Source organism: Maribacter polysiphoniae, from assembly GCF_003148665.1.
GTDB classification, from domain to species: domain Bacteria; phylum Bacteroidota; class Bacteroidia; order Flavobacteriales; family Flavobacteriaceae; genus Maribacter_A; species Maribacter_A polysiphoniae.
In genome coordinates this window covers 115343-203053 of the sequence record NZ_QGGQ01000010.1, presented here as the reverse complement: position 1 = coordinate 203053, position 87711 = coordinate 115343, and the positions used below count along the sequence as shown (strand labels likewise).

Genomic DNA, 87711 nt, shown 5'->3' with positions numbered 1-87711 from the left:
GGGAAGGATTTTAAGGTTTTGGTATCCGCTGCAACCATATTTAAGGGGTCAATCATCGTAAAACCACCCGCTAGGGCTGTATTCCTTATAAATTTTCTTCTTTGCATATGTAGGTCTGTTTATTCTAAAAAATTTTCTTTTTCCAGTTTTGCAGCAGCTTCAACCAACATTATACCACTCAATTGGGTAGTGAGATCAACATTGCCCGAAGGTTTTTCTCCCCAATTGGGACCAATTGCCATTTCCGGTCTTTTTAATCCATCGCTATATAATGTATTGGCATTATATTCAAAGAAATCCAAGAAGGCCTCTTTATCACTGGCATTGATATCTTGAAGCAAGATTAACTCGGTAAAATATCTTACCAAAATTCCTTTGAATAAACCTCCATCCCCTTGGCCTTCGTCTTTCATAAGTCCGTTCGATGTCAATTTAGGGCTGGTCATCATCGAAGTCGCTGTTTTTATCGCATCGTCCAAATAGGATTGTTCGCCCGTTTCTTTGTATAATCTAATATTCGCACCAATCCATGTACCTGCGTTATAGGTGAAAATCCAGTCCTTGTTCGTAATGATTTCTCCATTTTCCTCACTTAAATTGTCCCAAACCAATCCGGTAATGGGGTCAACGAGGTTTTCTTTTTCCCAATCATAAATGGATTTTGCCCAGTCCAAATATTCAGTATCCTTATCAATGTCGTACAGACGCATCGCCAGTATAATGGCCGGACCGTTTGAGACTGCATTTTTTTGTTTTGGAGTGTCCTTTTTCCAGGTAATTCCACCTCCAAAAACATCACTATGACTTAAAATGATATCGTTCCATAAAAATTCTGCCACCGTTTTGTATTCTGGATCTCCAGTGGCCTCATATGCCCTAACAGCAGCGTTACCCAACCAGAGCATATCATCATTGAACATATTGGAATATGTACCACCATTTTTGGTCTCGATCCCGTTCACAAGGTTTTTCATTTTAGAAAGGTAGGCCCCATCCCCTGTACGGGTATAAGCATCTACCAACACATTCAATACATGTGCATTTGGCCAATAATGAAATGTAGCATCACCAGAATTGTTCGCAATAAAAGTGCCTTCAGACCCCAAATAGGTATTGTAAAAGGTCGTTTGCACAGAATCCGCAGTGGCCGACCAATCTATTTCAAGAGCCACTTCTTCCCCTTTAACGGGATCACGCAGCGGCACAGGATCTTCAGAGCAGGAAACCAATAACGTGATTCCCATAAGGGCAAGTAATGTATATATTTTCATAATTATTTTTGTTTAAAGTACCCCTCCCTATTTTTTTTAGGGAGAGGTAACTATTTTGTTTTATAAAGGCGTTACAGCATGGGTATATTCAGGTACGGATGCATTGAAGATGATTTCTATGTCCGCATTTTTCTCGTCTACATTTCCATTATATTTAAAGCAATTACTCCAATAATCATCGGTTACGGGTACCATGTACCAGAAAGAAAGATCGGAATCATCGGAAGGTCTTTGATTATCACCATTGACACTTCCGTACCACATTTCTTGCCCGTCTATCATGAATCGGAACTTGTAACGTTCATCCCTACCCCAACCTTCTTGTTTAAACTCAATAAATACGTTGGCCGCTTTCCAGGTACCATTTCCTTTATACTCAAAATCGAACATAAATTCACCGGTGGGAGGAAACCATAATTTAATTTCGCCCACTTCGACCATATTTACAGACCCATCACTAAAGTCTACCTGTATTCTGTATACTTTTTCTTCACCGCTATAAGTTGTAGCCCCTCCTTCTTCCAAATTTGTTCCATTGATGGAATACACTAAGGAATTATCGGATTTTCTGGTTATAAAATGATAATCACCTGGTTTAAGGGAAGTATATATCTCATATTGGGTAGCACCTATTTTTTTAAGAGGAATAGCATCCGTGTTTGCCGTACCAGCTTCAGAGGCTGTACCTAAAATAAACAATTCGTCCGGTGAAGGGAATCCTGCTGGACGCTCTACTTCAATAACCCCCGAAGCACTTGACTTTTGAATATTCAATCCTTTGGAAGATAAGACCGTCCATTTCAATTTACCTGAATTTTTAGATTCTATACCCGCCATCTCTGCAATCCTATTCAAATCGGTAAAAGAAATGTTCAAGGTATTTTGAAGCCCCTTTCCATCTGAAGGCATTACATATACAGGATTTGAAAAGTCACCTGATTCTACATCAAATACCACATCGTATAACACAATACCATTGTCTTCTGCCTTGGCATGTTGCCATTCGAACAGTGCGGAACTAGCTGCTCCCAAATTAAAGAATGTATTATCTGCCGGTGAATAAAGTTCACTGACCGGGGATACATTGGTATTGGACAATGTTTCATCATCATCGCAGCTTACAACAAAAACCGAAAGTGCAATTAGCATTATTTTTATATATATTGTTTTCATCTGTTTCTTATTTAGATATTATTTGATTTTGATTGGACCTACCAACCTGGATTTTGACTTAGATTTGGATTAATGAGGCGCTCATCCCTTGGAATTGGCCATAAATAATGTTTATTGGGGTCGAAAAATCTAAGATTTGCCCTTATGTAACCATCATCCTGGGATAGAGGACCGAATTTCGCACCGTGTGCCCAACCGTTGAGAACATCTTCCGCTGTTTTCCACCTTCGGATATCAAAAATCCGTAGACCTTCAAAAGCCAATTCCACCCTGCGTTCATTTCTGATTATCTGTCGCAATTCATCTTTGCCCAATGAGTTATCAAAATTAAGTGCCGTTGGATTTGTAAAGCCAGCCCGGCTTCTTATGGCCTTAATGGTGTTGTCCCAGGTTGCTTGATCCATTTGACCTAACTCAGTCTTGGCTTCGGCGTACATCAATAAGACATCGGCATATCGGATCAACATTAGGTTAAGACCCGAAGACAATCCAGTCTGATGTGTTGGGTCAAAATATTTGCGCCAGTAATATCCCGTTGGAGTTGCTGAGGACCCTGGTACGTATTCATCGGCAGTACCTGAACCTGGCTCAATTAAAACCGTATGCGAGCCTCCACCAACATCTTCCCATTCATAACCGTGGTATACAATGGTATTGGTTAGTCTAGGGTCCCTGTTCGTATAAGGATCATCCTCATTATAACCGGAACTTGCATCGGATATTTTTTTACCGTCCAAGGTTAAGTAACTATCTACCAATTCTTGGGTCGCAGCCATGGCATTGAGTCTGGAACCCGCAGTTAAGGGGGCAAAATCAAAATACTCACCCCATGTCCTAAATTCGGGGAGGTATTGCAAACTCAAGATGTCCTCATTACTATATTCATTTTGAGGAAGGAACAATCCTTCATAAGAAGAGAACAATCCGTAGGATCCATTGCTACCATCCATTAAACTTTCGCAAGCAGCAACGACCCCTTCCCAATCGTTTTCATAGAGCAATACCCTTGCTTTTAGGGCAATCGCGGCACCCTTGGTAATCTTACCCCTTTCTTCTTCACTATACTCCGAATTGCTAGGCAGTATCTTGATAACTTCATCCAATTCCGATAAAACAAATTGCAATACTTCCGTCCTAGGCGTTCTACTCAAGGTTTGGGCATCCTCTATGGTAAGGTCTTTTGCCACAAGGGGCACATCGCCAAACCAGGTCATCAACTGAAAATGATGGAAGGCCCTAATGAAGCGGGCCTCCCCTATCATTCTCTCCACAACATCCGCATCTGCATCTTCAATACGATCAATATTTTCCAAAAATAGATTACAGGTTTTTATACCGGCATATCTTTGGTTCCATTCATTTTGCAACCTGGACAAAGAAGCATCGTAGGTGCCTGCTGCCAAAGAAGCAGCCCCTACCATATCCCCTCTTCCGTTATAAGCATTATCTGATAATGCTTCATTATAGAAAAAATAATTACTGTATTGCATTTGTGAATAGGCCGTATTCAAAACGGTCTGGGCCTTACCAATACTTGTCCAATAATTTAAACTGGTAAATTGGTTTTCAGGGGCAAGGTCTAACTTTTCACAAGCTGTAACTACCAACAGCAATACCAGGATTGCGTTAATTTTATATGTTATATTGTTTTTCATTTTTGCTGAATTAAAAAGTGATATCTAAACCAAGTCCATAATAAATAAGTGTAGGATAGGCCCTGCCACTATTCCCTCCCGAGGAGCTCAGGTTACCATTAAACTCTGAAAGTTCTGGATCAACAAAGTCAATTTTCGAGAATGTCAACAAGTTTTGGCCAGACAAGTACACACGATAACTTTTCATGCCTATTTTTTCCGACACTACCTTAGGCAACGTATAACCTACCTGCACATTCTTTAATCGAACATAAGCACCATCATAGAGATACATATCCGAACCACGTCTATAGTTATTTGTTATGGATTGGCTACCCGCATTCGCAAGACGGGGATAATAGGCATCGGTGTTTTGTGGTGTCCAATAATCCAATTGGTGGGTGTACATGGTAGCACCGTAATTATAGTGAAAAGGCTCAACCAATTCACCACGTACCATCATGGTTCTTTTTCCCACACCTTGAACAAATAAACTCAGGTCTATCCCTTTATATTCAACATTATAGGTGAGCCCGAAAGTATATCGTGGAAAGGGGTTTCCAAATATGAATTTATCCTCATCATTTATCACTCCATCATTATTTGCATCTACATAACGATTATCTCCGGGCACCACCATCAAGCCTTCTGGAATGGCCGCATTTTCTATTTCTTCGACGCTTTGAAAAATACCGTCCCTTTTAAGACCTACATAAGAGTTGAATGGTTGTCCTTCCCGCAGTAATACCTGAAGTTCTTCCACTCCAGTTAACCGCTCATTGCCTTGAAAGTCCAAAACCTCATTCTTAGAGTCACCAACATTGACAGAGAGCCTGTGGTTAAAGAGTTCACCTTGATGCCTATAGGTCGCTGACAACTCCCAACCTTTGTTTCCGACTTCCCCAGCATTGTAATCGGGCAAACTAGTACCATATACTCCAGGAACCGCAGGCGGCACCAAAATGTCAGAAGTCACTTTATCGAAATAATCAAAAGACATGGTCAATGCTCCTTTGAAAAAATCCAAATCCGCACCTATGTTAAAGGTCGCTGCCCTTTCCCATTGTATATCGGGATTGGCAAAATTATACCCGGTTCCACTAACACCTTGGTTATTGTAACCATACGCATTTTGAAACGTAAAATAGGTGGTTTGATATTGATAATTCCCTACGTTTTGGTTCCCCAAAACACCATAAGAAGCCCGCACTTTTATGTTTCCGAATTTATCTTTATAGTTTTCCATAAAGTCTTCCCCGGTAACATTATATCCGACTGAAAGTGAAGGGAAAAAGCCCCAACGTTTTTCCTCCCTGAATTTGGAAGAACCATCATATCTGAAACTGGCCTCAAGAAAGTATTTATCCGCATAACTGTACGACCCTCTACCAAATATGGAATTAAGACTATTCTTGGATGAACTTTGATTGGAATTATAGGAATCGTCGCTAATTTCCGTATCCGTGATGGGGGTGCCTAAATCAGGGTCTGTGTATTTTTTATACAACGCAAATCCCCTGTCAGAGTGGTTTTCATTCGAAGCACCAACAAGCACATTCAAATCATGTACATCGTTGAATGTTTTGTCATACTCCATCATCAATTGCAGATTAAGATCTAGACTCTTTCTATGTTCATCGTTGGTGTTTCTATCGGCCCCAGAAACTCCCTTTGGAAAGAAATCGACTCTTTTTGTTCTGGAGAAAAGATCATTGGACCATAACCTTCCTCCAAAAACGCCCCTCAGTTTTAAGTTATCCGTTAATTTCAATTCTGCGGATAAACTTCCAAACAGATCATCATTGTCATACCGTCTAAAACCACCCTGTTCCAATATTCCCAAAGAGTTGAACTCATTGAGTACATCATTGGTCAAATAATTGCCATCTTCATCCTTTTGCCTATAAATCAGGGGTACCCTAAAAGCATCCACCATTAAGGTAGAGGTATTACCAGCATGGTCGACTATTTTCTGTTTGGCATATGCCAAGTTGGAAGACAATTTAAAACGCCCATAGTCATTCGTTAGGTTTATCCTGTAATTATATCTTTCCATTCCTTTTGATGGACCCACGAAATTACTGCCTTGATTGAGATACCCCAGTGATACCAAATAGGTGTTGTTTTCACCCCCACCGGAAACGGATAAATTATGGCTTTGCTGTAGTGCATCGCGCACAATCTCATCTGCAAACCATTCTTCATCCCCATTCTCAATGAATGCCGCAATCTCATCGGAGGTATAAACCGCTGAACTTTCATTTGAATTATAGGCCGCTTCGTTTTTGAGCATTGCATTTTCATACCCATGTACCGGTTTGGTAAAATAATGAGGTAAATTATACCCCACCAAACCACTGTATTGTACTTTCATCGGGCTACTTTTACTTCCTTTTTTAGTTGTGATAAGCACTACCCCATTACTTGCCCTAGAACCATATATTGCAGCACTACCGGCATCCTTCAGGACTGAGACACTTTCGATATCGGTCGGATTCAATGCATTGATATCACCACCTACAATCCCGTCTATAACTATAAGTGGACTATTATTGCCCAATGTACTTATACCCCGAATGTTGATGTTCAATCCCGCTCCAGGTTCAGAGTTGGTCTGCTGAATGGTCAAACTAGGCGAGCGTCCCTGTAAGGCTTGGGTCGTATTTACCGACGCCCTACCTTCAAAAGCATCGTCACCAACTTGGTCAACCGCACTTACCAATTTAGACCGTTTTTGGGTACCATAACCTACCACTACAACCTCTTCCAACGCGGAAGCACTTTCTTGCAGTACTACATTAATTGTGGTTTTACCTTTAACTTTAATTTCCTGGGTTTCAAAACCTAAATAGGAAATCTGTAATATGGCATTTTCATTAGCCACCTGAATGGAAAAATTGCCGTCAAAATCAGCGGTAACACCATTGAGTGTTCCCTTTTCAATAATGTTGGCGCCTGGTAAGGGCATACCTCCGGTTTCTGTAACCGTTCCAACTATTATTTGTTGATAGGATCCAATATCCGACGCATTCAATCCATCCTTATTTCCGTGTTGCCGTATTCCTTTTTTTAATAAAATCTTACGGTCATCCACTTCGTACGAGGTATCAACGTCGTTAAAGAGCAATTCCAATACCTTATCGATCGTAGCTTTCTTAACTTTAATAGACACCCGTCTATCCTGATCAACTGCTTTGGTATTGAACAAGAATTTAAACTCAGTTGTAGCTTCGATATCATCAAGAACCTCCCGAACAGTGGAATTTTCCCTGTCTATCGAAATTTTCGTTTTTTGTGCATATGAAGAGTTGGCCTGCATCAAAAAACTTACGATTAAAAAAAATAGAAGCGATAACTTCATTTTTATGTCATAATTTAAGTGCCAAGAGTGTACACCCTCCGACTTTGGTGGTTTTTTCATATTTTTGAATGTTTACAAGTGATTACGCGTTAAGTGTGATCATTTTCCTTAAATCGGGGGATGTTACAGCATCTTCCGATTTTTTTATGTACCAATTGCTTTGATAATAGAAGAAAATAATCCTAGTTGGTTATTAAATTTCTATCCCATAGGTTTATGTTTTAATTAATGATTATTTTGTTTTCAACAATTTGATATTCTATACTATACACTTTATTAAAATAATTAAAGACCTGTTCAATGGTTTCATGATCCATTTCTATCGTGGCATTAAAGGTCTCATCTGCCAAATCCTTATTGTTATTGATTATAACCACATTATAATGTCGTTCCAACTTTCGGGTAATGTTTTCAAATGTTTCGTTTCTAAAAACCAGATTACCCTCCATCCATGACGTGTAAAGGGATGTATTGACTTTTTGGTCCACAATACTCCTATCCCTTTTGTTATAGGCACCCATATGCCCCGGCTCTAGGAATACTTCCTCTTTCTTTATTTGTGGGTCCCCCAGCTGAGACAAGGCTACAGACCCATCGACCAAAACAACTTCCGTATGCTCATCCTCGGGATAATTGGCCACATTAAATCTGGTACCATAGACTTTTACGTCGAGTTCCTGGGTATTGACAATGAATTGTCGTTTTTGGTCATGGCTTACCTCAAAAAAAGCTTCTCCCGTTAAAATCACTTTTCGAGGACTGTCTGGGCTAAATAACATTGGATACGTCATGGAACTTCCCGCATTCAACTGGACTTTGGTGCCGTCAGAAAGTACCACCCCAAATTGCTTGCCATTGGGAATGGTAAGGGTGTTATATTTCGTACCCGTAGTATTCCCCTTGTCTTTATAGATCAATTGCTTTCCTTTTTGAACCCCAATGACCTCTCCATTATTATCTATGAGCTCATAACTACCTTTTTCTGTAATCACTTCCAAATCCCCATTAGACAATTGTAACGTGACAACATCTTCCCGAGGCTTGATCAAGTCATTGCCCCCAAACTCATTTTTACTGATCAGATATCCGAGGCTCAAAAACAAGATAGCAATGGCAGCGTATTTCAATACGGATAAGAACTTAATCCTTATCACTGGTTTTTTTTCATTACGGATTTCCTTAAGGAGTTCGTCTTTGATTTTATTTAGATTCGGGTCGTTCATAGCCAAGTTTATCGCAAAATGGGTTTTAACATATTTTTTAAAGGTCTTTTGATTCTGGTCTTTTTTCAACCACTCATTCAAAAAATCCAAATCATGGATATCCGCTGACTGAGAAAAATATTTTACAATTCGCTTTTCAGCTTCTTTAGAAATCATTTGTGGTCCTTTGTTTCTATTAATACAAGTCAAATTTCCAATACCCTAACTTTTATTTGGTTTTATTTTTAAAATCATATTATTTTTAACCGATATTTATTGATTAAACATGTTTTATGGATTTTGACGATAATCAAAAGCTTATCAACAGCCTTATTTCAGGGGAAGAAAAGGCCTATATATATCTATTGGAGAAATACCACAGACAACTTAATGCCTATGCACTTACCTTGACCCACGAGCAAGCCGTTGCCCAAGATATTGTTCAAAACGTGTTTCTTAAGACCTGGAGATCCAGAAAAAAACTAAATCCACAGTTTTCAATACGTAATTTTTTATACAAATGTGTCTACAATGAGTTCTTGAACCATTATCAGAAAAACAAGGCCGTCGTATTATTGAATGAGAAGTATATAGAATACACACATGAAGTTGCTGAAGAAATCGATGATAATATCATTGAAAAAATGATGGATATCGTAAATAAGGAAATTCAAAAACTGCCACCAAAATGTCAGCGGGTGTTTATTCTAAGTAAAAAGGAAGGTCTTACCAACAATGAAATATCCGATTACTTAAACATATCCATAAAAACCGTGGAAGCCCAAATCACCAAAGCATTTAGTATTTTAAAAACAAAACTTGGAGAAAAGTACGAAACAATTTTATTCATGGTCTTTGGTTATAATATAGGGAAATTAAAGGGGGGATCCTTACATAGGTGAATTGAGATTTTTAAAGCACGTATAATCTAAATGAGCTACCCGATACCTACCCTATTGCCCCTACCCTTTTGACTGCTTATTGGATATGTTTTAACTCTAACGGGATTCTGTATACTATTACTCCGAAAAAACCATTAAAGGTGCCATAACCTAATATACTGGTCATTTTCACACTTTAACCTAGGTTGTGTCCATTACTGATAATTAACTTATCTTAGTTTCTGAATAAAACGAATTTGCTTGTCGTTCTTCCCGAAGTATCGGGATCTCGCAACAATAAATAAATTGGTGCCGAGGTAAAGGCTAAAGTTGTAGTTGCTGCCAACGGCGTGCTGCCCAAGGTGAAACGAACGTTATGTTTACCGTGGCAGTATTGTAATAATGACAGACCTATTTAAACTTAAAGTGGATTTCGAAAGGAATATTCCTTTTGTTCATGATGCAATTCTCAAAATTGGAATACGGTCCCTTAATAAATCAGTAAGTGTGATGCTTTAGCCTTTAAAATGAATCGAACGGAGGAATTGAAATTAGAAATACTACAATTACACGACCTGTATTGGTCCAGCTATTTAAAAGGGGACATTTCAGTAATGGTTGATTTGCTTTCTGATGAATATACACAAATAGGAAGTGCAGAACGTGAGGTGTTTTTCAATAAAAAGGAAGCCGTCCAATTTTTGTATGAAACGATTGACCAGGTTGCCGGCAATTTTGAAATGCGAAACAGAAATACGTCTATTGAGTTACTGAACGAGACTTTTATCGTTTATGAATTATGCGATGCGTATGCCCTGGTAGATGAAAAATGGCTGTTTTACAATAAATTCAGGGCCACTACCCTCCTTAAAAAAAAGAAGCTTGGATGGAAATTCATTCATCAACACAGCTCATTTTCAGATAGTGGAACATCTGAAGGTCAAAATATATCCATTGAAAAAATTACGGCTGAAAACCAGCGACTACAAAATGCCGTAAAACAACGTACCAATGAATTGGAGCAACAGGCAACTGTTTTGGAACAGGCTAATTTTGATTTGAAGAATTCCTTAAAGGAATTGCAATCAAAAAACCTGATTATTGAAGAACAAAAAAAGGCTTTACTTCAATTAGATGCTGCTAAAACACGATTTTTCGCTAACGTTTCACATGAATTACGAACACCACTTACGTTGATTCTACCCCCCCTAAGCACGGCATTGAACAGCCCAATACTCGATGATGGAAACAAAGCCTTGATTTCACTTGCCAAAGAACAGGCCAATCAATTATTGGGACTCGTTAGTGAAATACTCGACTTAACAAAATTGGAGTCTGGTAAAATGGAGGTTAGGGAAGAACCTACCGACGTCTATCAACTAATGCGACGGCTTATTTCAACTTTTGAATCCTATGCCAAACAAAAAAACATCAATTTAATATTCGAGTTTGCCGAAAATATGCCCCATGGCCTAATGTTGGACAAGTTGAAAGTTGAACGCATATTCAACAACCTAATATCCAACGCCCTAAAATTCACTCCCATTGACGGAACGATTACCATAACCATAAAAGACAAAATTCACGATTGGCGAATAGAAGTAACGGACAATGGGAAAGGCATCCATCCAGATGATCTGCCCCATCTTTTTGATAGGTTTTACCAAACCAACCAACTGGAATCGCCCGTGGAAGGAGGTACAGGTATCGGTTTGTCCCTGGCAAAGGAATTGGCAGAGGTGATGCATGGGGAATTATCCGTGAATAGTACATTAGGTAAGGGTGCCACTTTCACCTTGACTTTACCAAAAAAGGAAGTCATAGGCTATACTGACGATAGCATGGCCATTGCCCCTGTTGTCACCAACAAAATATCGGTTGACAAACTCAAAATCAGCAATCCTCTACAACATGATGAAGCTCGTAATAAGCCCACTATTTTAGTGGTTGAGGATAATTACAGTTTACGCTCTTATTTACAATTTATCCTATCAGAGGATTTTGATGTACTTACTGCTGAAAACGGACAGGAAGCACTCCTAATCCTAGAACAAATCCCCCAAGGACAAAAGGACACGCCTGATTTGATTATTTCTGATGTGATGATGCCAGTAATGGATGGTTTTAAACTGTTGGAAGCCCTTAAAACCAATGAAAACTTATGGATGATACCTGTTGTAATGCTTACCGCCAGGGCGGAAATCGAAGATCGACTAACGGCATTACGAATCGGCGTTGATGATTATTTAATAAAACCTTTTGAAGAAGCAGAGTTGTTTGCACGTATTAAAAACTTATTGAACAATGTTAAAAAGCGTAAAAACACAACCCTGAAAAAGCAGGAGGCCAATACGATAATAGCAAGTGGAATGCATCTCTCCAATACACCCATCCTCTGTATTCCCGATCAGGAATGGCTTGCCAAATTGGAAGAAAAGGTAAAATCGAATATTGGTAATTTCAATTTGTCCGTCGATATATTGGCAGATGAATTGTTTATCAGCCGCGCTCAATTTTTTCGTCGTGTACAATCGTTGACGGGTATGACCCCTTTGCAATACATAAAGGAAATCAGATACGATTTTGCACGAAATTTGCTTGAGACCAAAAATGTACGTAGTGTTAAAGCCGCTTCTCATGCCATTGGAATAAAAAAAGTACAATACTTCTCTGAAAAATATAAAAAACGCTTCGGAAAATCCCCTTCTGAATATTTAAGATAAACTTCCCATTCGTCCGTATTTATCAAAATATGGTCATCATTACATCACGCTAAAACTTATACAATATGGACCATGAGACCATTAAGGTGTGTTATGGTACTAATGGGGTGCACAACATACAAATGGGTTGTATAAACGAGATTTTTAGATCGAACATTTAGATAACCTTTGGGATGTTCAAATGGGGATAGCCGAAAACCAACCAGAGTAGGCAATCATTCTAATACAATCAAAATGAAGACTACAACTAAAATTTTCACCATTATTACAGTTATTCTAGCAACCACATTGGCCTGTAAACAAGAAAACCAAAAACCTGAAAAAGAAGCAATTTCCATATCTGCCACTGTAGCGGAACTCGGACAAATGAACCGGGATTTTGGAAAAGCATTAACCGCAAAAGATGCTGTGGCTGCTGCCATTGTTTATGACGAGAATGCTTCCATACTGCCGCCCAATGAACCTATTGTAACCGGACGTGCCAATATCCAAGCCTATTGGCAAGCCGCTATTGATGCCGGAATTATTGACGCAACGGTAAAAACGATTGATGCCAAAAGTAATGGTAATTTAGGATACGAAATTGGAACGTTTACCATGCGATTTCACGGAGCGAACAACGATACGATAGTCGAAACAGGGAAATACACGGAAATACTGGAACGAAACAAGGAAGGAAAATGGATGTCCACTTATGGTATGTGGAGTAGTAACGCTCCAATGCCTACTGAATAAAAATACGAAGGCACGCACTATGTAAAAAAATTACGGTTTTATTCTTAAATGAAGGTAGTCAAGCGTCATTGTGACCCACAAAAAAATAAAGTTGTATATTTTATTTTTGAAAATGTGCAAGCCAAGAACGGACCAAAACAGAAGCATAATTACATTATAATAATCAAACAAACCAAAATCATGAGAACTGAACTGAACATTAAAATTATTGACGCTTTGTACAACGCTTTTTCAACGGGCGATATGCCTACAGTTCTGGGATTGATGCATCCCGAAATAGAATGGAACGAAGCCGAAAGTAATTCACTTGCAGATGGAAATCCCTACGTTGGTCCAGATTCAATTTTAGAAGGCGTATTTGCACGTCTTGGGGCAAACCATGAATACTTTGGATTACAGGATGTAAAAGTCCATGGCATGAATGATAACATGGTCTTAGCGACCCTAAGATATGATGCCAAAGTAAAAGCAACCGGTAAGAGCTATAGCGCACAAGCCGCACATCTATGGTCACTTAATGATGAAGGAAAAATCACTGTATTTCAACAGTTTGTCGATACCAAGAAGTTGGCAGATTCCGAAAAGTGATTGATTAAAAATAACGGAGGCAAACACCTTTTGTAAGTCATGTTGCTTAAGAAGGAAACGGGACTTATCATAAAACCTGAATACGAACAGCATAAACATTACATTTTATCCATGAAAAGACCAACCCATCAACCGACCTTACTTTTGATACTTTGTACGTTGTTTTTTACAATTCAAAGTTGTGACCCAAAGGAAAAAGAAGCAACCAAAAAAGTGGAAAAGGAAGTCGTTATTGAATCTGAAAAACCTGAGTACTTTTTGCTGCGGCCAGAAGTGGAAAAGGCATATGGATACTCACACGCAGTCAAAATCGGAAATGATATTAAAATATCCGGTGCCGTGAGTATGGACGATGAGGGGAATCCAACTGCAATTGGGGATTTTGGGCAACAAATGAAAAATTGTTATGCGGATTTGGATAAAATACTGAAACACTATGGTTGCACATTTGATGACGTCGTTGTGGAAAATGTTTTCACGACCGATATGGCATTGTTCATCGAAAACGCTGCCTACAGAAATGAAATATACACCAAACAATTTCCGACAGGTTCTTGGCTCGGCGTAACGGAATTGGCCGTACCGGAATTTATGATTGAAATTGAATTGGAAGTACATAAATCTGAATAAAAGCACGAACGCGCAACACTGTGGATAATGAATAGCCTGGTTCTAGCCTACTGGAAAATTCCTTTGATACATCCGTTTTTTTTTGCAAACAACACCTACAATTATAGTACGGACTTGCGGCATATACGCTAAAGTCTGTGTATCTTTATGACGACGCTAAATCATTGGGATTTGGCAATATAAAAATATAAAACATAAAGCTTTGGCTATCAGCGCAAACAGGTATTAAGCCAACGCACCTACTCGCCCGCTGCTGTCACCGACGACGTATCTGCCCTACTTGCCATCGCTTAATCCTTGTGTTTTATGAAAAATATAATGAATAGGATACTAATGAAAAAATTGATCAATACAATAATTGTTGTTGTTTTTAGCTTGAGTCTTTTTAATTGCAATGGTAAAAAGCAAACCATAGAAAATGGACAAACTCGGAAGCCTAACATTATTTATATTTTAGCGGATGATTTAGGCTATGGCGACTTAAGTGTGACCGGTCAGAAGAAATTTTCCACACCAAATATTGATAAGTTAGCCAAAGACGGTATGTTATTTACCCAGCACTATTCTGGGTCTACCGTATGTGCTCCCTCCCGGTCATCCTTAATGACAGGTATGCATACCGGACACACATTTGTACGCGGAAATCGAGAGGTCGAACCTGAAGGACAATATCCTATGGCTTCCTCAGTGGTGACAGTTGCCGAACTTTTAAAATCCGAAGGCTATATAACAGGTGCTTTTGGAAAATGGGGATTAGGTTACCCTTCCTCTGAAGGAGACCCTAACAATCAAGGCTTTGATGAATTCTATGGTTATAATTGTCAGCGGATGGGACATAATTATTACCCTTATCATCTTTGGCACAATCAAACCAAGGAAATATTAAAAGGGAATGTCGGAACCAAAACGGAAACTTATGCTCCTGATATTATTCATGAAAAATCCATGGCATTTCTCGAAAAGAACAAAGACACTACTTTTTTTATGTACTACCCTTCGATTATTCCCCATGCGGAACTTGCTGCACCGGAAAAGTATATGGCTAAATTTAGAGGGAAACTACTACCCGATAATGAATATAAGGGTGAAGATGATGGAGAAGAGTATAAAAATGGAGGATATGGTTCCCAAAAAGAACCCCATACAGCTTTTGCCGCTATGGTTTCCCTACTGGATCAGCAAGTAGGTGAAATCAGAAAAAAAGTTGAAGAACTTGGCATTGCGGATAATACCATAATAATATTTACCTCGGATAATGGCCCCCACCAGGAAGGTGGAGCCGATCCAAATTATTTTAATAGCAATTCCGATTTAAGGGGATACAAACGCGATTTGTATGAAGGTGGTATACGAGTGCCTATGATAACATATTGGCCTAGGAAAATAAAACCAAATACTACTTCCAATCACATTTCGGCTTTTTGGGATTTTTTACCTACAGTTTGTGAAATCGCACAATTGAAAACACCAGGGAATATTGATGGCATTTCATACTTGCCGGAATTATTGGGGGAAAAACAAAAAAGCCATGATTATCTATATTGGGAATTTCTGGAACAAGGAGGAAAACAAGCCGTAAGATTTGGAGACTGGAAAGGGATCCGTTTGGATATGAACAATAATGCCAAAGCTTCTATTGAACTTTATAATTTAGCTTCTGATATTGGTGAAGAACATAATGTTGCCGAGGAAAATTCTGAAATCGTTAAAAAAATCGATTCTATAATAAGTAAAGAACATACGTATTCGAAGGAGTATAGTTTCGCCTATGAAAAAGACAGTGAATAAACTAGCACCTAAACACAACACGCGATATATGTAGGCTAGGAGCCTTGGGTTAAGCCCCTCGCGTTACAAAGGTCAACACCTTGAATATATATGCCAAGGCCATAAAACAATACGAACAGTACGTATTAAAGAGAGGTATATATATTATGATTTATAACTTTTTCAATTCTAAATCCCTGTAAAACACTTGCATCGACGGACCTGCATGGAGCTGCAAGGCCAACACCCCCGAAGAGGCTGATTTCCCGGTTTCATTATCCACGACATCAATGGTCAATTGATCATTGATATAATGTTGCAAATGATTCCCTTTTGCAACAATGCGGTAGTCATTCCAATCCTCCTGATTGATAACTGCCTGAATCTCTTCCGTGGTTTTAAACCGTGTTACCGTTTTTTTCCCCTCTTTCGAAACAACCACCTTTTCACCACGCTGTGCTAGAATCCCCCTTCCTTTTTCTTCATACAAAATCCCGGAATATTGAATGCCCGCTTCCATATCCGCTTGGTAGCCCCCAATGATGAATTTATCTTGGTCTACTACCCTCGCCCTATACTGAACACCGCTATTTCCTCCTATGATTTTATACTTAAATGTCAACTCAAAATCCGACACGATCCTATCATGAATCAAAAAAGTATTATGCGCAATAACCACTTCATCAGTTGTTTCCCCTTTAATACATCCATCCTCCACAGACCAAACCCGGCTATCACCCCTCCAATGGCTAAGATCTTTGCCATTGAACAATTGCTCTGTTTCATTTGCTTTCTGACCTGCTAAATTGCAACTCATCACCATGGTCATAAACACTGTATAAATTACTTTATAATTCATTTCTTTATATTATTTCGGTTTCCGCCTGACAACATATAGGCTATCAAATCTGTAATTTCCTGTTCGTTCAATCTATTGACCAAGCCTGCCGGCATTGGCGATATTTTGGATAATTCAACACTTTCAAGTCTATCCTTTCTCACTTTTGTGGTAACATTAGAAGTGAAAGCGCTTATACTCACTTCAATCGTATCATCATCTTCGTCAATTTCAATCCCAGTGATCACAGAACCGTCCTTCATATGATAATCTGAATATTGATATCGGTCCCCAATGGTCCCTGATGGATTAACAATGGCTTCCCCGATTGCCCCTACTGTAAATCTAGAACCAATTTTAGTCAATTCAGGTCCACTACTACCTCCTTCCCCATTCATACTATGGCATGAAATACACAATGAAGCTTTAAACATATTCTTCCCGTTCTCAAAATCGGCGTTTTTGTAATTCTTTTCATAAGCGGACATTAACAACTCCACCGTCCAATTAACACCAGGACCTTCCGGTTGTTTTACATCCTCCATATAATCTGCCCTGCGTGCCGCCGCTATCTCAGTGATTTCAGAAAGGTATTCTTGTTCGTTCTCTGGAACATTGGCCAAAGCCTCTTTTTGAATGGCCCTGATAAAATTCAGATACTGTTTACCTCCAGCTTTTTGCAACGCATCGCCAAACCATTTAAAATAACGCTCCCTTGCAGACGTTGACCAACCCTTTTGAAGGTAACTCAGACTCATGGCATAACTAATATTCCGTTGATTTGGCATATTTGCCAACATATTCTCAACATCCTTTCCATATTGTTCACTTCTATTGGAAATATCACCGGATATGTACATCGCTTCCATACCTTCAGTAGAAGTATTCGTCTCCATCTCATGCAATGTCAACGCAACAATCTCTTCAACTTGTAAATAACTTAGAATCTTGCACAATTCCATATTCACTGCCTCGGAACTTGCCAAATAGGCGGGTAAAAATAGCTCCTTGATTTTTTCCTGTACGGCGTTGGGCAAGCTTCCATCCATTCTCGTCAAAAGCAAATCGACCCCTCTAATAAAATCCAGTTTTTTAGATTCCTCCAAACTTTGCCATTCAATTCCCATTAAGGTTTTCAAGGCTTCGACCCGAGCGGCATCATCGCCATGACGTGCAATGGCCAAGGCCAAACCAACAGAAACTTCCGAAGGATTATCTTTCTTAATTTCATCTTTCCAATGTGCGTAATCCAAATGCTCTAAAGCCACTCTCGACGAAAAACGGATTGCTCGATCTGTATGCCCCAAATGCTGTACGATAAACGGAATTTGGTCTGCTGATGGACTCACATGCAACACTTCCAATTGTTTTCTTAGGTCTCGTTGTTTTTTCCCTTCGGAACGCTCTTTTAATTCCAATACCTCGGATGGTAATTCACCTTCATAGGCTACGCGGTATAGTCCAGATTCCAAGCGTCTTCCTCCTGTCAGGAAGTATAAGGCCCCATCATCACCTACGACACCATTCGTAAGCGGTAAAGGAACACCCGAAAGAAACTGTGTTACCTCTGCCTCAAACGAACTACCTTTAGGGGTTAGCCTGGCGTGATACATCGTTCCATAACTCCAATCAAACAAGTACAATCCCTTTTGATAATATGCCGGGAATTTCAATCCCCGTCCATCTAAAACACCTGTTGGTGATCCTTGCCCTAAATGGGCAATACTTGAAAGGTTATCCGGATAATAATCCCTGAATTTCCCTGTTCCTGTCCTCCATCCAAAATCGGCGCCACTCGTCATATGATTTAAACGGATGGGTCTGTACCACGGCATTCCTAAATCATATTCCATATCAGAATCAAAGCCAAACAATTCATTATCACGATTAAAGGCAATATCATAGGTGTTTCTGGTCCCAACGGTTATGAGCGTCCAGTCTTTACCTTCAAAATCTGTTTGGGCTACCCAACCACCTGGTGCCTTTCTTGAATTGGCATGTCCACTTGGATCTTTTATTACGGGCAATAAATTATCCTCATCCCATACTTCAGGAACACGACCACGGACATCACTGGGAATATCCGTGTGATTTCCAAAAACCATATACATTGATTGCCCATCCGGTGCCAATACAATATTGTGTGGTCCGTGCTCACCATTCCCGTTTACGGTCTTTAACGTCTTCACCCTATCCAAAGTACCATCTCCGTTGGAATCAATGATTTTATACAATCCACTTTGAATCTTTTCATCATTTGAATTTACCAAGGCAAACAATTCATTATTGTGGTATAACAACCCTTGGGCCAACCCAATATTCAAATCCAATTTCTGCACCTCAAGCACATCTTTTCCTTCGGATTTCGTTAGTCTGGATTTATAGATGCTTCCGTATTGATCGGATGTATAAAAATTTCCCTTATCATCTTTGGTAATACTTACCCAAGAGCCTTGTTCCTTATCGGTAGGCTCATACAATTTGGAAATGACAAAGCCTTTTGGGAGAGTAATAGCATCGATAGTGACTTTTTCAGTGATAGGTGATTCATTGTCCGAATCCAGATGGCAAGAATAAAACAGAACACATGTAAAGCTTAGTAATAATAGCGTAACTCCTTTCATAAAATAGTTGGTGGTTTATTATTCAAATATGCGGTGAAAACCAGAACACGGTCTATATCGCACCTGTTAAAAATAGACATAAAGTTTTAGATTGCTAATTTTTTAGAAGTGATCCATCCTGAAATAAGTATGCAAAGACCCAATGCATATGGATAAATCATTCCTGATTTTGTTCTTTGACCCAAAGGGGGATTAAGGGAAAGCCAATTCCTATGATAAGCGAAAAACAATGGTGTTTGGCTTGGATACATCCGTTTATTATGTGATATTTTGAGCTCTAATATGGGGGCGGACTATATCGCAGACACTGTTGGTCCTGAACCTATTAATGAGCAGAAAGATATAAAAACTATACGAATCGATTATCCCTGGTAGTGGAAACAACATTGAAAGACCATGGCATCCGACCACTACTTATCATGGACCGAAAAACTACCGAAATTTATACAGAAATGGCGAAAAACACTTATAAAAGTGTTAAAGACCCCGTAGATTAGTCGTATTGATAAAATTAGAGTTACCCATAACTATATAATTGTTAGGCACAAACTGAAAAAATCAATAAAGTTACCATATTGGTAACTTTATTGATATGTTTACTTTAAATAATATGATTTGAGAGTAATTGAAAAACGGACTTTAAGAGAGTTTTGGACAAAGCATGCCGATAGTGAACAACAATTGACCGCATGGTTCAGGGAAACTGAAAAATCGGAATTTACAAACTTGAACGAGCTGAAAATTGAATATCCGAGCGCAAGCATACAGAAGGACAATCAAATTATTTTTAATATAAAAGGTAATCGATACCGTTTAATCGTAAAATTCAATTTCGAGTACCAAATCTGTTGGATTCGCTTTGTGGGAACTCACACAGAGTATGATAAAATAAATGCAAACGAAATTTAAAATGAAAATAGCACCTATTAGAAACGAAAAAGACTATCAGAACGCACTTGAGCGACTCGAACTGATTTTCGATGCCAAAAAAGGTAGCAAAAAAGGCGACGAACTCGAAATCCTATCGATTTTAATTGACCGATATGAAAATGAAAACTTTCCAATCGGAATGCCGGATCCAATAGAGGCAATCAAATTCCGTATGGAACAAATGGGAATGAAACAAAAGGACTTGGCAGAGGTCATGGGATTTAAAAGCAGGGTAAGCGAAATTTTAAGCAAAAAACGTAAGCTTACTTTAGATATGATAAGAAAACTTAATACGACGTTGCATATTCCAACGGAGGTATTGATTCAAGACTACTAGCTGAAAAGCCAGTCCCTAACAATTGTAACCGTTGCACAAGCCTTTAATCCAAAAAAACTACTTCATATAAGCCGCTTTAAGAGTGTTTTTCAGTGTCAAATCAGAAATGGGAAGCTAATTTCCCATGCTTTGAAATGGCTCCAGATAAGTATACGAAGATGTTTTGGAATCATACAGTTGAATACGGGGTTTGGGAAAGAGAAGATGAACGTAAAAAGTACTAATGTCAACACAACCTCCTATGAAAAGCCTTAGTCCTGTTCTTTAAATAAACGTGATATTTTATCTTAAACCCACCCTTGTTCTTTTAAGAAATAAAATGTCCCACGCAAGCTTATTAAGGCTACCTTCGGGAAAAAATAATGTCGATAGAACGAAGGGTGCAATTGGTGGAAAACCTATTTCTTCAATTGGAAAAAGAAAGCACCAAATTTCAACAAACATCAGGAATTGGTTGTATTACCGGTTGTGGAAAATGTTGTACATATCCCGATGTAGAAGCTTCGCCTCTCGAATTCTTGCCTTGGGCCTTTCATCTATTTTTAAACGGGGAAGCCGAAAAAACGCTCCTTTTGTTGAACAAATCAACCGATTTAACATGTATGATCTACAAACCCTTATCCATTATTGGACAAGGTCGATGCAGCGATTATAAATACCGTGGATTGATTTGTAGGTTGTTTGGGTTCGCAGCCAATACGGATAAATATGGGAAATTAAGATTGGCCACCTGTAAGATCATCAAGGAGGGTCAACCTGAGAATTACAACAAAACGGCCGACGCGATTACAAAAGACTTAAGTATACCTGTCTTTACCGAATATTACATGCAATTGAATCAAATAGATTTCCACTTGGGAAATATCATATTACCTGTAAATAAGGCGTTGAAAATGGCTTTGGAAGAAGTCTTGCAATACTATGCCTACAGGCCTATGCCCGTTAACGGAAAAAATGCGCTGCCTGCCTAATGTTTCATCATACCCATGGTGTATCCCGCCGAAGTCCAGTTCAGCCCTGAATACGATGAATTCTTTAAAAAGCACCCCTGACATCATTTGTCATCAGGTGGGTATAAATTTGCATGAAACCAAAAAATAAGAGACGATGCAAATAGTACACATGGGGCCTTTCGATATTATCGGGATTTCGATTCGCACAACAAACGAAAAAGGGCAAGCCATCAAAGAAATCGCTGCATTATGGGGCAAGTTTATGGCTGAAGGACTTTTGAATACTATTCCGCACAAAGTGGATCATACGATTTACTGTATCTACACAGACTATGAAAGTGACCACACCAAACCGTATACGGTAATCCTTGGGTGCCAGGTTGAAGGATTGGATGTAATCCCAATGGGAATGATAGGTAGATCAATTGAGGGCGGCTCCTATTGTAAGACCAAGGCGAAAGGGGACTTAACCAATGGTCTAATCGTAAACCAATGGTCAGAAATATGGAAAATGGATTTGGATAGAAGTTATACCGCGGATTTTGAGGTATATGGGGAAAAGGCCCATGATCCTACCGCTGCGGAAATTGATATATTTGTCGGCCTAAAATAGTTCTTGAAAATGATACGGGAAATCGACAGTTATTATTTAAACAAAGAAGAGCCGAACAAAAGCTGTCTACTTACTTTACGCCAGTTCATTCTGAACCAGGATGGGCATATAAGTGAAACCCGTAAATACGGAATGCCGTGCTTTTGCTATAAGAACAAAATGTTCTGTTATCTATGGACCGATAAAAAAACAGATTCCCCGTATATCCTTATGGTAGAGGGGAAACATCTAACCCATCCTAAATTGGAAGCCGGAAACCGTTCTCGAATGAAGATCCTCACTATTGACCCTACCATCGATTTGCCCATTGAAACCATTGGATCGATCTTAAACCAAGCTTTGGATTTGTACAGGAACGGTACGATACGGATAAAATAAACAATGATCATCCCTTGTGGGCTTTTGACCTGACTTTAGTCGGTCCCCCCTCAGGCCGCCACACTTCCTTGAAAATAGTTCGGATCATCCCTGTCCATTTAAGGACCAAACTTTACAATACTATTTCTGCCATTTGTCGGATATCCCTAGATGAGGTGCCGATTCGTACCATATAGCCCCCTTTTTCAAGTGCCCAGTCCCCACTTTTCCCATCCCAATAACGCAACTCGGAAACAGGGATCTTCAGGGTTAGGTGTTCAAAAGCCCCTGGCTCTAAAAGCCCGGTTTTGGCAAATGCCTTCAATTCCTGGATGGGACGATCAATGGTTGATTTCAGTTTTTCGGTATACACCTGAACGACTTCCTTGCCTGCAACCTGACCGGTATTTTGAACACGCACAACCGCAGTGATCATGTTATCCTCAACGCTAACCTCTACCTCTGAAAATTCAAAATCGGTATAGGAAAGACCATATCCAAAAGGATAGGAAACCTCTAAGTTGGCTTGGTCAAAATGCCTATAACCTACATAAATACCCTCGTCATACTTCGTATAGTCCCTATTTTGGACCTTTTCTGCTTCCGGTCGATCCTCCTTCCCAAATAATAGCCCCGAAATCAAATCGGTATAGGAAAGGTGTCCCCCTTCTTGGGGGAAATTGGCATTTGACGCATGGTCATCCAAATTTATTGGGAATGTCATCGGTAATTTCCCACTAGGATTCACTTTTCCACTTAAAATATCCGCAACGGAATTCCCGCCTTCCTGACCGCCTTGCCAGGCAAGCAAAATAGCATCGGGTATATCTTTCCAAGAGGCTGTTTCGATGACACCCCCAATATTAAGAACAACGATAAGTTTTTTACCGGCAGCCTGAAAAGCTTTGGCCGTATTGGAAATCATTTCTTTTTCTGATTGTTTCAATAAAAAGTCATCCTCTTCTACCCTATCTCCTCCTTCACCGGCATTTCTACCTATGGTTAAAATCCCGACGTCTGAACTTTCCACTATTTCTTTTAGTTGTTCTGCCGTAAATGCCATTTCAATTGGTGCATACGGATTAAACATGGCATCTATCCCTTCCGCCTGTTGAAACGCCTCCTGGTTGGCCTCCCTGTGGGACTTATATACGCGCTTGGCCGTTTCATTGATTTCAAAACCGGCATTCATCAAACCTTGCTCAAGGGAAATCGTATAAGCCTCGTTTACATCCCCCGAGCCTGTACCACCCGCAATGAAATTATAGGAGGTAATTCCTAAAAGGGCAATATTCTTAGTGTCTAGCAACGGTAACGAATTGTTGTTCTTTAGTAACACCATACCTTCAGAGGCCGATTGGCGCGTAGTTTTGGCATGTGCCTCAAGGTTAGGATTGTTTCCGTACGCTAGATTCCCCATCTTTTTGGTTTTTAGGACCAACCTTAGAATCCTACTGACGGATCTGTCAATTGTTTCTTCGGTCAATTCTCCCTTTTCATGCGCTTCCAGTAATGCATCCCACTGCTTTTTGGTTCCCGGTTCCAAAAGGTCGTTCCCTGCACTGATCTGGGCGGCCGCATTCCTTCCCCCAAACCAATCGGTCATCACCAGTCCTTCGAATCCCCAGTCGTTCCTTAGCACATCAGTGAGTAAATATTCACTCTCCGAAGTGTAGGTACCATTGACTTTATTGTAAGAAGACATAATCGTCCATGGTTGCGATTTTTTCACAACAATCTCAAAGCCCTTTAAATAGATTTCGCGCAAGGCCCTTTCGGAAATGATCACGTTGTTCAAATTGCGTTCCGTTTCCTGATTGTTGGCTACATAATGTTTTAAGGAAGTACCGATCCCGTTCCTTTCTATTCCGTTGACCATGGCTGCACCAATATTCCCTGTCAATACCGGATCTTCGGAATAATACTCGAAATTACGTCCACACAGTGGATTACGATGGATATTTGCGCCAGGGCCCAATATCACATCTATGCCATATTCCAATGCCTCGTTACCCATGGCATTCCCAACCTCTTCGACAAGGGTTTCATTCCATGTAGAAGCGAGCAAGGTGGCAATGGGGAAAGCCGTGCAATAATACGTTCTATCCTCCCCTTCCCGTGTTGGCTGGATTCGGAGTCCGGCCGGACCATCTGATAAATATACCGTCGGAATCCCCAATCTTGGTGTAGGCACAATGGTACCCACGGCGCCGGGTATTCCCTGTCCGGGTTCATTCATTCCAACACCGGAAGCCATTCCCGAGCCTTTGAGCAAATGTATCTTTTCTTCCATGGTCATTTGCGAGAGCAAATCGGCCACCCGCACATCACTTGACTTACGATCATCTTCATAATCATCCAGTTGGTCATTTCCATTACGATCTAAAAAGGTATACCCCTCAATGGTTAGTTCCTTGATCGTTCGATTTTCGGCATAATCCTTTTCAAAAGTCAAAAAACTTGATTTTATATAGGACCAACCGATAAATGCGATAATGGCTATAAGAACGACTAGGGATGATACTATGATCAAAAATCTTTTCAAAAACTTTTTCATGTGTTTTTATTTGTGACAATACGACACAAATATAATTATTTTATTTTGTGACAAAGCGTCCCAAATGTTATTTTTGTAAAATGAATGTACATGATATCATTAAACATGGATCGGATTATTTCTTACCCAATTTGTCTATCGATTTGGTAATAATTGGATATCATGAGCATAAACTCAAGTGCCTGTTACTTAAAATTGGGGATAAATGGATCTTGCCCGGTGGCCATATTAAGATTGATGAGTCCTTGGATGTTGCTGTGAAAAGGATCTTAAAATTCCGTACCGGTCTGGAAGAACCCTATATGAAATTCCTAGCCATATTCGGAGACAAGGATCGTAAATTTGACAAAGATTTTAAACAGTTTTTTGAAGATAAGGGAATACCATGGGGGGAAGATTACTGGATAAACAACAGGTTCATAACATTGACTTTTTACTCCCTGGTAGACATTGATAACACCCAACCGGTACTTGGGGAATTCGATGAGGCTTTTGAATGGTTCGATTTTGATGACTTGCCCGATATGTGGTTAGACCACAAGTCGATTGTCAACTCCGCCAGAAACCGGTTAAAGGAGGATGTCAAATACGAACAGATTACCTACAATCTATTACCTGAACAATTTACCATGCCCCAGCTACATCAACTTCACCAAACCATTCTTGAGGAAAAAGTAGACCGTAGCAGGTTTCAAAAGAAAATTATCGCTACAGGGCTACTAGAACGTCTTTCTCTACTGAATAAGGATTCTCCCGGACGAAATCCATATCAATATACGTTAAGGAAAAGGGATTCTTGATCTCGGCACGAATACTGGCAAAAAGAAGATTGAATATAGTTCATCCATAAAAAATCCTTTCTTTTTGATTAATTTTAATTGCAACTGATGAAGCAGTCATCACTGTTCCATTATTTATCAACAAAGAACCTGTTGGCCCTAACCATGCCAATTCAAAGTTAGACATATACAAACCCAATAAAGCGCATTTTATGAAGAACAGCCTAATCTTGACCCTTTTGTTTTTTTATAGCTGTACCTCGCTGTTACGTGCCCAGTCCCCCGTAGAGATTAGGGTAAATCTGGGAGGCTACCCGACTGATATGCCTAAAGAAGTACTCATTCTAAGTAAGGAGGCCATTGACAATCCCGTTTTGAAATTAAAGAATGAAAAAGGAATGACATTAAAGGAATACCAATGCATACCAAGTGAAAACCCTTGGCCTCCCTTCCCCTATTATTACAAAGCCGATTTTTCCAGTTTTAAAGAGCAAGGGAAATATTACTTTGAATTAGGGGAAAATAATATTGTAAGTCCGGTTTTTACGGTCGGGTCCTATCCTAATTGGCAGGAGGATGTCATTGGTTTCATACGTACGCAACGTTGTGGATTTAATCCATATACCAAAGCTTTCTGCCATCAAAAAGATGGATTAAGTTTTTTTGGTAAAAGACCGGATTCAACCCGGATTGATGCAACGGGCGGATGGCATGATGCCGGTGACCAATTGAAATATCTTATTACGGGGAGCAATACCACTGCCCGATTGCTCATGGCCTATCAAATGAAACCCCATAGTTTTAAGGATGTGGTTGATGCCAGGGGATTAAAAGGTGCGAATAACCTGCCCGATGTCTTGGACGAAGCAAAGTGGGGACTCGAATGGATCTTGAAACTTCACCCGAGTCCAGATGAACTCTACCATCAAGTTGCTGACGATAGGGACCACCGTGGATTTAAACTTCCCCATGAAGAAAACGCTGATTATGGATGGGGTCCCAATAGTTTTCGTCCTGTCTATTTTGCGACAGGAAAACCCCAAGGCCTTTCAAAATATAAAAGCAAGGCAACGGGAATAGCCAATCTGGCGGGTCGTTCGTCTGCCACTCTTGCGTTAGGGTATCAGGTCTTTATTAATTTTGAAGAGTATAAGGTATTTGCCCAAACCTGTCTGAAGGCCGCACAAGAACTATATTGGATGGGGAAATCACAAGAAGGATATCAGCAAGGCAATAGTTTTGGCGCCCCCTATCGTTATGAAGAAAACACCTGGGCCGATGATATGGAGTGGGCAGCGGCTTGCCTGTACAAAATCACCAAAAAGAAAGAATTTCTAAGAGATGCCCGAGGTTACGCCAAAATCATTGGCAACTGGTCATGGATGGAGCGGGATACTGCCAGCCATTATGAAATGTACCCTTTTATAAACATGGGACATTATGCCTTGTGGCAAGTTGGTTCTTCCAAAGACAAAAAAGAAATGAGTGCCTATTACAAGCACAATTTAGAACAGGTAAAAAAACGATCGAGGGAGAATCCCTATGGCATTGGCCATCTATTTATTTGGTGTTCCAATAATTTGGCTGCAGCGGTCGCTACACAAGCCATGCTGTATGAAGAGATGACCGGATCAACAGCATATCGTCCCCTTATGCAAAACCATATCAATTGGCTACTGGGCCTAAACCCTTGGAGTTCGAGTATGATCACGGAAATTCCAGAGAACTCAGACACACCGGTGGATGTGCATATGCCATTTTGGAGGATCTATAAAAAATCCATCAAAGGAAGCCTTGTTGATGGCCCGCTTTGGTCTACCATACATACCAAGATGTTGGGAATAACGTTATCCGAACCTGACGAGTATGCGCATTTGCAGCCCAAACACATTAAGTATATGGATGACTGGGCCGATTATAGCACCAATGAGCCTACGTTGGATGGGTCGGCGGAATTACTCCTTATTTTAACAAGATTAAGTGATGACTAGGGCAGCGTTATGTATTTTATGCTTATTGATCAACCTATCGCTTTCTGCCCAAAATATAGTGGATAAGGAAGGGGCCGTTGTTAGGTCGGATACGCTACATAAAAGTATTAAACTCTGTTTTACGGGCCACGATTATGACGAAGGTTTTGATCATGTGCTTCGTATACTGAAAAAACATAAGGTAGAAGGTTCGTTTTTTCTGACCGGCGATTTTGTACGAAGTCATAAGCGTTTAGTGAAAACCATTGCCAAGCAAGGACACTTTGTCGGTGCCCATTCCGATAAGCATCTTTTATACTGTGACTGGACGAATAGGGACAGTCTGCTACATTCCACGGAAAAAATCAAGAACGATATCCTTCAGAACCTATTGGCATTGAAGCAGCTTGGGATTCATCCCAAGTATTTTATGCCTCCCTATGAATGGCATAATAAAAAAGTCGTGGAAATCGCTTCCGGATTAAACCAAACGACCATCAATTTTTCTTACGGTACCCGTTCCAATGCCGACTATACCACTCCAGACATGCCTAACTATACTTCCAGTAAGGCTATTTTAAAAAGCATCTATGATTATGAATCCTTAAAGGGTATGAATGGATTTCACTTACTGATCCATCCTGGTACGAGTCCAAAGAGGAAAGATAAATTCTATTTCCAATTGGATACACTTATTGCCACTTTAAAGGAAAAAGGATATCAATTCTCCAAATTTTGACCGGCTATTCCAATCCCTTTTAACTGGCTTTCCTTTCAAATAAACTACTTGATCAATTGGCTAGGGGAATGGCCAAATTGCTTTTTAAAACACCTGCTAAAATACAGGGGGTCGTTAAAACCAACCATATGGGCTACTTCGGAGACATTATAATTTTTGGTTTTAAGGAAGGTGGCCGATTTCTTCAAGCGAATGGTCCGAATGAATTCATTGGGGGACATATCGGTCAGTTGTGTTATTTTACGATACAATTTAGAGGAGCTCATTGCCATTTCGGTACACAACATGTTCGATGTCAATTCTGGATTACCTATGTTCTCCTCTACGATTTCCTTGATTTTTGAAATTAAGTCAATATCGATTTGTGAATGGGCCAAACTAATGACATCACTTTCAACATCTCCTGAAAATTTCTGTTTTAAATCGAAATGGATCTTAATAATATTATCGATACGGGTTTTAAGCAAGGCAGGGTCAAACGGTTTCACCAAATACCCGTCCACTCCAATTTTATACCCTTTGATCCTATTTTCACTTTCGGCCAATGCGGTAAGGAGCACAACGGCGATATGGCTTATGTTTTCATCGGATTTCAACACTTCAACAAACTCAAAACCATCCATAACGGGCATCATGACGTCTGCCACGCACAATACTGGTTTTACCTTTTTACAAAGTTCCAAGCCTTCTTTTCCATTTTCCGCTTCATACACCTTATAAAAACTCGACAAATACTCTACAATATATTTTCTGAGTTCGGCATTGTCATCTATAATTACGATTTTCTGCTTAATATCCGTATTGGTCTTAACCGGCTTCACAGTATTGGGATCACTTACACCTGTGATAATGGGTTGTACCTTATTATCCTCTATCCTAACAGGAATCGTATTGAATTTTTCTTCCTTTGCATAGGCTTCCCCATAAATGGGCAACTTAACGGTGAAAATACTACCCGCTCCAGGTGAACTAACCACATCGATATTTCCTTTATGTATTTCAACCAACGCTTTTACCAAAGACAATCCTATTCCCGTACCCGTTGTATTCTCCTTACTGTTTTTGGCCTGGTAGAATCTTACAAAGATCTTCTCCCTACTTTCCTTGGGAATCCCTATTCCATCATCGCTGACCTCTAATATCAATTGCCTATGTTCCTCCTGTGTCACGCCCAGGTACAAATCGATATTCCCATTCACGTTGGTGAATTTCATGGCATTCGACAATAGATTGTACAATATCTTACTGTATTTGTCTACGTCTATAAGGCACTCTTCCGGAACATCCTCAATGGTTAAATTAAAGTTGATGTTCTTGGACTGTGCCAATTCGTGGAAAGAATTGAAAATATCCTTTGTCGTGTTCAGTATGTTGGTGTTGGAAACCTTTAATTTCAACTCACCTGTCTCTGCCCTTCTAAAGTCCAGGATCTGATTCACCAAACGCAATAATCTATTGGCATTCTGATGAATCAAATCTACCCTACTTTTACTGTATGAACCTAAACCCTCTTGTTCCAGAAGCTGTTTTACAGGTCCTAGAATAAGGGTCAAAGGGGTCCGCAGTTCATGTGATATATTCGTGAAAAACCGGAGTTTTTCATTGTTCAGTTTTTCGTCCCGCTCCCTTTTCACCTTTTCCAGAAGAAGTTCCTGTTTCAATTTAAGGCGTATCTTAAGTTGTCTTCTAGATAAATAAAGTAACAAGGCCATTATGATGAGAATGATCAAAATACCCTTATAACTCAACCAAAATGGAGGTAAAATCTTTATATGGTAGGAAGATGTAGCACTCCAAATCCCGTCACTATTACTCGATTTGATCTTAAAAACATAATCATTGGCATATAGGTTCGTATACTGGACTGTTCTGGAATCACTATCGGTTTCTATCCAATCGTCATCAAAACCCTCAAGCATGTATTGATACTTGTTCAGTCTCTGATTGGTAAAGGATGGTGTGGAAAATTCAATGGAGAAATTACGGTTGGCGAAGTCAAGTTCAAGATTTCTGCCATAGTTCAGGTCCTTGTCAAAAGGTATTTGCCCATTGATCTCCATTCCCGGCAATAATTCTTTGTTCTGTACCTTAAATTCGGTAATCAAAGGAGCAGGTGACCAATTATTCCCTTCTATCTGTAAAGGTGAAAATTGAATGATCCCATTTTTGGCCCCCAAATATATTTTGGAATTGTCAAAACTATAAAAACCACTAGAACTAAAGACATCCAAGCGATTACCACTTTTTACTTGGTAAATTTGTGCGGTTTTATTGGGCACGTCGTATTTGGCGATACTATTGTTCATGTTCAACCAGAGATAGCCATTTAAATCCAATGCCATTTCGGTAATCCATTTACCCTGAAGCCCCTTGGGTTCTTTTATCGCCTTAAAATCATCTTCTTGAGGCTCATAAACGGCTAACCCCATACGTGTGGCGGCCAAAACATTCCCTGAAAAATCAATGGTGATATCACTTACATTGTTATGGGGCAATCCAAATTCAGAACCTACCCCCTGTTCATACATTTTTATCAACCTTAAATCATTGTCGAATTTTGCTATTCCCCCTTCTGTGGCAAACCAGAAATCATTATTGGTGTCCGCTACCACTTTATTGATTTGATACCCCGATAGCAACGTACCAATGTCTTCCCTTACCTCCATGGTTTTGGTATCCAAACAGACCGCCCCTTCTCCAAAAGAAGTTGCTATGAGGCCATTTTCCTTGTATTTTCCAAAATCAAAAATCGGGGAATTCTGAAAGCCCACATCAATAATCCGGGATATTTGCTTTACATAGTCATAAACCAGGACTTTTCCATTCCATAGGCCACAGTAGAATTTTTTACCATCATATGAAAATATACTGGCTATATCACTATTGTCATTAAACAGGGGGGATACTTCATCCTCCTTAAGAATAAATAGTCCGTTATGACGTGTTGCGACGACCACCTTATTGTCATAGGTCTTTGAAAACCCTCTGATCCTGGGTGCCTGATTATCGATTAAAGAAGAAATACCCTTGTTTAATTTGAATTGATTTTCGAAAGGATCATATTTATCCAGCCCCTCTTCGGTACCAATCCATAATACACCTGAAGCGTCAAAGTACAATGCGGCGATTAAGTTATCGGTTAAGGATGTGTCATCGGACAATATCGAATAATGCCATTCATAATTTCCTGTTTTTATATCCTCCAACCTATCACATACCAGAAGTCCACCCAAGGTACCTACCCAATATTTATCATCGGGGGCCCTTGCCACAGACAAAAAGTAGGGTCCAAGTTTATCCCTTACAATATCATTTTCTATATAAAGATTCTCAAAGTTGTCCGATACGGTATCCAATTTATAAAGTCCTTCCCGTGTTCCTGCAAAAATGTCGGATTTATGATCCTCATAAATAAAGTTCAAATAGGGGTTGACCTTTTCTGAATTTGGGATTTTTAGGGTATACCGTTTTATCTTTTCGATATCCCCCCGTTCATCAAGCACTATTCTAGCTACCGAACCTGTTTCATAGCTCCCCACCCAAATCTGACCTTTTTTATCCTCGAAGATTTCCTTTATATAGGTGAACCCCTCGATATTGATTTTTGTAAAACGCTCCTCCTCTGGATAAAACAGGTATACCCCTTTGCTCTTTGTCCCAACCCAAACCCTGTCGAATCGATCGACATACACTGAACGTATTTCTTCATCGGGTAAACTGTTGGGATTGTTTTCGTCAGGCAAATAAGTGGTAAATGTATCTGTCTCCGTTCTATAGCGGGTTAATCCCTTTCTTGTTCCAATCCATAGATTATTGGAAGGCTTATCGTACAACAATACCGTAATATCATCATTGTATATGGTGTTGGTCTCCCCTTTTGAACTCTTAAATGATTTAAACTGATAACCATCGAACCTGTTCAATCCCGAAAAGGTACCCAGCCATAAGAATCCTTTATCATCCTGAACAATATGCCGTATTGAGTTATGGGAAAGACCATCCTTATCATTATAGTGCTCGAACTTAATATCCTGAGCACAAAGATGGACTTGCATGCCAATCAAAAGGAATAAGAATATATATCTAAACATAATTGAATTTAACCCTTACATAAGGCAACAACATTCGAGAAGTGGCAAGGTACGAATGTTATGGAACAACTCGCTCTATCTTACCGGTCTTCAAATCGATCTTAAAATGATCCGAAGGTTCCCCATTACAAACTTTCATAAAAATACTGGCCCATAGCCGTAAATTCTTATAATTGGATTTCCTCAATTGTTGACATACGACTTTATACCCTTCCAGTCTTTTTTGGTCGATATCGGAAAATGCCAATTCATCTGCATTTCTGATTTTATAAAAATCATGTATCATATGCAAGCCTGTCCAGCTATCCAATGGTGCCATTTCCGTATTTTTTTCCTGCAATCGTTTGTAGAATGCATTATATTCTTCTTCTTGGTCAAATGCTAGCCGTAGTAAGTCCTCTCCCGAAGATCGTATAAGTAAGAATTTCAAATTTTCGGGCCAATCTTCTTTTAAAAAGCGAAGACGTACCAATTCATTTAAATGCCACGTTGTAAATTCCTTATAGGTTTTGGCTTCCAATATGCCCTTGTCCCAAATAGCACTATCCTTAACCTGTTCCAAATAACCATATTCCTTTTCATACAAAGGAAACAAACTATCAAAATCAGGAACATTATCGATGACCACCGTCTCTATTTCAAAAACATCATTGTCTTTTAACGTCAATAATTTATATCCTGGCACATAGGCAGCCATGGAGGGTATCTGTATATTGATCAAGCTTCCTGATTCCAAATACCTTTGTCCGGTATCGTTCATATGCATATGCCCCCCAAAATGTACTTTTACCCCGGCTTCTATCAACATTTGGGAAATCTCTTCACTAGGCATCCGATGCATTTGCATTTTATTTGTCCCAAATAAGGCTTCGATATCGGGACCTGCCCCATCATAAAAATCCAACATGGGATAATGGCTAAAAACAATCAAGGTCTTTCCTAATTCCTCTGCCCTAGTGGTGACCGATTTTATCCAATCCATTAAATGTGCCTTATGCAAGAGTAAATTATTATACCCAATGCTCGCACTACTAAAAAGTTTAGGGTCCACAGTGTCTGCATCCGCTTCTGGCTTAGGTACATAAATGTTGGCATCTATGGCCAAAAACCATACATCTTCAATAGGTTCTACCAAATAACTGACATCAGGTATATCCGGTTCATTTTTATTGGACCTATATTTTCTGTTCTCAAACGTTGCTTGCTTTTTGGCTTCATTGAAATCATAATTTTCATAGCCATAGGAAGAAAATGGGGATTCCCAATACCTGTCATTTGGTTTTGGGAAAAAACCGAAATCCTGCAATTCATCCAATATACCGACATATCCTAATTTGGCAATATCCTGGGTTATAATAACGGGCAAATCGTCATGATTTTTGGGTAAAAACATCCCTTTTTCACTAAAAATAGCTTGTGAATGGCCATTTTTACCTAAAAAATCCGTTTTCCCCGCAGCCATTCGAAAAGGACGTACAGGATCATGATTGCCAGTCGTCAGGATAAAACGAATGCCATAATTTTTGGTATAGTTGTCTAAAACATGTCTTAACCCTCGAATATTGAAAGCTTGACCATCATCACTGAAATCACCCGGTAAAACCACTAGTTTTACCCCTCTTTTTACTACGTCATCCAAAGCAGCCAAGAAAGCAAAATAGTTTTCATTGAATAATCGGGTAGATTGCAATTGTGATTGCATGGTTCTAGCCAAGGTATATTTCCCTGTTTGTGGATTTAATATACCTTTATAGTCATTGTCTTTGAATGACCCATAAATGTCCTGCAAATGCACATCTGACATAAAGGCGACCTGCAGTTCCTTTACAGAAGACTTTTGCTCTTCTTTACACCCTAAAAAAGAAATAATAAAAAATACAAAAATTACCTTGCGTAAAATCATATGTTCATCTTAGACTACATTTTTGTTTCTGGCGGAAATGCATATGAGTCTTTCCATCCCCCAAGATCGATCAAAACCTGATCTAGCATCACCCCTGGATCTACCATCCAGATTTTCAAGGTATGTTTTCCGGCTTTGTCAACAATTTGTTTGGTGGATTTTACCGAAGCATTCTTCAATACATTCTGTTTCCATTCATCACTTCGACCCAAAGTTTGAAAATCGACCAATACAGGTTCTGCATCATCAATGGCAAGGGCACACCTTACCCCGCTTCCCCCATAAAAGGCATGTGTGGGAATCGCTTGCACATTTACATCCACCTCCCCAAAATTAAAGGTATAAAAATCATATTCCAAAGACGGACTGTTGGCTATGATATCGGATAGGTTTTCACGGGATGCCGCCGTTCTAGGTAAGGCTAAACAGATCTTATTGGTATACCCAATACCTTCCAGGGTTTCCCAAACAGCCTCTGATCCTTTTTTCCTTCGTGTAAAGTTTTCAGCATTCATTGAGACGAAGCCCTTATCCTCTACAAAGCCTTTATAATTCTCCAACGCTTTGAATTTAGGGTTGAATACCGATACACCAATTGTCGTTTTTTCCCCATTGGCTTCAAAACCAATGGCGGAGTTCACCTTATAACTTGGCGGGATCAATTGGTAGTCATGCCCTAACGGAGCTTCTTTTTTGTTCTCCCCCTTGGGCACCCGATCCCAATCAATGCTGACCCAAAGTCGATTTTCCGGGTAGTCTTCATCGAGGTTTCCTGATGTTTTTGATATCCGTATCCAATCTGCCATCGGTTTGGCTTCCCAAGAAATAGTACCCTTTCCCTTAAGAAACACATCTATAAAATATGTGTTTTTGGTATAAGCGTTAAAAACGGGGAGTACATCGGCATAACTGTTAATGACCTCATTATTGACCTCCATCTGATAACTTTCCAACGCCAATCCCAATGATGCACTTTCGGATTCGGGTACTGCAGAAACCGAGGGTTGTGAAAACACAGGCAAATGTCTAGGCGCCATGGTCATGATATGATTCCATTTACCACCCTTTAACGTAGTGTTGTAATACTCGGTCTCCTCTTGTATTGTTTGAAATGCTTCTTTGGATTTGTCGGCAAAATAGGAAGTACTTTTCCTTCCTTGGTCCGCAACAAATTGATTTTTATAGGCATATAACCATTTTTGGTTTAAGAGGGAAGCTCCGGCCACAGGATAATAGACCAATTCATAAAAAGCGTCTTGCTGTGCTTTTGAAATCCTAGGTTGTAAGCCCTTTACTTTAATCAATAACGCCTCGTAAGCCTTAATCCTACCCATGACTTCATCGCCATAGTGAAATTGGGTTAGTTCGGTTTTACCAGCTTTCGTTACCGGTTCTACTTGACTCCACCCCATAAATTCCGGTCTTCGTTGAAATGCCAACTTATAATAATCATTCATGATCTTGGTAATGGCAGCGGCGTTTTCCTTTCCGAATTCCCTTGTGGCCCATTGCTGATGGTGCACTTCCACAGCATTGTTTTTTTCAAAATCTCCCATGTTCCAGGCCATATCCAAAAACAGTTCAATATTGTATTCATGGGGTTTTATATCCCCACAATTCAAAATCCATAAGTCCCTCGATTTGAATCCATACGCCTTTGACATCTCTTCCCACATCAAAACTGGGTTGGTGGAGTTCAACCACAGATAATCGTGTGGCCTCCCCCAATACGATGTATGGTAGTACACCCCGGCGCCACCAGAGCGGGTCTGCTCTTGGGGATTGCTCAACTGGCGTATATACCCATAATTGTCATCGGTCCAAACCAAGGTAATATCCTCGGGCAGTTCCAAGCCACTTTGGTAATAATGCAATACCTCTTTGTACGGTACAAAGGCTTGGGGCTTTGACACCCCCTTTTTAGAATAACGGTTCAAAATTTCACGTTGGTCGGTAATGACCTGTTCCAATAAATCTACTTGGGCCCCGGTATTATCCTCCCCTACGATCATGGGGGAATCGTGTTCGCCACGCATTCCAACGGTATAAATACCTTCGTAGTTTTGGGTTTCCTTCGCTCTTTTCCGGAATAAGTCCTTTATGGAGGTCGCATTCGTGTCATATCGATATTCACCCATACTTTCGTGATTCCACTCCGCATTGATATTGCATAACATGGGTTCGGCATGTGAACTACCAACAACTATGGCATAAGCATCGGCAACTTCCTTGTTTTTAGGATAATGATAAAAGGCTTTGGTGCATTTATGCATGGCAGGCCAAATCGTATTTGCCCTTAACCGCAATAACAACTCAAAAACCTTGGCATAGGTCTTTGGCCCAATATCCCCTGTTTCCGGCTCAAAGTTCAAAGCTGCCCAACGTTGTAATCCCCAATCCTCATCATTGAGAAATAGTCCTCTATACTTCACCGAGGGGGATCCATAGGTCTTGTTTTCTATGGAAAGCACCACGTTTTCTTTCTTGACCGGGGCTGAATCTGCCCACCACTCCCATGGGGAAACCCCTATTTTTCGGGATATTTCAAGTAGGCCGTACGCCGTGGCCCTTCTATCGGACCCTACAATTACTAGGGCTTTTTCAATATCCTTTGATGGGTTTTCCAAAACTTGGATGTGATAGGTCTCCCATTTCCCTGCGATGACCGAGACATCGATTTTCTTTTGTTTCACCAAACCATCAATGGCCTTGCTTTGACCTAAAGTACCTGCGATAATCCGAAATTTGGATGTGCCCCCCAACTGGATTTTCTTATCGGTCACGTTATGAATGTCGTCAATCAACATTTGTGCGGCAATCTGCACAACCTCCGCATCATTCTTATCAATATGCACAGAGGTTTGGGTGGACCCTGATACGATAGGAAAATCGAACACACTTTGAGCATTCACTTGAACACACAACAGCAACAGTACCCATGTGTTTTTCATTGAAAAGGTTTTTAAAAACATCCTATTGGGTTTTAATTCTTTCATAAGTACCATCCTTAAAAATGACTTTGTAATCCGATTTGAACAATTGCGAAGGGATATAATAATCGGTTGAGATAACCTGGGCACCTGAAGCCTTAGCCTTTTCGAATTTCGAATAATCATTGTTACGCGCTTCCTTGGTCGCTGCATCTGCCCTAGTACGCACCATATATCCTTTGGCTACGAGTTCTTGAATGTAGTCAAAATCCTTGATTGGGTTATTGATAATTCGAAAGGCTGCCACTGGATTCCCTTCCTTACTATTCACAAAAAGCACGCGGTTCTTTAAGCTTGGGTGCCCTTCCAAATACCTTTTTATTTTCGCTTCTTTTTCATCCAGTACAAACAAAAAACGACCTTTAACCTCACTAAGATTAGGCCAACCCTTGGTTAATATGGCTTCCTCCAAAGTATCGAAATCCCCACGGACCTTATCGGGTGATATTAATTTATCATCCCCAAAAACGGATTTGATCGTTACATCAATCGTATTCAAGGCTTCTTTGGTAAAGGGCAAAGGGTCTTTTGTTCCCGCAACTTTTTGATCCTTTGTATTCATCAGAATGAATATAGGCGTATGATCGGGATGCCTATCGGACCAATTCTTGATGGCTTCCAATCCCTCTTTAAATAAGGGATAATGACTCCGGAAGTCAACATCCTGAATATGGAACATTTTCAACCCGGGTTGCCCCAGTTTATTTTCTGCATCGAAGGTTAAGGGTTCTTGTCCCTTTGATTTTTCAATCGCCAAACCTTTAGGGTTTATAAAATGTCCACCTTTAGGGTCGTAAAAGACATCCAGTTCCAAATTGCGCAAACCTAGATCCAATTGTTCAGTCAAAGGGATATGGCCATATTGCAATGACATGGCCTTGGCGGAATCCATTTCATATAGATAGTCCCACAAAGAAGGGTCAATTGGGATTTTGTATGAATTATGACTTCCTATCACTTGGACTTCATTCAGCTGAATTTCAGACTCTTTGGTGGCACAAGAAATGAAGAGGACTATGATAAAACAGCAGATATAAATATTTCTCATGTTGCTGGTTTATGACTATAATTTTTTAGTTTTTTGAATTCTAATATCCTGCGAAGAGGCTCCCAGCATAAAGGCATACTTACCCTTTTCAAACGTCCATTCCTTGTTATGTTCATTCCAAAAACGCAAGTCTTTTTTGGATACCTTGAACTGTATGGTTTTCGATTCCCCTTTAGTTAAGGATACCCTTTTAAAACCTATGAGTTTTTTCAAAGGCCGTATAACGGATGATTCCTTGATCCTATAGTACAATTGTACTACTTCGTCACCATCGAAATCCCCCGTGTTTTTTACAGTGGCAGTAAGCATCAAACCATCGTTTTCCTTTTCGATTTTCATGCCACTATACTCAAATTCCGTATAACTTAACCCATACCCAAAAGGATACAGTACTTTACCCTTAAAGTACATATAGGTTCTGCCATTGGTAATTTCGTAATCGTCCATTGAGGGAAGATCGGTCACGGTTTTATAAAATGTAAACGGTAATCGCCCAGCTGGGTTGTAGTCTCCGAACAAAACATCGGCAATGGCGGTTCCGCCAGCTTCACCGGGATACCATGCATCTACAATGGCGGGGATATTCGCATCCATCCAATTGATGGCCAAAGAACTGCCCGCCACCAAAACAACGATCATATTCTTGTTAATGGCATACATTTCCTTTAAATAGTTGACTTGGTCCTCCGGAAGTTGTAATGACGTTCTATCCTTTCCTTCCTTTTCTATGGTTTTGTTTATTCCCATAACGGCTATAACGTAATCGCTGTTCTTGGCCGCCTCCCTATCCTCTTTATACAAATCATCGGTACTTCCGGGTACTTCCCAAAGTAATTGGCAAATGGCATCACCCCCATTGTCAAAATACTCCAATTTTATGGCATATTTTTTACCGGCTTCCATGTAAATAGGCACTTGATCTGTCGTAGCACCCCGATTATGCCATTCATCCACAACCAACTCATTATTCAACCATAAACGAATGCCATCGTCTGAATTAATACCTATTTTATAGGCCCCGGAAGCATTGGGGGTTATATGGCCTGTCCATCGAATTGATTTATGCCTGTAGCTGGTATAGGGATCGGGAGGTTGGTTTACGGGATCAAAATTCACTTCTTTATCCACACGGGTCTTGGGCGTACCTTCCAAAAATTTATCATCAAAATATTCGGCAAACAAACCTGGTTCATCATTGAAATCGTTTCGTAGGTTTTCCGCTTCTATGGGATTCAAATTACGGGCCGCAGTTTTCCATTTGACATAGTTTACCTCGACCTTATCCCCTACCTTATCGATTATACCTTGAAGGGGTGAAATGGGTGAAATGACTGGTAATCCACTATAATCGCCAAACACCACCTGATTGGCATTAAAACCTACCACAGCCAATTTCGTCATCGCATTGCTATTCAACGGCAAGGTGTTTCGTTCATTTTTAAGCAATACAATGGACTGTCTTGAAGTTTCCAAGGCAAGGTCCTGATGTTCTTTTGAGCCGATTACCTCCAGCGATATTTTAGTATAGGGATTATTTGTTTCGGGATCGAAGACCCCCAATTTAAAGCGTGCCCTTAAAACCCTGGAAACTGCCTTATCGATACTTTCTATTGATACAAGACCTGCTTTGTATGCAGGCAGTAAATGTTTTGCATAGATATCATCTCCGCACTCCAAATCCAATCCTGCTTCTAAAGCTGCTTTTGCAGCCTGCTCCTTATCGGTTACAAAATGATGCGATTTTTCGATATATGTAGGAGCCCCACAATCACTGACCACATACCCCTTAAACCCCCATTCATCCCTTAATACCGTATTCAACAGCCATTTATTCGCCGTACTGGGAACCCCATTAATGGCATTGTAGGCACTCATTATAGATTGTGCATTCCCCTCTTCAATAAGGGTTTTGTAAGCCGGGAAGTAATATTCACGAAGTGCCCTCTCAGAGACCTTGGCGTTGTACGAAAATCGATTCTCCTCTTGGTTATTGGCCACAAAATGTTTAGGTGTAGACACCACCTTAAGATATTTATCATCATCGCCCTGTAGGCCCTTTACAAAGGATAGACCTATGCGGCTTGTTAAATACGGGTCTTCCCCATAAGTTTCAGGGGTACGTCCCCAACGGGGATCCCTGGCCATATTGACCGTTGGCGACCAAAATGTCAACAAATCACTGTATACGTTCTTTTGGTCCTTCCCTTGGTTATAGAAGTTCCATTTGGCCCTGGCCTCATCGGAAATAGCGGTTGAAACTTTATAGATCAAATCGGGATTCCAAGTGGCTGAAAGCGCTATGGCCTGTGGAAATACCGTAAAACGCCCTCCCTTTACCACACCGTGCAAGGCTTCGTTACCGTGATAATACTTTTCGATATCCAATCTAGGAATCGCTTTCGCTGTGGATATCAATAGGGATACTTTTTCTTCTACGGTTAATCGATCCACTAAATCCTGAACCCGCTCTTCAATGGGAAGTTCAGGATTATTAAAGGAATATCCCGTTTGGGAAAATCCAAATAATGGTAATATCCCTATCATAAAAACACATAAGCATCTCATCATCATTTACTTATATTTTGATTTCGTTCTTATTATTCAATAATGGCAACATTCGTTAATTTAACCACTATCGGATTTGGCCATACTTTATCATTGTAGAGTCTTTGGGCCCGAGCTATTGAAATTTCCAAAAGCGCTTCATGTTGTATATATCGCGATTCTGGAATGTTTTCTGGCCAATATTCAACCACTTTGTCATTCTGTCCCAATACTGAAATGGTTGTGGAATCGGTAGCCTTTAAATTTTTAAGCAAAAAACTGCGCCGTCTTCCTTTAAACCAATCCTTCCGCCCCGTAATAAATACATAAACCGCATTTTCATCTTTCTTTTGGGTAAACCAGGCATAACCATCCTTTATCGTTTTTTCCATAGGACGAACGCCTTTTATGGCTTCCTCATTTACAAACATCCACAACGCTATTTCCCGTAAACGTTCTTCTTGTTCAATCGGTATCTCCCCATTGGGCTTAGGCCCTACATTCATAAGGAAGTTACCCCCCTTAGCCCTAATCTCTATTAATTTCCCAATCAATTCCCCTCCACCCTTATACGATTCATTGGTCGGTTTATATTGCCATTGGGTGCCCATGGTCATACAGGTTTCCCATGGACCGGGCATGGGTCCGTCCGGTATCGTTTGTTCTGGCGTTTTCATTTCCCCCCTTGTTACTACAATATTGGGATCTAAGGAATGCACATATTGAACTAGAGGCCCTGTTTTAAAGGCATCAAAAAAGAGTACATCTATTGGTCCATAATTTGAAACCAATTCTTTGACCTGCTCTTTATCATATGCCAATAATTCAGCATTATCGGTAATTTGGCTTTTTTCCCGTTTACGGGAAATAAGTGTTCCTTGCTTGTTCAAAAATGAAAAATCCTCAGGTGAAAAATACACACCTACCTTTAGGCCCTGTTTACGCAATGCCTTAAAAAGTATGCCTGTTATATCCTTGCCATAAGGGGTATTCATGATGTTGAACTCCGTAGTTTTAGTATCCCACATACAAAACCCATTATGGTGTTTGGTAGTGAAAACCACGTATTCCGCACCAGTGATCTTAAATAAACGAGCCCATTCATCCGCATCGAATTTATCCGGATAGAATGTTTTCGGTAGTTCATTGTAATATTTTTTCACATAATCTTCCGAGGCACCAACCAAGGAATGACTGATGACGCTTCCCATTTGCGAATCCATGCTCCAATGAACAAATACACCAAAGCCCATATCCATAAATTCTTCTTCTAAATCCGGTTTGTTTTTAAGTTGGGCGTACGTCGTGAGGCAAACAGCTAAAAATAAACCAATAGTGATTTTTATCTTTACCCTCATAATTTAATCTTTGTTTGTCATTCCCCTACTGGACATTTCCAAAATCAGTGTTCCTCCCTTAACAATCTCGCTATGCCTTATTCTATAGTTTTCAATAGGTTGGTCATTAAACCTCACTTGCTTGACCTGGGTGTTGTTTGGTGCATTATCCATCGTCTGTATGGTAAGGTTTTTGTCTGAATAATATTTGGGATTCAGTTTGATGGTAATTTCATCAAAAATGGGACTTCCAATTTGGTATTCAGGATTGGCTTCAGTTCCCCCATTCATTTGAAACAACCCAATTTTCATCAAAACGGCCAAGCTCCCCATTAATCCTTGATCTTCATCACCATTATACCCTGTTGATGGCGATAAACCCGAAAAAGCTTTGGCCACTACTTTCCTTGACCAAAATTGCGTTAAATCCGGACGACCTAATTCATTAAAAATGAAAGCTGTTTGAATCGAAGGTTGATTACCGTAATTGATCGGGATGCGACCATATTCGGGATGATTTTCCTGAGCATGTGACGTACCTGCCGTGAAATTCAATTCTTCCGCGATTTTAAACTGATCATTCAATTTTTCAACGGCCATGTCATTCCCTCCCATGATTTTCGCCAACCCATTTAAATCATGTGGTACAAACCAAGTGGATTGTGCCCCGTTCGATTCAATAAAACCATGTTCAACCTGATATGGGTCAAAATCGTCATACCATTTTCCGTCCACATCCTTGGGTCTCATCCAGCCTTTGGATGAATCAAAGACATTCCCATAGTTTTTAGATCTTTTTACAAAAGAATCATAATCATCCTGATGCCCAAGCTTCTTAGCCAATTGCGCCAATGTCCAATCTTGATAGGCATACTCCATAGTAAGACTGGCACCATCTTGATGCCCCCCGAAGTTACCTTCAGGTATTGGATAGGGTACATACCCCTTATTGATATAATATTTTAATCCACCACCCAAATCGGTCTTGTGCTCATAACCCGCCTTTCCCATGATACCACCTAGCATATGGTTTTTTTTAAGGGCTTGATAAATATCCTCTAAATCATCGGTGATGATACCTTGTTGTATGGCGCTTACGATAAATGGAGTACTTGATGCGCCGGTCATTACATAGGTATAATTACCCCCAGATGGGCCTCTAGGGATTAATCCCCCATCTTTTCCATATTGTAAAAGGGAATACACAAAATCTTCCTTTATTTCTGGGTAAACCAAGCCCCAAAGGGTATTGATTGTCCATTGTGCCCCCCAAAATGAATCGGAATTATAGTGGTTGAATTTGGGTTTGCCCTTTTCATCGAGCGGTATTTGTCCAACACGAAATGTTTCACCGGTATTATCGGGATAGGCACCATTGACATCACTAATAATCCTTCTGCCCTGCAAGCCATGCCAAAGGTCGGTGTAAAACCTACGCTGTTCTTTTTCAGTTCCCCCTTCAACTTTAATCCTTCCCAATAAGCCATCCCATTCATTTCGGGAATCCTCGACCACGGTGTTGAAATCCCAATTGGGTAACTCTTCCCTTATGTTCTTGGTTGCATTTTCAATCGAAGTGTACGATATACCTGCCTTCATCAATACCGAATCTTCCGTAGGTGTTAACTTCAATAGATAATTCCCTGTTTCGGGATCACGGGCAACAGATTCAATAGGGGTATTCAATTCAATTTTAAAGTATATGGTCAATGGCTTTGGTCGTCGATGTGTGGCAACTGCTATAAGCTTTCCTGACAATTCCTTATCCCCTGATTTTTCCAATACACCTTCAATATTATCACAAGGACCTAAAACCGTATTCAGATTAAATAAAATACCTGCCTTCTTATCTTTCGGAAATGAATATTTATGAAAACCAACACGTTTGGTACTTGTCAATTCCGTAATAATCCCATATCGCTCCAATTCCAAATAATGATAACCGGGGTGAACGGACTCTTTTTCATGACTGAACTTGGAATAAAAATCAGTATAAATAGTATTTTCATTCGACTTATCTAGGGTCACGGGCATTACCGACAATCCGGAAATCTGCCAAGCATGGATATGGCTAAAACCCTTTACTGTATCAACAGCATATCGATAACCGCTTCCCCATGCCCCGTCTATTTCCGTATCCGGACTTAAATTCACCATCCCAAAAGGACGGCTTGCGGATGAAAAAAAGAACCACCTGGAATTTTCAGTATCCAAAATAGGATATACTTTATCGGATATATGCTCTTTTGCTACAACAGCAGACGTTTTTTGGCGACACGAACTTAAAGAGATTAGAATCGCAAGAATGACTATGCTTTGGACTGTATGGAATCGTTTCATTTACTGTTTTTTAAAAGGGCCAAATTTGTTTTAATATCGTCTAACATTTGTTTTGAGGGAAAACCATTGTTTGGTCTTCGTATTTCTGGGTTATACCAATTTTTCCATTTTTCGTTACGATCACCTTCCAAGCTTCTCCTATGTATGGTTTCCAATTGTTCATTGGCAATAACCAATTTTTCCAAAGCTTTATCCAAAGCTCCCGAATCATTCGTTTTCTCAAAGGTTTTCTTCAATTGGGCCATTTGGTGCAACGTATGTTCAAAATTCAATAAATCGTGGTATAGGTGAATAGGTAGTACGATATAATCATAATAAAACGTATCTCCCTTATTTACTGTCTTTTCCCCTTCAAGGGCCAATCCGAGGGCTTCTTCCGCAAGTTTCAGGCGTTTTTCAACATGTTCGTAATCCGATTCAACAGCAGCATAGTCATAGGGTACAGGGGTTTTTCCCGGTCTACGGATAGGTGCATTGCTCAAATAGGAAACCGTTTCCCGTATTTCCCATAGATGCTCCACATACCCCCAGCGATCTAATTGGGCCTCGTGTAACTTTTTCATGGATTTTACGGCAATTTCCGCCACTGATGGCGTAAAGTAACGTTGCGTCCAATCTTTATAGAATTGTTCACCATCAAAGGCATTGACATCCTTTGACATTTCTGAAAATGCCTCTATATTGAGTAAAAACGGTCTAAACTGTTGTCCATTGACCAAGCAATATTTATCGGCCTGATAATCATTTACCATATTTTTCATTATGGTATCTATTTTCTTGGGATAAGGATCATGTACTGTATGATTCAACCAAAACCCTGCGTGCATATAGGTACCAAAACCATATCCTTTGGTACTTTTGGGAAGATGTTTGAATCCCGAAAAACCATCATCGGACCAGGCTACCAACCAATCTTTGGGTGGGTATAAATTCTGATTGAACATTTCCATACCATCGGCATAGCAGACCATTACCTTTTTTATTTTTGGGTTGTATTGATCGATCAAATCGCCAAGGACTTGATAAACCTCATTGAAGACCTCAATTTTATCTTCCCCACAAGAACTTTTATATTCCCAGTCCCACACCTGGTTTCTTGGGCGTAGTGAGATGATGTCGGCTTTCTTGAACGGGGTTTCCTCAAAATAATAGGTCCATGTATCGATCCAATCCTGTTTGTGGTTTTTCCAACAATCGGCTTTGTTTTGATCCAACGGCTTGATTTTATAGCCCATGCTCACATCGATCTGTACCATCATTCCCTTGCTTTGGGCATAATCAATAAGGCTATCGATATAGGTCTCACGAATGGTATAATCAGGACTCAATTTTTTGTATTCGGGACGTATGAAGAACTCCGGACGACCCAGCATGTCAAACAGTTGTATGGCATTATAACGCAGTCTTACCAGAGAGTTGATCATTTCGGTATAACTTTCCCAATCGTACTCCAATAATTTTCCGCGATAATTGGCCAATTCGTCAACATCGTTTTCAAAATACCCTAGAATGGGTATCTGTGGAGGAACTATCGTTTTCGGCTCAAAATTGAACAAAGCTTTTGAAGTTTTGGGTTGTGGCATCTTACCTGTCCAATATTCCAGTGCATCCACACCCAGTATTTCTTTGCTGTAATCATATATGGCATACTGCAGCCCTTGTGTGTCTGACCCCCCTATAACTATGGCCTGCACATTATTCTCTAAATCAATCTTACTCCAGATTCCGCCACGTGGACCGGGATTATCCTTCGTAAGGTCCAGTTTGCCTTCTTTGACCATTGTAGTGATCAATGTGTTGGAGTTTGGTGTGCCTAAAATAAAAACGGTGGCATTGGTAGGCACTGTTTCCCCTTCTGATACAATCCGTATATCGGCGTGCAAAACCTTGCCTAAATCGTTTTTTAAATCTTCAATTGTCGATAATTCAACGTCATCTGCATGTTTACCCGAAATTAAGTATAGGGATGATCTATTCGTCGTATCATCTTTGCATGATAGGGTAATGGCCATACTCATAAAAAACAAGCAAACCATTCTAATTACATTAAGGTGTCTTAGCATAACGGTCTCAAGATTTGACTGGTAATTCAACGCTTTTTAGTAATAAAAAAGCAATAGAATACAGGCAGGTTTTCATACCTGCCTGTATTTGTAAACTAACTCAAACTAACAACTCAACTTAATATCCAGGGTTTTGTTCTAATCCAGGTGTTTCTGCAATTGGTCCTGCAGGTATTGGGTATATTCTCATATTCTTGTCTGAATTGGTCTTATCCGTCCAAGTATCTTCAAATGTCCCAAATCGAATTTGGTCTGTTCTTCTATGGTATTCCCAATAGAATTCAAAGCCCCGTTCATTATACACGTCATCAAGAGTAGCACCGGCTATTGCAAAACCATCTCCACCACGTGCAACCCTAACTGTATTTACATCAGCTAAAGCATCACCTGATCCTAATCTTAATTTAGCTTCTGCCCGCATTAAATATAAATCAGCCAACCTAAATACAGCGATATCAACACCAGTGTCATCTCTATTTGTCCCTATATCATCTATGCTCCATTTGGAAACCCTTACCCCTACAGATTGGTTTTCTGCAATCAAACTCACTTCCCTAGTATGATTGGCAAAAGTTTCATCTTTATTCCAAAGCTTTACCGCAACAATATCAATAGTTCCGTCTTCATTAAAAATAGGTGTACCTGCATCGTTCTTAATGCCATATAACTGTCCTTCAAGAAAACCTCGGTTCATTTTATACTCGGAAAATGGTATAGTACCTTCCTCATTAGGGTAATTTTCCTTGTAATACCTAGGGTCATTTGCTGCATCCCATGTATCTAAAAACCCAGGCAAGGTGCATCCTGCATCAGAACCTGTTAAATTGGTAGTGCCATCGTTCGCGAAATAAATAAGGCCTCTAGACAACCCATTAGTAGTATTTCTTGAAACACTTCTTCCACCAATCCGTATAGATGTCAATTCATTTTTTATTGCCCATATAATCTCGGGGTGGTTTTCATTGTCCGGATCGAACATACTGAAATAATCATCTGTTTCCAGAGAATGTGTTCCACTTTCGATAACCTCTGTGGTAAGATCTATTACTTTCTGCATATCTTCATTGGAGAAAGAAAAGTTCGTAGCATATCGGTCCTCGTAAACTGCCTTATTCAAATATACCCGTGCCATAAGTGATTTTGCGGCATCTTGAGTAAAACGTACCGTATTTTTCCCAGTGGGAAGGTCCGACACAACAGATTCCAAGTTGGCGATGATAGTACTTACTGCATCAGATCCTGTCAGGATTTGAGGATCTTCATTAAAATTAATATCGGTAATTCCACGATATGGTACCTGACCATATGCATCCAAACATACCCACATATAGAGTGATAATAAACCTACGGCCTCTGCACGCTCTTGTGAACCTTCATCCAAGTAAGAAATTGCCTGGGAAGAGTATCCCATCCCTGTCATGATATGATCCCATGTTTCAGTAGTATAGCGATGTGTAGGTGTGCACTCGTGTTCATGCAATTCCTGAAAAGCGCCACCATCAAACCAATCGGTACCCCTAGTGGGTAACATACCTTCATCTGCTGAAAAGGTTTGTAGGGCAAAAAACCATCTGTGTCCATAAACCTTCCTCATATTGTTATAGGCAGGAGCCAAAAGGTCTAGCGGATCCGCATTCGTCAACAAATCTTCCCCAAGAGCCTCATCGATAATGTTCTCTTCGATATCACATGACTGAAATCCGAATAAGACAGCCAATATGATGCTAAAAATAATAGATTGTTTTTTCATAATATTATATTATATTTTTTATTAGAAAGAAAGGTCAAGTCCTAAAATGATAGTTCTAGGACGAGGATAACCGCCAAAGTCAACACCATATACATTACCTCCGCCTGTATTAACCTCAGGATCATATCCTGAATAGTCCGTTATCACAAAAAGGTTTTGTCCTGTAAGATATAATCTTAGACTGTCGAGAAAACTCTTGCTTTTGACATTCCAACCCAATGTGGCGTTGTTCAATCTAAAAAACGACCCATCTTCAATGTATTTAGATGAAGAAGCAGGTGCAGCAAGGGGGCTTTCTTCAACATCAAGGTATTCCCTAAAAATATTATTCCCATTTTGCCCCAAAGAAGCTGCACTGGAATAAGCCCTTGCCGTATTATTAAAAATATCCACTCCACCTACTCCATTAAAATTCAATGCTAAATCAAAGGCTTTATATGATGCATTAATATTAAATCCATAAATGGTATTTGGCAATGCATCTCCTACTATTTCTGATTCTTCTGAGAGTATTTCTACACCATCGCTATCGTACCCTTGAAATCTAGGTAAATAAAATGAACCTGCAGATTGACCATTGGTAAAAATACTACTGGTCTCTCCTGATGTTCCGGGACCAGAAATATTTCCAACATACACATCTGTCGAAAGTCCTTTAATGTTATTATCCAAGAATGATATATTACCTGAAAAATCAAGTGAAAAATCATCTGTTCTAATAGCATTTACATTTAACGCAAATTCATAACCTTTATTAATGATTTCTGCGTCTGAGTTTACATAAATACTATTGGTCAAGGAAGGAACCGGTGAAGAAACTTGTAAAAATAAATCGGTAGTGCTTTTATTAAAATAGTCAAACGTACCGCTAACTTTACCATTCAATATAGTCCAATCCAGCCCTATATTGTATTGTTCAGTAACTTCCCATTTTAAATCCGGGTTAGGTGTTCGTGTTGAAGTAACACCATTAACTACCGTTGTTCCATTAAATGTATAACTATTATCGACGCTAGTCTCAAATGAGGCTTGCGTAACCCTTACAGGAACTGCTTGGTTACCTGTTTGCCCCCAACCTAGTCTTAATTTCAAATTGGAAAACACATCAGAATCTGCAAGAAACGCTTCCTCATTTATTTTCCATCCTAATCCGACTGCAGGGAAATAACCATATTTATTGTTCTCACCAAATACTGAAGATCCGTCTGCCCTAAACGATGCGGTTACGAGATATCTATCTAAGAAATTAGCATTAAGCCTTCCATAGAACGATTGTAATTTTCTTTCAGAATCACCTGATTGTATTGTAGTAGTCCCATCCACAATCCCTAAATTATAAATAGGGTCTATTTCATAGGTAGAAAAATCCTCCCCTTTAATCCTTAAACTTGTATTGTTGAAAGTCTGATACGAATGCCCTGCAAGCGCATCAAAATTCCATTTATCATAGCTTTTAGAATAAGTAAGGAAATTCTCTATCAACACGTTTGAATCCTCATTCGAATTCTTAACAATCTGATCGGTATCATAAGACCCTCCATCCTCTGCATTATTATAAACCCGTATCATACGATCAGTATCTGCATTTTCGTAAGCCAAGTTCAACTTATAATCCAAGCCTTCAACAATAGTATACGTAGTAGTAAAGTTGGCTAAAATCTTTTTGCTTTCGGCTCTATCACGATATAAGTCAAAAAGTGCCACAGGGTTGTCCGTTGCACCTGCCAGTGTAGTAACTTCACCATCAGGGCCATAAACAGCACCTGTTGGATTGGCTCTAAGTGACCCAGTAATTAAATTTCCCAAAGCTTGACTTTCATCTGTAAGATTTGCTACCGTCAGGTTAGCCTGGAATTTCAATCGATCATCCAATACAGACGTACCTACATTGAATCTTCCCGTTACTTTTTCATGCTCCGTTGTTTTCACTACACCTTCTTGATCAAGATAACCCAATGATACATTATATGTAGTTGTACCAGCTCCGCCAGAAATCCCTAAATTGTAATTGTTCATTAAGGCTGTTTGATAAATCTCATCTTGCCAATTTGTGTTGGCATTCGAAGCATCAACATAATCATTGGCATCTCTACCTACTAATGGTGCCAAACGCGCAGTTTGTTCTTTATATTCACTAGCACTTAGTACATCAACATCCCTAGCGACTGAAGAAAACCCTGTTGATGTACTAAAGGTTACCTTTGCCTTGCCTACTTTTCCTTTTTTTGTCTGTATAAGCACGACTCCATTGGATGCTCTTGTACCGTAAATTGCAGTAGCTGAGGCATCTTTTAAAACAGTAATACTTTCTATATCCTGGGGATTCATAAAGTTTAAAGGGCTTTTCGACCTTGAAGTTCCCCCAACACCTTCAAGACCGCTAGAATTAGAAGACCCTCCATCCAAAGGAACACCATCTACCACATACAATGGATTACTGGAACTACCTACCGAACTAACCCCTCGAATATTGATATCCACTGCACTTCCAGGTTCACCAGAACTTGTCGTTACATTAACACCTGCCATCTTACCTTGTAGTAATTGTCCTGGTGAATTAGAAACACCTTTATTGAAATCTTTGGAGCTAATTACTTTAACAGAACCTGTTAAATCTTTTGATTTTACACCTCCATAACCAATGACCACAACTTCATCCAAACCAGTCGAAGCCGTAGCTAATTGTACGGAGTAGCTCTGCGAACCATCCAATTTAATTTCCTTGGTTTCAAATCCGATATATGATACGGATAACGTAGCATTGGCATCCTCAACAGAAATAGTGAAATTCCCATCAAAATCGGTTACCACACCATTTGTGGTGCCCTTTTCCAAAACATTGGCTCCGGGCAAGGCAATACCTTGATCATCTACAACAACCCCGGAGACAGGTGTTGCTTGTGCAAAAGCATTTGAAGAAATGCCAATGAACAAGACAATTAATAATAGTTTAAGTTTTTCCATTTTAAATGAGTTTAGTTTAAAAAATGTGATTATTCCTAATAGATATTAATGTTTTGTTAAAATTAGAACAGTCAATCCTTTTCAAGATGGATTTTTCATTCAAAAACATGGAAAGACCATTCAAATCTCATAATTTAAATACCGCAAAAGTTTTGCTTAAATATTGGATATTATTTAATATTTTTCCCTAATTATCCTTAATAACGCAACAGATGATAATGGAACGTTGACAAATATATCCATGCTTTTGGGTAGTATATCCATTCCCTTAGAACGAACAGATCATATATTCGTGAACATGGAAATTTTATAATTCGTAAAGATCAAAACTTAAATCCATTATGGGTCAATTCAATATTAAAGACAAAGTAGCGGTAATAACCGGAGGGGCTGGAGTCCTAGGAGGATGTATCGCAGACAATTTAGCCGAAGCAGGAGTTAAAATCGTGATTTTGGATAGGGACGAGAAAATCATAGCTGCGAAAGTCAATACCCTTATTGACAATGGTGGTGAAGCCATGGGACTTGTCACCAATGTCCTGGACAAGGCTACATTGGAAAAAAACAGGGATGAAATACTTTCCCGATTCAGTAAGATCGATATTCTTTTGAATGCAGCAGGTGGCAATATGCCCGGCGCCACCATTGGGCCAGACCAAACCATTTTTGATTTGAACATTGATGATTTTCAGAAAGTAACCGACCTTAATTTAAATGGTACCGTATTACCCTCCATGGTTTTTGGGGAAGTTATGGCCCAACAAAAAGAAGGCTCCATTGTCAATTATTCCTCAATGACCGTAGAGCGTGCGATTACCCGTGTTGTTGGTTATTCGGCCTCCAAGGCAGCCATGGAAAATTTTACCCGATGGATGGCCGTTGAAATGGCCACGAAATTCGGGGGTAAGATACGTGTGAATGCCATTGCCCCTGGATTTTTTATCGGAAACCAAAATCGGAAACTATTGACCAATGACGATGGGTCGTATACGGAACGTGGCAATACCATTATAAAGAACACCCCTATGAAACGTTTTGGGGAGGCCGACGAACTAAACGGTGCCATTCATTTTTTATGTAGTGATGCCGCAAAATTCATTACAGGAGTGGTTATTCCGATTGATGGTGGGTTCAGTGCTTTTAGTGGCGTATAATTAATAACACTCTTAAAATGACAATGCAACAAACCTGGAGATGGTACGGTCCCAATGACCCCGTTTCCTTACAAGATATAAAACAAGCCGGTGCCACGGGAGTGGTCAGTGCCTTACACCATATTCCCAACGGTGAAATATGGTCACTAGAAGAAATCAATAAACGGAAAAAGGAAATAGAAAATGCCGGATTATCATGGTCCGTTGTTGAATCTATTCCGGTCCATGAGGACATTAAAACCCAAACGGGGGATTACAAACTTTATATTGAAAACTATAAAAAAAGTATTGAAAACCTTGCGCATTGTGATATACAGATCGTGTGTTATAATTTTATGCCCGTATTGGATTGGACAAGGACTTCCTTGGACTATGAAGTACAGGATGGCTCAAAGGCCCTACGTTTTGATGTAATTGCATTTGCTGGCTTTGAACTGTACCTATTACAACGACCAGGTGCCGAAAACAACTATACCGAAGACCAAAAGACCAAGGCAAAAGCATATATCAATGGTTTGTCCTCTGAGGAAAAAACCAAATTAATTAATAACATCATCGCGGGATTGCCCGGTGCCGAGGAAGGGTACACTTTAGAACAGTTCCAGGATATCCTTAACACGTATTCCGGTATCAATGGGACAAAATTAAAAGAGCATTTAGTATCTTTCCTAAAGGAAATTATCCCTGTTGCTGAAAAAAACAGGGTACTCATGTGTATTCATCCCGATGACCCCCCTTATCAAATCCTTGGCCTACCCCGTGTAGTCAGTACAGAATCCGATTATGCATATATATTTGGGCAAGTGCCCAGTTTATCCAATGGCATAACTTTTTGTACAGGTTCCTTAGGGGTAATTCCTGAAAACAATCTGGTCCATATTTTCAAGAGGTTTGCAGACAGGGTACATTTTATTCACTTGCGTAGCACACAACGCGATGAGGAAGGTAATTTTTACGAAGCCAATCATTTGGAAGGGGATGTAGACATGTATACCGTTGTAAAGGAAATTCTTATTGAACAAACTCGAAGAAAGAAGGAAGGACGTATAGATATCAGTATTCCCATGCGTCCTGATCACGGGCATCAAATGCTCGATGACTTACATAAAAAGACCAATCCAGGTTATTCCGGAATAGGCCGTTTACGCGGTTTGGCCGAAATACGTGGTTTGGAATTAGGCATTAGAAAATCATTGACACTTTAATTGGAAAACCTCAGGCTTATGAAAAATTCAACAGACCAAAACAATCCCATGCAAAATTTGGACGATTGGGAAGACAACCTTAAGGAACGCTATCCTGACCCTAGTGATATGACCAAGGATAAGGAGGAGTTTAGAAATTATGTGGATTCAGAACGTGTAGATACGGTTCGGGAATTTTATAGGGTTAACCATCGCTTCCAAACCTATGATTTCGTCTGCCAAAAAGAAAAGGAATTTTTAAAATTTGACAAGAAGGAAATGTCGCTTTGGGAAGCGGTGGATTTCCTGAACACCTTGGTTGACGATAGTGACCCCGATATTGACCTGGACCAATTGCAACACTTATTGCAAACTTCGGAGGCCATTAGGGCCGATGGGCATCCAGACTGGTTTGTACTTACAGGGTTCTTACACGATATCGGCAAGGTTTTGTGTCTTTTCGGCGAACCGCAATGGGCGGTTGTGGGCGATACCTTCCCGGTAGGGTGCAAATTCTCCGAGACCATTGTGTATCCTGAATTTTTTGCGGACAACCCCGATTCCACCAATGAGAAATTCAATACTAAATTCGGTATATACGAGCCCAATTGCGGATTGGACCAAGTGAAAATGAGCTGGGGACATGACGAGTACCTGTATCAAATCCTAAAGGATTATTTGCCGGAACCTGCCTTGTACATCATACGATATCATTCTTTTTATGCCCAGCATCGCGAAGGGGCCTATACCCATTTAATGAATGAAAAGGACCTCGAGGTGTTCGAGTGGGTCAAAAAGTTCAATCCCTACGACCTATATACCAAAGCTCCTGTAAAACCCGATGTTAAGGCCCTTAGGCCCTACTACGAGGAATTGGTAAAAAAATACTTACCCGATGTCATAAAATTTTAATCAAAAACCAACCAAACCACCTTTTCTATGTTATATACTTATTTGGGTTTTTTCGGCTTTACGCTACTTGTTATATTTTACACGAGCTATAAGCTTCGAAAAGATAAGTTTACTACATCGGAAGGTTATTTCCTGGCAGGAAAGAGTCTTACGGGACCCATTATTGCGGGCTCCATGATACTTACCAACATTTCTACCGAGCATTTGATCGGAATGAATGGCAGTTCCTACGAGAACGGTATCATTGTCATCGCATGGGAGGTAACTTCGGCGATTGCCTTGGTAATTGCCGCCATATTCTTTATTCCCAAGTTCCTGAAAATGGGACTAACGACCATTCCCGAATTTTTGGAGAAACGTTTTGATGGCGCCATTCGTTCCATAGTGGCATTTTTACTCATGTCATCCTTTGTGATTACCTTATTACCCATTGTTTTGTATTCTGGGGCCATCAATATTGAAAGTGTCTTTGACTTCTCACACATGTTCGGTATTTCAAATGAAGCATCCTTAGTGTATACCGTACTCACCATTGGTGTCATCGGTGCGTTTTATGCCGTATTTGGTGGATTAAAGGCCATTGCTTATTCCGATTCGCTGAACGGTGTGGGTTTGATGTTGGGAGGTTTACTCATTCCTGCCATAGCGCTCTATCAAATTGGAAATGGGGATATCTTCAATGGATTGAGTACCGTCTACAATTTTGCCCCGGCCAAATTCGACATTATAGGTAAACCGGACTCTGTATTGCCTTTTTCCGTATTGTTCACTGGGTTGATGATCAATCAGTTATATTTCTGGGGTATGAACCAGTCCATCATACAGCGGGCTTTTGGCGCCAAAAATCTTGTTGAGGCGCAAAAAGGTTTGATCTACACTGGGGTATTGAAATTATTCGTACCCATAATCATTGTACTCCCAGGCCTTATTGCCTTCTATTATTTTCAGGACCAATATTATGAAACCCCCGATTTAATCTATCCTCTACTCGTAAAGAAGGTTTTACCCACCTATTTGTATGGTTTTTTTGCTGCCATCATTTTAGGTGCGGTCCTAAGTACCTTCAACAGTGTCTTAAACTCAGCCAGTACCATATTTTGTCTGGACATTTACAAAAAAATAATCGACAAGGATGCCTCGGATGCCAAACTGGTGAAGTACGGGAAATTATCTTCGGTTATTTTAGCTGCCATAGCCATTATCGTAGCCCCTTTTGTGGCCTATGCACCTGATGGCTTGTATATGCTGCTACAGGAATTGAACGGTATTTTCTTTATTCCCATTTCATCCATCATCATTGCGGGCATATTTTTTAAGCAAATCAACACCAAAGGGGCAAAAGCCGGATTGTTTTTCGGATTTACATTTTATATACTGACCACCTTCGTTTTGGAAATCAACATACATTTTGTCCATTTATGGGGCATTGAATTTGTGTTGAACTTTATCATTATGTTCCTGGTTTCCAGATACAGTACAACTGAAAAGGTGGAAGTTTACAAAGAAAAAACAACTCATGAAAAATCATGGTCCGCCGTTAATATCGCTGGTTCGATCTTGGTATTTTTAACCATTCTTATCTACATATTACTTTCGTAAGAAAGCATATCAACGCCTAATCAAAATAGTATTCTTCCCGGGCTGCAAATGAAGTATCCCATTATCCGTTTTAATGCCATTAAGCATGATCTTTGCATTGGGGTATTGCCCAACATCAAATTCGGCCTTCATATTTCCGGGGATTTCAATAGTGTATTTCCTTGTATTGTCCAGGAGAATATAATCTGCCTTGATTTGTCCCTTAATGGTCGGCACAATAATGGACGTTTCTTTTAAGGAACCCAATTGTGGTTTTATGGTAGCGATGTCGTAACCCGGAACCTTCGGATTGATGCCCCACAATCCTCTGGAAACCATGTTGGCGGGCACAGCTCCCCATGCGTGGTTCCAATCGGAATTGGGTTTATATTTCATATCCCAAGCCTCGAGCGTCATCGTAGACCCAATACGGATCATATTATACCAGCTTCTATTTGCCGTTGATGTCATTAAATCCAACGCATATTGTCCCTCACCGGCATTGTATAAGGCTTCCAATAAATATTGTGACCCATAGACACTACAGGCCATACCCCTACTCTTTATAAATTCCGATACGGATTGTTTTGCCGTTTCGGGTACTATATGAAACGCCATTGCCATCATATTCGAATGCAAGGAAGCATGGGCCGTACCTTCCCCGTCTACATAAATACCCTTGGTCGCATCAAACAATACTGTATTGATCGAGGTCTTTACCTTTTTGGCCAAATCATTATAAAATTTTACATCATCCGCTTTATCCAAAACTCCGGCGAACTCGGCCATGATTTCCAAATTCCTGTAATACATACAATTGACGACCGTATTTATGGGGGTAAAGACAAAGCCATCGCGCTCCCCTTCCGGGGTGGCCAATTTCCAACCAGTGTCCTTTTGTGCCGGTGGCCAATCCACAATATCCTTCAATTTGGCCTTAGGATCCTTGAACCCCAATTTCACCATAAATTCGGGTGATGCATTATTAGAGGAAATGAGTCCGTCTGCCCTACGCAGTTCTGCCAAGGTCTTATGTTTTAAATCCTCATAATACCTTTCGATAAGCTCGGTATTACCCGTATACATATAATCCGCATGAAACATAAGTGCTACATGCAATTGCCATTCCGTCGGCCAGGTAGGATGTTCCATAAAATACGCTATCGTGCGCCTGGCCATGGCATACTCCCTATCCAACGAATAATGACTCAATTGATTGAGGTAGGCATCGGCCTCATACGGGATACGTTCCCTATCCCCATCTATATATACCCCTGCGAAGGTGGTTGCCTTAATGGAATATTTACATAAATCCCAAACCTGATCAAGAATGGTATCGGAACTCTGAAAACGACTTTCCTCATCTTCCCAATACCCATGATACGCTAATTGCACCACATCATTTTCGAAAATCGGGGCTGTTGCATGTTCTATTTCCGCATACCTAAAAGGCATTAAAACCGGAACCGAATTGGGAAGTGCAATTGCCCCTACCTTTGTGTTCCGCTTATCGGGCTGAATGGATAAGATATAAGTGTTCTCCCGGGGGTTCACCGGTAATCGTACCTCTTGATAACGGATGGTTCCTTGAGGATCCCTATTGATCATACCATTGACCAATTGTTCTCCTATACGAACGACCAAGGTATCCTTCTTTATGGCCCGGTATTTAAGTTGAAGGGTAGCGAAAGCTGCTTTTCCAAAATCGATTCGATATGAATTATTATCCGTTGCCTTTAAGGTAATCGGTCTAATACGATCTATTTGAAGGCTATTTGCGCTGGTAATCCCTTTTTCCTGTTTACCTATTCTAAAGGACTGTATTCCAGAAAACGCAGATGGCATATCTGTAGCATCCCAGATTTTAACTTTCCAATAATATGTTTGGCCTGCAATCAAAGGAGTGCCCTGATATTCAACATTCGATGACTGCTTATCCGACACTTTTCCAGAATCCCATACATCGCCTATGTCATTTCGTAATTGGTCTTCTGATGAAGCCACCAATAATTGATAGGCCTTTTGCGAAATCGCCGAATGGGGAACTGTCCAACCAAATTCAGGATTGACGTCAATGATCAATACCTTGTTGGTATTCCGAATGTATTCCACCGTTAAGTCTATGGGTTCTTCCCCATAAACTATTTCATCAACCTTCTTTCCCTTACATGCCAACACCAGAAAAGTGATGACAAAACTCAGAAAATATAATTTCCGTACCGCCAAAAAACCCAAGATACGGCCCATTTCAGGACCAAAATTCATAGTTCTGGCCCTGAACAACCTTAAATTACCCATACAATGCTATAACAAACCCTTAAACAGGTTTAATTTCCCAACCCGGTTCATACGTTCTCGACCATAACTTCATGGCTTCCCGATTGAATATTCGCCCTGTTGTCTCATCAACCTCAAAGGCATCATCGATACGCGATGCTATGTTCGCATAATGGGTGAGCAATTGACTTACCACCCCTTCATCAATAGGTGAAGTTAAAGCAGCTTTTCCACGTATGGCATCAAAAAAGTTTAGGGTATGTGCTGTGGAGAGTCTTCCTCCGCCACCGAGTGCGTTACCTGATTCAATTCCTGGAGATAGATTTTCACGGATAAGCTCCCCTTTTAAACCGTACAATTTATAACCATCGCGATCAATAAACACACAACCTTTGGAACCGTAGATGATGGTACCCCTACCTGCACCATATTTGGAATACCCATTTCTACTTTGTCCGTCCCATTTGATGATCTTATTATCAGCGAACTTAAACGTAGCCTCCATGGTATCGTACATTTCCCAGCCATCGTCTTTATATTGGAATTTTCCTGAATTGACTTCCACACGTTCTGGATATTCTACTTGTAATGCCCATCTTGCTATGTCCAATTCATGCGTGGCATTATTCCCCATCTCCGCGGTACCATAATCCCATCCGTACCAATGCCAATTATAATTCCACGTATCATCGGTATAGGGCCGTCTTGGTGCAGGTCCTTGGAAAAGTTCCCAATCCAGCCCTTCTGGTGGTGCTGTTTCTTTTTGATGGGGTACTGGTCCTCTTTTACTGGTGTAAAATGCGGTAGCATGATACACGTCCCCGATAATTCCCCCGTGAATATCCTTCATGATTTCTTGGGATTGGGCGGAAGATCGTTGTTGGTTACCCATTTGTACCACCTTATTGTATTTCTTTTGATAGGCCACGAGCAACTCCCCTTCCCTAGGATTATGGCTACATGGTTTTTCCAAATACACATGCTTTCCTGCCTGCATTGCCATACAAGCCCCAGGTGCATGCCAATGGTCCGGGGTAGCCATAAAAATGGCATCAATATGTTTATCATCGATAATCTTGCGAATATCATTTTCTAAAACCGGGGTATTCGGAAAGGCTTTGGAAACCACTTCTGCGGCTTTTTCACGTTGACTTTTCATGACATCGCACAAATAGCGCAACTCCACATTGCTTTCTTTCTTAACTATTCCCCCTAAATAAGCCTGGTACCTACGACCTAAACCTTGTATCGCAACATGGATACGGTCATTCGCCCCGATGATCTTGGAATAGCTCTGTGCACTCATGGCGTTCAGACTACCTCCTAATGCCACACCTGCTGTTCCTGTAACTGCTTTTTTTATAAAACTTCTTCTGTTCGACATGTTACCCAACTTTTATTAAGATTTAATTTTAATGTTTTTGAAAGACACTCTATCCCCATGATCTTGCAATAAGATCTGTCCTTTTTCAAGTTCGCCGAAATTGGGCCACTTTGCATACTTACTTTCAGAAACCAGTTTTTTGAAATCATCACTGTTTCTTTCGTATTCCAAGACTTTCATTCCATTCAACCAATGCTCTACATGATTACCTTTTGAAATGATATGTGCAGAGTTCCATTCTCCGATTGGATTCATATGCTTGTTGGAATCCGCTTTGATCAAATCATAAAGGGAAGAGACTGTCCTACTTCCTTCATGGTTACCCAATTTGGCATCAGGATGTAATGCGTCATCCAATATTTGGTACTCAAGTCCGATAGAAGATCCCGGTCCTTTGTTTATCTCAGTATCCACATAATATTTTATACCACTATTTGCTGCTGGAGTCAATTTGAAATCTACCTTCAGTTCAAAATCCCCGTACAACTCTTTGGTTACAATATCACCTCCGGCAGCGGACTCTTCACCTCCAGATGCCAATACCGTAAGCTCACCATCCTTTATCTCCCATCCTTGGCTTGGAAACTCCTCTAATTTGGCACCACGCCATCCTTCGGTAGTCTTACCATCCCAAAGCAAATCCCATCCTTGTTTCTTTTCATCAATGGTCAATTGGTTTTTGGTGATAACAGGTTTAAGTGTTGTTTTTCTAGCGTATTTTCCAAGGCTATCAGTTAGGATGTTAATATTTTTCCACATGATATGTGTACCTTCTTTTTGGTTTTCCTTGATACTGTGTACTTGCAGGCCAATAAACCCAGTGGCTGTTTTATCATCAATAAGGTGGGCTGCCGGTACCCCGTTGATCCAGGTTTTAATGGTATCACCAATGGCCTCAATACGGTAATGGTTCCATTCGTTTTGTTTAAAGGCTTTTTGTGCTTCGGGGTTATCGGTCAAGGGACACAACCAACCTCTTCGTGCCTCATCATAAATTCCTGCACTCCATGCGCGTTCAGAGGGGTCTATCTCTATTTGATACCCGTGAACCCTTCCATCCCTATAGTAAGGAAAACTATTGGAACGAATCTGAATTCCTGAATTCATGGAAGGATCTACCTTATAATCCAATTCCAAGATAAAATCGCCATAAAGTTTATCCGATCTTAAGAATGTGTTTGGCGTATTTCGAACTGTTGATCCTACAATAGCACCATCTTCTACTTTATAGGTTGCCTCCCCACCAATTCTAGACCAACCGTCCAAGGTTTTACCATCGAAAATAGTTGACCATGGAGTATTATCTTTTTCTTTTTGGGCACAACTTAAGAAACCAATAACGGTAAGAAGCAATAATGCTTTCTTCAAACTACTTTTTTTCATAATTATTTAGGAATGTGATTAATTTACAGTTAAAAATACACAATAAAAATAGCAGTATTCTAAAGAATAAACATGGATTTATCATTCAAAAGCATGGGATTTCAATAAATTCTTAAGGGCTTGGGTGAAAATCAAGGATTTAAGGTGATACCCAATTCACCCTTAACCTGGTTCTATTTCCCCTTTAGCTTTACCAAGTCACACTATCCACCCCCTTTTTAATCCGAACGACACATGGGTGCTTAAAAACATCAACACAATATCTTTTCCTTTTCTAGTGATTACCCTTTCCATAAACAATAGAACAAAAAACGAATCGTTTAAGAATTCGTACGTGATGGGTTGCCCCCACCCTATTACTAGGCACCGATCAAAGGTTGCCATTGAATACCTAAGCAAAAACTGACCACAATGAAAATCAAAAACCTTCTTACTGGACTGCTATTCCTTTTGGTAAGTTTTTGCATGGCACAAGAGGAATATCCAATACTCAATCGTATTGTAACGGACAGTGCCGGTATTTTCAATGCATCCGAATTGCAAATCCTCTCGGAGAAGCTAACCGATTTTGAACAGGAAACCTCTAACCAAATTGCAGTACTCACCATCAAAAAACTACACCAAGAGACCATAGAAAACTATGCGTATAAAACCTTTGGGGCAAATGAACTTGGTCAAAAAGGCAAGGACAATGGTCTTTTGATTCTCGTTTCCCAATTAGACCGGGAAGTACGGATTGAAGTTGGGTATGGTTTGGAACCCTACATTACCGATGCCATAGCCTCACGGATCATAAGGCAAATAATTATACCCCAATTTAAAAAAGAGCAATATTATGAGGGGATAGACCTCGCCACAGAACAGATCATCAATATTTTAAGAAATCCCGAAGCAGCCAAGGAATTTAAGGAAGAAGCTCAAAATGAAGGCTCCTCTATTTTTGTCAAAATCTTTGTAACGCTTTTTTTATCGGTATTCCTTTCTGTTGGTGCCTATGTGATTTTTCGGTCCTATCGAAGTTTGATTGCTTCCTTTAGGGGGATTCTTATTGGCAAGGTCAGCCTGCTCTACTTTCCTTTTGCCTTATTTGCCGCTCTCTATCCGATGCTATTCGGATTGGTCTTTTTTTTTATGCCCCTTATTGGAATTGTTGCCATTGATTTCGAATTCTATCCGGACCAACTTACTTTTTTAGCCGATGATCTGATGTGGTTATATGGTCTTCTGGGTATTTTATTGGTCCTTATTCCGGTACTTATTGCTATGTACAGCATATATACACATGGCGATTCTTATAAATTATCATGGGTTAAGAGCGATAAACGGTTTATCAATAAAAATCTAAGTACCGGTTTTCACAGTGCTGGTTCGTCAACCCATAGTTCCTCGGGAAGTAGTTATGGTAGTGGGTTCAGTAGTAGTTCAAGCAGTAGTTTTTCAGGAGGTGGGGGAAGCTCTGGTGGTGGTGGTTCCAGCGGTAGTTGGTAGTTTGTTTAATTTCGTGGCGCATATACACCTTATCAAATAATCCTCAAAAGAATAAAAAAAGGTAGTGACATGAAATCACTACCTTTTAAATGGTTACCCTGTTTATTTCTGTTTATAGTCCAGCTTTGGTTTAAAGCATACAGATCGGACCCCTAATTTACCTCTTGCGCATCATTGATGACACGATCGATAAAATCGGTATGTATACGCAGTAAAATGGCTAAATTATACAACACATGTACTTCACGATCATCTATATGGCCATCGGCGTAGGATATAATCGATAGATCCCTTAGTATATTCAGCTTTTGCATCACCGATAAGACAATATCAAGATCTTGTGTCAATTGTTGTACTTCGTTGATCATTTCCTGTTCCGTAAGTCCCTTTATGGTCATCATACAATTGGCAAAAACCTTGGGAGAAACAATACTGCTCAATGCCTGTATCTCTGCCTCATCAACCACACCGTCAGCCTTTGAGATCAAATAGCCCCCTAAAAACATTAAACGCTGTATTTTTTCGGAATGTTCGCTATTATCTTCCAGATTTTCCGGTTCCATCAACGACATAATGCGTTTAATCTCAAGTTCCATGGCTTCCTCGGTAATTTCACCTGTGATGCTTTTATTAAAAGCCGCATAGGTTTCACTTTTATTGAAAAGCTCTAAGGCCTTGATACGTAAGGGACTAAATGGGTGACTGCTATACCAGTCGGACGGATCGTGATTGGCATCGTTCAGTACTTCTTCCAAATCCACAAATTGTTCTATGTACGCATTCAGTTGAAAATCCAAGGAATCCGTTGTTACTCCCGAAGATAATTTAAAGAACGTACGTCCTACCGCTTCAAAATTTTGACAACATAACAATCCCGCCCTATCCGCACTGATCTCGGCATTTCTGTTCCAAGCATATAATTTCATGGCATGGATCGGTGCCAAGCAGGTTTCACCTTCATCCAGAATTTGTCGTACAGGATAATCAAAATGCTCAAAAAGTACGTGTCCGATTTCATGGCCAACAACAAAAGTCAATTCTTCCTTAGAGAAACGTTCCAAAATACCGGAAGATAAAATAATATATAATTTGTTCTCATCCGGTGGATAGCAAGACGCATTGAACATATCGTTTTGGTAAACAAAAAACTCAATATCGGCTTTAAGCTTTAAGGTATTTTTGCAATGCTCCCCTATTTCATGAAGCATTGGTGCCAAGGTTTTCGTTAACCTTAAACTTGATTTCAACAAATGTTTTCTAGACTTGAACTTGCCATTGTTTTCATTTACCTTTTCTAAGGTATTTTGGATCAATTCGTCCTTTTGGAATTCAAGAACATAATCCCTATCACCATCGTACACCAAAAGGTTTAAATCTATATTGGTCCTCTTATCGGTGTAGATCCCTGGCGCATTATCGGCTACCACCTTATGGTTCATCGCATTGATTTCTTCAATACGTTTGGTGTATTCATTGGCTAATTCCGTTGCTATATTCTGGAATACAATACTGGCTTCCTCAATTTTTTCGTAATTCCCGGATGTCTGGGCATCGTTTAAATCGGTTAACATCTTATCCTGAGCCGCTTTTAGAGCTTCTTGATGTTCCTTTTCCAAGTCTGAAATTGTTTGTGATGTGTATGACATAATGTATTACGCTTGAACGGTTATTTTTGAATTTGAAATTTTCATGAGATTCCCTTTTAAGTCGAAAATGCCTAGTATCCGATCATCCCCTTTTTTGGCAACAATGTTGTTGCCAGGAAGTTCAACTTCATATCCTTTGGCCTTTAGATAATAGAACAGCGTGTACTTGTGTGGGAATGTATAATTTGCGGCTACATTGGTAAAATGGGAGCAGATCAATGCTGGTGCCGTACGTGCTTTACTGTCCGCCTCTTTTGAATTGACCGTTACATAAACAACCAAACCTTTGTACGTTAAGGGCACATAACAACTTTCCTTTAACATGGCCGAAGCTACGGTCGAGAAATAAGTTCCAGGATCGGAATCCATTTCTTTCTTGGGAGTCAATAAATCCTCTATCTGATAGGCCTCCCCGATGGATTTCATGGCCAAAGCCGTTTGTAAAAACTTTTCCGGAATACCACTTTGTGTATTCGCCCAGGCCCACAACCAGCTTTTTTCATTTATGGAATAAGACCCTATGATCTGTATGTCGAAAACCTTATCCTCCCCATAGGTCAATTTACCTTCAAGCATATCGCAACTCCAACCTAAACCTTCCACCATTTCGCTGAAGATCTCCTGTTTTTCCATAGAGATCAAAAATGATTGGTTATACAATTCTTGAATGTCCATTTTGGCAGATTCCTGGGATTCTACTGTTTCTCCCTTTTTGTCTTTCGATTCCGATGTTGGGGTTTCTGATGTCCCTTCCGCAAAATCCCCTAATTTTTCTTCCAATAAGGCGGTGATCCGGGCTGTCCTATCCGCTATCTTATCAGCATTTATGACTGGACTATGGTCTATTTTCAAGACTCCATCCTCAAAAGTAATGGCACGCTGCAAGTTGTGTTCGTTGTTTTCATTTACGATAATTACTTTCTTTAATCCGGCCTTTAAAAGTCCAGCCCCCATTTCGTCCGCACAAATGGCTTTAAAAGCCTCTACCAAGGGTAGAAAATATATTTTTGGATACGTATCATTATATAAATGGGAAAAACGGTTTTCCATTAATGTATCCCATAAAATATCCAAAGGCACAGCGTACCCTGCCGCTTCATTGATCTGTGTTTCCAACGCTGGAAACAAATCGTTTTGAAATGCTTTGATAATTCTCTTTTCTTTTAGTCCCATACTATTATTTTATGTCTTTGTTATTTCTTTAAAATGATTTACTCTGTTATACTATTTCCAGTAGTTTCTCTTCCAATATTTTGGATAGTGATTTTGGCAAAGCTTTATCCACGGCTATGGACATCGTCAAGGTTTTTCCTTCAATTTGCAGAAACAGTCTATCTGCTTGTTTTATAACAATGGTTTCAACCCCCTGCCATGCTTCCTCCCCTAACCCATCCTTTGTAATCTCCCCTTTTGCTATGACCAAGGCCTTGATTACATCTTGAAGGTTTAGCCTGTTGTTAAAGGCATCAAGAGGGATCGTATCTATTTTAAGCTCCTTTATTTGGTTTCCCAATTGAACTTTCTCCGTATGCAACCATCGTTTAAGTTGTAAAACAGAAAGGTTTTCATCATTGGTTGGCATTGGTCTACTAATGTTCCCCTTAGACAATTCCACCAACATCTTTTTCGGTTGCTTAACCGTAATAAGGGTTATGGCATGTGCCGGAAAAAAAGATATTTGTTCATCCTGCGAAAGCATGCAAACCATTTTATGATGGTTGTCTTCTTGTTTTACATCAATAATCACACCTTCCAAATAGGCTCCGTTATTCAATGAAATCGCTACTAAAACGTCTTCCCCATTTTTAAAAACGGATTGAACGATATCCTCAGGCGTTTGTGCCACAAACGCTTTATAATACGCTGTTTTTTCCATGATATTCCGGTGTTATGAATGCTATTGATTGCTTCTGACCTCTTGGTTATTTTGTGTGGCAAAAAATGGGGTTTACCCTTGCTAGGATTTCGCGCTAAGGCTTCCATATCTAATATGCCGATATATACAAGGCCTTTTCTTTTGCGTCCCATTCAAAACTTATGATAACCTTCGGATTTTCCACAAGCCCAATTTCTACCCAAAATAAATCAGGGTTCATGTTGGCTGTATTAAAATTCCTTTTAAAAGTCAGGATCTCATATTCGTTTTCATGATGCATCTTCAGATACTCCATAAGGTCCTTTTTTGCCTCACTCTGGGAAACCTCACAGCCTACGAGCGACAAAAAGAATCCGATTAAAAAGATATGGATGGCAGATCTATACAAATCAATGGCAATTACCTGTTAACTAATAGGTTATAGAAACTTCTATAAATTGTTTTCCAACAGGTCTATTAGGGTTTTTGTCCTGTCCTCCACCTTATCGGCATTTAGGATGGGACTATGATCCACGGTCAAGATACCGTCGGCAAAAGAATATGCATTTTTGGGGTTGTGATGGTCTTTGGTGTTTGTGATACGTATTGCCTTTAAACTTTCTGCCAAAGCTTCCTTACCCATATCATCGGAAGCAATGGACTTAAAAGCCTCAATAAGTGGAAAAAAGTAAATTTTCGGATATGAATCGTTATACAGATGTAAAAAACGATTTTCAAATAAAGTGTCCCATTCAATATTGAATGCCACATCAAAACCTGCAGCTTCGATTATTTGAGCTTTTAGTTCTGGAAATTGTTCTTCTTGGAAAGTTTTGGTAAATCGGTTTTCTTTTAGTCCCATGATCTTTTATTTTAAGGGTTATTTGTTTATTTGCCTCAAAACTAAGATTGGGAAAGCGCTATTTTAAATCCGTTTTATATTTGCCGTTTTTTGTTTTGTATTTGCACTTAAAAGGTTTCCAAAAGCTGCTTTAGATAAGATTTTTTGCGCGTAGCCACGGGTATTTTTTCGTTGTTCGTTAAGCAAACGGTATTATTGGCGTTAATGGTCTTTATATATTTCACATTTACCAGATGGGATTGATGTACCCTAACAAAGGTATGCTCACTTAAAATGTTCTCATAGTATTTCAGGTTACGGGCGCTCATTATTTTTCTGTCCGCGGTATGGAAAATCGTATAACTACCATCGGACTGGCAGCGTATGATTTCCTTTATCCCAAGGAAATACTGTGCATCTGCCGTTTTGATCAATAACGTTTTTTGAATTTCCTTGTCATTGATCTCATTAACCTTATCCAAGGCATTTTTATAGACCTGCTCTTTCTTAAAAACCTCCTTAAAGCGGTCCATACATGCTGTCAGTTCCTCCGAATCTATTGGTTTTAGCAAGTAATCAATAGTGTCGAACTTTATGGCCTTAATGGCAAACTCATCGTAGGCGGTGGTGAAAATTATCTTAAAGGCTATACTGTCCAAAGCCTCTAAAATTTGAAATGCATTTCCTCCAATAAGATCAATATCCAAAAAAATAAGATCAGGTGTATGCTTTTTTAAAAAAGCTATGGCTTCAACAACATTATCGATTTTAGCAATTACCTCAATATCCTTTTGGGTATATCTAATAAGCTTGTCCAATGTATTCATAGCATTGAACTCATCTTCTATAATAACCGCTTTTATCATTTGATTTTTAATTTAAAAAACACTTTTGTGCCAGTAGGTTTATTGTTTTCATCAAAGAGATCTTCAATAATAAAGGATTTTTCCTCCCCCTTTTTTCTCATTTTCAAACGTTCCCTAATAATAGATGTTGCGTGCAGTTCCTCCGTTATTTTTTCTTGCTTGGCCTTTACGGACCTTCCAATACCATTATCCGAGATCATAAATAACAATCCTTGGGCATCTTTTTCTATTTTAAGAAGAATCCTTCCGCCTTCCTTTTTCTCTTTTAGACCATATTCTATAGCATTCTCAACAAAAGGTTGCAATAGCATTGGAGGTACCTTTATTTGGGAAACGTCTATGGCCTCCCCAATTTCAATGGAATAGGTAAAGGCATTGTTAAAGCGTAGTTGTTGCGTTTCTATATAATTGGAAATCATTGCGATTTCTTTATCCAACGTGATGGATTCTTTTCTTACATAATCGAAATTTTGTCTAATCAGTTTGGAGAATTTCGAAATATGATTTGATGACTTTATCGGGTTTCCTTCTAAGGTGATATTCTGGATAGCGGCAAGTGTATTGAATATAAAATGTGGATTCATTTGGGCCCGCAATAAACTTTGCTCTAATTTCGAGGCCTTATTGGCTGCCCGTAATTTGGTGTTATACACATAAAACACCATTACTATGGATAAGAGTACAAATAACAAAACGATACTGATAAAAAGCCAATGATTCCTCGAATTGATTTCTTTTTGGTGGTTTATTTCCGTTTGTTTTTGTTTCACCTCATAATTGACATTTGCAAAATTTAAAAGTCTGTCTTTTTCCAAACTATTGACATGCATTTGTAAACTATCCCTAACTATTTGGTGATTCAAAGCCTTTATGTAATCCCCGAACATAATAGCTATGGAAACCAGTTTATCCCTTATTTCAATTTCTTCCTTTGCGTTTTTATTCGATTTATAGATATCCAATGCCTTGTTGTAATTAACTTCTGCAGAATCATTTTTGGCCATCAATAAAAATAGATTGCCCAGGCCTTTATATGGCGCCCCGTTTATGGCCTGTATATTTTTATTTAAAGCAACAGCACCTCTTAAAAATTTTTCCGCACTCTCGTAATCCCCTGCTTCAATATACGTGTATCCTATATTGTTAAGGACCGCAACCAATGTTTTGGGATTTCCCTTGGATTGACTTAGCGACATGGCTTCCGAATAACTTGCCAAGGCCTTATTGTATTCTTTAAGTTTCAAATAAACGCTGGCAATATTGCTTTTTATGGCAATAATCGAAGTCGTGTCTGTCCCTTTGGCATATAAACTATCCGTTGCCTTAATGTAAGACAATGCCTTATCGTAATCCTTTAACTTGAAATGTAGTTTAAATAGCTGATTGTAGGCTTTTCCCTCAATTCGGGCATCACCTATCAGTTGGGCTAAATGCAATGCTTTTAAGGCATAAACCTGGGAGGTTTCCAAATCCCCCATGTGCAGCGATGCCCCACTCAGGGTAATCAAACAACGACCTTCATTGTATTTATCATTTAATTCAACAAACAAATCATAACACTTCAAGTGGGTGTTAAGCGCTTCCTGGTATTGGTCGTTCAAGTATAAGGCCTCTCCTTTATTAAACAATACCATGGCCCGTTCCAAGGTGGTTAGGTGTTTATTGTTTTGCAATACACTATCCAACTCCAAAAGTGATTGTTTCGGTTGTGTTTGGGATAGGCTATCCAGTTCAGCCAGTCTTCTTTCTATATCCGGTCGAATTGTATCTTGTCGTGAACAGGTGTAAAATAATAGTGTAATGGAAAAGGCAATACCCAGTTGCCAAAGGCCTTTGAGGTTTAAAATCATGAAAGCTAAACTCGATATTATTAAAAAGAAGCTAAATTAAGGAACCCCCAATATCAATAAAGGAATTTGATGTTATTTTTTTAATTATTCAATACAGCCCATATTAATTTGAAAACCGCTTGAGGGATTCATTTCGCGAAATGCCCACTTAAAAGATCAAGAAATTCCTGAATGTATGCCATTAATTATGGTCCTATTTGGATTTAGCGGTAACCTGAACAAAAAATCATCGATAGAACATATTTTCTAAAATAGTTTGGCAAACGCCTTGAATCAAAAAAAACTCCTTTTAGAGATCATAGCACTGTGGCCTATCCAAAAACAATTCCTACTTTCAGTTGATCGAAGAATCCCATTGTTCCCCTCAAAATTCCAAATATCACCAATACGCAAAAATTCTTTTGATTATTGCAACTACAAAAGCTATTCATCATCCTGTAAAGTATATGTAAAAAAGGGATTTATGCATACACATAAGTCTCCATGCCCTGATTAAGACCTTGTTGAACATCGTAATTTACAGCACTAATAATTTCCTTGAAAGTCTACTTTTGATAGCTTTGTAAGCTTAGAAGAAATAGCATTATGAGTTCAAAAAAGACACTATTTGATAAAGTATGGGATTCCCATGTGGTAGAACATATTGAAAATGGTCCGGATGTATTGTTCATTGACCGTCACCTAGTCCATGAAGTTACGAGTCCCGTGGCATTTTTAGGATTAAAAAACAGGGGCATCAAAGTTTTGCATCCAGAAAAAACGTTTGCCACTGCGGATCACAATACCCCTACCATCAACCAACATTTACCTGTTGAAGACCCACTTTCCGCCAATCAGTTGAAAGCCTTGGAAGAAAATTCTGCAGCTTACGGTATCTCCTATTGGGGATTGGGTCATGAGAAAAACGGGATTGTACACGTAGTAGGTCCTGAATACGGCATTACACAACCTGGAGCCACAATCGTATGTGGTGACTCCCATACTTCCACGCATGGTGCTTTCGGTGCCATTGCATTTGGTATTGGTACTTCCGAGGTTGAAATGGTTTTGGCCACACAATGCATTATGCAGGCGAAGCCCAAGAGTATGCGAATCAATGTAGAGGGTTCGTTAAACAGAGGGGTAACCCCTAAGGATGTTGCCTTGTATATTATTTCTCAGTTGACAACCTCGGGTGCCACAGGTTATTTTGTGGAATATGCAGGACAGGTTTTTCGTGATATGACGATGGAAGGTCGAATGACCGTTTGTAACCTCAGTATTGAAATGGGGGCTCGTGGCGGTATGATCGCTCCGGATGAGAAAACCTTTGAATATGTAAAAGGACGTGAATTCTCTCCTAAAGGTGCTGCTTTGGATAAGGCTATGACCTATTGGGAAACCTTGTACACCGACGAAGGTGCACAATTCGATAAGGAAATCACTTTTGATGCTTCGAACATTGAACCTATGATTACTTTCGGAACCAATCCGGGAATGGGTATCGGAATTTCAAATGATATTCCTAATGCCAATGCCGTTGAAGGAGGAGCCGCAACCTACCAAAAATCACTTCAATATATGAATTTCAATGAAGGCGACAGTATGATGGGCAAACCCATCGATTTTGTTTTCCTTGGAAGTTGTACCAATGGAAGGATTGAGGATTTTAGGGCCTTTACATCCATTGTTAAAGGAAGGAAAAAAGCAGCTAATGTAACTGCATGGTTGGTTCCTGGATCGCATCAAGTGGAAGCAGCTATAAAGAATGAAGGCTTGCTCGCTATTCTAAATGAAGCTGGTTTTGAATTGCGTGAACCCGGTTGTTCTGCCTGTTTGGCCATGAACGATGATAAGGTTCCTGCCGGTAAATATGCAGTAAGTACATCGAACCGAAATTTTGAAGGCCGTCAAGGTCCCGGATCAAGAACATTATTGGCAAGTCCGCTAGTAGCCGCTGCCGCTGCCGTTACAGGTAAAGTAACCGATCCTAGGGAGTTGATGGAAGTATAGCTATTCGCTTTAAGCTAATCGCTTATGGCTTAGAAAATGAGGGACTATAAAAAATATACTATCTGGCAACTTGGACATGAGATAACACTTGATATTTATAAATTATCAAAAGATTTACCCAAAGAAGAGAGGTATGAGATTATAAGTCAAATAAAAAGAGCTTCATATTCCATTCCTTCAAATATTGCTGAGGGATGCGGTAGGGAAACAGATAAAGAGTTCAACATTTTTTAATAATAGCTAGAGGATCAACAACAGAATTAGAATATTTTTTGATTTTAATCAGGGATTTAAAATATATTGACAATCAAACCTTTGAATCACTAAATAACAAAGTAAATAAACTAGGTAAGAGCTTAGCAAGTTTAATAAATAAAATATAATCAACAGCGAAAAGCGAGTGGCGATTAGCGCAAGGCGTTTTGAGCAAAAGCGAAAAAAATGGCATACGATAAATTCAATATAGTAACATCTTCAGCGGTACCGCTTCCCATTGAGAATGTGGATACCGATCAAATAATTCCAGCCCGTTTTTTGAAGGCTACCGAACGAAAAGGTTTTGGCGACAACCTATTTAGGGACTGGCGCTATAACCCAGACAATACCCCTAAAAAGGATTTCGTGCTCAACAATCCCATCTACGGTGGTAAGATTTTGGTTGGTGGCAAAAACTTCGGTTCGGGTTCTTCCCGGGAACATGCGGCATGGGCCGTTTATGATTATGGTTTCCGTTGTGTGGTTTCAAGTTTCTTTGCGGATATCTTTAGAAACAACTGTTTGAATATCGGGGTATTACCCGTTCAGGTGACTTCGGAATTCCTGCATAAGATCTTTACGGCCATTGAGGCAGACCCTAAAACTGAATTGGAAATAAACCTTCCTGATCAATCCATCACCATCCTTGCGACAGGTGAAAAGGAAAGTTTTGATATCAATGACTATAAAAAAGCGAATATGCTGAACGGTTTCGATGATATCGATTTCCTATTGAACATTAAGGAAAAGATCAGCGAATACGCTCAAGATACCCCTTTATAAACGTAATAATAATCGACAAGTTCCCTATAAATGAACAAACGGCGGATTGAAATAATGGACACCACACTTCGTGATGGGGAACAGACATCTGGGGTGTCCTTTTCGGTATCCGAAAAACTGACTTTGGCCAAATTACTCCTAGAGGAGCTTAAAGTCGATCGCATTGAGATTGCATCGGCCCGGGTTTCCGAAGGGGAACTTAAAGCCGTTCAGGAAATCACGAGTTGGGCAGCCGAAAAAGAATATCTTGACAGGGTTGAAATATTGACCTTTGTAGATGGTGGGGTTTCGTTGGAATGGATGGAAAAAGCTGGTGCCCGTGTTCAAAACCTATTGACAAAGGGTTCCTTGAACCACCTTACCCATCAACTAAAAAAAACACCGGAGGAACATTTTGGGGATATTTCGAAAATTCTCGAACAGTCACAAAAACGCGGTATCAAAACCAACGTGTACTTGGAAGATTGGAGTAACGGTATGCGAAATTCCAAGGAGTACGTATTTCAATACCTGGATTTTTTGACCCAACAACCTGTTGAACGTATTCTGCTCCCTGATACCTTGGGGGTATTGACCCATACGGAAACCTCTGGATATATTTCTGAAATCGTACAACGCTATCCTGATTCCCATTTTGATTTTCACGGACATAATGACTATGACCTTGGGGTTTCGAATGTGATGGAAGCCGTAAAAGCCGGTTGCCACGGCATACATCTGACTGTAAACGGAATGGGCGAACGTGCAGGTAATGCTCCTATGGCCAGTGTTGTTGCCGTCATCAATGACTTTCTGCCCGAGGTCCATATTTCGGTAAATGAGTCCTCCTTGTATAAAGTGAGTAAATTGGTGTCTGCCTTTACGGGGTTCGGTATTCCCGCGAACAAACCGATTGTTGGCGACAATGTATTTACCCAAACCGCAGGCATCCATGCGGATGGTGATAGCAAAAAGAATCTATATTTTAATGACCTTCTACCCGAAAGGTTCGGACGAAAACGCAAATATGCCTTGGGTAAAACATCCGGTAAAGCGAATATCCAAAAGAATTTACAGGAGTTGGGCCTTACGCTGAATGATGAGGAACTTAAAAAAGTCACCCAACGTATCATTGAACTGGGTGACAAAAAAGAACGGGTTACCAAAGATGACCTACCCTATATCATTTCCGACGTATTGAACAGTGGTGATTATCATCAAAAGGTATTTGTAAAATCATATGTGCTCACCCACTCGAAGGGACTAAAACCATCAACAACGGTTGCTGTGGAGATAGATGGGGAATTGCATGAAGCCAATGCCCAGGGTGACGGACAATACGACGCCTTTATGAATGCCTTGCGAAAAATCTATAAGGTAAAGAAACGGGATTTTCCGAAATTAACGGATTATGCGGTACGTATACCTCCCGGTAGTAATTCGGATGCCCTTTGTGAAACCGTCATCTCATGGGATAATAATGGTACGGAATTCATAACCCGTGGTCTGGATTCCGATCAAACCGTATCGGCCATTAAGGCGACCGAAAAAATGTTGAATATTATTTAATCGCTTTACGCATATCGCTAAACCCAATTCGAACCTTGCTTGTTCAATACATGTGTACGATGGTATGGGCGATTATAGAAAGTACAAAGTTCTGCAAACGAGTTGGAATATTTTTCGGTCCTTGCAAAGGATTTAAATTATATAGAATTAATTTTAGAACTTAACGATAACGTTGATAAAATCAGAAGAAGTTTAAATAAACCAATTATTAAGTGAAACAAAGCGCAATACGACAAACGTATGGCCTTCTTTAAAGTAAAAAAATGAAATTAAACATAGCCCTTCTAGCAGGAGACGGAATTGGTCCTGAGGTAATAGACCAAGCCGTAAAAGTGTCCAATGCGATAGCACAGAAATTCAATCATGAAATCAATTGGAAACCAGCCCTTACCGGAGCTGCTGCCATTGAAGCCGTTGGTGAACCTTATCCCGATGAAACCCATGAAATATGTGCCAATGCCGATGCGGTATTGTTTGGCGCCATAGGTCATCCTCGATTCGACAACGATCCCTCGGCAAAAGTCCGTCCGGAACAAGGTCTATTGAAGATGAGACAAAAATTAGGATTGTTCGCAAACGTCCGTCCTACTTTCACCTTCCCTTCCCTTATTGATAAATCCCCTTTGAAAAGGGAACGTATCGAAGGAACCGATTTAATTATCCTAAGGGAATTGACCGGAGGTATCTACTTTGGGGAACGTGGACGAAAAGATAATGGGGACACTGCTTATGACACCATGACCTATCAACGTTTTGAAATACAACGATTGGCGAAAAAAGGTTTTGAGATGGCCATGAAACGCTCCAAAAAACTTTGTTGCGTTGATAAAGCCAATGTTTTGGAATCTTCCCGTTTATGGAGGGAAACCGTACAGGCGATGGAAAAGGACTATCCTGAGGTTGAAGTGACTTATGAATTCGTTGATGCGGTTGCCATGCGTTTGGTACAATGGCCCAGTGCCTATGACGTGATGATCACAGCCAACCTATTCGGTGATATTTTAACCGATGAAGCCTCAGTGATTGCAGGTTCTATGGGATTAATGCCTTCTTCCTCTGTAGGAAGCAAAGTGTCATTATATGAGCCCATTCACGGTTCTTATCCGCAAGCTGCCGGAAAGGATATTGCAAATCCGTTGGCCACGGTATTATCGGCTGCCATGCTTTTTGAGGATATGGATTTAACCGCTGAAGCACAAGCTATCCGTGATGTAGTCAATAAATCATTGGCCGAAGGTGTGGTTACTGAAGATCTAGCCGATGGAGGAAAAGCCTATAAGACCAGTGAAGTTGGAGATTGGTTGGCGGCCAATTTATAATTTAAGTACAATTGAATCCCAAAAATAGAGAAGCCCAATGTTTTCACATTGGGCTTCATTTTAATCAAGGAAACCAATTCCCCTTTTCATATGCGTTTTAAAACCTATTGATGGCCATTTTTCTATACTTAACGGCCTTATAGCGTCTAAAGAAAATTATCCCTAAAGCCATTATTACCCCTAGACCGGCTAAAACAGCCCCTACCACACCGGCATAGACCACGCCATAACCGAGGGCGATGGGAATTCCTGCGAAGTACGCCCCAGAAGCGTTCCCCATATTAAAAGCACTCTGGTTCAAGGATGACCCCAGCATTTCATTCCCTTTTGATGTATTGATTATTGCCATTTGTATGGGTGTCGCTACCGTAAAGGATGCCATCCCTATTAAAAACGTCATCACCAAAACCACATACGGGTTAAAAGCGAACACCGAATTGAACAGTAATAAAACTACCATCATACTTAGGCTAATACTTACAGCCTTAAGGGGAGAAAACCACTCCGCCATTTTAGCTCCAAGAAAATTACCTACGACCATTCCCAGTCCGGCCAAAATCATTGCATGTCCCACCATATATTCGGGCCAACCGGCAACGTCCGTTATAAACGGGGCAATATAGCTATACCAGGCAAAGAATCCACCGGTACCAATCGTAGTCAACGCGATCAAGGCCCAAAGTTCCCCGTTTTTGATCACTTTTTCATGATCAATGGAAGGTTCCTTTGGTTCGGACACCAATTTGGGCATCCATAAAAATACACTACATACGGCCAATAACCCTACAAGACCTACCATATAGAATGACATGCTCCAATCATATTCATGCCCTATATAGGTTCCTACAGGTACACCGATAACATTGGCGAGGGTTAAACCGCAAAACATAACGGCAATGGCCTGGGCAGATTTACCGGTTTTGGCCAATTTACCTGCAACCACCGCCCCTATTCCGAAGAAAGCACCATGGGGTAATCCTGATAAAAACCGAAAGAACAATAAAGTGATGTAATTTTCCGAAAAACCGGATAAGGTATTACTCAACGTAAACCACCCCATTAAAAGGAGTAAAATCTTTCGGGAATCCATCTTGGCAGCGAAAGAAGTCAAAAGCGGTGCTCCCACCACTACGCCCAACGCATAAGCCGCGATAAAATGTCCAGCTTCTGAAATACTAATATCCAGGCCCTTCGCTACATCAGGTAAAATACCCATAATCACGAATTCTGTCAATCCAATGCCAAAACCACCTATAGCAAGGGCAATCAAGGCTTTTTTGTTTGTTAAATTCTTTTCCATAATTTCCAATTTTTATTCTTCAACATCCAATTTCGGGAACACTACCCTTACCTTATTCGAATTATTAATGTTGACAATGCAAAATTACCTTTGGAAATCTACCGATCACTATACACGCTTATCCAATTTTTATGGAATTTTACCCCAGTATTTTATGTCAAAAAATTGATTCACTAGCTCCTTTGTTTTACCTATATCCTATTTAAAACATGGAAAACCCTACCTTTATCAATCAAATACCCTCCCGAAATTTTTATAGGAAATTCGAGTAGAAGAGGACGGTTATCGGAACAATAGCACATACTTTTTTGAAAATAGAGCCATAATGAAACACCCACAGGAAAACAAAACCGATTCACGAGTAAGAAAACGCCCAAAGGTTTTATTCTTCGATGTCAATGAAACGTTATTGGATTTGACCAATATGAAAAAGCAATTGGGCAATGCATTGGGTGGAAAAGAAGAAATGCTCTCTCTGTGGTTTACGACAATGTTGCAGTATTCCTTAGTGACTTCAGCCAGTGGGCAATACCAACATTTTGGACATATAGGGGCTGCCACATTACAAATGGTAGCTGCCAATAATGGTATCACGATTTCCCAGGAAGAAGCCAGAAATATTGTTCTTGCATCCTTACGCTCACTCCCTCCACATCCTGAGGTTACGTCCGCCTTATCTCTTTTGAAAAAGCACGGGTATACGTTGGTTTCGTTTACAAATTCATCCAATGAAGGGGTCAAAAATCAATTTCTAAATGCTGGCCTAACGGATTATTTTGATGCGTGTTTAAGTATAGAGGATGTTGGCAAATTCAAACCGTTTACCGATACTTATGCTTGGGGAGCCCATAAAATGGGTGTAAACCTTGATGAGTGCATGCTGATTGCCGCCCATGGATGGGATGTTGCCGGAGCACTTTGGGCCGGATGGCGTGCCGCATTTGTCAGTAGACCGGGGCAACAATTATATCCGTTGGCCCCTATGACAGAAATTGTAGCGCCCGATTTAAAGCAAGTAGCGGACATACTCATAACTTATAAATAGCAGTAGGATTTGTCCCTACACCTACAATTACCTAAAACAACGTAATAGAGCAGCTTCCCATCCCTTCTTTGCTCCTCTACCCCCACTAAAAGGAGAGGACCAAATCCCAAATCGATGTGGCTTTATCAAAGAAAAAGAGCCCATAAAAAACAAATCAAAAAACAAATCGATAAATTTGAACTGAAATATGCCCGTACGCATAATTCAGATTACCCTGCTTTCAAAAAACAACCACCGATGACTAAAAAAATAAGCTTAAGGGATGCCATTTCCATTGGAATTGGAGGCATGGTAGGCGGTGGTATTTTTGCCGTCCTAGGCCTGGCCGTATCCCTAGCTAAAGGAGGAACACCAATTGCCTTTTTGTTTGCCGGAATTTTAGCTTTGATCACTTCATACAGTTATGTAAAACTTTCAAAAAAATACCCTGATAGGGGCGGAACGGTAAAGTTCATCAATCAGGGGTTCGGAAAAACAATCTTTAGTGGTGGCATGAACAATCTTTTATGGGTAAGTTACATCATAATGCTTTCTTTATATGCCTCAGCATTTGGCTCTTACGCCCCAAATTTATTGGAAATAACACATGACAAAAACATGGATTTCCATATGTACGCCAGTGCCATCATCATTCTAGCCACCTTAATCAATTACTATAGCATCGCTGTGGTGGGTAAGATAGAATCCTACGCCGTGATCATTAAGTTAGTGATCCTGATCGCATTCATTTTTATTGGGGCCTACGGTTTGATAGGAAACCCCAATATGTCCCAACTCGCAATGAGTGAATGGGAAACTCCTATAAAGCTTTTCGCCGGGGGAATGGTCATTTTCGTAGCCTATGAAGGCTTTGAACTTATCGCCAATGCGGCTCCCGATATCGTTGATCCTGAAAAGAACATTCCAAGAGCTTATTATTATTCGGTGATTTTCGTAATCGCATTGTATATTATTATTGCCTTTGTTACCGTAGGTTCACTTCCCTTTCAAAAAATTGCAACGGCCCAGGATTACGTTTTGGCCGAAGCCGCTAAACCCATGCTGGGTAAAATTGGATTCTCGATAATTACCGTTGCAGCCTTAATATCCACATTTTCGGCAATCAATGCCTCCCTATATGGGGGAAGTAGGGTCAATTTTGAAATCGCTGAGGATGATGAATTACCCCATAACTTTTTGGCTAAGTTATGGAACCAGCCAATCGGCTTACTGATAACTGCCATAGCCACATTGATTTTGGTCAATGTATTGGAATTGGAGAGCATTTCAACTGCGGGAAGTGTTGGCTTTTTACTTATTTTTGGTGTCGTAAACCTTGTTGGCTTTCGGTTATCGAAAGAAACGGGTGCCCATAAAACCATCCCCTTGATCGGTTTTGTTTTATGCTTACTCGCAACCTTGGTTTTAATAGCGCAAGAATACGCTTCGAATACCACTGGAGTAGTCATTTCCATGGTACTTATCGGTTTTTGCTTTTTAGTGGAATGGATATATAAGAAAACAGAAAAAAACTGAATGGATCATTTAATAACCTTTTCGATTACCGTATTCACAGGTTTTTTCGCTATTATGAATCCGATTTCCAATTTGCCCATTTTTCTGACCCTGTTAGAGGGTGCCGATAAAAAAACAAAACAAAGAGTGAACAAAAAAGCAGTGTTTATCGCATTTGTCATTGTTTGTGTCTTTGTCATCCTGGGAAAATTCATATTTGAATTATTCGGTATAACCATACCCGCATTCAAAATAACGGGAGGTATCCTTATTTTCTATGTCGGCTTTGAGATGCTTCAGTCCAAAAAATCGAATGTCAAACATTTGCAACAACCCAACATTGATGAAAATATTGCCGTATCCCCTTTGGCCATCCCTATTTTGGCAGGTCCTGGCACAATTGTCACGGCAATGAATTTTGTTTCCAATGCATCGTATGTCCATATCGGATTAGTGATAGTTATTTTCGGATTGATGTGTATACTGACCTATATAACGTTTAGTCTCAGTGAGATCATTGCCAGTAAAATCGGGGATAATGTCATTTCCGTAATTGGTAAAATAATGGGCTTGATCATCGCAATCATAGGCACCAGCATGGTAATCGAGGGAATAAAAATATCTTTTGATCTATAGAAGGCCAAAATTGGACAAGATCTAATGGAATAGACCGTAAACCAAGATTGGCTTGGGCAACTTTAAATAACATTCAGAATTTATGAAAACAATAAAAACCCTTTCCATCTTCATTCTGGCATTACTAGGTCTTGCCGGAATTATCAGTGTTTTTTCAGAAGGATTTATTCCGTTCTTATATATAGCCTTTGGCTTCCTTTTTCTGTATTATTTGGTTGTTTACCTTGGGCTTACTTTTCTGTATCGGAAGGATAATGTTTTCTTGAAATACGTTTTGATAACCCTTTTTTGTATGCCTCTGGCATGGGCGTTGTTCAACCCGACAGGACTGTTTGAATTTTTATTGCAAGGGGTCGACGTCAATTTCCAATAAAGGAGCAACAAGGATTCATAAAGTACTCCCAAATTTACGTAGTCATATAAAAAAAGCCTTCCTGTTATGGGAAGGCTTTTTATTTTCAATCCTGATTATCGCAGGAATGGTACTTCATTAAAGAATATAATCCGTACTTACGAAGTTGGAAAGCTTGGCTTCCAACAATTTTTCCACAATCTCGGTATTTAGATCATTATCCTTAAAGGCCACAAAAGTCCGTATAGAGAATGAGCGCAAGGCATCGTGCACACTCAAGGTGGACTGGGCGGAATCCTTTCTTCCAGTAAACGGATAAACGTCTGGTCCCCTTTGGCAAGAACTGTTTAGGTTTACTCGGCATACCAGGTTCACTAAAGTATCGATCAATGGGGCTACGGCATACACATCCTTACCAAACAAACTCACCTGTTGTCCATAATTACTTTCTGCCATATCGTTCAACGGCTCTTCAATATCACTAAAAGGTACGATAGGGATAATCGGTCCGAATTGTTCTTCTTGGTATACACGCATATCCTTGGTTACCGGATATAAGACCGCTGGCCAAATATAGTTGTCAAAGCGTTTTCCTCCTTTTTTATTCAGGATTTTTGCTCCTTTAGCTACGGCATCATCAATAAGTTCCTGAATATAGTCTGGTTTACCGGGTTCTGGTAAGGGTGTCAAATTCACTCCATCATCCCAAGGATTCCCAAATTTCAAGGCATCTACACGCTCCGCAAATTGGGTATTGAAACCGTCCACAATATTTTCATGGGCATATACTACTTTTAGGGCAGTACAACGTTGTCCGTTAAAAGACAGGGTACCCGCCAAACATTCCTCAACGGTTAAGGAAAGATCCGCGTCTGGTAATATAATAGCCGGATTTTTCGCCTCTAAGCCCAACACCAATCGTAATCGGTTACTTTTAGGGTGTTGGTTTTGCAGGGCATTGGCCGATTTACTGTTTCCGATCAAAGCAAGTACATCTACCTTACCGGTCTGCATAATAGGTGAGGCTACCGCCCTACCCCTACCGAAAAGGATATTCACAACGCCTTTAGGGAAACTGCTTTTAAAGGCATCGATCAAGGGAGCGATCAATAACACCCCATGTTTCGCAGGCTTGAATATGGTCGTGTTCCCCATGATGATTGCGGGAATCAAAAGGGCAAAAGTCTCATTCAAAGGATAATTATAGGGACCTAAACACAAAACCACACCAAGTGGCCCTCTTTTGATATGGGCATAGACACCGTCCTGTTTTTGAAACTTGGCCGCATCACGATCCATTTGTTTATAATCCTCAATAGTATCGTAAATATATTCCACGGTACGGTCAAATTCCTTTTGGGAATCGGGCAGTGATTTGCCAATTTCCCACATCAACAATTTAACAACTTCCTCCCGCTTGGTTTTCATCTTCTCGACAAATACTTCCATACAGGCGATACGATCCCTAACCAACATGGTTGGCCATGCCCCCTGACCTCTATTATAGGCTCCGGTTGCTGCATCCAAGGCCTCCAGAGCTTCCTTTTCCCCCATATCAGGTATGGTTCCAAGCAAGGTAGGTTTATATTTTTCAGTACTGGAAATAGTGGAATATACCTCAGAAACTTTTCCTGTCCATTCCTTTAATTCCCCATTGACCAAATATGTGGTCTGGTTCAAGGTTTTCGTAATTTTATATTCAGATGGTATTGCCATACTATTTAATTTTTAAGATTAAAATTCTATTACAAAATTATGGGTTTAACGATAAAGAACAACCAAAGAATACTTAAGAGTTCATTTTTATAATAAATACTTCCCTAAATGTGACACTACTACACCAAATACTGGAATAAATCGGGTTTATCATTCAAGTACTCCCCATAAAAATTATCGGCCTTCATTCGTTGGATCAAAGGAGCGAGGTCAGCCGGACTCTTCAATTCGATTCCCACAATGGCCGGGGCATTCTCCTTGCTCGACTTTTTGGAATACTCAAAATGGGTAATATCATCGTCTGGCCCCAAGATATCGGCCACAAATTGCTTTAAGGCACCAGGACGTTGTGGAAAACGAACGATAAAATAATGTTTCAACTTTCCGTATAACAAAGCCCGTTCCTTAATTTCTGCCGTACGGGTAATATCATTATTACTTCCGCTGACAATACAAACCACATTTTTACCTTTAATTTCATCGGCATAGGTATCCAATGCCGAAATCGTCAAAGCCCCTGCAGGTTCTACCACTATGGCATCCCTATTGTAAAGATCCAAGATCGTCTGACAGACCTTGCCTTCGGGAATGGCGAGTGTATCGCTCAAATGCTTCCGACATATCCCAAAGGTTAAATCACCTACCCTTTGTACGGCAGCCCCATCGATAAATTTATCGATCTTTTCCAAACGGGTATTCACTCCCTTCCCTATCGATATTTTCATAGAAGGTGCCCCTTCGGGTTCTACCCCTATTATTTTAGTATTTGGGGATAGGGTACTAAAAACACCACATAAACCGGAAGCCAGACCACCTCCCCCTATGGCCACAAAAACATAATCTATTGGGGACGCTACTTGATCAAGAAGCTCCAACCCTATGGTTCCCTGACCTTCAATGACCTTCTCATCATCAAAAGGATGTACAAACGTTTTATGGGTCTCCTTGCAGAATTGTAATGCTGCTTTCGAAGAATCATCGAAAGTATCCCCTTCCAACACTATGGTGATTTTATCCCCCCCGAACATCCTGGTTTGCTCTATCTTTTGTTTTGGGGTTACCGATGGCATATAAATTGTCCCATTGATACCTAGATGATGACATGCAAAAGCGACTCCCTGTGCATGGTTGCCCGCACTGGCGCAAACCACACCATGTGATCGTTCTTCTTGGTTAAGGGAACTCATTTTGTTGAAAGCCCCACGAATCTTATAAGATCGCACACGATGAAGGTCTTCCCTTTTTAAAAGGATATGGGCCCCAAATTGTTTGGAGAGTCGAATACTTTCGTCCAAAGGGGTTACCCTCGCCACCTTACGGATAATATCCGCAGCAGCCTTTATGTCTTCTATTTTTGGAAAATACGTCATATTCAAAGATAAATAGTCCTATCGGCCTATAACCACCAAAAGGATCCCTAAATGAAAAAGACCTGCTAAGTTTTTAAAACCTAGCAGGTCTATATACTACTAATCCATTATTAAACGATAGGCTTCATCGCTGTCATAGAAGCTCTTAAACGGGCTCCAACGATTTCAACCGGATGTTCTCTAAGTGCCTTATTGACGGTAATCAACTTGGCATTGTCAACACCATTATCCTTATCTTCCCCGAAGTGCTTACCAATAACATCAGTATCGATACCTTTCATAAAATCGGCCAATAAAGGTTTACAGGCATGATCGAACAAATAGCAACCGTACTCCGCAGTATCGGAAATTACGCGGTTCATCTCGAACAATTTTTTTCTTGCAATGGTATTTGCGATCAACGGAGTCTCATGCAATGATTCGTAATAGGCCGATTCCCCAATAATACCGGATTCGGTCATTGATTCATAAGCCAATTCCACTCCAGCACGGACCATAGCCACCATTAAAACACCATTATCGTAGAATTCCTGCTCACTGATCTTTACATCACTGGCAGGTGTTTTTTCAAAAGCGGTTTCCCCGGTTTCTGCTCTCCAGGTTAAAAGGTTTTTATCATCATTGGCCCAATCCTCCATCATCGTCTTGGAAAAATGACCACTCATGATATCATCCATATGCTTATGGAATAAAGGACGCATAATGTCCTTTAATTCTTCGGATAATTCAAAGGCTTTGATTTTGGCCGGATTCGAAAGACGATCCATCATATTGGTAATACCACCATACTTTAAACCTTCGGTAACGGTTTCCCAACCGTATTGGATTAATTTTGAGGCATAACCTGCATCGATACCTTTTTCGATCATCTTATCAAAACAAAGGATCGACCCTGTTTGCAACAAGCCACAAAGAATGGTTTGTTCGCCCATAAGATCCGATTTAACCTCTGCAACAAAAGAGGATTCCAATACCCCAGCCTTGTGACCGCCGGTAGCGGCGGCATAGGCCTTGGCCTGTTCCAATCCTTTTCCTTGAGGGTCATTGTCAGGGTGTACCGCGATTAACGTTGGTACTCCGAAACCTCTTTTATATTCCTCACGGACCTCTGAACCTGGACTTTTAGGAGCGACCATGATAACGGTAAGGTCCTTACGGATCTGCATGCCTTCTTCCACGATATTGAAACCATGGGAATAGGATAATGTAGCCCCTTGTTTCATCAATGGCATTACGGCACTTACAACATTGGTATGTTGTTTGTCCGGAGTTAGATTGATCACCAAATCCGCCGAAGGCACTAATTCTTCATACGTACCCACGGTAAACCCATTTTCTGAGGCATTGATATAGGATTGTCTTTTTTCCTTGATGGCCGCTTCACGAAGGGTATAGGAAATATCAAGACCCGAATCCCTCATATTCAATCCTTGGTTAAGGCCTTGGGCCCCGCAACCTACAATTACTATTTTCTTACCTTTTAAAGCAGTTACACCATCTGCAAATTCACTAGAATCCATAAATCTGCATTTTCCCAATTGGGTCAATTGATCCCTTAGTGATAGTGTATTAAAATAATTTGCCATTTTAAATTCTCGTTTTTAGCCCCGAAATCCATCGGGATTGATTATTAATCTTGATAAAAATTATTTAAAAGTTTACTGATCGGCATCTCTGCCTTTGATACCGCAATTCTTCCTGAACGCACAAATTGCATTATACCATAAGGCAATAAGGCCTCGTGCATTTCATCGATCTCATGTCGTCGGCCTGTTTTTGCCAGAACAAAAAAGTCCCTTGCAACCGTTACGATCTGTGAATTGCTATCCTTGATGATGTTCTGTATTTGACGTTCATCAAAGAGAAGGTCCGATGCTACTTTAAAAAGTGCGGATTCTTGATAGATGATTTCATCATCATCATGATGAAAAGCCTTGATCACTTCAATTTGCTTTTCAATCTGCTGCACTATTTTACGTGTCCAATCCTCAGTGGTATTGACAACGATCGTAAATTTCGATACGTTTTCAATTTCCGACTTTGAGACGTTGAGACTTTCTATATTGATATGTCTTTTTAAGAATATCCCTGATATCCTATTCAGTAATCCCACATTATTTTCAGCATACACTGAAATCGTAAACCATTCTTTTTTCATAATAAAAGTAACACTAAGTCTGTTCGAGCGCAGTCGAGAACTATTTTCCAATGATGTTATAGGCCTCTCGACTGCGCTCGAGGGGACCTACTTAATATTTTTTGACCGCAATGACCAATCCGGTGGACCAATTCATTTTAGTAATTATAAAATCTTTTCTTTCTTCCAATAAGGCTACCAACCCATCAACATGCAATTCATGTCCTTCTGGCCAATTGGACTGTGCCTCCATATCATCGATAACATAAAATCCACCAACTTTTACCATGGATAGGATTTCCTCTATTTCAGAATATTTCCCTGGCCATGCATCGGCAAAAATAAGATCAAAGGATTGATTTTCATTTTCTTTGATCCAAGCGGCACCGTCACCACATAAAAGGGATACCCTAGGGTCACTGCCGAAATTTTCCTCTGCTATTTTTATCAATTCCGGGTCATTATCGATAGACACGATCTTCGAACCTTCATCCATCCCATCTATTAACCAGGATAAAGACAAACCCATGCCTGTACCCAGCTCTAAAAACTTTCCTTTGGGCTTTGATGCAACCAACGTTTTAAGCAACGTACCTACATACAGATCTGAAGGCATGGTAAAACCTATTTTCCTGGAGGTTTCTTCCAATGCACTGTAAATCCGTGGTGTATCCTGAATGTTCGAATCGTTCATTCTACTTCAATCTAATTTCCGTTACGCAGGCTCCTGATGGTATCATAGGGAAAACATTGTCCTCCTTCTCAACCTCGACTTCCAAGAAATAGGCATCTTTGGATGCCAACATTTCCGTCACCGAAGCCTTAAGATCTTTTCGTTCAGTGATTTTTTTGGCCGTAATATCATATCCTTCAGCGATTTTGACAAAATTAGGATTGCTCATAACGGTAGAAGCATATCTACTTTCAAAGAAAAGTTCCTGCCATTGGCGTACCATTCCCAAATGATCGTTGTTCAAGACAACAATTTTCACCGGTGTTTTATTTTGGAAGATGGTCCCTAATTCCTGGATGGTCATTTGATACCCACCATCACCGATGATAGCAACAACTTCCCTTTCCATAGCGCCCATCTTGGCACCAATTGCAGCAGGTAAGGCAAAGCCCATGGTTCCCAATCCACCAGAAGTGATATTACTCTTAGACTGTTTGAATTTGGAATACCTACATGCAATCATTTGATGTTGTCCTACATCACTGACAATAACAGCTTTATGACCGGAGGCAATATTGATTTCATTGATTACCTCAGCCATGGTCATACCTTCCTTAGTAGGGTACAATTCGTCTTTTATGACAGCATCGTACTCTATCTTATATCTTTTCTTGAATTCATCATGCCACGCTCCATGATTGTTCTTTTTGATTTTGGGCAACAACAAGCTTAATGTTTCTTTTGAATTTCCCAATACGGGAATATCCGCAATCACATTTTTATTTATTTCAGCAGGATCGATTTCGAAATGGATAACCTTCGCCTGTTTGGCATAGGTATCCAAACTACCTGTTACCCTATCATCGAATCGCATACCAATAGCGATAAGCACATCACATTCATTGGTTAACATATTTGGCGCATAATTACCATGCATCCCTACCATTCCCACATTCATTGGGTGGTCTGAATCCAAGGCGG

62 protein-coding genes and 1 pseudogene (1 of these 63 running past the window's edge) are annotated in these 87711 nt (G+C 40.0%); 28 read left to right on the top strand and 35 right to left on the bottom strand.

The annotated features are described in order from the left end of the window. Positions 1 to 119 precede the first annotated feature (119 nt). The 5 genes from LX92_RS17860 to LX92_RS17840 all read right to left on the bottom strand — a co-directional run bounded on the left by LX92_RS17860 (position 120) and on the right by LX92_RS17840 (position 8818). Complete coding sequence (locus tag LX92_RS17860) at positions 120 to 1271, bottom strand: glycoside hydrolase family 76 protein (protein WP_109653541.1); 1152 nt, start codon at positions 1269 to 1271, stop codon at positions 120 to 122. Between the two features lie 60 nt (positions 1272 to 1331). Further along, the gene (locus LX92_RS17855; RefSeq protein ID WP_109653539.1) at positions 1332 to 2444 is read right to left on the bottom strand and encodes a SusE domain-containing protein; all 1113 of its coding nucleotides are present in this window, start codon (positions 2442 to 2444) and stop codon (positions 1332 to 1334) included. Positions 2445 to 2482: 38 nt separating this feature from the next. Then, positions 2483 to 4099 carry a RagB/SusD family nutrient uptake outer membrane protein gene (locus LX92_RS17850; protein WP_109653537.1) on the bottom strand — a complete coding sequence of 539 codons (1617 nt, stop codon included), beginning with the start codon at positions 4097 to 4099 and terminating at the stop codon, positions 2483 to 2485. Positions 4100 to 4109: 10 nt separating this feature from the next. Continuing rightward, positions 4110 to 7499, bottom strand: a complete 3390-nt coding sequence (locus tag LX92_RS17845; protein WP_211315889.1) for a TonB-dependent receptor — start codon at positions 7497 to 7499, stop codon at positions 4110 to 4112. Positions 7500 to 7660: 161 nt separating this feature from the next. Beyond that, the gene (locus LX92_RS17840) at positions 7661 to 8818 is read right to left on the bottom strand and encodes a FecR family protein (protein ID WP_109653534.1); all 1158 of its coding nucleotides are present in this window, start codon (positions 8816 to 8818) and stop codon (positions 7661 to 7663) included. 116 nt (positions 8819 to 8934) lie between these two features. Between LX92_RS17840 and LX92_RS17835 the strand changes: the two genes are divergently transcribed. The 6 genes from LX92_RS17835 to LX92_RS17810 all read left to right on the top strand — a co-directional run bounded on the left by LX92_RS17835 (position 8935) and on the right by LX92_RS17810 (position 15986). Continuing rightward, the gene (locus LX92_RS17835) at positions 8935 to 9543 is read left to right on the top strand and encodes an RNA polymerase sigma factor (protein WP_109653533.1); all 609 of its coding nucleotides are present in this window, start codon (positions 8935 to 8937) and stop codon (positions 9541 to 9543) included. Between the two features lie 506 nt (positions 9544 to 10049). Continuing rightward, the gene (locus LX92_RS17830) at positions 10050 to 12245 is read left to right on the top strand and encodes an ATP-binding protein (RefSeq protein ID WP_109653532.1); all 2196 of its coding nucleotides are present in this window, start codon (positions 10050 to 10052) and stop codon (positions 12243 to 12245) included. 234 nt (positions 12246 to 12479) lie between these two features. Then, positions 12480 to 12980, top strand: a complete 501-nt coding sequence (locus LX92_RS17825) for a YybH family protein (RefSeq protein ID WP_146197862.1) — start codon at positions 12480 to 12482, stop codon at positions 12978 to 12980. A 180-nt stretch (positions 12981 to 13160) separates the two neighbouring features. Continuing rightward, entirely contained in the window at positions 13161 to 13568 is a 408-nt protein-coding gene (locus LX92_RS17820) for a nuclear transport factor 2 family protein (RefSeq protein ID WP_109653568.1), read from the top strand. A gap of 111 nt (positions 13569 to 13679) precedes the next feature. Then, entirely contained in the window at positions 13680 to 14198 is a 519-nt protein-coding gene (locus tag LX92_RS17815; RefSeq protein WP_109653566.1) for a RidA family protein, read from the top strand. A 306-nt stretch (positions 14199 to 14504) separates the two neighbouring features. Continuing rightward, positions 14505 to 15986 carry an arylsulfatase gene (locus LX92_RS17810; protein WP_244915944.1) on the top strand — a complete coding sequence of 494 codons (1482 nt, stop codon included), beginning with the start codon at positions 14505 to 14507 and terminating at the stop codon, positions 15984 to 15986. 151 nt (positions 15987 to 16137) lie between these two features. On the opposite strand, the gene LX92_RS17805 is transcribed toward LX92_RS17810, so the two are convergent. Next, positions 16138 to 16824: a 3-keto-disaccharide hydrolase gene (locus LX92_RS17805; RefSeq protein WP_109653528.1), complete on the bottom strand. Its 687-nt coding sequence runs from the start codon at positions 16822 to 16824 to the stop codon at positions 16138 to 16140. Then, positions 16821 to 19427 (bottom strand): c-type cytochrome, encoded by a 2607-nt coding sequence (locus tag LX92_RS17800; protein ID WP_109653526.1) that lies wholly within the window; start codon positions 19425 to 19427, stop codon positions 16821 to 16823. The genes LX92_RS17805 and LX92_RS17800 overlap by 4 nt, the downstream gene beginning before the upstream one ends. A gap of 615 nt (positions 19428 to 20042) precedes the next feature. On the opposite strand from LX92_RS17800, the gene LX92_RS17795 reads away from it, so the two are divergent. The 5 genes from LX92_RS17795 (at position 20043) to LX92_RS17775 (ending at position 22638) form a co-directional block, all read left to right on the top strand. Beyond that, positions 20043 to 20336: a type II toxin-antitoxin system HigB family toxin gene (locus tag LX92_RS17795; protein WP_109653523.1), complete on the top strand. Its 294-nt coding sequence runs from the start codon at positions 20043 to 20045 to the stop codon at positions 20334 to 20336. 1 nt (position 20337) lies between these two features. Next, positions 20338 to 20694 carry a helix-turn-helix domain-containing protein gene (locus LX92_RS17790; RefSeq protein ID WP_109653564.1) on the top strand — a complete coding sequence of 119 codons (357 nt, stop codon included), beginning with the start codon at positions 20338 to 20340 and terminating at the stop codon, positions 20692 to 20694. A 362-nt stretch (positions 20695 to 21056) separates the two neighbouring features. Next, positions 21057 to 21665, top strand: coding sequence for a YkgJ family cysteine cluster protein (locus LX92_RS17785; RefSeq protein ID WP_109653521.1), 609 nt, complete (start codon positions 21057 to 21059; stop codon positions 21663 to 21665). Between the two features lie 136 nt (positions 21666 to 21801). Continuing rightward, positions 21802 to 22260 carry a GyrI-like domain-containing protein gene (locus LX92_RS17780; RefSeq protein ID WP_109653519.1) on the top strand — a complete coding sequence of 153 codons (459 nt, stop codon included), beginning with the start codon at positions 21802 to 21804 and terminating at the stop codon, positions 22258 to 22260. 12 nt (positions 22261 to 22272) lie between these two features. After that, on the top strand, positions 22273 to 22638 hold the full coding sequence (locus LX92_RS17775) for a DUF1801 domain-containing protein (protein WP_109653562.1): 366 nt from the start codon (positions 22273 to 22275) through the stop codon (positions 22636 to 22638). 112 nt (positions 22639 to 22750) lie between these two features. Here LX92_RS17775 and LX92_RS17770 read toward each other — a convergent pair whose 3' ends face one another. Further along, a complete protein-coding gene (locus LX92_RS17770; RefSeq protein WP_109653517.1) occupies positions 22751 to 25174 on the bottom strand; it encodes a glycoside hydrolase family 3 C-terminal domain-containing protein in 2424 nt (807 codons plus the stop codon). A gap of 80 nt (positions 25175 to 25254) precedes the next feature. On the opposite strand from LX92_RS17770, the gene LX92_RS17765 reads away from it, so the two are divergent. From LX92_RS17765 to LX92_RS17755, 3 genes are all read left to right on the top strand, one after another. Continuing rightward, entirely contained in the window at positions 25255 to 25974 is a 720-nt protein-coding gene (locus LX92_RS17765) for an NUDIX hydrolase (RefSeq protein WP_109653515.1), read from the top strand. A gap of 191 nt (positions 25975 to 26165) precedes the next feature. Continuing rightward, positions 26166 to 27944 (top strand): glycoside hydrolase family 9 protein, encoded by a 1779-nt coding sequence (locus LX92_RS17760; RefSeq protein WP_109653513.1) that lies wholly within the window; start codon positions 26166 to 26168, stop codon positions 27942 to 27944. After that, complete coding sequence (locus LX92_RS17755; protein WP_109653511.1) at positions 27937 to 28662, top strand: polysaccharide deacetylase family protein; 726 nt, start codon at positions 27937 to 27939, stop codon at positions 28660 to 28662. Before LX92_RS17760 ends, LX92_RS17755 begins: the two co-directional genes overlap by 8 nt. 44 nt (positions 28663 to 28706) lie before the next feature. Here LX92_RS17755 and LX92_RS17750 read toward each other — a convergent pair whose 3' ends face one another. From LX92_RS17750 to LX92_RS17705, 10 genes are all read right to left on the bottom strand, one after another. Then, positions 28707 to 32753 (bottom strand): ATP-binding protein, encoded by a 4047-nt coding sequence (locus LX92_RS17750; protein ID WP_170117885.1) that lies wholly within the window; start codon positions 32751 to 32753, stop codon positions 28707 to 28709. Positions 32754 to 32811: 58 nt separating this feature from the next. After that, positions 32812 to 34656 carry a metallophosphoesterase gene (locus LX92_RS17745; RefSeq protein WP_109653507.1) on the bottom strand — a complete coding sequence of 615 codons (1845 nt, stop codon included), beginning with the start codon at positions 34654 to 34656 and terminating at the stop codon, positions 32812 to 32814. A 14-nt stretch (positions 34657 to 34670) separates the two neighbouring features. Then, positions 34671 to 37607: a glycosyl hydrolase 115 family protein gene (locus tag LX92_RS17740; RefSeq protein WP_170117884.1), complete on the bottom strand. Its 2937-nt coding sequence runs from the start codon at positions 37605 to 37607 to the stop codon at positions 34671 to 34673. 22 nt (positions 37608 to 37629) lie between these two features. Next, positions 37630 to 38694, bottom strand: a complete 1065-nt coding sequence (locus LX92_RS17735; RefSeq protein WP_109653503.1) for a phosphatidylinositol-specific phospholipase C1-like protein — start codon at positions 38692 to 38694, stop codon at positions 37630 to 37632. 15 nt (positions 38695 to 38709) lie between these two features. Then, positions 38710 to 41265: a glycoside hydrolase family 3 C-terminal domain-containing protein gene (locus tag LX92_RS17730; protein ID WP_109653501.1), complete on the bottom strand. Its 2556-nt coding sequence runs from the start codon at positions 41263 to 41265 to the stop codon at positions 38710 to 38712. A 26-nt stretch (positions 41266 to 41291) separates the two neighbouring features. After that, entirely contained in the window at positions 41292 to 42596 is a 1305-nt protein-coding gene (locus LX92_RS17725) for an alpha-L-fucosidase (RefSeq protein ID WP_109653499.1), read from the bottom strand. 3 nt (positions 42597 to 42599) lie between these two features. Then, positions 42600 to 44915, bottom strand: coding sequence for a GH92 family glycosyl hydrolase (locus tag LX92_RS17720; protein ID WP_109653497.1), 2316 nt, complete (start codon positions 44913 to 44915; stop codon positions 42600 to 42602). Then, positions 44912 to 46978, bottom strand: a complete 2067-nt coding sequence (locus LX92_RS17715) for a glycosyl hydrolase 115 family protein (RefSeq protein ID WP_109653495.1) — start codon at positions 46976 to 46978, stop codon at positions 44912 to 44914. The genes LX92_RS17720 and LX92_RS17715 overlap by 4 nt, the downstream gene beginning before the upstream one ends. Before the next feature lie 118 nt (positions 46979 to 47096). Next, positions 47097 to 48728, bottom strand: coding sequence for a RagB/SusD family nutrient uptake outer membrane protein (locus tag LX92_RS17710; RefSeq protein ID WP_109653494.1), 1632 nt, complete (start codon positions 48726 to 48728; stop codon positions 47097 to 47099). A 21-nt stretch (positions 48729 to 48749) separates the two neighbouring features. Beyond that, complete coding sequence (locus LX92_RS17705; RefSeq protein WP_109653492.1) at positions 48750 to 51692, bottom strand: SusC/RagA family TonB-linked outer membrane protein; 2943 nt, start codon at positions 51690 to 51692, stop codon at positions 48750 to 48752. 341 nt (positions 51693 to 52033) lie between these two features. Here LX92_RS17705 and LX92_RS17700 point away from each other — a divergent pair, with 341 nt between their 5' ends. Genes LX92_RS17700 through LX92_RS17685 form a run of 4 tightly spaced genes read left to right on the top strand, consistent with a single transcriptional unit; the run spans position 52034 to position 56541 of the window. Further along, on the top strand, positions 52034 to 52846 hold the full coding sequence (locus LX92_RS17700; RefSeq protein WP_109653490.1) for an SDR family oxidoreductase: 813 nt from the start codon (positions 52034 to 52036) through the stop codon (positions 52844 to 52846). A 23-nt stretch (positions 52847 to 52869) separates the two neighbouring features. Then, the gene (gene uxuA, locus LX92_RS17695; protein WP_211315892.1) at positions 52870 to 54051 is read left to right on the top strand and encodes a mannonate dehydratase; all 1182 of its coding nucleotides are present in this window, start codon (positions 52870 to 52872) and stop codon (positions 54049 to 54051) included. 18 nt (positions 54052 to 54069) lie between these two features. Continuing rightward, complete coding sequence (locus LX92_RS17690; protein ID WP_109653485.1) at positions 54070 to 54942, top strand: inositol oxygenase family protein; 873 nt, start codon at positions 54070 to 54072, stop codon at positions 54940 to 54942. Positions 54943 to 54969: 27 nt separating this feature from the next. Further along, positions 54970 to 56541: a solute:sodium symporter family transporter gene (locus LX92_RS17685; RefSeq protein ID WP_109653483.1), complete on the top strand. Its 1572-nt coding sequence runs from the start codon at positions 54970 to 54972 to the stop codon at positions 56539 to 56541. Between the two features lie 9 nt (positions 56542 to 56550). On the opposite strand, the gene LX92_RS17680 is transcribed toward LX92_RS17685, so the two are convergent. From LX92_RS17680 to LX92_RS17670, 3 genes are read right to left on the bottom strand one after another with little or no spacing between them, the layout of a single operon-like run. Then, positions 56551 to 58818 carry an alpha-L-rhamnosidase-related protein gene (locus LX92_RS17680; protein ID WP_109653481.1) on the bottom strand — a complete coding sequence of 756 codons (2268 nt, stop codon included), beginning with the start codon at positions 58816 to 58818 and terminating at the stop codon, positions 56551 to 56553. Positions 58819 to 58837: 19 nt separating this feature from the next. Next, on the bottom strand, positions 58838 to 60181 hold the full coding sequence (locus LX92_RS17675) for a Gfo/Idh/MocA family protein (RefSeq protein WP_109653479.1): 1344 nt from the start codon (positions 60179 to 60181) through the stop codon (positions 58838 to 58840). Between the two features lie 15 nt (positions 60182 to 60196). Next, positions 60197 to 61564, bottom strand: coding sequence for a 3-keto-disaccharide hydrolase (locus tag LX92_RS17670; RefSeq protein WP_109653477.1), 1368 nt, complete (start codon positions 61562 to 61564; stop codon positions 60197 to 60199). Positions 61565 to 61975: 411 nt separating this feature from the next. Between LX92_RS17670 and LX92_RS17660 the strand changes: the two genes are divergently transcribed. Next, complete coding sequence (locus LX92_RS17660) at positions 61976 to 63052, top strand: TPM domain-containing protein (RefSeq protein ID WP_109653473.1); 1077 nt, start codon at positions 61976 to 61978, stop codon at positions 63050 to 63052. 152 nt (positions 63053 to 63204) lie between these two features. Here LX92_RS17660 and LX92_RS17655 read toward each other — a convergent pair whose 3' ends face one another. From LX92_RS17655 to LX92_RS17625, 7 genes are all read right to left on the bottom strand, one after another. Next, positions 63205 to 64698, bottom strand: coding sequence for a M48 family metallopeptidase (locus tag LX92_RS17655; RefSeq protein ID WP_109653471.1), 1494 nt, complete (start codon positions 64696 to 64698; stop codon positions 63205 to 63207). 6 nt (positions 64699 to 64704) lie between these two features. Next, positions 64705 to 65871, bottom strand: a complete 1167-nt coding sequence (locus tag LX92_RS22660; RefSeq protein ID WP_190263554.1) for a DUF6882 domain-containing protein — start codon at positions 65869 to 65871, stop codon at positions 64705 to 64707. A gap of 46 nt (positions 65872 to 65917) precedes the next feature. Beyond that, entirely contained in the window at positions 65918 to 66574 is a 657-nt protein-coding gene (locus LX92_RS17645; RefSeq protein WP_109653469.1) for a hypothetical protein, read from the bottom strand. A 109-nt stretch (positions 66575 to 66683) separates the two neighbouring features. Further along, complete coding sequence (locus LX92_RS17640) at positions 66684 to 66869, bottom strand: hypothetical protein (protein ID WP_146197861.1); 186 nt, start codon at positions 66867 to 66869, stop codon at positions 66684 to 66686. 135 nt (positions 66870 to 67004) lie between these two features. Further along, the gene (locus LX92_RS17635) at positions 67005 to 67415 is read right to left on the bottom strand and encodes a hypothetical protein (protein WP_109653465.1); all 411 of its coding nucleotides are present in this window, start codon (positions 67413 to 67415) and stop codon (positions 67005 to 67007) included. A 107-nt stretch (positions 67416 to 67522) separates the two neighbouring features. Continuing rightward, on the bottom strand, positions 67523 to 68260 hold the full coding sequence (locus LX92_RS17630) for a LytR/AlgR family response regulator transcription factor (RefSeq protein ID WP_109653463.1): 738 nt from the start codon (positions 68258 to 68260) through the stop codon (positions 67523 to 67525). Then, positions 68257 to 70110, bottom strand: a complete 1854-nt coding sequence (locus tag LX92_RS17625; protein ID WP_109653461.1) for a tetratricopeptide repeat-containing sensor histidine kinase — start codon at positions 70108 to 70110, stop codon at positions 68257 to 68259. The genes LX92_RS17630 and LX92_RS17625 overlap by 4 nt, the downstream gene beginning before the upstream one ends. 585 nt (positions 70111 to 70695) lie before the next feature. Between LX92_RS17625 and leuC the strand changes: the two genes are divergently transcribed. From leuC to leuB, 5 genes and pseudogenes are all read left to right on the top strand, one after another. Next, the gene (gene leuC, locus LX92_RS17620; protein ID WP_109653459.1) at positions 70696 to 72102 is read left to right on the top strand and encodes a 3-isopropylmalate dehydratase large subunit; all 1407 of its coding nucleotides are present in this window, start codon (positions 70696 to 70698) and stop codon (positions 72100 to 72102) included. Between the two features lie 36 nt (positions 72103 to 72138). Continuing rightward, positions 72139 to 72485: pseudogene (locus LX92_RS17615) on the top strand (four helix bundle protein). Positions 72486 to 72543: 58 nt separating this feature from the next. Further along, positions 72544 to 73140 carry a 3-isopropylmalate dehydratase small subunit gene (gene leuD / locus LX92_RS17610; RefSeq protein WP_109653457.1) on the top strand — a complete coding sequence of 199 codons (597 nt, stop codon included), beginning with the start codon at positions 72544 to 72546 and terminating at the stop codon, positions 73138 to 73140. A 30-nt stretch (positions 73141 to 73170) separates the two neighbouring features. Beyond that, positions 73171 to 74688 carry an alpha-isopropylmalate synthase regulatory domain-containing protein gene (locus LX92_RS17605; protein WP_109653455.1) on the top strand — a complete coding sequence of 506 codons (1518 nt, stop codon included), beginning with the start codon at positions 73171 to 73173 and terminating at the stop codon, positions 74686 to 74688. Between the two features lie 263 nt (positions 74689 to 74951). Then, positions 74952 to 76007 (top strand): 3-isopropylmalate dehydrogenase, encoded by a 1056-nt coding sequence (gene leuB / locus LX92_RS17600; protein ID WP_109653453.1) that lies wholly within the window; start codon positions 74952 to 74954, stop codon positions 76005 to 76007. Positions 76008 to 76104: 97 nt separating this feature from the next. Here the strand turns inward: leuB and LX92_RS17595 are convergent, their stop codons facing one another. Further along, entirely contained in the window at positions 76105 to 77307 is a 1203-nt protein-coding gene (locus LX92_RS17595) for an MFS transporter (RefSeq protein ID WP_109653451.1), read from the bottom strand. Positions 77308 to 77632: 325 nt separating this feature from the next. On the opposite strand from LX92_RS17595, the gene LX92_RS17590 reads away from it, so the two are divergent. From LX92_RS17590 to LX92_RS17575, 4 genes are all read left to right on the top strand, one after another. Beyond that, complete coding sequence (locus tag LX92_RS17590; protein ID WP_109653449.1) at positions 77633 to 78352, top strand: haloacid dehalogenase type II; 720 nt, start codon at positions 77633 to 77635, stop codon at positions 78350 to 78352. A gap of 237 nt (positions 78353 to 78589) precedes the next feature. Then, a complete protein-coding gene (locus LX92_RS17585) occupies positions 78590 to 79867 on the top strand; it encodes an APC family permease (protein ID WP_109653560.1) in 1278 nt (425 codons plus the stop codon). Then, positions 79868 to 80482 carry a MarC family protein gene (locus LX92_RS17580; RefSeq protein WP_109653447.1) on the top strand — a complete coding sequence of 205 codons (615 nt, stop codon included), beginning with the start codon at positions 79868 to 79870 and terminating at the stop codon, positions 80480 to 80482. A gap of 82 nt (positions 80483 to 80564) precedes the next feature. Next, positions 80565 to 80855, top strand: a complete 291-nt coding sequence (locus LX92_RS17575) for a hypothetical protein (protein ID WP_109653444.1) — start codon at positions 80565 to 80567, stop codon at positions 80853 to 80855. 117 nt (positions 80856 to 80972) lie between these two features. Here LX92_RS17575 and LX92_RS17570 read toward each other — a convergent pair whose 3' ends face one another. From LX92_RS17570 to ilvB, 6 genes are all read right to left on the bottom strand, one after another. Further along, entirely contained in the window at positions 80973 to 82550 is a 1578-nt protein-coding gene (locus tag LX92_RS17570; protein ID WP_109653442.1) for an NADP-dependent glyceraldehyde-3-phosphate dehydrogenase, read from the bottom strand. A 119-nt stretch (positions 82551 to 82669) separates the two neighbouring features. Then, positions 82670 to 83920, bottom strand: coding sequence for a threonine ammonia-lyase IlvA (ilvA, locus tag LX92_RS17565; RefSeq protein ID WP_109653440.1), 1251 nt, complete (start codon positions 83918 to 83920; stop codon positions 82670 to 82672). 110 nt (positions 83921 to 84030) lie between these two features. Continuing rightward, a complete protein-coding gene (ilvC, locus tag LX92_RS17560; RefSeq protein WP_109653439.1) occupies positions 84031 to 85506 on the bottom strand; it encodes a ketol-acid reductoisomerase in 1476 nt (491 codons plus the stop codon). Positions 85507 to 85550: 44 nt separating this feature from the next. Then, positions 85551 to 86078, bottom strand: coding sequence for an acetolactate synthase small subunit (ilvN, locus tag LX92_RS17555; RefSeq protein ID WP_109653437.1), 528 nt, complete (start codon positions 86076 to 86078; stop codon positions 85551 to 85553). Between the two features lie 91 nt (positions 86079 to 86169). Continuing rightward, positions 86170 to 86751: an O-methyltransferase gene (locus tag LX92_RS17550; protein WP_109653435.1), complete on the bottom strand. Its 582-nt coding sequence runs from the start codon at positions 86749 to 86751 to the stop codon at positions 86170 to 86172. 1 nt (position 86752) lies between these two features. Further along, positions 86753 to 87711, bottom strand: partial view of a biosynthetic-type acetolactate synthase large subunit gene (gene ilvB / locus LX92_RS17545; protein WP_109653433.1) — the 3' portion only. Its footprint extends 775 nt past the window's final position; the window shows 959 of its 1734 coding nt (coding positions 776-1734); the start codon falls outside the window, past its right edge — the gene reads right to left on this strand; its stop codon occupies positions 86753 to 86755.

Excerpts from the sequence above, each read along its gene's own strand:
- LX92_RS17730 (WP_109653501.1), bottom strand. The coding sequence starts at position 41,265 with ATGATGATGAGATGCTTATGTGTTTTTATGATAGGGATATTACCATTA.
- LX92_RS17760 (WP_109653513.1), top strand. The coding sequence starts at position 26,166 with ATGAAGAACAGCCTAATCTTGACCCTTTTGTTTTTTTATAGCTGTACC.
- LX92_RS17720 (WP_109653497.1), bottom strand. The coding sequence starts at position 44,915 with ATGAAACGATTCCATACAGTCCAAAGCATAGTCATTCTTGCGATTCTA.
- ilvC (WP_109653439.1), bottom strand. The coding sequence starts at position 85,506 with ATGGCAAATTATTTTAATACACTATCACTAAGGGATCAATTGACCCAA.
- LX92_RS17725 (WP_109653499.1), bottom strand. The coding sequence starts at position 42,596 with ATGAGGGTAAAGATAAAAATCACTATTGGTTTATTTTTAGCTGTTTGC.
- LX92_RS17805 (WP_109653528.1), bottom strand. The coding sequence starts at position 16,824 with ATGAATTATAAAGTAATTTATACAGTGTTTATGACCATGGTGATGAGT.
- LX92_RS17810 (WP_244915944.1), top strand. The coding sequence starts at position 14,505 with ATGAAAAATATAATGAATAGGATACTAATGAAAAAATTGATCAATACA.
- leuD (WP_109653457.1), top strand. The coding sequence starts at position 72,544 with ATGGCATACGATAAATTCAATATAGTAACATCTTCAGCGGTACCGCTT.
- LX92_RS17700 (WP_109653490.1), top strand. The coding sequence starts at position 52,034 with ATGGGTCAATTCAATATTAAAGACAAAGTAGCGGTAATAACCGGAGGG.
- LX92_RS17675 (WP_109653479.1), bottom strand. The coding sequence starts at position 60,181 with ATGTCGAACAGAAGAAGTTTTATAAAAAAAGCAGTTACAGGAACAGCA.
- LX92_RS17670 (WP_109653477.1), bottom strand. The coding sequence starts at position 61,564 with ATGAAAAAAAGTAGTTTGAAGAAAGCATTATTGCTTCTTACCGTTATT.
- LX92_RS17635 (WP_109653465.1), bottom strand. The coding sequence starts at position 67,415 with ATGGGACTAAAAGAAAACCGATTTACCAAAACTTTCCAAGAAGAACAA.
- LX92_RS17745 (WP_109653507.1), bottom strand. The coding sequence starts at position 34,656 with ATGATTTTACGCAAGGTAATTTTTGTATTTTTTATTATTTCTTTTTTA.
- LX92_RS17655 (WP_109653471.1), bottom strand. The coding sequence starts at position 64,698 with ATGTCATACACATCACAAACAATTTCAGACTTGGAAAAGGAACATCAA.
- LX92_RS17830 (WP_109653532.1), top strand. The coding sequence starts at position 10,050 with ATGAATCGAACGGAGGAATTGAAATTAGAAATACTACAATTACACGAC.
- LX92_RS17735 (WP_109653503.1), bottom strand. The coding sequence starts at position 38,694 with ATGAGAAATATTTATATCTGCTGTTTTATCATAGTCCTCTTCATTTCT.
- LX92_RS17765 (WP_109653515.1), top strand. The coding sequence starts at position 25,255 with ATGAATGTACATGATATCATTAAACATGGATCGGATTATTTCTTACCC.
- LX92_RS17605 (WP_109653455.1), top strand. The coding sequence starts at position 73,171 with ATGAACAAACGGCGGATTGAAATAATGGACACCACACTTCGTGATGGG.
- LX92_RS17705 (WP_109653492.1), bottom strand. The coding sequence starts at position 51,692 with ATGGAAAAACTTAAACTATTATTAATTGTCTTGTTCATTGGCATTTCT.
- leuB (WP_109653453.1), top strand. The coding sequence starts at position 74,952 with ATGAAATTAAACATAGCCCTTCTAGCAGGAGACGGAATTGGTCCTGAG.
- LX92_RS17630 (WP_109653463.1), bottom strand. The coding sequence starts at position 68,260 with ATGATAAAAGCGGTTATTATAGAAGATGAGTTCAATGCTATGAATACA.
- LX92_RS17850 (WP_109653537.1), bottom strand. The coding sequence starts at position 4,099 with ATGAAAAACAATATAACATATAAAATTAACGCAATCCTGGTATTGCTG.
- LX92_RS17580 (WP_109653447.1), top strand. The coding sequence starts at position 79,868 with ATGGATCATTTAATAACCTTTTCGATTACCGTATTCACAGGTTTTTTC.
- LX92_RS17825 (WP_146197862.1), top strand. The coding sequence starts at position 12,480 with ATGAAGACTACAACTAAAATTTTCACCATTATTACAGTTATTCTAGCA.
- ilvN (WP_109653437.1), bottom strand. The coding sequence starts at position 86,078 with ATGAAAAAAGAATGGTTTACGATTTCAGTGTATGCTGAAAATAATGTG.
- LX92_RS17855 (WP_109653539.1), bottom strand. The coding sequence starts at position 2,444 with ATGAAAACAATATATATAAAAATAATGCTAATTGCACTTTCGGTTTTT.
- LX92_RS17785 (WP_109653521.1), top strand. The coding sequence starts at position 21,057 with ATGTCGATAGAACGAAGGGTGCAATTGGTGGAAAACCTATTTCTTCAA.
- LX92_RS17690 (WP_109653485.1), top strand. The coding sequence starts at position 54,070 with ATGAAAAATTCAACAGACCAAAACAATCCCATGCAAAATTTGGACGAT.
- LX92_RS17685 (WP_109653483.1), top strand. The coding sequence starts at position 54,970 with ATGTTATATACTTATTTGGGTTTTTTCGGCTTTACGCTACTTGTTATA.
- LX92_RS17640 (WP_146197861.1), bottom strand. The coding sequence starts at position 66,869 with ATGGAGTATCTGAAGATGCATCATGAAAACGAATATGAGATCCTGACT.
- LX92_RS17645 (WP_109653469.1), bottom strand. The coding sequence starts at position 66,574 with ATGGAAAAAACAGCGTATTATAAAGCGTTTGTGGCACAAACGCCTGAG.
- LX92_RS17740 (WP_170117884.1), bottom strand. The coding sequence starts at position 37,607 with ATGAAAAACACATGGGTACTGTTGCTGTTGTGTGTTCAAGTGAATGCT.
- LX92_RS17680 (WP_109653481.1), bottom strand. The coding sequence starts at position 58,818 with ATGGGTAATTTAAGGTTGTTCAGGGCCAGAACTATGAATTTTGGTCCT.
- LX92_RS17750 (WP_170117885.1), bottom strand. The coding sequence starts at position 32,753 with ATGTTTAGATATATATTCTTATTCCTTTTGATTGGCATGCAAGTCCAT.
- leuC (WP_109653459.1), top strand. The coding sequence starts at position 70,696 with ATGAGTTCAAAAAAGACACTATTTGATAAAGTATGGGATTCCCATGTG.
- uxuA (WP_211315892.1), top strand. The coding sequence starts at position 52,870 with ATGCAACAAACCTGGAGATGGTACGGTCCCAATGACCCCGTTTCCTTA.
- LX92_RS17590 (WP_109653449.1), top strand. The coding sequence starts at position 77,633 with ATGAAACACCCACAGGAAAACAAAACCGATTCACGAGTAAGAAAACGC.
- LX92_RS17790 (WP_109653564.1), top strand. The coding sequence starts at position 20,338 with ATGAAAATAGCACCTATTAGAAACGAAAAAGACTATCAGAACGCACTT.
- LX92_RS17845 (WP_211315889.1), bottom strand. The coding sequence starts at position 7,499 with ATGAAAAAACCACCAAAGTCGGAGGGTGTACACTCTTGGCACTTAAAT.
- LX92_RS17800 (WP_109653526.1), bottom strand. The coding sequence starts at position 19,427 with ATGAAAGGAGTTACGCTATTATTACTAAGCTTTACATGTGTTCTGTTT.
- LX92_RS17755 (WP_109653511.1), top strand. The coding sequence starts at position 27,937 with ATGACTAGGGCAGCGTTATGTATTTTATGCTTATTGATCAACCTATCG.
- LX92_RS17660 (WP_109653473.1), top strand. The coding sequence starts at position 61,976 with ATGAAAATCAAAAACCTTCTTACTGGACTGCTATTCCTTTTGGTAAGT.
- LX92_RS17780 (WP_109653519.1), top strand. The coding sequence starts at position 21,802 with ATGCAAATAGTACACATGGGGCCTTTCGATATTATCGGGATTTCGATT.
- LX92_RS17550 (WP_109653435.1), bottom strand. The coding sequence starts at position 86,751 with ATGAACGATTCGAACATTCAGGATACACCACGGATTTACAGTGCATTG.
- LX92_RS17715 (WP_109653495.1), bottom strand. The coding sequence starts at position 46,978 with ATGCTAAGACACCTTAATGTAATTAGAATGGTTTGCTTGTTTTTTATG.
- LX92_RS17770 (WP_109653517.1), bottom strand. The coding sequence starts at position 25,174 with ATGAAAAAGTTTTTGAAAAGATTTTTGATCATAGTATCATCCCTAGTC.
- LX92_RS22660 (WP_190263554.1), bottom strand. The coding sequence starts at position 65,871 with ATGGGACTAAAAGAAAAGAGAATTATCAAAGCATTTCAAAACGATTTG.
- LX92_RS17585 (WP_109653560.1), top strand. The coding sequence starts at position 78,590 with ATGACTAAAAAAATAAGCTTAAGGGATGCCATTTCCATTGGAATTGGA.
- LX92_RS17595 (WP_109653451.1), bottom strand. The coding sequence starts at position 77,307 with ATGGAAAAGAATTTAACAAACAAAAAAGCCTTGATTGCCCTTGCTATA.
- LX92_RS17840 (WP_109653534.1), bottom strand. The coding sequence starts at position 8,818 with ATGATTTCTAAAGAAGCTGAAAAGCGAATTGTAAAATATTTTTCTCAG.
- ilvA (WP_109653440.1), bottom strand. The coding sequence starts at position 83,920 with ATGACGTATTTTCCAAAAATAGAAGACATAAAGGCTGCTGCGGATATT.
- LX92_RS17625 (WP_109653461.1), bottom strand. The coding sequence starts at position 70,110 with ATGATTTTAAACCTCAAAGGCCTTTGGCAACTGGGTATTGCCTTTTCC.
- LX92_RS17575 (WP_109653444.1), top strand. The coding sequence starts at position 80,565 with ATGAAAACAATAAAAACCCTTTCCATCTTCATTCTGGCATTACTAGGT.
- LX92_RS17815 (WP_109653566.1), top strand. The coding sequence starts at position 13,680 with ATGAAAAGACCAACCCATCAACCGACCTTACTTTTGATACTTTGTACG.
- LX92_RS17860 (WP_109653541.1), bottom strand. The coding sequence starts at position 1,271 with ATGAAAATATATACATTACTTGCCCTTATGGGAATCACGTTATTGGTT.
- LX92_RS17710 (WP_109653494.1), bottom strand. The coding sequence starts at position 48,728 with ATGAAAAAACAATCTATTATTTTTAGCATCATATTGGCTGTCTTATTC.
- LX92_RS17820 (WP_109653568.1), top strand. The coding sequence starts at position 13,161 with ATGAGAACTGAACTGAACATTAAAATTATTGACGCTTTGTACAACGCT.
- LX92_RS17835 (WP_109653533.1), top strand. The coding sequence starts at position 8,935 with ATGGATTTTGACGATAATCAAAAGCTTATCAACAGCCTTATTTCAGGG.
- LX92_RS17570 (WP_109653442.1), bottom strand. The coding sequence starts at position 82,550 with ATGGCAATACCATCTGAATATAAAATTACGAAAACCTTGAACCAGACC.